The organism is Pontibacillus chungwhensis BH030062 (assembly GCF_000770675.1).
Lineage (GTDB): Bacteria > Bacillota > Bacilli > Bacillales > BH030062 > Pontibacillus > Pontibacillus chungwhensis.
Genome location: NZ_AVBG01000002.1, coordinates 288,357 through 403,699, shown reverse-complemented (window position 1 = coordinate 403,699; position 115,343 = coordinate 288,357). Strand labels below are relative to the sequence as shown.

Sequence of the window (115,343 nt, the reverse complement as noted above, 5' to 3'; positions counted from 1 at the left end):
CTAAACATGATGTCCCCTCTTTTACAATTCTCTTCTTCCTTCTAATGCTTTTGATAATGTAACTTCATCGGCATATTCAAGATCGCCACCCACAGGTAACCCGTGAGCAATTCTTGTGGTACGGATACCAGCCGGTTTTACTAGGCGCGAAATATACATTGCTGTAGCTTCTCCCTCTATATTAGGGTTTGTAGCAATGATGAGTTCTTGAACCCCTTCATCTTGAAGACGGTTGATTAGGCTCGAGATATTAATATCCTCTGGTCCAATTCCATCCATAGGAGAGATAGCCCCGTTCAATACGTGATACCTGCCACTGAACTCTTTCATTTTTTCCATAGCAATTACATCTTTAGGATCTTGAACTACACAGATTACACTAGAATCGCGTTGTTCATCCTGACAAATGGCACAAGGATCCTGATCGGTAATGTGGCCACATGTAGAACAGTGAGTTAGTTCTCTCTTAGCACTCACTAATGCTTTAGCAAAGTCTAAAACATCATCTTCTTGCATTTCTAATACGAAAAAAGCCAGGCGCGCAGCCGTCTTGGGCCCAATCCCTGGCAATTTCGTAAAACTATCGATCAATTTGGAGATGGGTTCCGGATAGTACATCTCAATTCCTCCTAGAACATTCCAGGCATATTCATTCCTTTAGTAAATTGCCCCATTGTATCGTTCGTTTTATCATCTACTTGCTTTAATACATCATTTGTAGCTGCAAGGATTAGATCTTGTAGCATATCAACATCATCAGGATCTACAACATCTTCTTGGATTTCTACATCCGTGATTTCTTTCTTACCATTAGCTACTACTTTGACAACTCCGCCACCAGCTGTAGCTTCAAAGCTCATCTCGTGTAGTTCCTCTTGAGCTTTCATCATTTTCTTTTGCATTTTCTGCATTTGCTTCATCATATTATTCATATTACCTTTCATGGCAATACCTCCTTTAGTCTTCTTGAATATCTAATAAATCATCGCCAACTAACTTACGCGCTTCAGCTATAAGTGGATCTTCCTGTTGAGATTCCTCTTCTGGTTGATCTTGTTGACGTTGCTTCTGGACATACTCTTCACGCATCTCTTGCCAATTCGTTTCAGGGATTGGAATGATGGTAATTTCTTTCCCCATAAACTCAAGCAACTGCTGCTGGATAATGGCTTGGTTTTCAAGAGCGAGTGAGCAGTGAATTTCATACTTAAAGGACAAGACAATTGCATTGTCAGATGCAGCTCTTGGTGTACTATTCATTAACCTTGCATGAGCTGGCGGACTCGTCTGTCTAAGAGAATCCATAAAGTTAGCCCACTGGTTTTTAATCGTTTGTAAATCTTGTTTAGAAGCCTCATTCATAACGTGTCGAATTCGTTCGAACGGAATCTTATAAGCATTCTTTCTATTCGACTTTTGCTGCGGGCGTTTTGGTTCCGCAGGAGAAGGAGAGGCTGCCGGTTGCTGTTGAACATTGGCTAACCGCTTTTCCAATGCCTCAACTTGTTGTTGAAGCTTTTGAACAGATTCTGGTTCAATTGAAGACTGAGATTGAGCTACTGGTTTTGCTACACCCTGAATATCACAAATATTCAACATAGCAATCTCAATAAAAACTTTCGGGCTGTTTGTCCATTTCATCTCTTGTTGGCACTGATTTAGGACAGATATTGTTTGTTGAATCCAGTCAGAGGTGATAGAACCACTTAACTGCTTAAACGACTCATCTGGTATAGCACGTTCAAGAATATCTTCAAGCCCTGGTGCACTTTGATAAAGAAGGAGGTCTCTTAAGTAGTAGATAAGATCAAAGATAAAACGCCCTGGGTCTTTCCCCTCTTGGATGAGGGAATCTACCTGCTGTAAGGTTTCCTTCACTTCATTCTGTTGCAGGGTTTCTACAATAGTAGCTAACTTTTGCTGAGAAACGGATCCTGTTACGGCCAGTACATCACCTATACCTACTTGTGCTTCACTGTAGGAGATGGCCTGATCTAGTAAGCTCAACGCATCGCGCATACCACCTTCTGCAGAAAGAGCAACGGCTTCTAATGCTTCCCTTGTCACATCAATTTGTTCCTGATTCACAATGTGTTCCATCCGCTCCACAAGTGCTCCCTGTGAAATACGTTTGAAATCAAAACGCTGACACCTGGATATGATGGTGAGAGGGATTTTATGAGGTTCTGTAGTTGCTAGTATAAAGATAACATGTTTAGGTGGTTCTTCTAACGTTTTTAACAAGGCATTAAATGCTCCAATAGAAAGCATGTGTACCTCATCCACAATATACACTTTATAAGGGACAGAACTTGGTGCATATTTCACCTTATCACGTATATCCCGTATTTGTTCTACACCGTTATTAGAGGCCGCATCAATTTCAATAACATCTGATATGGATCCGTCCATAATACCTAAACACGCTGAACACTCATTGCATGGCTCTTTAACAGGAGAACGTTCACAGTTTACCGTTTTAGCGAATATTTTAGCTGCACTTGTTTTCCCTGTCCCTCGAGGGCCTGAGAACAAATAAGCGTGGGAAAACTTATTCTGGACAGTCGCATTTTGTAATGTGCGTGTTATATGTGTTTGTCCAACGACATCAGAAAAGTTTTTCGGACGCCATACCCGGTATAAAGCCTGATAACTCATTGTTCCCAATCTCCTTTATGGTTTCTTCCTCATTATACCTAAATGAAGAGGGGCATTTCAAAAGTTATTTCCCTCTTCAACCTAGATGTTTACTATTGTATTTTTCTATAATAAAAAACTCACCCTAAAAAAGGTGAGTTGAGTTTATGTATTGGCGCCGTGCACCCACCGTCGATGAGGCGGCCCCAAGCGTTACTTGAGTTCATGGCTCGACCCGGGCTGTCCCGCAACACACGGGAATGACCGCTTACTGCTGCTTCCTTCCGGACCTGACAGGGTTTACGGGTTCCCATTGTGCGGGACCCGGGTGTCAACACCAATCCCTCAAGGCAGACCTTGAAACCGCCCCACCTTGGGTGGGAATTCGGCCTCGCTATAGCGGATTGCGAGTACAGGACACCGCTACCTTCCCGCTTAGCACGGCAAACTTGTTATCAATTTGTTCGTGCACTCTTCTTTAAGTGCGCAATAATTAGTATATCTACTTTTTCTTTAAAATGCAAACAAAAATGGCGTTTGTGTTCTGTAAGTTATTGTAAATCTTTCTTCAGACGCTTCTTCTTCGCTCTTAATTCGCGGAAAAAATCAGTCAAAAGGCGACTGCATTCAGGTTGAAGTACTTCAGATACCACTTCACATGTATGATTGAAACGATCATCTTGCAACAAGTTCATAAGTGAACCTACACAACCTGCTTTTTGATCATATGCACCAAAGATAACACGAGGTATTCTAGATTGCAATATGGCTCCTGCACACATAGGACAAGGCTCTAGCGTGACGTACAATGTGCATTCTTCTAGTCGCCAGCTCCCAACAACTTGGTTAGCTCTTTCAATTGCAATAAACTCAGCATGAGAAGAAGCTAATTGTTCTGTTTCTCGAACGTTGTGCCCTCTAGCAATTACTTCTCCATCTTTAACAATGACAGCACCAATTGGTACCTCACCTTTTTGTTCCGCTTTCTTGGCTTCTTCTATAGCTATTTCCATAAATGCCACATCGTTCATGTTATCACTTCACTTTACTTGTTTAATTCTCAAAACTCTAGAAAGAATAACAGTTAAAGGGAGGTTCATCTAATATGACCAAAAAGACTGCCATTCTCTTCATTGATTTCATTAATGATTTTAACTTCCAACACGGATCCTTGCTTTTAAAAGAGTGTTACACTATGCTACCAAATATTTTACGATTAAAAGCTTACGCCAACAAGCACAACCTTCCTATTATCTACATAAATGATCATTACAAACTGTGGCAAGCAAATTTGAACCGTATTATTGATACATGTACAAATGAGAAAAACCAATCTTTTCTCAAACAAATTGCCCCAAGTGAATCGGATTACTTCCTTATTAAACCGAAGCACTCTGCTTTTCACCAAACAGCTCTGCAAGCTCTTCTGGTTGAATTAAATGTAAACCACCTCATTATAAGTGGTATTGCGGGTAATATTTGCGTCCTATTTACTGCAAATGATGCCTATATGCGAGAATACACCCTACACGTTCCGTCTGATTGTATTGCCTCTAATGACGTAGAAGATAACATCTACGCTTTAAAGATGATGAAAAATGTTTTAAAAGCGGACATTTCACCTATTCACAAGAAATGATCTACTCATACTTCCCCCTCTTCTTACATAAGTCTTAATTAGTTAAGCATTTAAAAAGGGGGCAATGGTGTGCAGATTCATGTCGTGTCTTCAGGCGAAAGTCTATATAGTATAGCGAATCAGTATAGCGTTCCAATGGAGGAGATCGTAACAGCAAATGAGCTAGATGCACCAAATAATTTAGTCGTTGGGCAAGCTTTGGTTATTCCCGTTCAAGGCGATTACTATTTCGTAAAAAAAGGGGATTCATTATTCTCTATTGCGAAACAGTATGGATTAACAGCTCAGGAGCTAGCCAATATCAATAATATCCCTGTCGATAAACCTCTCCCTCTAAATTTACGTCTATATATTCCACCGCAACCAAAAGTAGAAGCGGCCTTTAATGGCTATGCAGAAACATATGGTGAAAAAGTATCACCCGAGTTAGAGGAATATGTGAGGGAGCATGCTAAATCCCTTACGTACTTAGCACCTTTTAGTTATGAGATTAACCGTGACGGCTCACTCATAGAACCCCCACTTAATGACTACTTTTCCATAGCCAAAGAAAACAATGTGGAAATGATGCTTGTTGTAAACAATATTGAAGAAGGTGGTTTCAGCAAAGAACTAGGACGCCTCATTGTAACAGATACAAATCTACAAGATACATTACTCAGCAATCTTATACAAACAGCTAAAGATAAAGGATTTGGGGACGTTCATTTTGATTTTGAGTTTCTCCCACCAGAGACAAAGGAAGACTACAATAACTTCCTCCGAAAAGCGAAGAAGCGTCTCTCTGCAGAAGGGTTACAAATGTCAACAGCACTAGCTCCTAAAAAAAGTGCTGAACAAACAGGAGCATGGTATGGCGCTCATGATTATAAAACCCATGGCGAAATTGCAGATTTCGTCGTGCTTATGACGTATGAGTGGGGATATAGCGGCGGTCCACCTATGCCAGTATCTCCAATCGATCCAGTACGAAACGTAGTTGAGTATGCTTTAAGCGTTATGCCAGCAGAAAAAATCTTCCTCGGCCAAAATCTCTATGGATATGACTGGACGCTCCCATATAAAAAAGGGAATGAACCTGCTGAAGCCCTATCTCCTCAAAAAGCAATTCGGAGGGCTAGAGAGAATAATGTAGAAATTCAATTTGATGAAGAAGCTAAAGCTCCATTCTATACGTATAAGGACGCTAACGGAAACAAGCATGAAGTGTGGTTTGAAGATGCACGCTCGATCCAAGCGAAGTTTGATCTCGTAAAGGAGCTGGGGTTAAAGGGTGTGAGTTACTGGAAGTTAGGCCTTCCTTTCCCTCAAAACTGGCAGTTAATCGAAAGTCAATTTGATGTGGTTAAACGATAAAGTATCTGTACCTAATAAAGTCAAACAGAGGGGGCGCTATATTTGCGCTCCCTTTTTTTATCACATTCTACAAAACACCTGTTTCAACCTAAATTTGCAGATCTTGCATCAGCCACAAATAATCATTTTATTTTTTCTTCTTGTACTAAAAATCGCTCCTTTACCACAAGCTATCATTGTACGAAAGGAGCGCTATTTGATGTCTGTCATTTTAAAATCTATCCTTATGATAACAGCTGGTGTATGTTTACTGAGATTCGCAGGAAGAAAGTCTATTTCGCAAATGTCTTTAGGCCAAACAGTTATCATGATTTCAATTGGATCGATTATCATTCAACCCATCATTGAAACGAGTGTTTGGCGTACTATAGTAGCAGCCTCGGTCTTTGTGCTATTTCTCATTATACTTGAATACCTACAACTGAAATTTAACTCTCTGGAAAAGTTAGTGACCGGAAAGTCTAGGGTTGTCATTCAAAATGGTCAGCTCCAAACGAAAGAGTTAAAAAAACTCCGTTTATCAGTCGACCAGTTAGAGATGCTCGTAAGACAACAAGGCATTACACAGCTATCCTCTATCCAAACAGCAACAATTGAACCTAACGGGCAGTTAGGATACGATTTAAAAGAGGAAGAGAAGCCATTAACAATAGGGGAATTTAAGCGACTGATCCACCCTTCTATGCTTAAACAAGTACCTAATCCAACTCCCCAACCAAATAACGATATTTTTAACGAAATGACAAGCAAAGGACTTCACTCAGATCCAAAACTAAAATAACTTTTATCCTTCTATAAAAGTAATGGTCCTTACCTCACTCTCGGCTGAATTAAATGCATCCTCCCATAAGTCAGCCGTAATGGAGTCACTTACTTTTTTATATGGAATAGAAACTGTAAAAGAGGCCTCGAACGGGAAAGGGGTAACCCTAATATGTTTTTCATCCATCCATTCTGCCTCTATACCGTTTGGAGCAATGGAAAAGGTTTGGGGGAATCCATCCCGAAACCACGATAACTCGTTCTCCTTCTTCACGCCAGGTGGATTCATGCAACAATAAAGAGACAAGTCATCGCAAAATTGAAGAAAGTCTAAATGCTTCTTTAGGTTAGGAGCTTCTTCTGAAAGAAAGGAAAGAAGGCGTTCCCTTCTCCTTTCTTCACTATGTAAAAATTCTATGACCGATTCTGATAACGTATCAGTTCTCGAGTAAAAGGAAGCATAATGCATGCTACACATTACCGCCGCATAAGAAGAGTGTTCTTCAACCTCATCAATCCCACCTTGATATGCAATCACCTTTTCTTCTTCAGGGAAATCAATGAAAGAATACGGTTGCTGTTTATGATTATTCCAACGGGGCTTTTGATCTAAAGGAATCCAAGCACGATCATGGTAGGCGACTGCATACTCTACATCACTTCTAGGTTCTCCCCCCACGAATTCATCCCCCTTCCACTTCTTAGCCATGATCCCTGACACAAGAGCGTGGTGATGCTGTTGAAATAATAGTATATGATTAGGTTCTCTTACAACGATCATATTCATCCCTCTTCCTTAACTAGATAAAATCCTGCAACCTATTTAGTTGCAGGATTTTATTATCTCTATTTAGTTACTCTCTCACCTTTACGCCAATAGTTTAAGCGATTCTCGATTAAATGCAGGGATATCATCAGGTTGGCGACTCGTAACAAGCTGATTACCGCATACTACAACCTCTTCATCTTTGTAATGAACACCTGCATATTCCATATCTACAGATATAGATGTAAAGCCAGTTGCTGTACGTCCCTCTAATGATTTAGCTGTAATAAGCAACTGAGGACCATGACAAATGGCAAATACGGGCTTTTTCTCATCCATGAAATGCTTAGCAAACTTCACGAAGCGTTCATCTGCACGCAATTGGTCAGGGGAAAAGCCTCCTGGGATAAGTAAAGCATCAAAGTCTTCAGGTTTCACATCGTCAATGCCTTGGTCGATTGTTACCGATTCATTTCCTTGCTTACCCGTAACTTTATTCCCTTTCTGTTTCTCAATAGTTACAACTTCATGACCAGCTTCTTTAAATGCCTTAACTGGATCTGTGTATTCTACATCTTCAAAAAGTTCTGTTACGACACATGCAATTTTACTCATGATGATCTCCTCTCCTTTGCTTTAATTATATTTCCTATATTTCCCTTGCGAGAATTCTTTAAACCATTGAACAGGTTATTGTCTATCACTCATTCGAAACTGCTGAAAAATGGACCCTTCACCCTCTGGGTACACCATCCTACCAGCAATAGTATTAATCATTTTTATATTTCTACTGACAGAAAGACCTAAGTTGTTAGCCCCCGTGCCATGGGAATGGCTGATATTTGTAGTAACAAATATCTTATGATTACGATTTTGTTTAAATACGATTTCACAATTACGCCCAACCTTAAATAGGTTCTCATCCTCATAGATAACCCCTTCAGCGAAACGATTGTTAAACCAATCGGGAACATTAGGCTTATACCCTGTAGCTAAAACAACTTTGTCTGTATTATAAGTGAAGGTATCATCTGCTTGCCATTGATGACAATGTAGCATGTAGCTTTCTCCACTTTCCTCAATAGAACTTACTTCAGTTACAGGTTGAATCGTAACATCATTTTGATTTGAACCAATAGAACGATGGTAAAGCCAATTATAAATATTACTAAGAGTAGAAGGGTCGACTCCATTTTGTAAAGAATCTAGATCAGACAGAGTGTTCTTTCTTTGTTCGTACGTTAAAGAATTGAAATAAGTTACATAATCTGGGGAAAAGAACTCCTGCGGTAACTTAGCCGTGTCTAATTGAAAGAGTCCAGGTGAACGTGTGAGCCATGTGATCTCGTAGCCATAATGCCCCTGTTCTGTCAAAAGATCTTCTACTATCTCAGCAGCACTTTGTCCTGACCCTATTACCGTAATTTTGTCTCCTTTCACGATCTCTTCTTTTTTATATAAATAGCGACTCGTGTGCACAACATCCTCTTCAGGCAAACCTTCCATTCCATCTAGGATAAGAGGAGTACTACCTGTTCCCATCACAATATGCTTTGCGTTATAATGTTCTATTTCACCTGTGTTCATATCTTCTACCATTACTTTATAATAATGGGACCCATCACCCTGAAGTTCCTCAACGTCTACAACCCTTTTACTGAAGTGTAAGTTACCCAACTGACCTGCTACCCATTGCAAATACTCATTGTATTCTTCCCTTGGAGCTTGAAGTTCTTGGAAAAAGAAAAATGGGTACAAGCGATTTTGCTTATGTAAATAATTCACGAACGAAAAGCGGCTCGTTGGATCAGCAAATGTCACTAAATCAGCCAGAAATGGCACCTGTAAATTTGTCCCTTTAATCAACATTCCGGGATGCCATTCCAATTGGTCAGTTTGCTCAAAGAACAATCCGTTTAAATCTTCCACTGGTTCTATTAGTGCCGCCAATCCTAAATTAAAGGGTCCTACCCCAACACCGATTACATCATACAATTGATTAGACATTCTTAATCCACCTTTAGTAGAGAGTCTTCTTCATTTTCCCTCAATATCAGGAAAATAAAACAAAAAGAGTAACCTCTATATGTTAGAAGTTACTCTTTTTAGATATAGATTCGACAAGTAAAGAAGAACGAGTGTGATGGCCGTTACTCTCTAGGGTTCATAGAGCCTGCGAGTATCATAAGATCTCCCTCATTTTGTGATGGTCTATATAGTTATGCTTCGTAATGGAGTATTTTATTTACTTCTTCATTTTCATGAAGAAGATCCTTTAGTGTGTACTGATTTAAAACGTAGAAAAATGACTGCAAGGCCTCTTCTAAAGCATACTTCAATTGACCAGATGGTTTTAGATCTTCCTCTTTAGAACCAGACTGAACATAATCAATTAGGACAAAGTCACTCTCCATTTTACGAATGACGTCCCCTAAATTTATATTTTCAGGTCGTTCTAATAGCTTAATCCCACCTGACCTCCCTCGAATTGTTTGAATTAACTCTAATTTTCCGAGGTGAAAAACCACTTTGCTTAAGTGGTTTTGGGAGATATCAAATGCTTGAGAAATTTCTTTAATCGAAGATAGATGATCTTGTTCTTTAGAACCTACATAAAGAAGAACCCTTAAAGAGTAATCCGTGTACTTTTTTAGACGCATGCATTCTGCTCCTTTATCGCCGTCTGTTTTTGTTATATTATTATAGCAAAAAATTTGAGTGCAAACGAACAGTAAAGAAGAGATTTTTTACTTGAATTTATATACAAATACTGATACATCAACATTGAAAGTAATTATTAACATTCTATAAAAAATAATATATTTACTTCACAATGCTCTCAAACTGTGATTTTAGTGTAAAATTATTATACTAAATTAAATATACTATAAAATACACATTTTACTCATAACTACAAATCCCCCACTCAGCAGCAGTGGGGGGATTGCTAATTATAAAGGTTAATTCCATTTTTGTATTATTAGGGTAACTTCAAGGGGAAGAGCGTAATAATGAAGGTGACTTAAGGATATAAGGTTTACAAGTGGCAATATAGAGAGGAAGATTCATTCAACCGTAACCTAAGTATAAAAAGCTGTTCCATTTGGAACAGCTTTTTTGGTTATTTATTCTTCTAGAGTTGAAACATCTCCTGTAGGTAGTCCTAGCTCCCATGATTTCAATAGTCTTCTCATAATCTTACCACTTCGGGTCTTAGGGATTGTATCTTTTACTTCTAATTCACGAGGCGCAGCATGAGCACTTAACCCTTTCTTAACAAACTGACGAATCTCCTCAAGTAACTCTTCCGACTCAGAGTATCCATCATTCAAAGTAATAAATGCTTTAATGATCTCTCCTCGCTCAGGATCTGGTTTACCAATAACGCCTGCCTCTGATACTGCAGGGTGTTCAATCAATTTACTTTCTACTTCAAATGGTCCCACTCGTTCTCCAGAAGTATTAATAACATCATCTAATCGACCCTGGAACCAAAAGTATCCTTCTTCATCCTTGTACGCACTATCTCCGGATATATACCAGCCATTTAAGAAGTAGCTCTCATATTTCTCAGGTCGCTTCCAGATTGCTCGCATCATAGACGGCCAAGGTGCCTTAATGGCTAGGTTCCCCATCTGATTTGGAGGAAGTTCGTTCCCTTCATTATCAATAATAGAAGCCACAATACCAGGGAAAGGTTTGCCCATGGAACCTGGTTTCATATCAAGGGCCGGGAAGTTACAAATCAATTGCCCACCAGTTTCAGTCATCCACCATGTATCATGGATGCGAAGCTCCAGAGCACTCATTCCCCAGGCAATAACTTCTGGGTTTAAAGGTTCACCCACACTCAGAACATGTCGGAGGTTTGTTAGATTATACTCTTTCACAATATCCTCCCCAGCACTCATCAATTTACGAAATGCTGTAGGAGCTGAATACCAAACGGTGACTTCTTTTTCTTGCAATGTTTCGTACCATTGTTCAGGACTAAAGCGTCCACCACGAACTAGGTTTGTCACACCGTTCAGCCATGGAGCAAAGATTCCATAACTCGTACCAGTCACCCAACCCGGATCGGCTGTACACCAGTAGATATCGTCTTCTTTCAAATCCAGCACCCATTTACCTGTTTGATAATGCTGAAGCATTGCATTGTGAACGTGATAAACTCCTTTTGGCTTGCCTGTTGAACCAGAAGTATAATGGAGAAGCATACCATCTTCTAGATCGACCCATTCTACATCAAAGCTTTTAGAAGCCTCATTCATCTCAGCATGATAATCAATGTAAGCTTCTCCTTTTTGATCTGACTCACCAACTAAGACAACCTTCTTCAAATGAGGTAAATCACTAAAAGGTACACGCTCTAATAATTCAGGTGTGGTGACTAACATAGAAGCTTCACTATCTTCTAATCGGTCACGAACCGCTTGTTCCATAAATGCTTCAAAGAGAGGTCCCGCAATGGCCCCGACTTTTAGAATTCCTAGAAATGACGCATAGAACTCCGGACTACGAGGCATGAACAAAAAGACTCGATCTTCTTTTTCTACCCCATGTTTTTTCAGTACATTAGCAAATTGGTTGCTTGATTGTTTTAAATCAGTAAAAGTTAGCTTCTCTTCTCGATCAGGGGCAGAATAAATAAGAGCAATTTGATCCGCTTTATCTGGGTTTTCAGCATGACGATCAATGGCTTCATACGCAATATTTGCTTTCCCTGTCGTATGCCAACTAAAATTGGATTTAGCTTCATCCCAATTAAATTTCTGATACGTTTCTTCATAGTCAGTCATGTTGAAATTTCCACTTTTGGTCTCAATACGTTGCATGTTCATCCAATCACCTCGTCCCCATTTTGTAAACGATTACAGTTCTCATTAAAAAAAGAGAAAATCGCTTTGAGCTTAAACTATTTAAAAATTCCGTTAATTAATTCTATTGTATGTGATTCAATTGTAAATTTAAAGCCATAACCCTCACAATAATTGGAATAACTTATTAAAATCAGAAAAAAGTCCTGTAAGGATCACCTCACAGGACTCTTAACATCATAATCTTTTATTTTTTCTTTGAGTTATAATCCATATAAACAACCTGGGTAACAAGGAAGTCTTCTAAACCGTGCTTACCATCAGCACCGCCTATACCGGATTTACGAAGTCCTTGGTGATAACCTTGAACAGATTCCATATTCTCACGGTTTACATACGTTTCACCAAACTTAAGTTCATTTACAATACGCATTGCTTCACTTAAATCTTCTGTATAAACGGAAGAAGAAAGACCATAATCAGTATCATTTCCTTTTTCAATAGCTTCATCTATTGTTGAGAAAGTAGAAATCGGAATAACAGGCCCGAAGATCTCTTCTTGTATTACAGTCATATCATGTGTAACATCAGCTAAAATAGTTGGCTCATAGAAGAACCCTTTTTCCTGATCTCCACGTTTTCCTCCTGTAACAATACGTGCACCTTCATTTACGGCACTCTCTACCATCTTCTCAACTTCCTGTATACGGTCTTCACTAATTAACGGGCCTACATCAGCATTTTTGTCCTGAAGTGGATTACCTAACTTTTGTTTCTCGAATGATTGATGAAGACGATTTATGAATTCTTCTGCGACACTCTCATGTACATATACTCTTTCGGCATTTGTACAAGCCTGTCCGTTGTTAATTAAACGAGATCGTGTAACATTCTCAACTGCTACGTCTAAATCAGCATTAGCCGTAACGATCGCCGGTGCTTTACCCCCTAACTCGAGATTTACTTTAGTGATGTTTTGAGCAGCAGCTTCCATCACCTTCGTACCAGCTCCGACACTACCAGTCATAGAGATCATATGAACCTTTTCATGAGTGGCCATTGCATTACCTAGTTTCCCACCGGTGCCGGTAATGAAATTGTAAATCCCTTTCGGCAGATCCATTTCATCAATAATTTTTGTGAATTCTGCTGCTGTATTAGGTGTTTGTTGACTTGGTTTTAATACAATAGAACAACCTGTTACAAGGGCCGTAGCAACTTTACGAGCTAAGATAAATATAGGGAAGTTCCAAGGAACGATACCAGCAACAACACCAATAGGTTTTTTATAGACCATAATATTTTCATTCGGGCGGTCACTTGGTACAATTTCACCTTCAATTCTACGTGCCCATTCTGACATGTACCGGAAGTAATCTATCGCAAGATCCACTTCTCCACTTGCTAGTTCATAGGCTTTCCCTTGCTCTTCTTGCAATAACTGGATAAAGGTGTCACGTTTCTCAGCAATCTTATCACCCATTTCACGTACCGCTTCGCCTCGCTTAATAGCAGGAGTTAACTCCCACTCCTTTTGGGCATTAAATGCTGCTTCAACAGCTCTATTTACATCTTCTTCTGTCCCCTTAGGGGTTCTTGAGATCAATTCTTCAGTTGATGGGTTTATAATATCAATATATTCACTACCTGTGGAATTAACATATTCGCCGTTAATGTATAACTTATGAGTTTGCATGATCATCCTCCTTAAATGAATGTTCTCCAAGAATTTACCTCTTTATCTGAAAGCCAAAACTATTTAATAGGTTGTAAAGGCGTTCGTTGACACCTTTCTCTGCCACTTATATACTAAGGTTATTAAAAGTATAGAACATTCCGATTCGGGAGAGGTTCTAGCTAAACCCTCTATAAAAAACTAAAGAACAAGAGGTGGATCTTCGCTTAATGAAGACATCCTCTTTTTTTGTTCTTTGAGAAAGTGGTGACGAACAATGGCAGGAAGAAAAGATGAAGAACTAGAAGGGGTTACGTTACTTGGCAACCAAGGAACAAGTTACTCTTTTGACTACGATCCAGAAGTCTTAGAATCATTTGATAACAAGCATCCTAAGCGCGATTATTTCGTTAAATTCAATTGCCCTGAATTCACAACACTGTGCCCTAAAACAGGACAACCTGACTTTGCAACGATCTATATAAGCTACATCCCAGGCGAAAAGATGGTGGAAAGCAAATCCTTAAAACTATACCTTTTCAGCTTCCGTAACCACGGAGACTTCCATGAAGACAGTATGAACATCATCATGAACGACCTAATCGAACTCATGGACCCTCGCTATATTGAAGTATGGGGCAAATTCACCCCAAGAGGCGGCATATCCATCGACCCATACTGCAACTACGGAAAACCCAACACCAAATACGAAAAAATGGCCGAACACCGCCTGATGAATCATGATATGTACCCAGAAACTATAGATAATAGGTAGAAAAGCGCAGGCGGGGTGCCCAGGGCCGTACGGATAAGCAAGCTGCTGCAAGTCTGCTCAGCAGACTGGAAGTAGATTGCTTATCGCGCTAGGCCCTCCCCGCCGGAGCTAGACACTAGAAAAGCGCAGGGGGCTTGCCCAGGGGCGTACGGATAAGTAAACTGCCGGAAGTGGCGATTAGCCACTGCAGGTAGTTTACTTATCTCGCTAGCCCCTAGCCCCCGGAGCTAGACACTAGAAAAGCATAGGCGACTGACCAAGGTAAAGAGGAAGCTGCTGCAAGTCTGCTCAGCAGACTGGAAGTAGATTGCTTATCTCGCTAGGCCCTCCCCGCCAGAGCTAAACACCAAAAAGCCAAGTACAAATCTGTACTTGGCTTTTTACTACTCTTCTTTAGATTCCTTCAGTGCTTTAGGCTCTTCTTCATCATCTAATAATTCCCTCGTAGATTGCTTAAATTCAGCTAAGGTTTTCCCAAATGCTGCACCGATCTCAGGCAGCTTCTTCGGGCCAAATAATATGAGAGATAGAATCAAAATCAGCACTAAACCAGGGATTCCGATCTGAGGAAGCATAAGGCTTCACTCCTTTTGTTTAGAATTAAACGAGAGAACCACCATTTTTACGATACTTTTTAATACCCTCAGCAGCACGATAAGCAAGTGCGCCTACTGTATCCGTCGGGTTCACACCACCATTATGAGCAAAGGCTGAAGCTCCTACCACAAATAAGTTCTCAGCATTCCAATGCTGTAAATAACTATTCACAACAGAGCTGTTCGGATCTGCGCCCATTATGGCTCCGCCTGTATTATGCGTCGTTTGGTAAGGTACAATACTGTAATCTGTTAATTCTGGGTTTGGAACTGTTTTAGAAGCCCCCATTTTTTCTGAGATTTCTGCTGTTTTTTGAGTAATATACTTTTGAAGTTTCTTATCCTGATCTGTAAAGTTATAAGTCATACGTAATAGCGGTAGTCCATATGCATCTTTGTATGTGGGATCAAGATCTAAGAAATTCTCTTTATAAGGTAGAGACGCACCTTGTGACCCAATTGTTAGCGTACGTGTATAATATTTAATCGAGTTGCTTTTAAATTCTTTCCCCCACCTTGGTGTGTCCGGAGGAGTTGGATTGTTAGCAATTGGACGTTTCCCTGTTTGGGTAATAGAAATAACGCCTCCATGAATGAAATCCAGTTCAGAATGATCGAAATTATCACCATAATAATCATTGATTGAAGTCCCAAGCGCACCGGCTCCCATAAAGGTATTGAACTGCTCTTCCTCATAAAAGCCTGTAGCTCCAGGAAGGATTTGATAGCAATAGCTACGCCCTACAACACCTTGGCCTGATTTGGGATCATATTTTTGACCGATGTCTGACATCAATAAGAATTTCACATTATTCATAACATATGAGGTAAGCGCAACGACCTCAGCAGGTTGAATAAATTCCTCGCCACTTTGTACGTCTACATACTTTACGCCCGTTACCTTGCTTCCATCATAAATTACTTCAGTTACGTTGGAATGGTATCGGATCTCATAGTTTCCAGATTCCTGGGCAGCTGGAATAACTGAGATTACTGGATCCGACTTTGCTCCATATTCACATCCGAATCGCTCACAAAATGCGCAGTACTGACATGCATTGATCTGCAACCCATACTGATTTTTATATGGTTCAGAAAGGTTTGCTGATGGAATTCTATAAGGCTTGTACCCTAATTCCTTTGTAGCTTCTGCAAACTTATCAAGTGAACGAGTACTTTTCATGGGTGGTGTTGGATAAGGATTACTTCGTTTACCTGCCATAGGGTTCTCTTCCCCTGATATTCCGCAGGCTTTCTCAAACTGATCATAATAGGGCTCTAACTCATCGTATGTAATGCCCCAGTCCTGAACAAAGTAGCCATCCTTAATTTTACCTTTCCCATACTTCTTTTCTGTCATTGATTTAATTTCGAAATCATAAGGGAAAAAGCGGTACGTTTGCCCATTCCAATGCACACCTGCTCCACCAAGATTCTCTCCTAAAAGGAAGGAACCTAGTTGGCGCATAGGCAGAGCACGTTGTTTACGGTTATTCCTAAACGTAATGGTTTCTTTTGAAGTGTCTTGCATTAATTCGTAACGGAGTGCATAACGTAACTCATCGTGCCCATGCAAATAATCTTCAGTTGACCGTTCTTTTCCCCTCTCAAGCCCCACTACTTTCATACCATCCTTAGCTAGTTCAGCTGCTAAAATACCGCCCGTCCAGCCTACTCCTACTGTTACAACATCAACTTTTGGCAACGTCTTTGCCATATGATCTCCGCCTTTCTATTTATTCAACATAGAATGCAAACTTTGCGGCTCTATATCTACGAATTTATCGCTCTCAATTTTACCGATATAAGACATTTGAGCGCCCGGGAACTGTTTCATCTTCCAACCTTCCATGTTGCGATTACCACTGTACATTGGATCTGCATATACACCTTCAATAGTAGCCGCTCGCATCAGTTCAAAAAACTCAGCAGAAGTCGTTCCAGTCATCTTCACCTCATCATTTTCAAAAGCTGTTAAAATCTTGTCTTGTTCTTCTGTACTTAACTCCTGAAAACTCTTCTGGTAATCAGATTGACTCTTTTCCTTTAACTTCTTAATCCCCATACGGAAGATTTCGCCACGATTCATACGAGACTGATACCCTTGGGTTGGTTCACCTTTATAGAAAGGCCCTTGCATATATTCTTTTGTATTATTACCCCATGGGCCTGCGAGTTGATGATCAATAAAGAACGGCACCCCTAGCTTAATAGCTCCTGGACCATTCTCATCCTCAGGAAAAACTCTCTCGCAGCTAGAAGCTAGCACCCTAAAGTCATCACGGTTTGTGAAAAACATAAAGGCATCATTAAATTGATCATCACTTCCACCATCTGATTGATTTTTGGTTTTTGGATCATCTTCCATAACTTGCATCGTAATGAAGCTAGCTAACAATCCTCCACCAACTACACCACCTGCTGCGTAACCACTTTTCTTTAAAAAGTCCCGGCGACTATATTTCTCTTGCTCGCTCATGTGTAGCCCTCCATAACATAGATGTTTTTTCAACAGTATTGCTCTAGAAAAAACTGTTATACTCTCCAAAATAAAAAAGATGCTTAAAAGTTTTAAGCATCAGTAAAAATATGTTAAAATTTTTTCTATATTATGCACCTGCAAATAGAGAGAGATTGCAAGAGGGGGAGTTTAATTGAAGGCTATGATCGGGCAAGATAGCAAGCCCATTAAGGTTGGTATGATTGTTATATTTGTTATTGGGAGCTTCTTCTTTCCACTATTTCTGGTGATCTTCTTCCAAGATATCTTTTTCTTTTCTAGAGATCATATCTACTTTCAACCATTGCTATCTGCTTATGTATTATTCTTTGCAGGCTGTATGTTAATGGCCGGGACGTTTCTTTTAGATTTGTTATATAACTCAAGAAGAGAAAACAAGAATCTAAAGCACAGGCCTTGGATGTTTTTCTTGGGAATCCCTGCGGTTATTCTTACATGCACATTAGGAATAAACAGTTACTTCTATTTTGATCCTAAAGGTCTACACTTTAATGAAGCATTCACCTTAGAACGGACGGATATGGAATGGACAGATATGAAAGAAGTTATTAAGATCACTACCCGAGAGAACAACACAGTCACATTAAAAGAGCATCAGTTTATTGGTAAAGATGGGTCACATTTTACCGTGCAAAATGACAGAGACTTCTTTGACTACAGAAATAAGATATACGCTTACATAGAAGCAGCAGATGTCCCCATGAGAACAATCTTCATTGAACCAGAAGAATAATTAACAGTTTAAATCCTCTTCTGCCCACTGCTCCTTCTGAAAGGTTGCCCTCTTTCCATCTTTCAACATCTCAAATACAACTAAACCATTGCTTGGTTGTCCATCCGGATAACGCATAGGGATCGCATCGAACATAACAAAATAAATGGAATAATAAACAAAGAGATTCCAGAATTTCTGTCCTTCAATAAGATCATAATAAATTAGGGCATTGACCCCTATTGCTACCATGATATTAAAAATCATAGGGCCAGCGTATACGAGGATATAGTGAATACGCGAGTTCTTTTCGAGGCGTTCAAACTGACACCAGCTATAAAAGAAATAATACTTACGAAAACATAGTCGTCCAATTTGCAGTATAGGTTTACCGCAACCAATATCTAACGTTTGATTTTTCGCTTTAAAAAGCACCGCAAAGAACAAGTGTCCGATCTCATGGATCATAGACACAATGGGCAGTATAATAAAGATGGAAACCATAAGATACAAAATATCGTACAACCCAAACATTTTAATTGCTCTCCTTTGCGGTAAAATAGTCATGTGGGTTGGATTCCTTTTCAAAGAAAACATTAAACTAGGAACACTATCCTAAAATAGGGAATATAAAGAAAAAGCTGCCCAATATGGACAGCTTTTTCTTATGAGATGACCCCGGCAGGATTCGAACCTGCGACACAAGGTTTAGGAAACCTATGCTCTATCCCCTGAGCTACGGAGCCACGAGAATATATTTTCTATTATATAGAAAAGTTATGCTTTTGAAAAGTTTCAGTTCTTAGCTCAATACATGGTATACAAGCAAATCGCACAACCTACATATGGAATGAATTTTAGAGGTTATGACCGTTACTTACGCGGGTTGATTATGATAAAATGTAGTTTGTCTGTCTGAACGTATAGAGTAATACTGTTGGCGAAGGAGGAGGAGAGATGGGGAATACTCCCTTTATTGCAGTAGAAGGACCAATTGGGGTAGGTAAAACATCATTAGCTCAAAAATTGGCTTCCCAATTTGAATATACACTGTTGAAAGAAATCGTAGAAGAAAATCCATTCTTAGGTAAATTCTATGACAACATTGAAGAGTGGAGTTTTCAAACAGAAATGTTCTTCCTGTGTAATCGATTTAAACAACTAGAGGATATTGAAACGTACTATTTGAATCAGAACAAACCTGTTATTTCTGATTATCATATTTCTAAGAACTTAATCTTTGCTGAGAGAACGTTAAAAGAAGCACAATATAAAAAGTATGTTCAAATATACGATATTCTTACTAAGGATATGCCTCGCCCAAATATGATTATTTATTTACACGCTAGTCTTGATAAGCTACTTGAACGTATTAGAATGCGTGGGCGTGAAGTGGAACAAAATATTCAAGCGAGTTATTTAGAACAATTACTTCGAGATTACGAGTTATTTATGGAGAAATTCGAACGTGAGCATCCAGATATTCCAGTGATCCGCTTCAACGGAGATAATCTCGATTTTGTTAAACATCAGGATGATTTAGATTATATGATTCAAACAATAGAGAATCACTTTAAAAAAGGGGAAGTTATATAATGAATGCACGCAACCAATATGGCATTCCACATGACGCCGTCATTACAATTGCGGGCACCGTCGGCGTTGGAAAGTCAACGATGACAAACGCTCTAGCCAGTGCCTTAAATTTTCGAACGTCATTTGAGAAAGTAGACACAAATCCATATTTGGATAAGTTTTATAATGACTTTGAACGTTGGAGTTTTCATCTACAAATATATTTCTTAGCTGAACGGTTTAAAGAGCAGAAGAAAATTTTCGAATACGGCGGTGGCTTCATCCAAGACCGTTCTATTTATGAAGATACGGGCATCTTCGCAAAAATGCACTATGAAAAAGGTACAATGAACGAAGTAGACTATAACACCTATACAAATCTGTTTGATGCCATGGTCATGACACCTTACTTCCCTCACCCTGACCTTCTCATTTACCTAGAAGGTTCATTTGATGATGTGGTAGGCCGTATTAAAGAACGCGGACGCCCTATGGAGCAACAAACTCCTGTCGAATACTGGGAAGAAATGTTTGGCCGTTACGAGAACTGGATTGATAACTTCAATGCATGCCCTGTTCTACGTCTTAATATCGCTGATTATGACGTTGTTAATGATGAGAATTCCATTGAACCTATCTTAGAAAAGATCGGTCATTTCATCCAGCAATCCCGTAAATGGCGCTCTCGCCAACTAACGTAAAAAAGTGTGAGCTTTCCTATCTAAAGGAAAAGCTCACACTTTTTTTATGATCTCTGAATTTGCAGGTCCGTTACTTTAAAAGTGGTTGGTCTGGCTGGAAGACCACCTTTCTCTACACAAAAACAGATGGAAACATTCTCTCAAGCTTAGAGGCTTCAAGATCGCTTCCTTATTCTTGACCAAGCATATTATAAAAGACCATCAAAAAAACCTCAGTGATTACTCACTGAGGTTGATCTATATCGTTTGTGATTTTTCAATCTCCAATTTTTACGCGCATAAAAAATGGCGGAGGAGGAGGGATTCGAACCCCCGCGGGGCGTTAACCCCCTGGCGGTTTTCAAGACCGCTCCCTTCAGCCGAACTTGGGTACTCCTCCGTATTAGCGACAATTAATAATATAACATTGTATATTACTAAAGTCAATGGCATTCAACAATTTTTTATAAAATGTTGAATGGTGTCGATCGCACTTAAATGTGCTGAAAACAACAACAAAAATAATTCTACCTGAATCAAGGATATAATACAAGGGTTTTATTAAAATTTTTAATAGAATTATGGTCTCACTCCACTTATGAATGGTTTCTACTATTGAAAAAAGAAAGGGCTTAGATGATAAGCCCCTTCTCTTTAATAACAGGTATGTTTTTTTAACCATATACATTGTGTTTATTGAATGACGTCTTTACCACCCATGTAAGGACGAAGTACGTCTGGAACTACTACGGAACCATCTTCTTTTTGATAGTTCTCTAATATTGCTGCTACTGTACGTCCAAGAGCTAGTCCAGAACCGTTTAGTGTATGCACAAATTCAGGCTTTCCTTTTTGATCACGACGGAAGCGAATGCCTGCACGACGTGCTTGGAAATCTCCAAAGTTTGAGCAAGAAGAGATCTCACGATACGTATTGTAACTTGGTAACCAAACCTCGATGTCATACTTCTTGGCTGCAGTGAAACCAAGGTCACCTGTACACATATCCATTACACGATAAGGAAGTTTCAACAGCTGAAGAACTTTCTCTGCATGACCTGTAAGCTGCTCAAGCGCATCATAAGACTCTTCAGGTTTCACAAATTGCACTAGCTCTACTTTATTGAATTGGTGCTGACGAATTAAACCACGCGTGTCACGACCAGCAGATCCTGCTTCAGAACGGAAACAAGCACTGAATGCTACATATTTACGCGGCAGGTCTTCAGTGGACAGAATTTCCTCACGATGATAGTTCGTAACAGGAACCTCTGCTGTAGGCGCTAAGAAATAATCCCATTCCTCTACTTTAAAAGCGTCCTCTTCAAATTTAGGAAGTTGACCAGTACCAGTCATGCTTGCGCGATTAATCATGTAAGGAGGTAGCATTTCCTCATAATCATGCTCTTCTGCATGTAAGTCCATCATAAAGCTCATCAGAGCGCGCTCTAAGCGGGCACCTAACTTTTTATAGAATGTAAAGCGACTACCTGTGACTTTAGATGCTCTTTCAAAATCTAAAATGTCTAAATGATCAGCCACATCCCAGTGTGCTTTAGGTTCAAACGAAAATTCAGGAATGTCTCCCCACTCGCGGGCAACTTGGTTATCCTCCTCATCGCTTCCAACCGGTACGCTTTCATGAGGAATATTTGGGATAGAAAGAAGAAGCGTTTCTAGACGTTCCTCTACTTCTTTTAGTTCTGTATCTAGTTCTTTAATGCGGTCCCCTACTTCACGCATTTCTGTAATTAAATGATCAGCATCTTTCTTTTCCTTTTTTAATGCAGAAATATCTTTAGATACCTCATTGCGTTTTGCTTTAAGTTCTTCTGTTTCACGAATTAACTCGCGACGACGCTCATCAAGTTCCCCGAATGTATCTAAGTCTGACAGGTCTTCACCACGATTTTGAAGCTTGTTTTTTACTTCATCAAAATTATTACGTAAGTATTTTAGATCTAACATGTTATTTCCTCCTTATAGATGTATACTGCATACAAAAAAAACTCCCGCCCCTTAATCAACTGATTAGGGACGAGAGTTTGTATATTCCCGCGATGCCACCCTTATTGAAGGCATAAATCACCTTCCGGCTTACTTTTCAGTAACGATGCGTCAGCACCGGATATGCTTACTTGTCCTTTCGGCATATCTGCTCAAGGATGGATTGGCAACGCTCCTTCACTGGTTTGCACCACCCACCAGTTCTCTGTAGAAGGCCACGTTGTTACTATTTCCTATCATCACGTTTCGTATATTTGTTGTTATGAAGAAGAATAGCGAATTTCTTGCTAAGATGCAAGTGTTTTCTTCGATTCTTCAACCATTTGCACAAAATGTTTGGTTAAACGATGGTCATCTGTTAACTCCGGGTGAAAAGCACATGCGAGATAATGACCATCCTGAGCCGCAACGATTTTATCATTTTGCTTGGCTAGAACTTCGGCACCCTCACCGACTTCTACAATGTATGGTGCCCGGATAAAAACAGCTTCATACTCTTTAGCAACGCCTTTAATATCTATGAAAGCTTCAAAGCTCTCCCTTTGGCGCCCGAACGCATTTCGTTCAACGATCATGTTCATTAAACCAAGGTGTGGTTGATCTTGTCCTTGAATTCTTTCGGCTAATAAAATTAAGCCAGCACATGTTCCAAAGATTGGTTTGCCACTTTGTCCGAACTGTTGTAATGGCTCAAAGAAGCCATATTTATCGATTAAACGGCGCATTGTTGTACTCTCACCACCCGGTAATATCAGACCGTCAATATCATCCAGTTGAGATGTACGCTTTACAACTATGGCTTGAGCTCCGCTCGCTTCTATAGAGCGTACGTGCTCACGCACAGCCCCTTGTAAACCTAAGACACCAATTACAGTCATGATGCATTCCCCTTTTATCAATTACATGCTGCGATCTTGCATGCGATCGGAAGGTTGAAGTGTAGACATCTCCATACCTTTCATAGCAGTTCCAAGACCCTTAGAAAGTTCTCCGATTAGTTTATAATCATCATAGTGAGTTGTTGCTTCTACAATAGCACGAGCAAATTTCTCTGGGTTATTGGATTTAAAGATTCCAGAACCAACAAACACACCATCTGCACCTAATTGCATCATCAAGGCTGCGTCAGCAGGTGTTGCAATTCCTCCTGCAGCGAAGTTTACAACAGGTAGACGACCTTCTTCTTTAATCTGAAGAAGAAGTTCATAAGGTGCTCCTATGTTTTTAGCATAAGTCATTAGCTCATCTTCATTCATGCTGATTACTTGGCGAATCTGAGATTGAACTTCGCGCATGTGACGAACCGCTTCTACAATATTTCCTGTTCCAGGTTCGCCTTTAGTGCGTAGCATAGATGCCCCTTCACCAATACGGCGCGTTGCTTCACCAAGATTACGACAACCACAAACGAATGGAACAGTATAATCATTCTTCTTAATATGGAAGACTTCATCTGCCGGTGTTAGTACTTCACTCTCATCAATATAGTCCACGCCCATAGACTCTAATACGCGAGCTTCTACCACATGCCCAATACGAGCTTTTGCCATTACCGGGATCGATACAGCGTTCATTACCTCTTCAACTATGGTTGGATCAGCCATACGAGCAACTCCGCCTGCTGCACGGATATCTGCCGGAACACGCTCGAGTGCCATAACTGCGACAGCACCAGCCTCTTCAGCAATTTTAGCTTGCTCTGCATTTACAACGTCCATAATGACGCCGCCTTTTTGCATTTCTGCCATACCTCTTTTAACACGATCTGTACCTGTTCTTGACATGAATATTCCTCCTACTCCGAATGTGCATCATAGTTATTCATAGAGCTAAACTCTCTTAAAAATATTGTATAACAAACCACTCTAAAAGCCTACAAATTTACTAGGTTTAGAACCAACCTTTCACAGTATCTACAACACTAGTAAAGATATCAGCAAAGAAACCTGTAATGGCTCCGATCATGAGCATAAACCAATTGGATTTTTCCACTTTATCTGTTGTCACAAGTTCAACACTTTCGTTCTGTTCACCATCGGCAGTAATATACCCATAATTCTTTTCACTATTCACCAACGTAACTGAACCTACTTGTTGTCCTTTCTTAATAGGAGCAGTTAGTTCACCCTCATCGTTTAAAGCTGATTGATCAAGTTTGTACTCTACACTGTATTGATCCTCTGTACCTTTTTCAATCATGGTCGTAAGTGGCGCATTTGAAGCAATTTGAACAGTATCTTCTTTCCCTTTGGTTACAGGAACTGTCTTTTTATCTTCAATTTGATACGCCTTAGGATATAGTTCTTTCTTTTCAAACTGGTTGAAACCATAATCCAATAATTTTCTCGTTTCTTCAAAACGAGCTTCTTTACTATCAGTTTTCATGACTACAGAAATCAGACGCTGGCTGTCTCTTTCAGCAGTTCCTGTAAAGCAGTACCCAGCTAAATCCGTCCATCCTGTCTTCAGTCCGTCCATACCTTCGTATCCAAACTGAGATAAGTATCCAGGCATCTCTGGAAGCATCCAGTTTAAGTTCTCAATTCTATCTCCCTCGAACTCAGTAGTCGTCATACTAGAGACTTCAAGAGCATCTGGGTGGTCGTTAATTAAACGATAGGCTAACAATGCTGCAGAACGAGCAGACATTAGGTTATCCGCATTGGGCTCCGTACCTTTTGGAACATTTTCTCCCAAGTCTGTGTTTGACAATCCAGTTGAGTTAACAAATGTTGCGTCCGGCAGTCCGAGTTCATCTGCCTTATCATTCATCATTTTAACAAAGTCACCTTCTGAACCTGCAACAAGTTCTGCCAACGCAATCGTCGTGGCATTATCAGAATTAATTGCCATAGCTTCATAGAGCTCTCTGACTGTATAATCCTTATTCTGTTTTAACCCTACACCAGAGAAAGCCGGATCAGCTGAGATGCTGTATGGATAGTCTGTAATTTGAGTCGTAGTATCCCAACTAATTTTTCCTTCTTTAATGGCTTCTAATACTAAGTATTCGGTCATCATTTTTGTCATACTAGCGGGTGGCAATGCTACATCTGCGTCTTTCTCAAATAGTATTTTCCCACTTTCCGCATCTACTAGAATGGCTGTTTTAGCTTGCACATCTACCTCTGCCGAAATTGTAATCGGTTTCGTTATCACGGAAGTAAATAATACAAGTACCATTAATAGCATGATAAAGGGTACTTTTAATCTAGTTTTCAACGTCCTTCAACCTCCAAAAAGATAGTATACATATGACGCTATTTTATCATAGGACGACTTAATAGAGAAACAGACTTTCCGCCCGTTATGGCGGAACCTATCTCCTATACGCTATATGTTTAACATCCTCATCATTCACATCAAACCCTCTGATATGTAGAGAACTATTACAATGAAGCAAGTGACAAGCTCTAATCTGTCTTATCCTATGGTTAATTTTTTTTATGAATATTCTTTCCTACATCTACAAAACTAGAGCCTATTAAAAGACTGAAGCTCAGATTAATATAATCTGAGCTTCAGTAGTTACATGCTCTTTATTACTATTTTCTAAGACTTTATCAGACAGAGTAATTGGGAGCTTCTTTTGTAATCTGTACATCATGAGGGTGGCTTTCGCGTAACCCTGCATTGGTAATTCGAGTGAAACGAGTATTTTGGCGGAATGCTGTTAAATCAGCAGTTCCACAGTAACCCATGCTTGAGCGTAAACCACCGATTAATTGGTGAACTGTGTCAGCCAATGGACCCTTATATGGTACTCGACCTTCTATGCCTTCAGGTACTAATTTATTGGCCTCTGAGGATTCTTGGAAGTAGCGATCTTTAGATCCTGACTTCATAGCATCTACTGATCCCATGCCACGATAAACTTTAAATTGACGTCCTTGGAAGATGACTGTTTCTCCAGGGGACTCAGATACACCAGCAAACATACTTCCAATCATAACAGCATGTGCACCAGCAGCAAGAGCTTTAGCTATGTCTCCTGAGTACTTAATGCCTCCATCTGCAATGACTGGCACACCGTATTGTTTAGCTTCTAGTGCACATTCATATACAGCTGAGATCTGCGGAACACCTACACCGGCAACTACACGTGTTGTGCAAATTGAACCAGGACCAATTCCGACTTTAATAATGTTTGCTCCTGCTTCAATTAAATCACGAGTGGCTTCTTGAGTCCCTACATTTCCTGCAACAATGTTTAGGTTAGGATAAAGTTTTCGAACTGAAGCTACTTGATCTATAACACCTTGAGAGTGACCGTGCGCTGTATCAATTACAATCATATCTACTCCAGCATCAACAAGTTTCTGTATACGTGTATCACCATCTGCAGTTACTCCCACTGCAGCACCTGCTAATAACCGGCCATATTCATCTTTAGCTGAGTTTGGAAACTCTATTACCTTTTCAATGTCTTTGATTGTAATTAGTCCCTTTAATACATGGTTCTCATCTACTAGAGGAAGTTTTTCTATTTTATATGTTTGAAGAATCTTTTCTGCTTCGTCTAAAGTTGTACCGACTGGAGCTGTAACAAGGTTATCACTTGTCATAACTTCGGAGATTTGGATAGAGTAATCTTGGATAAATCGGAGATCTCTGTTTGTAATAATTCCTGTTAATTGTTGATCATGTTCGTTATTCACAATCGGAACACCTGATATACGATATTTCCCCATTAAATGCTCAGCATCATAAACCTGGTGTTCTGGTGTTAGAAAGAAGGGGTTTGAAATAACACCACTTTCACTTCTCTTTACACGATCAACCTGTTCAGCTTGTTCTTCAATGGACATATTCTTGTGAATAACCCCAATGCCACCTTGTCGGGCCATCGCAATCGCCATCTCTGCTTCTGTCACTGTATCCATACCTGCACTCATAAGTGGTATGTTAAGCTTCAAGGTGGAGGACAATTCCGTTTTCACTTCAACATTTCTCGGAAGAACATCAGATCTCCCTGGAATTAATAGTACATCATCAAACGTCAAACTTTCTTTAGCAAACTTATCTTCACGCATTGATTACCCTCCTGACAAGTATTCATGTTTTCTGCTCATTAGGACAAACTATAAACTATAAGTTAATATATTGTAGATTACAATACGTTATTAAAAGGGGATTTTCAACTGTTTTTAAGAAAGTGAGGCCTTCAATATGAATATCCGAAATATTCTGTCCATTTACACAAAACTTCAATCCTCTCCGCTGTCACAGCAATACTTACATAAATGTTATGAAAGTCTCGATGTGGACGCTGAACGTAAGAGCTATGATAATACATATCGGCTCATCTATTACTTAGAACATGGGCAGACCTTTTATAAACAGGCGGAACAGTCCCCGTTGTCGGTCCAGCCTATTCTTTATTTTTATGGGATGGCCCAATTTATTAAAGCAGCAATCTTAACAAAGCGCCCAGATTATCCTGAATCAACAAGTGTACTAGCTCACGGCGTTACAAGTAGAAAGAGAAAAAAGCAAAATTATTCATTTCTACAAGACGAAGTGAAAATACAGAATAAAGGTCTATTTTCATACGTTTCAGAGCATATGTTTCACATGGAACATTTTCCTAAAGAAAAAATAACTATGGAAGAGCTCCTTAAAAGGATCCCAGAGATGAAGGAGATCTACGGTTTTCTAGATACTCCCTCTAATGGATATACAATAGGTCATAGAGGAGATAAAGTACTCACAATACCTATGACGATCCTTGACGATTATCATTGGAGTGAGAATTATTTCAAACAGCATATACATTCGATTCTTCCAGAGTGTGAAGAAATAAAAATAGAACAAAGTTCTATCAAGGTCTTTTTAACATCTTCTATTTCTACTATTCACCATCCTTATCTATACGTTAACCATGAGGATGAACAATTGTTTATTCCTAATCAACGTTCATTACAATACCCATTGCCTGAACTGTTATCTCATTACTTAGTTCTATATAACCTGAGTATGCTCTCTCGCTACGAAACAGAATGGTGGGGGGACATTCTTCATTCATACACAAGTGAAGATCTCGTTTACATCCGTACTTTTTTAGAGATTAGCAAAACTAAAATACCGTGGTTAATAGCTGACTTCCTCGCTTCTCATGTAACTAAAAATTAACGTCACCCAACACAAAAGATTGGGTGACGTTTACCTATGATATAATTTCTTCGATATAAAGATCTCGGTGGTATTTCAAGTGAATAATTTCATCGCTATGATGTAAGCGAACCATAGGTCTTGTGGGGTGCTTGGACTCTATAAAAACAATCTCAGCAATTTGATTATTAGATAACCGCACTTTCATCCCCGAAGATAAACTTGTCATACTTTGTACAAGCTTTTGAATGACAGTAGGATCAAATTTTCCAAACTGTTGTTGTAATAATTCCTCTAAAACCTTAAAAGGCGATTGCTTGGATCGGTAAACTCTTTCAGATGTCATCGCATGGTAGAGATCTGCTACAGCAATAATCTTACCGAATTTATGTAACTTGTTACTTGATATCCCCAAAGGGTATCCGCTTCCATCTAATCGCTCATGATGTTGCAATACACCCAGCCTAACCTCATTTTTTAAAGCAGGTACCTTTTCAACTAATCTATAAGAGTACGTTGGATGCTTTTTTATTTCATTGTATTCATAAGAAGTTAGTGGCCCTTTTTTTAATGTGATCTTCTCATCAATTTTAGACATACCACAGTCACTTAAAAACCCAGCTATTCCAACTTGAATTTGTTCTCCTTTTGAGTACTGAAGCTGCTCAGCAATCAGAGCTGATAATAAAGCTACAGCAACACCGTGATGATAAAAATAGTCATGCTTGCTCGTATAATGATGTAAGGAGTAAACTTCGTTTTTATGTTGGGAAACTTGTTCAATTAGGGGTACAATGACTCGTCGAACAGCACTTATATCGATTCCGAGCCCCGCTTGCCATTGTTGAAACATTTTCTTATAGGATTGCACTGCATACAAGTACTGATCTCTAAAATCAGTTCGTTCTAGTTCTTGAACCGTCACATCTCCTTCAGGCTCTTCTTGAACCTTTTTGGGTAAGAAGGGGCTTCCATTTGACAGTTTCTGCCCCACCTCCACTTCTTCAATTAAAAACTTATGTAAAATTGTAATATGGATAGGCTTCACAACAGTATTCTTCGATACAATTGGACTATTTGTTTTTCCCATAACATTACTCATCACAATACAACCAGGAATTAGCTGTCCAGGGTGTACACGCATGCTTTTCCCCTCCAATTCGGACATTTAAAGTGTTTAATGTAAGAAAAAGGAGATGTTTGTACATCTCCTTTTCTTTTACTACTCTTCTTCTGATGTTGGATTTTCTTCGATGATTTCTTCTTGCTCAGTTGATAGTTGGTCTATAGCTTCGGCTTGTTCACTATCCTCTTCAAGTGGATCTTCATGAGCTTCAGTTTGAATACGAGCTACTGTTGCTACCTCTTCTCCCTCTTGAAGGCGAATAAGACGTACGCCTTGAGTGTTACGTCCTGTCTGAGAGATGCTTTCTACAGCCATTCTAATTAACACACCTGCTTCTGTGATAATCATAACGTCTTCTTCTCCCGTCACAGCCTTAACAGCTACAACTTCTCCATTTTTCTCTGTAATATTACAAGTACGAATACCTTTACCACCGCGTCCTGTAATACGATACTCGTCAGCTGGTGTTCGTTTTCCGAAACCTTTAGTCGTTACGTTAAGGACTTGAAGACCGTCTTCAATGATTTCCATTGAAACAACTTCATCATCTTCTCGTAAGGAAATACCCTTAACTCCGGCCGCTGTACGTCCCATAGTACGTACATCTTCTTCTGGGAAGCGAATGAGGTAACCGCCTTTGGTACCAATCATAATGTGTTTATCACCATCAGTCATACGAACTGATATGAGCTCGTCGTCTTCTCTTAAATTCAAGGCAATTAGTCCACCACGACGAATATTAGCAAAAGCAGATAGAGTGGTACGCTTAGATATTCCTTGTTTAGTAGTGAAGAATAAATACCAATCGTCCGCAAAGTCTTCGACGGAAATAACAGCATTAATCCACTCATCTTTTTCAATTTCTAACATGTTGATGATTGGGATTCCCTTAGCTGTCCGACTGAATTCAGGTACTTCATACCCTTTCGCCCGGTAGACCTTCCCTTTATTTGAGAAGAACAGTAGCGTATTATGTGTTGAAGTTGAAAGGAGGTGCTCCACGAAATCATTTTCGTTAGTGCCCATACTTTGAACTCCACGTCCGCCACGTCTTTGAGAACGATACGTAGTTGCAGGAAGGCGTTTAATATACCCTTGGTGAGTCAATGTGACAATGACTGTTTCTTCGGGAATTAAGTCCTCATCTTCGATAAAGTCTGTTCCTCCCGCTATAATCTCAGTACGGCGTTCATCAGTGAAGCGTTCTTTTACTTCTATTAATTCTTCTCGTATAATCTCAAGAACCTTTTCGTTATCAGCTAAAATGGCTTTCAGCTCAGCAATCAGCTGCACAAGTTCTTCATATTCTTTTTCAATCTTATCGCGCTCTAATCCAGTTAGGCGTTGCAAACGCATGTCTAAGATCGCCTGAGCCTGCTTTTCAGAAAGCTCAAAGTTCGTCATTAGATTTTCACGTGCAATATCAGTTGTTTGAGACTCGCGAATTAAAGCAATTATCTCGTCAATATGATCAAGTGCAATGCGAAGACCCTCTAAAATATGGGCACGTGCTTCTGCTTTACGCAACTCATACTCTGTACGGCGACGGATGACGACCTTTTGATGTTCTAAGTAATGCTCTAAGCATTGCTTTAGATTTAATACTTTAGGTTGTCCATCTACTAATGCAAGCATATTGATTCCAAAGGATGTTTGAAGCGCAGTTTGTTTATATAAGTTATTTAAAACCACGTTTGGATTTACATCTTTACGAAGTTCGATCACAACACGCATACCTTCACGGTCAGATTCATCTCGTAGATCTGTAATTCCATCAATTTTTTTGTCTCGTACTAATTCTGCTACTTTTTCTACTAGCTTAGCTTTATTGACCTGGAAAGGAATTTCTGAGACCAGAAGACGGGATTTGCCGTTCTTCATTTCTTCGATATCTACTTTCGCTCGAATGGTAATAGAACCTTTTCCTGTTTCATAAGCTTTTCTAATTCCACTTCTTCCTAAAATCTGACCAGAAGTAGGAAAGTCAGGTCCGAAAATATGTTCTGACATAAGCTCATCAATAGTAATTTCGCTATTGTGACTCACTGCTAATACACCATCAATCACTTCACCTAAGTGGTGAGGAGGAATATTTGTAGCCATCCCAACAGCAATACCACTTGCACCGTTCACAAGCAGGTTAGGGAAACGAGCAGGAAGCACAATAGGTTCCTTTTCTGTCCCGTCATAGTTATCAGCGTAATCAATGGTATCTTTATTAATATCTCGCAAAAGCTCCATTGAGATCTTTGACATTCTTGCTTCTGTATAACGCATAGCTGCTGCTGCATCTCCATCAACAGAACCAAAGTTACCATGACCATCCACTAACATGGCGCGGTAGTTAAAATCTTGTGCCATACGGACCATAGAGTCATATACGGCAGAGTCACCATGTGGGTGGTACTTACCAATAACATCCCCTACAATACGCGCAGACTTCTTATATGCTTTATCTGCATGCATACCTAAGTCATGCATTGCATATAAAATACGTCGGTGTACTGGCTTTAATCCATCTCTTACGTCTGGTAAAGCACGGGAAACAATAACACTCATAGCATAATCCATAAAGGATGTACGCATCTCTTGGCTAATATTGATTTCTTTTACGTTCGGGCGTTGTTGATCCGCCATCGTGATACCTCCTATTCAATGAGGAAAAAGAGACCTTTCATGTCTCTTGGAGTTGATTCAATTTGTTCTCATATTTCATGCTTAAGCTTACAAGCCGAACCACCATAAAAAGGGTTCGGCTTGTATGTGTTCTCTGAGCTGCTATTTATTTTAAACGTCTAAATTCTTCACGTACTGGGCATTATCTTGAATAAAGTTACGACGAGGTTCTACTTTATCTCCCATTAAAATCTCGAATACTTCATCAGCTTCCATTGCGTCTTGCAAGCTAACCTGAAGCATTGTACGCGTTTCAGGATCCATTGTCGTCTCCCACAATTGTTCAGAGTTCATCTCACCCAGACCCTTGTAGCGTTGTAAGCTAGGCTTGGGCTGCTTAGATAACTGAGACAATGTGGCTTCCATCTCTTTATCATTAAAGGCATAATGAATAGCTTTCCCTTGCTGAATTTTATATAAAGGTGGTTGAGCGATATAAATATATCCGTATTCAAGCAATGGACGCATGTAACGATAGAAGAATGTCAGGAGCAGTGTTCGGATGTGAGCACCATCAACATCTGCATCTGTCATAATGACAATCTTATGGTATCTTGCTTTAGAAATATCGAATTCTTCTCCGATACCAGTACCTAGCGCTGTAATAATGGAACGAACCTCATTGTTAGATAAGATTTTATCTAACCGAGCTTTTTCAACGTTAATAATTTTACCTCGTAGAGGAAGAATGGCTTGGTAATGTCGATCTCGCCCTTGCTTAGCAGATCCTCCTGCTGAGTCACCCTCTACCACATACAACTCACTAATCTTTGCATCTTTAGAAGAACAGTCAGCTAATTTACCAGGTAAGTTAGATACTTCTAATGCACTTTTACGTCTTGTTAATTCACGTGCCTTCTTGGCAGCAGAACGTGCTCTTGAAGCCATCAATCCCTTTTCAACAATCATCTTCGCTGAGTCAGGGTTTTCAAATAAAAACTTAGAGAAGTACTCATTGAAGATATTATCCGTCACGGTACGAGCTTCGCTATTTCCTAACTTTGTCTTTGTTTGTCCCTCAAATTGAGGATCTGGGTGTTTAATGGAAATAATAGCTGTAAGGCCTTCACGAACATCATCACCAGTCAGGTTTGGATCATTCTCTTTAAACATCTGGTTTCGACGAGCATAGTCGTTTATAGCCCTTGTAAGAGCCGTTTTAAAACCAGATTCATGCGTACCACCTTCATAGGTGTTGATGTTATTAGCAAAGGAATAAATATTACTTACAAAGCCATCGTTGTACTGGAGGGCTACTTCTACACTGATGTCTTCACTTTCATTCTCAACATAGAAAGGCTCGTGCAGACCTTCACGTGTACGGTTTAAATGCTCCACATATGAAACAATTCCACCTTCGTAAAGAAAATCTTTCGCCTCTTGTTCTTCATTACGTTTATCATCAATCGTAATGCGAATCCCTTTATTTAAAAACGCTAACTCACGAAGACGGTTAGCTAACGTATCAAAGTTATATTCTTTCGTTTCAGTGAAAATCTCGTCGTCAGGCATAAAGTGAATACGTGTACCTGTTACATCTGTTTCACCAATGACTTTAAGATCTTCTTGTGGGACACCACGACGATACTGTTGGTAGTGAATCTTGCCATCTAAGTGCACATATACTTCCAAACTGCTAGACAAGGCATTTACTACAGATGCACCAACACCATGAAGACCACCTGAAACTTTATAACCGCCACCGCCGAATTTACCTCCTGCGTGCAGTACCGTTAATATTACCTCTACTGCTGGACGATTGGCTTTTTTATGCATACCAACAGGAATTCCACGTCCATTATCAGTTACGGTAATACTATTATCTTTCTCAATTGTAACAGTGATGTGATCGCAATACCCAGCTAGCGCTTCATCAATACTGTTATCAACAATTTCCCAAACAAGGTGATGAAGTCCTTTTTCATTCGTTGAACCAATATACATTCCTGGACGCTTACGAACCGCTTCTAATCCTTCAAGCACCTGAATCTGACTCTCATCATACGCTTGTTGGTTTGGTAGATTTTCTTCCATCATCAGTCATTCACCTACATTTCTTTCCCTAGGTTATATTCTTTCGTTCCCATGAATCATTCTGCAAAGTCTTCGATTTTGTTCAATGTTGAAGTCATGTTGGCACGCTTTTTGAGAGTAAATACAGAGAGTGGACTAAAGTAAATATAGTCTTTAGTTATGACAATTGACTTTGCCTCTGCATTTGGAGATTCAAACACTCTCTGGTTGAGTCGCTGATTTTGAATCATTTCTTCAACGATTGAAGACGAAGTAAGCAGCTCATAGTCAATAATGGATATAACGTCTCCTGATTCAATGACATGATCTTCACCAATATGAATAAACAAAGTTCCACCTCAATTCGGCCTAGTAACGCTACCTTCTTGAACGTAAAAAACGTCCGCTTTTCGTAAAGTTTCGTGCTCAATGCCATCCACGCTCGTTGTTGATACAAACGTTTGGACTTTTCCTTGAATGGTATGCAATAGATGGGATTGTCTATAATCATCTAATTCACTTAATACATCATCTAACAGCAAAATGGGATATTCTCCAACTTCACTATGGATCAACTCAATTTCAGCCAGTTTTAAAGAAAGAGCTGTTGTACGTTGCTGACCTTGAGAACCATATGTTTGGACGTCTTTACCATTTACATAGAAAATTAAATCATCACGATGCGGACCAATTAAAGTAGTACCGCGCTCTAATTCCCGCTTTTCAATTTCTTGAAATTTATCTTGGAATACCCTTACAAGCATAGACAAATCCATATCTTTTGATACTTCAGCTGTAGGATTATACTCAATTTCAAGCTTTTCTAGCTGTCGACTAATTCCTTCATGTATTGGCATGGCCCAATCTCTGAGGAGACCTAAAAACTTAAATCGTCTTTGAACAATCGTTGCAGCGTGCTCTATAAGTTGGTCAGTTAAGATTCGCAACATGGTTAAATCAGGTTTTTGTTTGCGCTGGTATTCCTTCAATAAATGATTTCGTTGCTTTAAAATCTTTTGATACTGTCCCAAGTGATAAATATAAGCAGGCTGAATCTGTCCAATTTCCATGTCTATAAAACGACGACGAACCTGAGGATTTCCTTTTACAAGGTTTAGATCTTCAGGTGCAAACATGACAATATTTAATGCGCCTATATAATCGCTTAAACGTTTTTGCTCAAGGTGGTTAAGCTTTGCTTTTTTCCCTTTTGTGGACGTTACAATTTCCAAAGGAAAGTGCCGCTTTCGCTTAAACACACTCCCCTTAATTTTAGCATATTCTTGGTCCCACATGATAAGTTCTTTATCCCGAGGAGTTCTATGGGATTTCGCAAAAGCCAAAACGTATATAGCTTCCATAAGATTTGTTTTACCTTGAGCATTCTCACCAATAATAACGTTAACCTTATCATCGAACGTTATATCTAAATGCTCGTAGTTACGGTAGTGTTTTAAAGTTAGTTGTTCTAAATGCATAGGGAGTCCCCTTCAACTTAATTGGGAAATTAAGATTCTGATACAACCTTAAAGGTACCTACACCTTCAACTTCTACAAGATCTCCAAAAGATAATTTTTTACCACGACGATCTTCCCTTTCCCCATTAACAAAAACTGGGTACTCAGACAAGAACCATTTTGCCATTCCACCGGTTTCAATGACGTTTGCAATCTGTAAAAATTTACCTAAAGGAATCATATCAGTTTCTATTTCAATATTTTCATACATGTATTTTTCACCCTAATTCCAGACTTGACCTTCTACCTATTTTACTAAAGATTTGTCCATAAGAAAAGCAAGGGATGACATCCCTTGCTTTTTATTTCTAGAATCATAATAACTTAGTACGTTCTAACAGGTAAAATCAATTGCAATATTTGATCATTCTCATTAGGACGGATTAAGAATGGTCGCATGGCTCCAGTAAATTGAATATTTACTTTTTCACAATCAACCACTTTTAATGCATCCATCATATACTTTGCACTGAAGGAAATTTTAAGATCCTCCCCTTCTAGAGATTCAGCTGTTACTTCTTCTACAACGTTACCGACTTCAGGAGAATTACTTGTAATTTCCACTCGATTATTTTCTTTTGTTGTAAGTTTAACAACACTATTGCGATTTTCCTTGGCTAGTAATGAAGCACGGTCAATGGATTGAAGCAGCTCTTTGGTATCGATATAAACCGTTGTTTTTACTTCATCTGGAATTAAACGAGATGTTTCAGGATAATTGCCATCTAATAAGCGTGAAAGGAAATAAAGATGCTTTGTACGGAATAAAATTTGATTTTCTGTAACGCTAATTTCAATGGTTTCTTGAGAATCATCAAGAATTTTATTAAGTTCTGTCAAACTCTTACCAGGGATTACAACATTCTCAAATGATAATGGCTGAACATTTCCACCCATTGGGATTTTTCTTGATGCAAGACGATGGCTGTCGGTAGCAATAAAGTATAGGTCATCACTTTCCACCTTCATGTTTACACCTGTCAAGATGGGGCGTGTTTCTGAGGTGGACACTGCAAAGACGGTTTGTCGAATTAAGTCTTTAAGTAAATCGATAGGGACTTCAAAACTTTGGTTCGTTTGAATTTGTGGTAAGTGCGGGTATTCTTCTGCGTCTTGGCCATTTAAGTGAAATTCTGCACTACCTGATCGGATGTTTACGTTAAAGTGATCATCTACTTCTATTTCAACCGTTTGTTGAGGTAACTTTTTAACGATATCCGGGAAATACTTAGCTTGTAAAACAATGCTACCAGGTTCGATGTTTTCAACTAGCACGATCCCATCTTCCTCTACTGGAATAAAGGACTCAATGGTTACATCAGAGTCACTTCCGGTCAGTTTAACTCCGTATTCTGTCGCTTCTACTTTCATTCCTGTAAGAATAGGAATAGTGGTTCTAGAAGAGATGGCTTTCATAACATCTTGGACGCTATTCATTAATTGATCGCGTTGTATTGTAAATCTCATGAATCAAATCCTCCTAAATGGAATTCCATTAGTTATATTTATATTATAAAAAAGGTCGTAGTAGTCGTAAGGGCTGTGAATATGTGCATAAGTGATAGTAACCCTATGATATCAAGGATGTCCACATGTGGATAGAATGTGTGTAACTTTAAGGATAACTTATATGGCTATCCACAGCTCATTTTACGATTTTAATGTTTCTTTTAACTCTTCTAAGTCTTTTTGTAATTGCTGATCCTGACTTAGCATCTTAGATATTTTCTCATGAGCATGAATTACGGTCGTATGATCACGTCCTCCAAACTCTTCCCCAATTTTCGGCAAGGAATAATCGGTCATTTCTCTTGAAAGATACATGGCAATCTGTCTTGGATAAGCTATTGTTTTGGTTCGTTTTTTAGCTGCAAAGTCATCAAGTTTAATACTATACTTTTCAGCTACAACTTCCTGAATAGCCTGGATAGTAATGACCTTTGGCTTAGAACTCGGGATAATGTCTTTTAAAGCTTCAGCTGCTAAAGAGGCATCAATATCACGATTGATCAGAGAAGAGTACGCTACAACACGTATGAGAGCTCCTTCTAATTCTCGAATATTAGTATCAATTTGATTAGCAATATAAAGCATTACCTCATTTGGGATATCTAGACCTTCTGCTTTGGCCTTTTTTCGTAAAATAGCTATACGCGTTTCTAAATCTGGCGGAGTAATATCAGTAATGAGTCCCCATTCAAATCGAGAACGTAAGCGGTCCTCTAAAGTTGGAATCTCTTTAGGTGGTCGGTCACTAGAAATGACAATTTGTTTGTTTTCTTCGTGAAGTGTATTAAAAGTGTGGAAGAATTCCTCTTGCGTTTGTTCTTTTCCAGCTAGGAATTGAATATCATCAATTAGTAGCACGTCTACATTACGATATTTGTTGCGAAAGTTAACTGCTTTATTGTCTCTAATAGAATTAATAAATTCATTTGTAAATTTCTCTGAAGATAGATAAACGACTTTGGCGGAAGGGTTATGATCAAGTACATAATGTCCGATAGCATGCATTAAGTGAGTCTTCCCTAACCCCACACCCCCATAAATAAACAGCGGATTATATGCTTTAGCTGGCGCTTCTGCTACAGCTAGTGAGGCTGCATGGGCGAAGCGATTTCCTGAACCAATAACGAAAGTATCAAATGTATATTTAGAATTGAGCATACTTTGAGGAGATTCCTCTTGCTCATTTTGCTGCATATTTTGTACTTGTTTCATTGCGGGTTTTACGTCATCAGGAGTAACGTCTTTCGCCTCCGGAATAATAAATTTCGTTTGCAGTTGAGCCCCTGTAACTTCAAATAAAGCATCAGATATTAACTTAGAGTAGCGGCTTTCGAGCCAATCTCTAGCAAATTCATTGGGAGCTACGATGATGAGCGTATCATCTTTAAGAGAGTCTGCTTTTGTACTTTTCAGCCATGTCTCAAAGCTGGGTTTACTTATTTTTTCCTCTATTTTCGTGAGCGTATTATCCCAAAGCTCGTTGATATTTTCCAACAAATTTCACCCCTTTCGAGCATAAAAAAATAGTAAAGAAGAGTCTATGAAACAAAAAACCTCACGTATCCTACCTTTCTTAGTAAATAAAACATAGAAGAAAGGAGATCCGGAGGTGGGTTGTACAACTTTTGTGCAATCTTAAGGACTTATAATTCTGTGGAAGCACAACTGTTACTATAACAGTCTCCATTAAACTTATAAGCACAATCCACAATATTGTTGATAAGTAAATGCACACCGTTGTGAATAGATGTCCACACCTTATCCACAACCTGTGGAAAAGAATATTTGGTGTGTTAGGTTGTTCATTACTAAAACACAAATATAATACCAAATAAATCCCGCTGTTGCAATGGTTTTTGGTTGGTTATCCACATTGTCTACTGCTTGTAGATAATTTTTATCCACAACACTATATTTTGTGATTAACTTGTCGATAATTGGTGTGGATAGTCGAAAATCGGTTTTTGAGTTATTCACAGACAAAGTGTACAGAAAATAATGCCCTGATTAAACACTTTATTTAACGTGAGAGAAATAGCTTACCTTCTTGGCTGGATCGAGAGATTTAAACGTGGGATTTATAAAAAAGTTCTTGAGTAAGGGGGATAGATTTGAATGAAGTTGAATACCTCGGGGAAAATTGCTCCTAAATTATTCTTATGAAGTGAGAATGAAAAAAATACGAGAAGTTCATAATGGTCATTCAAGGTGCCATGACTAGATTATGCGTTCTAACAATTGAAGCTATTCGTTAGAAACCTAAAAAGAAAGTTGACTTTTTATGCCTATCCTTCTTATAATGAATTGGACTGTCTTTTTAGTTTTTGAATTTATTCAATCCTCAGGGAGGTGTCTATACAATGAAACGTACATTTCAACCAAATAACCGTAAACGTAAAAAAGTGCACGGCTTCCGTAATCGTATGAGTTCTGCTAACGGACGTAAAGTACTAGCGCGCCGTCGTCGCAAAGGTAGAAAAACATTATCTGCATAGGCCACTGAACATATGTCAGTGGTCTTTTTTCTAGTTTGAACGTAAATAAAACGTATTCCTCACTAAGCCATCTATAGTGGCGCTGATCTAATATTTCTTTAAGAAAATGCTGTTTCGTATGATATAACTTTTTTCTGTAGGGGATATGCTGTAAGCAGGGGGAATACGTTTTTTATGTTGAGGATAAAAGTAGGAACGACTATTGATGGTCGACTGGTTGAATAGCTACTTTGTATATCTTAACGTTTGGAAACTGGTGCTTCCTAAGGAGTACTACGCTTTTTTTTAAGAGTGAGGATGAAATTATGAAGAAACAATATCGCATTAAAAAAAATGAAGAATTTCAACATGTTTTTAAAAAGGGTTCTTCATTTGCTAATAGACAACTGGTGCTCTACTACGTAAAAAAAGAGGAACAACCTCACTTCCGAATTGGCCTTTCAGTAAGCAAAAAGATCGGAAACGCGGTCATGAGAAATCAAATAAAGCGTTACTTGAGACAAGCCTTTCTTGAACTTGAGCCACGAATGGAGCAGAATTACGATATAGTTGTCATTGCTAGAAAGCCAACAAATCAAATGAACTTCCAAGAGATCAAGAAAAGTTTGTCTCACGTTTTAAAGAAAACAAATCTTTTAGCGAAATCAGTAAAAGCTTAAGATTTGATATAGAAGCTTGCCAGTCACTAATGATAGAATACATGTATTACTGGAATATTACCGTTTGGGATAATAAGGAGGAAGAAACGTTGCGAAAGAAGGTCCTTTTTTTATTAACGCTGACAGGACTTCTTGTTGTACTATCGGGATGTACGCAAATTGATCAAAACATTACATCTGAAAGTACAGGATTTTGGAATGAGTATTTCGTATATCCACTGTCGTTGTTAATTAAGTATTTCGCAGGCTTGTTTAGTGAAAGCTACGGTTTATCTATTGTAGTCGTAACACTGATCATTCGCTTGATTCTGTTGCCGTTAAACGTTAAACAGTTAAAGAGCTCTAAAGCTATGCAGGAAATACAACCACAATTACAAGAGCTAAGACAAAAGTATAGCTCAAAAGATCAGAAAACTCAGCAACAGCTACAACAAGAAACAATGCAATTGTTCCAGAAAAATGGGGTAAACCCACTAGCTGGTTGTTTCCCGATTCTTTTACAAATGCCGATTTTAATTGCGTTTTATCATGCAATTGTTCGTACGCAGGAAATTGAAACACATAGTTTCCTTTGGTTTGAATTAGGTGCACCAGATCCATTCTTCATTATGCCACTCGTCGCAGCTGCAACTACATTTATTCAGCAAAAGTTAATGATGGCTGGGACAATGGATCAAAATCCACAGATGAAAATGATGCTATACATTATGCCGGTTATGATTGGTATTTTTGCATTAAACTTCCCAGCAGCACTAGCACTTTACTGGGTAGTAGGTAACTTATTTATGATTGCACAAACTGTTTTTATTCGTAAGCCAATGATGAAGGATACAGAAACAGAGGGAGCGAAGTAAGTGAGACAAGTAACTGCTACTGGACAAACAGTTGAGGACGCGGTCCGTTCAGCGTTAGAGCAGTTAAACACCTCGAGGGACCAAGTTAATGTAGAAATAATTGACGAAGGTAAAAAAGGATTCTTCGGTGTGTTTGGTGCTAAGAAAGCTATTGTAAAGGTTATGATGGTAACCGCTAAAGAAGAAACGGTTTCAATCGCACCAGAACCAACTGAAGAACCTGCTGACCAAAGAGAAAGTACAAAAGAACGTGAAAGTTATACTGTAACGGAAGAACACGTGAAGAAAACATCTAATGTGGAAGATGCGATTGAGGCAACGAAGGAGTATTTAGAACAAGTCGGTAACCAAATGGGGGCTCCGATCCATGTAACCGTTCAGAAAAAGAGTAAAGAAGTTATTTTTGAGCTCAAAGGGGATAAAATTGCTTTACTCATTGGGAAGCGTGGGCAAACACTAAATGCTTTGCAGTCATTAGCTCAGTTAGTCATTAACAAAGATGGTCATCAGTATTTAACGGCGATTGTAGATGCCGAAGGATATAGAGAAAGAAGGAAAGAAACGCTTTCTGGTTTAGCAACTCGTTTGGCTGACAAAGCCGTACGAACGAAGACTGAGATTGCGCTTGAGTCAATGCCTTCTTATGAGAGAAAAATTATTCACGCTGCCCTTCAGCATAACAAACAAGTTTCGACTTACTCTGATGGTTCAGAACCGCATCGTCATGTTGTTATAAAACCTGAATAACGTTAAAGATGCCCCTGGTCGAGGACCGGGGGCATTTCTTGTGATTGAAGTTTGGCAAGTGGGTTGGGCTCCACGACAATTAAATAAGCAAAAAGAGAAGATTTGCGTTATCCACATGTGGATAACGCACAGCCCATACAAATAGTTTGAAGTAAAAGCTTTTCAAAGAATTGTGTTATGTGCTAATCTAATAAGTTAGTGACTATATAAATCAAACAATTGTGGATAAAATATAATTAAGATGAGGAAAGAGGTGAGAGCATGGAAACAGATACTATAAGTGCCATATCAACCCCCGTTGGGGAAGGAGCGATCGCCATAGTTCGTTTAAGTGGTCCAGAAGCGGTTTCGTTAGCAAACGGAATGTTTAAGGGTAAAGATTTAAACGAGGTCGACACTCACACGATTCATTATGGAAAGTTGCTAGACCCTAAAACGAATGAAATGGTAGAAGAAGTAATGGTTTCTGTCATGCGTGCTCCTAAAACGTTCACTCGTGAAGATATAGTAGAGATCAACTGTCATGGTGGTCTTGTATCTGTAAACCGTGTTTTAGAGTTAACTTTGTCACAAGGTGCCCGTTTAGCGGAGCCGGGTGAGTTTACTAAACGTGCTTTTTTAAATGGTCGTATCGATTTATCCCAAGCAGAAGCAGTTATGGATTTAATCCGCGCTAAGACTGATCGCGCTATGAACGTAGCTTTAAAGCAAATGGATGGTCGTCTATCGCATTTGATTCAGAAATTAAGACAAGAACTACTCGAGGTATTAGCCCAAGTAGAGGTCAATATTGATTATCCAGAATATGATGACGTTGAAGAAATGACGAACGAATTAATGATCCAAAACACCCGACAGGTTCACCAAGAAATTGAACGCCTGTTAAGAACGGCTAAACAAGGGAAAATACTTCGTGAAGGTCTTGGAACAGCTATCGTCGGTCGTCCAAACGTAGGGAAGTCTTCTTTAATGAATGCATTAGTTCACGAGAATAAGGCGATTGTTACAGAAGTCCCTGGTACGACTCGTGATGTCATTGAGGAGTATGTAAACGTCAGAGGAGTTCCGCTTCGTCTAATTGACACCGCAGGAATTCGTGAAACAGAAGACTTAGTTGAGAAAATTGGTGTTGAAAAGTCTCGCCAAGTTTTACAAGAAGCCGACTTAATTTTACTTGTCTTAAATAATGGAGACACAATAACTCAAGAGGACAAAAAATTATTTGAAGCGGTTGAAGGCATGGATGTAATTGTTATTGTAAATAAGACAGATTTGCCTCAACAAATAGACATGGATGAATTGCGCGAAGTAGCGGGTGATCATCCTATAGTATCGACGTCGTTAATTGAAGAGCAAGGTATTGATCAATTAGAATCATCTATATCAGATATTTTCTTTGAAGGAGATATTGATACGGGTGATATGACGTACCTTTCGAATGTTCGTCACGTCCAATTGCTAAACCAAGCTAAAGAAACGTTAGAGGATGCAATGGATGGAATGAATGCGGGGATGCCGATTGATATGGTTCAAATCGATGTAACCCGAACATGGGAGCTTCTTGGTGAAATCGTAGGCGATACGGTTCAAGAAAGCTTAATTGATCAGTTATTCTCTCAGTTTTGTTTAGGAAAATAAAAGTGAGTTAAGGAGAGAGAGTCATGAATACTTTTGATGCAGGACATTATGACGTTATTGTTATTGGTGCTGGTCATGCAGGTGTAGAAGCTGGATTAGCGGCTGCCCGTCGCGGAGCTAAGACATTAATGTTGACGTTGAATTTAGATATGATCGCCTTTATGCCTTGTAACCCTTCAATTGGAGGCCCGGCAAAAGGGGTTGTCGTTCGTGAAATTGATGCCTTAGGCGGAGAAATGGCTAAAGTAATTGATAAAACGTATATTCAAATGCGTTTATTAAATACAAGAAAAGGCCCAGCCGTGCGTGCTCTTCGTGCCCAAGCTGACAAACATTTATATATTCAAGAAATGAAAAAAGTCATTGAGAATGAACCAAACCTAACAATTCGTCAGGGAATGGTTAAAGAACTTATGGTAGAAGACGGAGTATGTAAAGGGGTCGTAACAGAGACGAAAGCCGCCTATACAGCTGACTCTGTAATCGTGACAACCGGAACATTTATGCGTAGTAAAGTACTCATTGGAGATCTAGCCTATGAGAGTGGGCCTAATAACCAACGTGCTTCTACAGATTTATCTGTTCAACTTGAAGAACTTGGTATTAAAATGGTTCGCTTTAAGACAGGAACACCAATGCGTGTAAACAGTCATTCAATTGACTATTCAAAAACAGAAATCCAGCCGGGGGATGAAGTTCCACGTGCCTTCTCCTATGAAACAACAGAATATATTATGGATCAAATTCCTTGTTGGCTAACGTATACAAATGAATTTACTCATAAGATTATTGATGACAACTTAAGCTCATCTGCAATGTATTCAGGAATGGTGAAAGGTACAGGGCCTCGTTACTGTCCTTCTGTTGAAGATAAAATTGTTCGTTTCCATGATAAACCTCGTCACCAGGTCTTTTTAGAACCTGAAGGAAGAAATACAGAAGAGGTTTATGTACAAGGTCTGTCTACTTCCCTACCTGAAAACGTTCAAAAGCAAATGATCGAGACTGTACCAGGTCTAGAAAAAGCTGAAATCATGCGAGCTGGCTATGCGATTGAGTATGATTCTGTCATCCCAACCCAGCTTTGGCCAACGCTCGAATTAAAAGCGGTTCAAGGTTTGTTTACAGCTGGTCAAATAAACGGTACATCGGGATATGAGGAAGCCGCGGCTCAAGGTCTAATGGCAGGTATCAATGCAGCTTCTAAAGTTCTAGACAAGGAACCGGTTATTTTAGATCGCTCTCAAGCTTATATCGGTGTTCTTATTGATGACTTAGTAACGAAAGGGACCGACGAACCGTATCGTCTTCTTACCTCTCGCGCTGAGTATCGCCTTATTCTTCGTCATGATAACGCAGACCTTCGTCTTACGGACATTGGTTATGAAATTGGAATGATTTCTGAAGATCGTTATGCTCGTTTCCAGGATAAGAAACGTATGATCAACGAAGAAATTGAACGTCTGAAGGGTATTACGATTAAAGCAACAGATCAGGTTCAAGAGGTTATTCAACAAGCGGGTGGCTCACCTCTTAAAGATGCAGTAAATGCGTATGATTTACTCAAACGACCAGAAATGAAGTATGAAATGGTCGCAAGCCTTCTTGAGGAGAAAAAAGATCTTCCTGAAGCAGTAGAAGAACAAGTGGAGATTCATACGAAATATGCGGGTTATATCCAAAAATCAGAGCAACAAATTGAGCGTATGAGAAAAATGGAAAATAAGAAGATTCCAGAGGACATTGATTATGATGATATCCATGGTATTGCTTCTGAAGCGAGGGATCGCCTTAAAGAGGTTCGTCCTTTATCAGTAGGTCAGGCTTCTCGTGTCTCTGGTGTGAACCCAGCTGATGTATCAATCTTACTTGTTTATATAGAACAAGGAAAAATTGCTAAGGTCTCTGGAGATGAAGCCTAAGCAGAAAGGACCGGTGTCATGAACAAAGAAACCTTTCTTAAAGCTTTACAGGATCAAGGGATTGAACTAAATGATAAACAAGAAAAGCAGTTTCATGATTATTTTGAAGCTCTAGTTGAGTGGAACGAAAAAATGAATCTAACGGCTATTACAGATGAAGAAAGTGTATATTTGAAGCACTTTTACGATTCAATAACAGCAGCTTTTTATTTAGATTTCGATCAACCTTTATCCATTTGTGATGTGGGAGCTGGGGCAGGATTCCCTAGCCTCCCTCTAAAAATTGTCTTCCCACAACTAAAAGTAACGATTGTTGATTCGTTGAAGAAGCGTATTACATTTTTAAATCATTTAGCTACAAAGCTAGAACTCGATGACGTCGCTTTCTATCACGATCGCGCTGAAAACTTTGGCAAGAACCAACAGTTTAGGGAACAGTACGATATGGTAACAGCCCGGGCTGTAGCAAGATTATCTGTTCTAAGCGAATTATGTTTGCCTCTTACAAAAGTAGGAGGAAAGTTCGTTGCAATGAAGGGCGCATCCTTTAAAGACGAATTAGAAGATGCAGCTTTTGCGACAAGTCTTCTTGGTGCTGAACTAGAAAAGCATCATACCTTCTATTTACCTGAAGAGGATAGTGAACGAAATATCGGAATCTATCATAAGCGTCGTAAAACACCAAAGAAATATCCGCGTAAAGCGGGTCTCCCGAATAAAAGCCCTCTAACACAGTAAAGTAAGAGAGCATACAAAATTTTAAACACATGGGTTTTCTGGCTAAGAATCTCATGTGTTTTTTGTATTCCAATTGATCAGATTCTCAACTAAAGGTTTCATTTGTAGAGAAGGTATGAATTCTGTTAATCTATCATAAGTCTTTCATGAAAACGTGTCATGATTCTATTGCTTTCGTTCCAACTGTTGTTTAACTCAATGCTGAGACACGATTTTCATACTTTGTTTATACCAACGTGGAAGCTTTGAAGACGTTAAACTTATGTACTAGGTGTATAAATGACCTACTAAAATCTTATATTTGATCGAATGATGTAAGGGAGTTGATGAGTTAGAAGGATTTGTGTCAATAAGTGGAGAATATATACATATTACGATTAGGAGTAGAAGCTCTATAGTTCTTTCTGAGATAGGAATATTTGAAAAGATTTTCAAGCTCTCCCTGCTCATTTCATAGATTATGTGCTAAAATATAGATAGAATTATACGATAATAGAAGAAGACTGCTTCTATAAAATCGCAAATGAACGTTATATGCGCGGCAGCCTCCGCTGCAGCGCTTTTTTGCACTTTCAAAATTTTATCCTTCCTTTCTCAAGGATAAAAGAAGAGAACAATACATGGATCCTCGCATCTCTATCGAAAAGAGATGTTTTCTATAATGGTTTCTTTTACTGTTTCACGTGAAACATACCTTAGATGATAACACGAAGGGTACCCATAAAGGGTGAAAGTAGAAAAGGTGGTGTCAAAGGATGAAACACCCATTCAGCCGCTTATTTGGAATAGGGGATAAGTCCGAAGCGGAAGAGAAAGAACAAGAACGACAAGACTATCATCCTGATGAAGTTATTCAATTACCAGTGCAAAGTATTCAACCGAATCGCTATCAGCCGCGTACAATCTTCAACCATGACAAGATTGAAGAATTGGCTCAGACCATTCAAACACATGGTATGATTCAACCTATTGTTGTTCGCAAGATGCAAGGTGAAGATGCTGGTTATGAATTAATAGCTGGTGAGCGTCGTTGGAGAGCTGTCCAGCATTTAGGGTGGGAGAATGTTTCAGCTATTATCAGAGAAATGGATGAAGCACAAACCGCTTCCGTTGCTCTAATTGAGAATTTACAACGAGAAGAGTTAACCGTTATTGAAGAGGCAATGGCTTATGCAAAGTTATTAGAAATTCATAACTTAACGCAGGAGGCTTTAGCACAGCGGCTTGGAAAAAGCCAATCGACAATTGCGAATAAATTGCGTTTATTGAAGCTTCCAGATGTAGTTCAACAAGCCATTCTTGATAAAAAAATAACAGAACGGCATGCACGTGCTCTTATCGCACTGAAAGATCCTGAAAAACAGGAGCAGTTGTTACAAGAAATTATTGAGAAGTCCCTTAATGTAAAGCAAACAGAAGAAAAGATAGCGAAGATGCGCGAAGGGGAACAGAAGCCTCAAAAGCGTAAGCCACAGTTAAAAGGGATTAGTAAAGATATGCGCATTGCGATGAACACAATTAAACAATCGCTTACGATGGTCTCAGACACAGGTATTGATCTTGAAACGGATGAAGAAGATTATGATGATTACTATCAAATCACTATTAAGATTCCTAAAAAACAATCATGATGCTAGTACTCCCCATCTTTTGTGACGCACATAAGGTGGGTTTTTTTCACTTAAACTCTTTATCTCTAGAAGAAGAAAAGGATCTACAAAGTACTAGATTAAAAATTGTAGTTTGTGTTTTATCTGATTTATTTCTTCTTATAGAGTTAAAAGATGATAAAATAAAAATGAAAGATTTGACAGATTAGAGGTAGGTGACATCATGGGTAAAGTAATCGCCGTTGCTAATCAAAAAGGCGGAGTGGGGAAGACCACTACAGCTGTAAGTCTAAGTGCATGCTTAGCATATTTGAATCACAAGGTATTATTAGTTGATATTGATCCTCAAGGAAATGCAACAAGTGGGGTTGGTATTGAAAAAGCTGATATGGATCAGTGTGTATACAATGTGCTAGTGGAAGACTTAGAAGCGAAGTATGTGAAGGTTCCTACGATGGTGGAAAATTTAGACGCTATACCTGCCACGATTCAACTAGCAGGTGCAGAAATTGAACTAGTTCCAACGATTTCACGTGAAGTCCGCTTAAAGAAGGCAATAGACTCAGTAAAGGATGAATATGATTACGTCATTATTGACTGTCCTCCATCCTTGGGTTTATTAACGATTAATGCTTTGACGGCTTCAGACACTGTTTTAATCCCTGTCCAATGTGAATATTATGCACTAGAAGGATTGAGTCAGCTGTTAAATACTGTGCGCCTTGTGCAAAAGCACTTGAATAAGCAACTTATGATAGAAGGCGTATTACTTACAATGCTAGATGCTCGTACCAATTTAGGAATACAAGTTATTGATGAAGTTAAAAAGTACTTTCAAGACAAAGTGTATGGATCTGTTATACCTCGTAACGTTCGTTTAGGTGAAGCTCCAAGTCATGGACAACCCATTATTCTTTACGATCCAAAATCCCGTGGGGCTGAAGTTTACTTAGAATTAGCAAAGGAAGTGATGACGAATGGCCAGAGGGTTAGGTAAGGGCCTAGGCTCCATCTTTCCATCAGTGGAAGTAACAGAAGAGGAAAAGGTACAGGAAATTTCTGTTAGAGAATGTCGTCCCAATCCTTATCAGCCAAGAAAGGTTTTTGATCCAAAAGCTATTGAAGAACTGAAAGAATCCATTCTTCAATATGGAATACTTCAACCTATTATTGTACGGAAAAGTATAAAAGGGTATGACATTGTAGTGGGGGAAAGACGGTACAGGGCTGCAACAGAAGCGGGTCTGAATACTGTTCCTGCTGTCATCCGTGATTTATCCGAACAACATATGATGGAATTGGCTTTACTTGAAAATCTTCAACGAGAGGACCTCACTCCGATTGAAGAAGCACAAGCCTATTCTAACTTAATGAAAGAGCTTAACTTGACGCAGGAACAATTAGCTAAGCGCCTGGGGAAAAGTCGCCCTCACATTGCGAACTTGGTTCGTCTATTGTCGCTTCCTAAACCTGTTGGAGAGCTTATTAATAATGGAGAACTTTCAATGGGACAAGGGAGAGCTTTGTTAGGATTGAAGGATAAAAATCAACTCCTACCGCTCGTTGAAAAGATCCGTAAAGAAGGATTAAATGTACGTCAGGTAGAGCAGTACATTATTCAATTAAATGAAAAGAACATGCAAAAGAATAAAAAGAAAAAAGTGAAAAAAGATATCTTTATTCAAGAGAGAGAATCTCTTCTTCAAGAACGATTAGGAACAGGGGTCACCATTCAAAAGGGGAAACGAAAAGGGAAAATTGAAATTGAATTTTTCTCTGAAGAGGACCTGGATCGAATTTTACACTACTTTGAAGAATAAAGACTTATACCTGGTGCTTGTCTATGCAAGCATCAGGCTTTTTCATATCTTAAGAGGATTTTTATCATACTGTTTCACATGAAACATGGCTAAGTTTGTTGGAGGAAGACGATCAATGATTTTATTTGGCACACTTGTAAATGGGATAGGTATTATATTAGGTAGCTTAATAGGGTTATTTTTAAATAAAATACCTGAAAAAACGAAAGAAACAACTATGAATGGCATCGGATTAGCTGTAACACTTATTGGTTTACGCATGGCAATAGAAACAGACCAGATTATTGTAATGCTTCTTAGTTTACTGTTTGGAGCTTTTGCCGGAGAGTGGCTTCAACTTGAGGAACGGTTCGAGAAGCTTGGTGCTTTCTTAGAGTCAAAGTTCAGTAAAGGGAAGCAATCCTCTGTTTCAGAAGGTTTTATTACCGCCTCCTTAATTTTTGTAATTGGAGCGATGGCTGTCGTCGGGGCGCTTGATAGTGGGATACGTGGAGACCACGACGTGCTCGTGACAAAAGCCATTATAGACTCATTTGTAGCCCTTGTTTTAACCACGACATTAGGATGGGGCGTGATGCTGTCGGTTATTCCGGTTCTCTTATATGAGGGAGGAATAGCGCTTTTATCTACCCAAATTCATAATTGGATTCCTCAGGATTTCATGGATGTCTTTATCGTCGAGATGACAGCTACTGGCGGAATTTTAATTGTAGCAATCGGACTCAATATTCTTCATATAACAAAAGTACGTGTGGCCAATCTGTTACCAAGTTTACTGTTTATTGGCTTCATCCTTTATGGCTGGCTGAAGTTAGGGATATAGATTTATAGTAAATGAAAAAGAGCAAGAACCTTTTGGTTCTTGCTCTTTTTATGGGGCGCTATTCTTTTATCGGTAACCAACGTTTTCTTTTTGTTGTGAGAGGATCTGTTGGAATAGGCTTCGATACTTCAGCCTTACCCATATGTTCATCAAAAGTTTGTAGTGCTTTGGCCATTTGCTTAGCCATTTGCATGACTATATTTAAGCGTGTGTTCTGCAGTACAAAGTACTCCATAAAACCACTAACATTCACCACACCTGTAAGGTGAATCTCTCCTACGTCAGGGAGTTGTTTTTTTACAGCTGCTCCTGGTTTTACAGGTCCTTGACCTAAAATAATGTTCCCAACAGATGATAACTTACCTAAACATGCATCAATTCCTATAATGTATGGACGATGATAGCGTTTTTGAATAAATTCAAGTTTTTCATTTAGGTTAACGGCATGGACAGGGTCATTAAGTGTTCCGTACACGTGAATACGTTGAAGTTGACTCTCTTCAAGAAGTGTCCCAATTAAAGGGCCAAGAGAATCACCGGTAGAACGGTCGGTACCAATACAGACGATGACAATCTCCCGATTAGCAGGCACCCATTCTTTAAGCGTCTGAGTTAACCCCAACAGTAACTGCTCATCTTCAAAATGGTAGCGATGTTCTGTTTTCTGAGAAAAAAGTCTTTGCTTTAGATTCATAGCTTTTCCTCCGTAGTCATATTGTTATTAGTATACAGCGATTTTTCGAATTCTATACATACACGAAGAAAGAAGGTAGGAGGAAAAATATGATTCGATCTGGTATGAAATGGATGTTCTTGATCATTGGGACTATGATTGGAGCAGGATACGCTTCAGGCAGGGAATTATGGCAGTTTTTTGGTCATGAGAGTGGACTTGCTATTATGATTTTCACCATACTCTTTACAATTTCCTGTTACGTAATCTTGAGGATTAGTTTCGAAAAAAAATCGAAGCATTACCTTCCTGTTCTTCGTACAATTGTAGGTGACCACTTAACATTACTGTACGATGGAATGATCATTCTTTACCTTTTCACTACCACTGTTATTATGCTAGCTGGTAGTGGAGCTACTTGGCAGGCATTTCATTTCTCTTATTGGCTAGGGATTATTGCTATTATCGTTCCTCTTATTCTAGTGTTTGTGTGGGATATCAAAGGGATCTTATCTATGAATAGTATTATATTGCCTTTGCTCATTGGGGGCCTGTTGTATGTGTTGATATTGTTCTCTGTTCAGCAAGAACTCTCTCTGTTCTCTCATTTTGGAGAGCAGAGTAACTGGCCAGCCGCTTTCCCTTTTACTGCACTTAACATTCTGCCTCTTATTGCTGTTCTAGGTGCTGTAGGAAGTGAAGTTCGTTATAAAGGGGAAATATGGATTGCGAGTATTGGGAGCGGTCTTGTACTAGGCTCTATATCGTTTATTTACAATAGTAGTCTAATTCAGATAGCAGACGATATTTTACTTTATGAAATTCCCTTGTTTGCCATCCTTAAACATTACCCTTATGAGATGTTTCTGTTTATATCTTTCCTATTATGGATTGCCATTTTTACCACGGCAGCATCTGGTGTTCTCGGATTAATAACAAGGTTCAGGAATCGTTTGAAAGGACCTCTTTGGCTTTTGGCTGCAATTACGCTGTTATTAATGCTCCCCCTAACGAGTATTGGTTTCTCCACATTGATAAAGTATTTATATCCACTGTATGGTTTGTTAAACCTATATGTGCTTTCGGCTATTTTGTTATACCCCTTTTTAAATCGATACAAAATCAGTTGAAAAGCTGATACAATAGTATATTATGAAGGTTTAATGGGGGAGGGAACGGAGCACATTGTGGAATTGGTTACAAGGTAAATGGACGAGTTCTGTTGATTATGTAACTGGGCCAGAGTTATGGGTGATGCTTGGTAAAGGCGTTTTGAATATAATCGTCATATTACTACTTTCTTATTTTATTATTAAGTTTGGTAAACAGGTGATTCAAAACATTTTCAAACGAAGGAGAAAAGGTCCTTTTAAAATTACTCAACGGCGTGAGCTTACTCTCGTAAAGCTATTGGAAAATACGCTCACATATATGGTTTATTTCACGGCAGCGATTATGGTTTTAGATACCATTAGTATTGATGTGAGAACCTTACTAGCTGGCGCAGGAATTGCTGGATTAGCCATTGGCTTCGGAGCTCAAAATCTGGTGAAAGACATCATTACTGGTTTTTTCATTATATTTGAAGATCAATTTTCAGTAGGTGATTACGTCCAAACGTCAAGTTCAGAAGGATTTGTTGAAGAGATCGGGCTTCGCACGACGAAGATTAAGCATTGGACGGGCAAGCTCCACATTATACCAAACGGTAGTATTAATGAAGTGACGAACTTCTCGGTTCATAACAGTATTGCTGTGGTTGATGTCAGCATTGCTTATGAGGGAGACATTATACGAGCAGAAGCGGTTATAGAAGACCTGCTCCAAGAATTACCTAAACGATATCAGGAGTTAAGGGGTACGCCTGAACTTCTTGGTGTACAAAGTCTAGGTTCGTCTGATGTTGTGCTAAGAATCATAGCTGAGACAGATCCAATGGAACATTGGCCGATTGCTCGTATGCTTCGCAAGGAATTGAAGAACAGGTTGGACGAACAAGGAATTGAAATACCTTTCCCTCGTTTAGTCATGTATTCTAGACAAGAAGAACAGGAAGTCGTTGAGACAACATCGTAAGGAGGATTGGAAATGTCAGATCAACTATATTCTTTAAACGATATTGTTCAAATGAAGAAATCGCACCCATGCGGTGAGAATAGATGGAAGATTATTCGTTTAGGGGCAGATATACGTATAAAGTGCGAAGGGTGCGGGCATAGTGTGCTAATCCCAAGACGACGCTTTGAAAGCAAGATGAAGAAGGTCCTTGAGAAACACGAAGAAAAGTAAAGTTAGGAGTTCATAAAGAGCTTCTGAAGGTTGTTTCACGAAAATCATGTATATGTTATGTTGTATACTAGAAAATCAAAAAACATCATTAGTGAACACCTCAAAAATAAAAAAATAACGAGTGTATAAATGGAAAAACAAGGGCGAATTTCCCCTTGTTTTTCTAATGTGCTTACTTGTCATATGTATAGACGAGCAATATAATTGGGTTACTGCAGACGTTCATATGGACGGTAATCCTTAAGGAGTGGAATGTTAATGTCATTAACAACAGGAATTGTAGGTTTGCCTAACGTTGGGAAATCAACCTTATTTAATGCAATTACCCAGGCAGGTGCAGAATCAGCTAACTACCCGTTCTGTACCATTGATCCTAACGTTGGTATTGTTGAAGTTCCAGATGAAAGATTAGAAAAATTAACAGAATTAGTAAACCCTAAGAAAACAGTCCCTACGGCATTCGAATTTACGGATATCGCAGGTATTGTAAAGGGTGCAAGTAAAGGTGAAGGGTTAGGAAACCAATTCTTATCTCATATACGCCAAGTAGATGCGATCAGCCACGTTGTTCGTTGTTTTCAAGATGATAACATCACACACGTTTCTGGTGGAGTAGATCCAATTGCAGATATTGAAACCATCAATTTAGAACTAATTCTGGCTGACTTAGAAACAGTCAATAAACGTCTTGATCGAGTTGCTAAAATGGCTCGCCAAAAAGACAAAGAGGCTCTTGCAGAACAAGCCGTTCTTGAGAAGATTAAAGAAGGCCTTGAAGAAGAAGTGCCAGCAAGAGCTTTAGAATATAGTGATGACCAACAAAGAATCGTGAAAGGTCTTCACTTACTAACATCTAAGCCTGTTTTATATGTGGCTAATGTTGGAGAAGATGAAATTGCAGACCCAAGTGGCAATGAACATGTACAAGCTGTACGTGAGTTTGCTGAAAAAGAGAACGCTCAGGTTATTGTTGTTTGTGCAAAGATTGAGTCTGAAATTGCTGAGCTTGAAGGAGAAGAAAAACAAGAATTCTTAGATGATCTAGGCATTGCAGAATCAGGCCTTGATCAGCTTATCAAAGCGTCATACAACCTTCTTGGTTTAGCTACTTATTTCACAGCAGGCGAGCAAGAAGTGCGTGCTTGGACCTTTAAAGAAGGAATGACAGCTCCTCAAGCAGCAGGAATCATTCACAGTGACTTTGAACGAGGGTTTATTCGTGCTGAAACGGTGGCTTATGACGACCTTGTAGAAGCTGGCAAAATGTCAGTGGCTAAAGAAAATGGTAAAGTTCGATTAGAGGGCAAAGAATATCTAGTTAAAGATGGAGATGTCATTCATTTCCGCTTTAATGTATAAGCGTAAAATTGGAAACTTGGTTGTGCTTTTATATTAACTTTGATATAATACAACATTGTGAGTAATTGTACGAGATAATTACTCCTTGCCCGTAAAAGGGCCGCTAAGTCCAAAAGGAGGTGAAGTCGGATGAGAAATTACGAGATCATGTATATCATCCGCCCAAACGTAGATGAGGAAACTCAAAAATCAGTAGTAGAGCGTTTCAACAATGTTCTTACTGATAATGGTGCGGAAATTACTGAAACTAAAGAAGTAGGCAAGCGTCGCTTAGCTTATGAAATTAACGATTTCCGTGATGGTTACTACATGGTAATCAAATTCAACGGTGACAGCCAAGCTGTTAACGAATTTGATCGCCTTGCTAAGTATTCTGATGATATTATTCGTCACATCGCTGTACGCGAAGACGATCAATAAGGAGTGGTTCTGTGTTAAATCGTGTCGTTCTTGTCGGCAGATTAACCAAGGATCCCGATTTGCGCTATACACCCAACGGAGTAGCCGTTGCGAACTTTACGATTGCTGTAAACCGCCCGTTTACTAGCCAACAAGGTAGCCGTGATGCAGATTTTATTAACTGTGTTGTGTGGCGTCGTGCCGCAGAGAATCTAGCGAACTTTATGAATAAAGGAAGCTTAGTCGGTGTTGATGGACGTTTACAATCCCGAAGCTTCGATAACCAAGAAGGCAAACGCGTTTTTGTGACAGAAGTTGTTGCTGATAGTGTACAATTCTTAGAAACAAAAGGCTCGTCTTCAGGTGGCGCAGGTTCACAAGGATTCCAATCTAATCAGAACCAATCTGGATATAGTCCAAACAATAATAACAACAATAATAATCAACCTAAACAGGATGACCCATTCGCTGATAATGGGGAACCTATTGATATTTCAGATGACGATTTACCATTTTAATTAAATTATAAGGAGGTTTTCAATTATGGCTCGTCGTGGTCGCGCGAAGCGTAGAAAAGTGTGTTATTTCACAGCGAATGGAATTACACACATCGATTATAAAGATGTTGAACTTCTTAAGCGTTTTGTTTCTGAGCGTGGAAAGATTCTTCCTCGTCGTGTAACAGGAACTTCTGCTAAATACCAACGTAAACTTACAAGAGCGATTAAACGTTCTCGTCAAATGGCACTATTGCCTTACGTTAACGACTAATATTCTTTCGTAAGACTTTAAAAGCACAGCATATAACGCTGTGCTTTTTTTGCAACAATAAAAACAGTTTACAGAAGGCTCGCCTATTGGCGGGTTTTCTTTAAACTTAGTTTTCTTTAACTTTGTGTTTTTATAGAATTGCACCGGGCAAGATGTTCAATTAGACTTCCGGAAAAATAGAACTTTTGCGTTCTCCTATAAAGCATTGTAAAGTTAATCTTAACAATTGATTTAGTACATAGAACTATGGTGACACTATTAATGAACATATACGTGTTTTATGTTAATCTAATTTTATTCAATAGATGGTTTAGAGGAGAGTAAATGAAAATGAAATCTTCAAGTATGTTACGACAGAGCCTTATGTATGGTGGGGTCTATATCCTCCTCCTTCTACTTACCATTGTAATTCCTGTCTTATCTATCTTTTCAATGGTAATATTGGCTCTGCCTTTTTTCTTGTTTGCTGCTAAACATGGCTGGAAACAATCTTTGTTATTTTTAACACTTTTATCGATTATTTCGATGTTGATTTTAGGGTTTGTAGCGATCCCTGTTACGCTTTCCATAGGTGTTGGAGGAATCTTTTTGGGGGCTGCTCTACACCATGAAAGAAGTCCACATGAAGCATGGGCACAAGGAGCCGTTGGGTACCTCATTGGAATCGTAAGTTTCTATTTAAGTATGATCTTTCTATTTAATTTAAATTTAGTAGAGGCTTTCCAATCGATGCTCGATGAAGCTTTTCAGTCAACTGAGAGCATGGTTTCAGATATGGGGATTTCTGAAGAGCAACTTTCAATTGTTCAGGCTCAATTTGAAAACCTTCCCTCTATGTTACCAAGCGTCATGGCAATTTCGTCTATAGTCTTCTCGTTTATTACCTTATGGCTTGGGTTTAGAATACAGAGTAAGATTGAAAAACAAACGTTACGATTTCCGCCAGTCCATCAGTTTACCTTTCCAAAATCAGTGTTATGGTACTATTTTATAGCCGTTCTAGTGACTTGGGTCTTCCCAACCACAGAAGAGTATATGGGTGTTGTGGCGCAGAATATGTATACGCTCACCGGTTTCTTTATGATTCTACAGGGCCTTTCATATTTGTTTGCCTTGACCCACCACAAAAAACGTTCCAATGCTCTCCCTATAACGGCAGTAGTATTAACTTTACTTTTCCCTTACCTATTAGTGTTTCCGATGCGAATTTTAGGTATAATTGATTTAGGTTTCTCATTAAGAGAACGATTAGGAAAGCAATAAGGATCGACTTTATGTTTAGGAGATGACGGTCATGCCGAATTTCTTTAAAAAACCAAGGTTGAGTAGTCATTTATGGGTGATTTATACATTATCCATTCTTCTATTAGCGCTGATCTTTTATTATGAGTGGAAGCTCGGTTTAGTCATGACCGCACTACTGATCGCTTCTATTTACTATAGCGTTCGAACTGAACAGTTTCTAATTAACGAAACAGAAGAGTATATCTCAACCCTTTCGTACCGGGTGAAAAAAGTGGGTGAAGAAGCCTTAATGGAGATGCCTATAGGGATTGTCCTGTTTAGTGAGGACTATAACATTGAATGGGCTAACCCATATATGAATCACTTTTTTCCTCAGGAAACATTGGTCGGAGAACCTCTTAATCAAATTTCGGACACGCTAGTATCAGCGATTAAAGAAGGAAAGAACGATGTATGGATTTCTATGGACGACTATGAATTGCAAACGGTTGTAAAAAAAGATGAACGATTGTTGTATCTATTTGACCGAACTCAACAAACATTAGTTCAGAATCTATATCAAAATGATCGAACGGTTTTGGCGATTATTTTCCTGGATAACTATGAAGAGATTACACAAGCCATGGATGATACCGCCAAAAGCCATATTAATTCACAAGTTACATCCATTCTTAATCAATGGTCACAGGAAAATGGAGTGTATTTAAAACGCTCCTCGCAAGATAAGTTTTTCGCGGTTTTAAATCACCGTATTCTGAAAAACCTAGAGCGATCTAAATTTGATATCTTGGACGATGTACGTGAACTAATCACAGATAAGAATGTTCCTCTTACGCTAAGCTTTGGTATTGGTGTAGGCGAAGCTTCTCTCCCTGACTTAGGTGAGTTGGCCCAGTCTAGTCTCGATTTAGCGCTCGGACGAGGAGGAGACCAAGTAGCGATTAAGGATGAAAATGGGAAGGTTCGTTTCTATGGAGGTAAGACAAATCCAATGGAAAAGCGTACCCGTGTACGTGCACGCGTTATTTCCCATGCCCTGAAGGGACTTGTTCAAGAAGCAGATAAAGTTATTGTAATGGGGCATAAAAACCCTGATATGGACTCAATAGGTGCTTGTATTGGTATCTTGAAAATGGCTCAAGCCAATGATAAAGACGGATTTATTGTATATGATCCAGATGAAGCCAATACAGGAGTTCAACGTTTGTTTGATGAGATTCAAAAAAGTGAACAATTATGGTCGAGGTTTATCGACCCAGAAGAAGCCCATGAGGTTGTGACGAAGAAAACATTAATTGTTGTAGTCGACACCCACAAACCTTCTCTTGTTATTGAAGAGAAACTCCTAAACAAAACAGAACATGTAGTGGTGATTGACCACCACAGAAGAGCGGAAGAGTTCATACAGGATCCTACACTTGTCTATATGGAACCATATGCCTCTTCAACTGCAGAACTGGTAACAGAAATGTTAGAATATCAACCGAAGAAATTGAAGTTGAATATGCTTGAATCTACTGCTCTTTTAGCTGGAATCATAGTAGACACGAAGAGCTTTACACTCCGTACTGGCTCTAGAACGTTTGATGCCGCCAGTTATTTACGCTCTAAAGGCGCAGATACGGTGCTTGTGCAGAAGTTCATGAAAGAAGACTTAGATGTTTACGTGAGACGGAGTAAGCTTATTGAGAGCGCTAAGATTTACCGCGACGGAATTGCCATATCAAAGGCAGGTGAGGGAGACACATTCGGCCCTGTTATCATTGCGCAAGCAGCTGATACATTGCTAACCATGAGTGGAGTTGTAGCCTCATTTGTTATATCCGAACGTTCAGATGGACGTATTGGTATAAGTGCCCGCTCACTAGGCGATGTTAACGTACAAATTTTAATGGAAAGCATGAATGGCGGCGGCCATTTAACCAATGCTGCTACTCAGCTTGACGATACTACAATTGAGCAAGCTGAAGAACAACTTAAAGAAATAATAGATGAGTATTTTGAGGGAGGTAATGAATCATGAAGGTAATTTTCACAAAAGATGTAAAAGGTAAAGGTAAAAAGGGCGAAGTTAAGAACGTTTCAGAAGGATATGCTCGTAACTATCTTTTAAAAAATAACTTGGCGGTCGAAGCTACAAAAGGAAATTTAAAAGCCCAAGAAGCAATTGATCATAAAAAAGAAAAAGAAGCTCAAGAGGAACTAGAAGAAGCGAAGCGCCTAAAAGAAACTCTTGAAAATCTTACAGTAGAGCTACAAGCTAAATCAGGTGACAAGGGTAGTTTATTTGGGTCTATTACAAATAAACAAATTGCTGAAGAACTGAAGAAATCTCATGACATTAAAATTGACAAACGTAAAATAGAGATGGATTCACCAATTCGTTCTCTTGGATATACAAATGTACCTGTTAAACTTCACCATGAGGTAACAGCTACGATTAAAGTTCATGTTTCAGAGAAATAATTAATCCATCCTCTTAACTGAAAAGGGGGAAGATGACTTGAGCGATTTTTTAAATGACCGAACACCGCCCCATAATATAGAGGCCGAGCAGGCGGTGCTCGGCGCTATTTTTTTGGAACCACAATCGATTGCAACAGCAACAGAGTTGCTTCAACCTGAGGATTTTTACCGCGCTAGTCACCAGCGTATTTATGAAGCGATGTCTCACCTTTCTGAAAAGGGAGAACCTATTGATTTAGTAACCGTTACGACTTCTCTTTCGAATGCGAAAACGCTCGATGAAATCGGTGGTGTTTCGTACCTTAGTGACTTAGCTAATTCTGTCCCAACGGCAGCCAATATTGAATATTACGCTCGTATAGTAGAAGAAAAGGCTATATTGCGACGTCTCATCAAGACTGCTACAACCATTGTGACGAACGGTTACTCTAATGAAGAGGATATTGAAGGTGTCTTGAATGATGCGGAGAAATCCATATTAGAAGTAGCTCAGCAGAAAGATTCCGGTAAATTTAAAAATATAAAAGACGTATTAATCGATGTGTATGATAATATTGAGCAACTTCACAATACGTCAGCTGAAGTGACAGGATTACCAACAGGATTTAGAGATCTTGATGGTATGACAGCGGGTTTCCAACGGAATGATCTTATTATCATTGCCGCCCGTCCTTCTGTAGGGAAAACGGCGTTTGCCTTAAATATTGCTCAGAATGTTGCCGCTCATACAGATGAGAACGTAGCAATCTTTTCCCTGGAGATGGGAGCGGACCAGCTCGTCATGCGTATGCTTTGTGCGGAAGGAAATATTGATGCTACAAGATTAAGAACAGGTAAGCTTGAAACGGAAGACTGGGGAAAATTGACGATGGCTATGGGGAGCTTATCCAATGCTGGAATATTCATTGATGATACGCCGGGTATTCGAGTAAATGAGATTCGCTCAAAATGCAGACGCCTTGCGCAAGAACATGGCCTTGGTATGATTCTTATTGACTATCTTCAGCTAATTCAAGGAAGCGGCAATTCCAAAGAGAATCGTCAGCAAGAGGTATCAGAGATTTCACGTGCTCTTAAAGGATTGGCCCGAGAACTTAATGTACCGCTTATAGCGTTATCACAGTTATCTCGTGGTGTTGAAGGACGCCAAGATAAACGTCCGATGATGTCTGATATTCGTGAATCAGGGAGTATTGAGCAGGATGCCGATATTGTTGGTTTCTTATACCGTGATGATTACTACGATCAAGAATCTGAAAAAGAGAACATCATTGAAATCATATTAGCGAAACAGCGTAACGGTCCAGTAGGAACTGTTGAGTTAATGTTTGTGAAGGAATATAACAAATTCGTTGATTTAGAGCATCGTTATGACGAGAGTGATATTCCTCCTGCCTAAAGAGGGTTTCCCACATTTGAATGGGATTCCCTCTTTTTTTATGAGGATAAAAGGGGTTCCAAGCTCTAAAACTTTTATTATTACGAACGTATATTAAATTGAAATTGATAATGTTCGTGTTTTGGTTTGACTTTTCTTTTTTTAGCTGATAAGCTACTCATGTTGTCAATTTTACGGAAATGAAATTCGGCGGAGGTGCCATATATATGTCTTCAGTAGTAGTAGTTGGAACACAATGGGGAGATGAGGGGAAAGGTAAAATTACTGACTTCTTATCCGAGAAAGCAAAAGTTGTCGCACGTTATCAGGGCGGTGACAATGCTGGTCACACGATACAGTTTGAGGGGGAGACGTACAAGCTTCATCTAATCCCTTCAGGTATTTTTTATAATGATAAAGAGTGTGTAATTGGGAACGGAATGGTTATTAACCCAAAAGCACTTGTAAAAGAACTTGCATACTTACACGAACGAAATGTATCAACAAGTAACTTGCGTATTAGCAACCGTGCTCATGTGATTCTTCCTTATCACATTAAATTGGATGCTCTTCAGGAAGAGAGCAAAGGAGATAATAAGATCGGCACAACGAATAAAGGGATTGGACCGGCTTATATGGATAAAGCAGGCCGCATGGGCATTCGCATTGCTGATTTATTAGATGCTGACGCTTTTCGTGAGAAGCTTACGCAAAACTTGATCGAAAAAAACAAGTTTTTCGAAAAAGTTTACGAGTCTGACACGATGGCAGTTGATGAAATCTTTAATGAGTACTTTGAATATGGTCAACAAATTGCCCAATACGTTTGTGATACTTCTAAACTTCTTAATGATGCGATTGATTCAGATCAGCCTGTGCTATTTGAAGGCGCTCAAGGTGTTATGCTTGATGTTGACCAAGGGACTTACCCGTTTGTAACGTCCTCTAACCCAACAGCAGGTGGTGTAGCCATTGGTTCTGGGGTTGGCCCAACAAAGATTGATCACGTTGTGGGCGTTTCTAAAGCTTATACATCCCGTGTTGGGGATGGTCCTTTCCCTACTGAATTACACGATGAAACAGGCGATCGCATTCGTGAGGTGGGTCGTGAGTATGGGACAACTACAGGACGTCCTCGTCGCGTAGGCTGGTTTGACAGTGTTGTGGTCAGTCACGCAAGACGTGTAAGTGGAATAACAGCTTTATCTCTTAACTCCATTGATGTGTTAACAGGCATTGATACACTTAAGATCTGTGTAGCTTATCAGTATAAAGGTGAACGTTTGGAAGAGTATCCGGCAAACCTGAATATCTTAGCTGATTGTGAACCCGTTTATGAGGAAATGCCAGGATGGACTGAAGACATCACCAGTGTCAAAAACTTCGAAGACCTTCCAACAAATGCCCAGCATTATGTAAATAGAGTTTCTGAGCTCACAGGCATCCCTCTGAACGTTTTCTCTGTCGGTCCGGACAGAAACCAGACGAACGTCTTAAAAGATATCTACGAGGCTTAAATAGCCAAATAGAGCATGTTAGTGAATGGACTGCAATTAATAGTCTTCACTAAATGTTTGAAACGCCTGGAGTCTAACTTAGACTCCAGGCGTTTTTTATAGGGTAACTACTCCACAATAGCTCCCTTATATGGAAGACTTGAGGATGAGTCACTCTTGTGTGGATAGGGCCGTTACGTTTGTTGAGTGCTTGGGGTGTCTGGGGAACGAGTCGCTTTCCGCAGGCGAGCTGTCGAGCCTCCTCGTTCGCTTACGCTCTCTGTGGGGTCTCGTCTACCTCTTTCTCCTGCAGGAGTCTCCCCGTTCCCCAGCCCCCCCTGGCTAAATTTTATAAAACGGCCGCGCATCTTAAAGGTGGGAGGGGGTGAAGACCTCTGAATTATTGCATGATTCCGTCCCTTCTACATATGGCGAAGGTTTGGGAAATTGCGAGACTCGTGCGACAATAGGAGCATAGGGAAGACCCCACAGAGAGCGCCAGCGAACGAGGAGGCTTCCCAGATCGCCGCGGAAAGCGAGTGATTTCCCGAACCACCTTACTCTCAAATAACACAAACGGAAACATTCTCTCAGTTGATACGTAGTGGGAAGGGTATAGTAAGTCACTAAAATATAATATTAATATTTTTATAGAAAAACTATTGCCAAATAGAAGATATCCTGATATTATTAATATCGCTGTCACAGACAGATCGTCTCGACATTCTATTTTGGCCCGTTGGTCAAGTGGTTAAGACACCGCCCTTTCACGGCGGTAACACGGGTTCGAATCCCGTACGGGTCATAGCCTGATAGAGGAGTCATGATCGCTTCAGATTCCTCTACTTTATTTTTGAGGTCCGGTAGTTCAGTTGGTTAGAATGCCTGCCTGTCACGCAGGAGGTCGCGGGTTCGAGTCCCGTCCGGACCGCCACTATTTATTTCTATAAATTAAGTTTCCTACTTAAAGAAATAAGAAACTACTCTGGCTCGGTAGCTCAGTCGGTAGAGCAACGGACTGAAAATCCGTGTGTCGGCGGTTCGATTCCGTCCCGAGCCACTTTTTAATAACAGGACTCTCGCTAAGAGGGCCCTGTTTTTTATTGTTTTTTGTTTAGGACTTTTGTCTTGTATTACTTGTTTTTAAATGTAACGATAGCGAAACATTCGACCCATTATCTGTAAGATGTTATTTCATTAAAAGAAACAATTTACACTCAAATATTCTCGATACACTGGAATTTTCGCATTAATTTGGCAACTATAATACAAGTATATTACATTGTCTCGAATTCTATTTATTTAGAAGTAGGAGATATGGTAGATTGATAGAGTACTAAAGTAAGAAAAAATAAATGTAACGATATAAAAGCAAAAATTGTAGGGGGAACAAGCCGTGTGGTTCAGAAAAGCCAACGCTGCTCTCAACAAAAATGCTGATCACCAACCTAGAAAAAATTCTTTATGGAAGAAGATAGCGTTAACGACTTGTTTAGGTGTGGGAATTACATTTGGCTCTGTGTATGCTGATAACATTGAGAGTCAGATTCCAACTGTGTATCACGTTTATGTTGATGGCGAGCACTTAGGGATTGTAGATGACAAAAAAGTAGTTCAAGAACATGTGGAAGAAAAAATAGATACAGCTGAACAAAAACATAAAGACCTGCCATTAACGGTAGGTGAGGAAGTTACATATGTACCAGAGAAAATGTTTCGACCCGCCTTTAACAACAAGCAACTCGTTCAGTCGTTAGAAGATGAATTATCTATTAAAGTTGATGGTGTAAAAATTGAAATTGCTGGTAAGACAGTAGGCTTTATGGCATCAAAGGATCAAGCTGATCAAGCGCTAAAAAAAATTAAAACACAATATATATCTTCAGAAAAGTTAAAGGCATTTGAAAAAATGTCAACAGAGCAAAAAGAACAGCCAGTAGATATCGGAGATTCTACTATTATAGACGTTTCTTTATCAGAAAAAGTTTCACTTTCTAATGAGAAAATATCTCCTAAAGATATATTATCGGTGAACGATATGGTTAAACTTCTAAAGCAAGGTGTATTAACTGATCAAATTCACACAGTTAAAGAAGGCGAAGTATTAGGTGAAATTGCCTCTTTATACAATTTATCTTCTAAAGACATTAAGGGGTTAAACCCTGATTTAAAAGATAATGAACTTCTTCAAATTGGTCAAGAACTAAACGTAACAGACTACGAGCCTTATTTAGATGTACATGTAACGGAAAAGAAGCGAGTAGAAAAAACGCTTGAGTATGATACTGAAATCCGTGAATCAGATGAACTTTATAAAGGTGAGCAGGAAGTTAAACAAGAAGGCCAAGATGGCTCTAAAAATATGGAATACGAAATAAACAAAACCAATGGTAAGGTTATCCGTGAAACGGTTATAAACGAAGAGACAACGAAAGAACCTGTAACAAAAGTGGTTGTTAAAGGGACAAAAGTTATCCCATCACGTGGAACAGGTAACTTTAAGTGGCCCGCAGTTGGTGGCGTCATTACGAGTAAGCAAGGTAATAGATGGGGTGCCTATCACAAAGGGATTGATATCGCAGGAGTAAGTGATCGTTCGATACTTGCAGCTGATAATGGCGTTGTAACAGAAGCCGGACGTGATGGTGGTTATGGGAATAAAGTTGTTATTGATCATAATAACGGATATAAAACCATTTACGCCCACCTTTCATCCATTAAAGTAAGCACAGGTCAAACGGTGAAGAGCGGTCAATCCATTGGTGAAATGGGAACCACCGGGCATTCAACGGGAGTTCATCTACACTTTGAAGTCTACAAAAATGGTAGTTTGGAGAACCCACTTTCACACGTAAGCCAATAATAAATTGATTAATCCTGCAGCGATTGTGTTGCGGGATTTTTTATTTTGGCTCTGTTAAAGTTTGATGTTGTTAATCTTTCTAACGAGCTTGTTCAAGATTGGGGCAGTAATTATGGAGATTCGAAGCTGAGAGAATGTTTCCGTATGCATTATTGAAGCGTAAGGTGGTTAGGGAAATCACTCCCTTTCCGTGGCGAGCTGGGGAGCCTCCTCAACCGCTTCGCGCTTTCCGGGGTCTCCCCTAAGCTCCGAATGCCACAGGAGTCTCGCAAATTCCCGAACCACCTTCACCTTATATTGTGTAACGGAAACATGCCCTATCTGAGAATCCTGGCTGAGAGGTCGGAACGTTCGACTAAGACCATCACGTCCTGCGACAAAGTCGAATGACGCCACATCGTGTGGGACCGCCCTCGCAAAGCGAGTCGTTCACCAGACACCCCAAACACTCAATAAACGTAACGGCCCTATCCACACAACAGTGTCCCAGCATAAAGTCTTCCGCATAAGCGGGCTTATTAGGAACAAAATCAACTTTAAACACTAACAGAGCTTTGATATTAAATAGTAGCATAAGCATTGTAATTCCATTGAAAAAGACATTTACATGAAAATACGTTAGAATGAAGAACAAAAGAACTACACGATGACCTAATAGGAAAGTAGGGATAAGTATGAGTTTTAAAGTGTTAGTAGTAGATGATGAAAAACCAATTGCAGATATACTTAAATTTAACTTAGAAAAAGAAGGCTACGATGTAATTTGTGCTTATGATGGTGATGAGGCGATTCAGCATGCGCTCCAAGAAGACCCAGATATTATCCTCCTTGATATTATGCTTCCAGGAAAAGATGGTATGGAAGTATGCAGGGAAGTTCGTAAGACGAAAAGTATGCCTATTATTATGCTTACAGCTAAAGACTCTGAGATCGATAAAGTGCTCGGTCTTGAGCTTGGAGCGGATGATTATGTAACGAAACCATTTAGTAATCGTGAGGTTATTGCACGTGTTAAGGCGAATCTTCGTCGACATCAATTGCCGGCTGAAGAGACTGGAAGAGCTAATAATGATATCCAAATAGGAAAACTTGTAATCCATCCTGATGCCTATACGGTAACAAGAGATGGAGAGCAGATCGAGCTGACTCATCGAGAATTTGAACTTCTGCATTACTTAGCGAAGAATATTGGACAAGTGATGACGCGTGAACATCTTCTTGAGACTGTGTGGGGGTATGATTATTATGGTGACGTTCGTACAGTAGACGTGACAGTAAGAAGACTGCGCGAGAAGATTGAAGAGAACCCGAGTACGCCGATGTGGATCGTAACACGCCGAGGAGTAGGATACTACTTGAGAAATCCTGAACAGGAGTAATTGGATATGAAGAAGGTGGGGTTTTTTCAATCCATACGTTTAAAGTTTATTATCATTATTACTCTTTTGCTTTTGTTTCCGATCCAAGTAATCGGGGCCTATTTCTCACAGCAACTTGAGACAAAATTGAACGAGAATTTTGAAGAATCCATTACTAATAATATTGATATACTGAATATACAATTGGAGCAAGCCTTTTCAAAGGAACGCACAGGAGATGGCCAAACCTCAGAAGATGGACAGACCTTAGAAGAGGAAGTACAGTCTATTTTAAACGATTTTAATGCGGAAAATATAACAGAACTTCTTGTGGTGAATAGTAAGAGTCGTGTGATAGGGGCCACGGAAGATTCCGATCAGAGTAAAGTAGGGAAAAGGTTACCTCTCCCTGAAATACAACGTACGCTCTTGCTTGGGAGGGTGATGGAACCTGATACCAAAGTGGACCAAAAAGGTCACCGTACTTTGGTGAGGACCTATCCCATTTATCAGGAGGAAGAAACTGAAGAAACTGAAGGAAGAGGAGAAACTGAAGAAACTAATGGAAATGAAAAACAAGAAGTAGTAGTTGGAGCTATTTATATTAAAGCTTCTCTTGAAGGTGTATACGGACAGCTCCAAGATATTAACAGAATCTTTGCTAATGGCACATTTTTAGGTGTTTCTATTTCTGTTTTATTAGGGATTGTGATTGCAAGAACAATTACAAAGCCCATAACAGAAATGCGAAAGCATGCCAAGATTATGGGAGCAGGAGATTTTTCTCAGAAGGTTAACGTATACGGCCGAGATGAAATTGGACAACTTGCCGTTTCCTTTAATGAGTTAAATGATAAGCTGAAAATTTCACAAGCTACTACAGAAGGTGAGAGACGGAAACTCAGTTCAGTATTATCAAACATGACAGAAGGCGTCATTGCAACCGATCACACTGGATCAATCATTCTCATGAATGAGCCAGCTTCAAGATTACTAGGTCAAGAGATTGAAGATGTTCAAGGAGAGCCGCTTCTAAGCGTACTGAAAATCAGCGACCGACTTGATAAGATTACAGACCTAAATGATAAAGAATCCATTATTATCGACTTTAGTGAAGGCGATCAACAGCTTTTACTGAAGGCGAGTTTTACCGTGGTTCAATATGAAATGGAAGAAATGAACGGTTACATCACTGTGCTAAGCGATGTGACAGAACAAGAAAAGATTGAGCGGGAACGACGGGAGTTTGTGGCGAACGTATCGCACGAGTTACGCACGCCTCTAACAACAATGAAGAGTTATTTGGAGACCTTATCCGAAGGGGCTTGGGAAGACAAAGAGATTGCTCCGCGCTTCTTAGACGTCACCCAAAATGAGACAGAGCGTATGATTCGTCTTGTGAATGATTTGCTGCAGCTATCTAAAATGGATAATAAGGATTACAAATTGCATAAAGAGAAAGTAAACTTTATTGGGTTCTTTAAAACAGTAGCTGAACGCTTTGAAATCAATCAAGATGATCACATTCACTTTGAGCATCATTTGCCTGACAAAGAAGTGCTTGTTTGGATCGATAAGGATAAGATGACTCAAGTGTTGGATAACATCATCTCTAATGCGATTAAGTATTCTCCAGAAGGAGGAACCATTACTTTCAATTTAGAGGTGAAGAAACAGCAACAAAAGCTTCATGTATCCATCTCCGACGAGGGAGTCGGTATTCCTAAAGAGAAGTTAGAAAAGATATTTGAACGGTTCTACCGGGTGGACAGAGCTCGTTCAAGAAACTTAGGTGGTACAGGGCTTGGTTTAGCTATTTCCAGGGAAATGATTGATGCCCATGGTGGCGAAGTATGGGCCGATAGTAAAGAAGGAGAAGGAACTAAGGTGACCTTCACACTTCCTTTACTGAAACAACCGCAAGGGGATGAAGAATGATGTGGGAGTACTTAAAGTCGATAGTACTAGGGCTCCTCGTAACCATTAGCTTACTGGTTACGTTCGCTCTTTGGACGTATCAGCCTGAATACGATGAGTTGAACAACGGTGAGAATATATTAGAAGTAGAGACAAAGTTATCGAATGGTACACAAAAAAGTTTAACGTCAATTATTAAGCCTGAGCTCTTATTATTCCATCAAAATGGGAGACATTTCTCATTAAATGAATGGAGTGAATCAGATGCGTTATATAAAAAGGTGTTAACATGGGGTTTGACTGATTTTGACATGGTTACGGGGGATCGTGTGATAGAAAAAGAATCTGGTATAGAAATTGTCTATCCCGCCAGTATTCCGCTAAGTACATTGTCTACTACGTTTACGCTAAATGACAATATAGAGGAGCTCTTAAAATCTTCATTTGATGTAGACCGCATATTTATATCTATTGCTCCCAATGAGCCTAAAAACGCTGTGTATTTTATCTCAGATGACAATGCTAACCAACACGTGAAGGCTATGATCCCTAACGTATATAATTCCGTCGATGAATATTTAGGAAATCCTGAAATTCAAAGGGATTATTTTAGAGTGAGTGAAGATCGTCAGGCACAGTTTTATTTACCTGAGTCTCTCTACCTGCCTGAATCTAAAGTAACTTTACCTAAGGAAAAACTAAAAGGTGGGAATATTGAAGTAGACACGATGAGGAATATATTATTTAATAATCCACAGCTTGTTCAACAAAATTCAAGCACTAATGGTTTGTTTTACAATATTGATGATCGCGTCTTGCAAATATACCCAGGTAAAATGCGTATGAGGTTTCAGCAATATAAGTTTGAGGAGTCTCAATCTATATCACGAGAAGCAATTATTAAGCAAAGTTTGGATCATATAAATGATCATAACGGGTGGACCGATGAGTCTTATAGTTTGTTTAATATTAATTCTAGAGATAACACCATCCATTATCGAGAATATAAAAACGGATATCCTGTTTTAGATGAAAATGAGTTGGGGCTTATTACACAAATGTGGAGCAATCAGGACCTAATAGAATATAGGCGCCCTTTAATTCGTGTGGAGGACTACCTTTCTAATCAAGTAATCGAGACAGAGACACTCTCTTCGGGGAGAGAGGTTTTATCTTACATTGAAGATAACAAAGATCATTTTTCCTCTGTCATTAAGGATATTAAGATTGGGTATACCATGAAAGTGGACAGTTTGTTTGTTATCTATATGACACCTGCATGGTTTATTAAAGTAGGAGAAGATTGGAAAAAGTTAGATCTTGAGGGGGCAACGAATAATGCAGTGGGGACAAATTAAAACACTTTTTATTCTATGCTTCTTAATATTAGATGTCTTTTTGGTCTACCAGTTTATAAACAAGACAGAGCAGGCACAACTTGTGCTATTGCCTGATACAAGTATAGAAGAGCAACTTGAAGCAGAAGATATTCAACTTCAAAATCTACCTAATGATACTCCTAAGAAAACGCGTATATATGCTGATAGGTATGATTTTGAAGAAGAAGATCAAGAAAAGTTAGCGGAAAGAGAGAATCAGAAATCATCAATTAGAGAGAACGGGAAGATATTGACTTCAGTGTTTAATGAACCAATCGAAATTGATTTGGAATCTGACAAAAGTAAAATCTCTAGTATTGTGAAAGAAGAAATCATTTTTGGAGATGAGTATGAGTATTGGGGATACAATGAGAAGTGGAATGTGCTCATTTTCTTTCAGCTTCATGAAGATAACCCGATCTACTTTAATGAGAGTGGAGTTGTCCTTGTGTCCTTAAATGAAGAAAAGACGGGTCTTATTGGCTACTTGCAAACGCGTTTAGTTGATGTGAAAAGCACTGGTAAAGAGCAGGATCTAATTAAACCGATTCAGGCAATCAGTACTCTCTTTGATAAGAATCAAATTTATAGTCGCGATACTGTTACAGAATTTGATATTGGATATTATACATTAGTGCCTCTTCAAGAAGGTGGGAATGGTGTGCAGTTCTTTTCCCCTACATGGAATATTCACGTAAATGAAGAGCGCAATTACTTTGTAAATGGACTCGATGGACAATATATTGCTAAAGAAGAAGACGAATTTTTAGAACGAATGAACAAGAAAAAGACTGAACTGGAACAACCAGTACGGGGTGGAGAATCATGAGTATGCATTTTAGCGTTCTGGCATCAGGAAGTACCGGAAATGCCTTTTATATTGGTACGGAAAAACAAAAATTATTAGTGGATGCAGGGTTAAGCGGAAAACAATTAGAGCGAGTAATGTCGCAAGTTGACCTAGACCCTAACGACCTAAACGGAATTCTTGTGACTCATGAGCATAGCGATCACATTAAAGGATTAGGTATATTAGCGAGACGTTATAACTTACCGATTTATGCTAATGAAAAAACATGGAAGGCTATGGAAGGTCACATTGGAAAGCTAACAATTGATCAAAAGTTTGACTTTTCTATGGAAACGGTCAAAGCTTTTGAGGATTTAGAAGTGGAGTCCTTCGGCGTATCGCATGATGCGGCTGAGCCTATGTTTTATGTGTTCCGTCATAACGGAAAGAAGGTAGCTTTAGTAACGGATACTGGGTATGTTTCTGAAAGAATAAAGAAAACAGTTGAAGATGCTGATGCTTATATATTTGAGTCGAATCATGATGTAGAGATGTTACGAATGGGGCGCTATCCCTGGAATGTTAAACGACGCATTTTAGGGGATAAAGGCCACGTGTCCAATGAGGATAGTGCGCTAGCTTTAACAGATATTATTGGCAATTCAACAAAACGTATTTATTTAGCCCATTTAAGTCAAGATAATAACATGAAAGACCTCGCACGTATGTCTGTCGGGAACATGTTAACAGAACGCGGTATACCTTTAGGGGATACAATTGACTTATTTGATACAGACCCGAATCATGCTACACCCATTTACACGCTAAATGACGTTTAGAAAGTGTGTAGTGAGGTAACGGGGGACTAGTATACAATGTAGAACTGGTTCAGAAAGGATTGAGGGTTCAATGGGCTATTATGATGATCAAACCTCTTCAAGCAACAGACACAAGCGTCCGGGATGGATTATGCCAACTTTTGTGGGTCTGATTCTAGGTGCTGTGTTAATCGTGCTGGCGTTACCCGCTCTTATTCAATCGAATATCTTGCCGTATGATCTTTCATCACAAGATAAAAAAGATCAGGTTCAAGCGAGTGAAGAGGAAGACACCCCTACAACGGAAAGCGTAAACCTTGATGTTACAACACAAGTTACAGAAGTTGTGAGCGAGGTACAAGAAGCTGTTGTAGGCGTTGTTAAGATACGTGAATCTTCCGGTTTAATTCAGGAACAACCTTCTAGCGGAGAAGCTGGAACAGGTTCAGGCGTCATATATAAAAAGGAACAAGACATGGCTTATATTGTAACAAATAACCATGTTGTGCAGGGAGCTGACCGGATTGAGGTTTCCTTAATTGACGGTTCCCGAATTGAAGCAGAACTAGTCGGAGCGGATCCATATACAGACTTAGCTGTATTAACAGTAGATGGATCTAAAGTAAATAAGGTTATAGATATTGGTGATTCCTCAAAGGTTAAAGTGGGGGAACCCGCTATGGCTATCGGGAGCCCACTTGGATTAATGTTTGCTGGGTCTGTTACTAAAGGGATTATTAGTGGAAAACAGCGAGCAATCCCACAAGATTTTAACGGTGATGGTAGAATGGACTGGCAAGCAGAAGTTATGCAAACAGATGCTGCGATTAACCCTGGAAATAGTGGGGGAGCGCTCATTAATATTAAAGGGCAACTGATTGGCATCAATTCCATGAAAATTGCTAAGTCAGCTGTTGAGGGGATTGGTTTTGCCATTCCGATTAATAATGCTGTACCGATCATGGAGGACATTGAAGAGGATGGAGAGGTTACAAGGCCATTTATGGGCATTGGAGCCGTTTCTTTATCAGAAGTTCCTCGTACTCAACAGAGAGAGGTTTTAGGTCTTCCTAGTGATGTTCAGGGAGGCGTTGTTATTGATAACGTTCAATCAGCTTCACCGGCTGATCAAGTTGGACTGCAACAGTATGATGTCATTACAGAGCTCGATGGCAAAGAAATTCTAAGTATTGTTGATTTACGAAAGCATTTGTATAAGAATAAGAACGTTGGTGATGAAATGTCAGTGACGTTTTATCGAGATGGTCAAAAGCAAGATGTAACCATGAAGCTTTCAAATCAGAGTTATTAAAAGCGGGAACGATACGTTCCTGCTTTTCCTATTTTTAAAAGAGTGAGGTGTAAATGTGAAACTGTTTGTCTGTCAGGACCATGTAGATCGAGGCATTGATGTTATTGTGGATGAATGTGAAACGTTCCCTGATTTGAATAAGTTGGAGGACTCAAATAATTTATCCACAACGTGTGAGTATTGCAGTGGATTAGCTACATATATAGTAGCGAACGCAGGTTCTTCCACCAAATAAGCGAATGAATCTGTGTATATGTGGATAACTTTGTGAATAACTTGTTTATATTGTAACTTTGCTTGTGAGTATTAGTAAGTGAAGTGAGTTGTGGATAATTATGTTGATAAGTTTGAATAGTCATACAATTTTTCAATAGTAATGGTATAAAAGCGACAGTGTCTAAGATAGAAACTGTCGTTTTTTTATATTTCTTTAGCCATAATTCTTAAGAACTACACATAAAGCCTTTTTAAAGAATTTTATTCCAAAATAAGAAAATTACTGATAATATACTTATGAACATACATATAATGTACTATTTATAAAGATGATGTAAGGAGAGGAAAATGACTAATATACTAAAACAGCAAGTACAAGGTTCGGTTTTGATTTCAGGTGATGAAGGGTACGAAACGCAACGGAAAATTTGGAATGCGGCTGTGGATAAATGGCCTGGCATAATCGTGGTATGTAAAGAAGAAGCAGATGCAGTATGTGCTGTGCGTTATGCAAGAGAACATAATTTAGAAATTTCGATTAAGGGTGGAGGTCACCATGTTGCTGGTACCGCTGTAACAGAAGGTGGAATTATGATTGACCTATCTGAACTAACTGAAGTGGTAGTGGATGAGAATTCACGAATTGCACGTGTGCAAGGTGGAGCTACACTCGCTGATATTGACAGAGAAACACAAAGGTATGGTCTAGCAACACCTACTGGAACCGTATCCGAGACAGGTGTGGCTGGATTAGCGTTAAACGGTGGGCTAGGGTATCTTCGGGCTAAGTATGGATTAACATGTGATAATATTCAAGCTGTTAACTTAGTCACAGCTGATGGAGATCATATAAGGGTGAGCGACACGGAGCATCCTGATCTGTTTTGGGCCATTCGCGGAGGTGGCGGTAACTTTGGTGTTGTTACCTCGTTCGAATTTCAGCTTCATGAAATAGGACCTGAAGTGTTAGCACTTGATGTCATGTATGATTTCGAGGATGTAAAAACCGTGTTCCATAACTTAAATACATATCTAGAAGCTGCATCTGATGAAATTAGCGTAAATGCAACTCTTATTGATTTACCACCAGCTCCTTTCATTCCGGAATTCCTACATCATCGTCGAGTTATTATAGTAGCGGGTATATATGCTGGGTCTCCTGAAGAAGGCGAACCTATTATACAACCTCTACGTGAATTGGCTCAGCCCCTGGCTGATATGACGGCTGTTATGCCGTATGTGGAGCTTCAGAAGAAGTTGGATGCTATGGTTCCTCAGAATGCCAACATCGCAGGAACCTCTCTCTATCTTGAAGAACTAACAGAAGAAGCACTTGATCAAATTGTAGCCCAAATGAACGGAGCCCCTGCCCCTGCAATGGTGCAACTATGGGAAACGCATGGGCACATGAATCGAATCCCAACTAACGAAAATGCGTATTATGTACGTGGTGGGCAGTATCTTTTACTAGTGGACGTTATATATGAAGATGGCCAGGACCAAAAGGCAAAGGAATGGATAGATGAGATGCGCCAGTCTCTTTTAGTTTATTCCTATGAGCAGACATCCTATTTGAACCTTACTGAAAATGACGAATCCATTATTCGGGAGAGTTATGGTTCGAATTACGCCCGGTTAGTTGCCATTAAACAAAAATATGATCCTAATAATATTTTTCACGTAAACCATAATATTGATCCTAAAAGTGATTGTGAACTAGTAACAGAATAGAGCTATAAAAATGAGGCTTCCTATAAGGGAAGCCTCATTATCATTTTTCAGGTTTTATTTCTTCACCGTCTTTCCCCGCATACCTAAGTCCCCAGCCCGTTATAGCTGATATAAACATAACCAGTAACAGAAACCAACCTTGAAAGACGAAAGGAAACACTTCTGTAGGTCCAACCACTGGTAAGAAATCATAATCCTTTGCTGCACCTTTAATTGTCGCCCAAGCTAATAATACACCACCGCTCCAGGGGAAAATGTATCCTAGTGAAGAAGATACAGTATCGAGGAAATTTGCTCTTCTGTAAGGGTGAATATTAAATTCTTTCCCAATCTTTCGTACAAAAGGCCCTGCCGTAATCTCTGCTGCAGTATTAATTGTAATAAAAACATTTAAAAAAGCCACAATGGCAAAGATCGAGAGTTCAGCACGTTTTACGACACCATTAATAATCTTAAGAAAGAAATTTTTTATGGTTTCCATTGTCCCTGCAAGTTCCATAAGATGGGCTGCAGCTAGAATAAATAAAATGAGGATAGCCATGTTAAAGTACCCTCCGATTCCACTCATTAATGCTCCTCCAATTGCAGCCTCTCCTGCATCATTACGATAAATATGGAGAACTTTACGAAGCGGTACTCCTATAACAATAATCATGAGTATAGAAGAAACAATACCAATAGTTAGTGAAGTTAACAAATGCCGTCCTGAAAGAGCCAATATTAATACAATAGCAAAAGGGAGGAGCATGAGTAAGCCTGTAGGAGTAACTTGCTCTTGTAATTGCCGAAATGCTTCTTCATTTCCTGACTGCTCTCCACCTCCAAATATCACGAATAAAATAAGGGCAGGTATAGCTGCTGTAATGGAGTACTTAAAACGAGAACGCACGACCCCTGGAACATCGGCTTCTTGAGTTGTAGCAGACACAATTGTTGTATCTGATACAGGAGCTAAGTTATCACCAAAGACTGCTCCACTTAATATAGCTGCTAAAAGAATAACCGGGTCAGCTCCTAAAATAATACCAGCAGGAAACATTAGAATACCAAAGGTCGCAACGGTACCGTATCCTGTTCCAACTGCTGTTGAGAAGACGCCAGCTAAAAGGAAAGTCAGTCCTGCGATAAACCCTCCCTCAAGTCCGGTTTCAAATCCTACCCATATCAAGCCTTCTACTAGCCCACCAGCTGCGAGAAGCTTAGCAAACATCCCTGCCCAAAACCAAGCAATCACTGCAATAATACCGATTGGTTGAGCCATACCTTCTACTAGCCCTTGAGCGTAATCCTTCCAAGCAGATTTACAGAAAAAGAGTCCGATTGCTACTCCTATAACCATACCTAAAACAAGGGCCTCTTCTGTTACTAGCTTTGTCACGCTTAAAGAGATTGCCCAAATGATGAAGAACACAAGGGGGAGTGTGGCTGTGAAGGGGCCTCCACGGAACGCTAAGAACCCAATATCTTTCTTCCCGATTGCCTCTTCTGCATCCTGCTGTTGTTTTTTATCTTCTTCATTCATAGGTGTTCTCCTTTCAATGTGAATCAGGCTCTATTTGGGCCACCCCAGTTGTAATGGCAGCGTTTATGACTGCTTGACGAATAGAGGGCACGACTTCTCGATTAAAAACACTTGGGATGATATATTCTGCATCTAACTCATCCTCTTGGATGGTTGAAGCAATGGCTTTAGCTGCTGCAAGCTTCATTTCATCATTTATCTCTTTAGCACGACAATCCAACGCTCCCCTGAAGATCCCGGGGAAACACAGTACATTATTGACTTGATTGGGGTAATCAGATCTTCCGGTAGCAATGACAGCTGCATAAGGCTTTGCCTCTTCAGGCTGAATCTCCGGATTAGGGTTAGCGAGGGCAAATACAATAGGAGACTTAGCCATTTGTTTGATGTCAGATTGAGTTAAAAGTCCAGGTGCAGAAACACCTATGAATACATCTGCATCTTTAATGACCTCGCATAACTCTCCTTCCTCATTGTTAGGATTCGTTTTATTAGCAAATTCATTCCATCCAGGTCGTTCATACTTTTTACGGCAATGAAGGGCCCCCTCTACGTCGACACCGATAACATTAGTAGCCCCTGCTTTTAAGAGCATATTCGTTATGGCCATCCCAGCAGCTCCTATGCCACATACAATGATTTTACAAGTCTCAATAGGTTTAGAAACAAGTGTAAGAGCGTTTAATAAGCCTGCAAGCGCAACAATGGCTGTACCGTGCTGATCATCGTGGAAGACGGGAATGTTTAATTCCTGCTTAAGACGTTGTTCAATCGAGAAACAGTTTGGAGAAGCAATGTCTTCTAAGTTGATCCCCCCGAATGTAGGCCTAAGGGCTTTAACAATGGTAATAATCTCTTCAGGATCTTGGGTATCCAAGCAGATAGGATAAGCATCAATATCTGCAAACTGTTTAAAGAGCATAGCTTTGCCTTCCATAACAGGCATCGCAGCCTCCGGTTTGATTTTGCCTAGACCAAGTACGGCTGTTCCATCTGAGATGACAGCGACAGCATTTTTCTTGATTGTATACTCATGAGCGCGTTCGACATCTTGATCAATGGCTTCGCATACTCTGGCGACTTCCGGCGTGTATACTCTAGACATATCATCTCGGTTATCGATTTTGACTTTAGGTACGACATGTATTTTACCGCCAGAATGGGCAAGAAACGTTCGATCTGTTGTATGTTGAATAGAAATTCCTTCTAACTTTCTTAACTCATTGATGATAAGGTTTTGAGCATCCTTTTGATCAACGTTAATACTTAAATCTCGAAGGGTAGTTTGTTTGTTCTCCTTTATAACGTCTATTGCGACTAGATCCCCGCCGCTTGAGCTAATAACGGTCGCAATTTTTCCAAAAGAAGCTGTCTGCTTATCTAATTTCAGTCTTAGTATAAAACTCATGCTTGCTTTACTCATCTTGATTATTGTCCTCTCTTTAACAAATGGTGTTCTTATCTTTCCAAATGAGTAAATAAATATAACGGATCCTTACATAAGGAAGCAGTTTCAGTGACACATTAGGAATATGTAACCGTACGAGAGGTAGGGAAAGCTATGGAAAAGCATAAAGCAGAAGCAGATATTTCTACACATGATCAAAATCCTTATGAGATTGTGAAAAAATTACTAAGTGAATCAGTAGAGCAGTTAGGTTTGGATGAAAGTATATACCATATATTAAAAAAACCCATGAGAGTGATGGAAGTCTCCATTCCTATACGAAAAGAAGATGGTTCTGTTGAAAATTACACAGGGTACCGTTCTCAGCACTTGGATGTACTAGGGCCTTGTAAGGGAGGGATCCGGTTTCACCCATCCGTTACCCTTGATGAAGTGAAAGCTCTTTCTATTTGGATGTCTCTAAAGTCAGCTATTATTGAATTACCACTTGGAGGTGGTAAGGGAGGGGTTATTGTAAATCCTGAAGACTTAAATCAAAGAGATCTAGAAGAGTTAAGTAGGAGCTACATTCGAAAGATAACGCCAGTCATTGGTCCTGAAAAGGATATTCCTGCTCCTGATATGAACACAACGCCTGAAATTATGGCTTGGATGATTGATGAATACGACAAGCTTCGCGGCTATAATATACCAGGACTTATTACAGGAAAACCTATTATTATAGGAGGGTCTGAAGGACGTTTAGATGCCACGGGGCGTGGTGTTGTTATTCACATACGAGAAGCCGCGAATGCTTTAAATATAGATTTATCTAGGGCTACGGCTGCCTTACAGGGGTTTGGAAATGTGGGGAGTGCAACAGCGAAATTCTTACATGAATCAGGTGTTAAAGTTGTAGCTGTAACAGATGTCTCTGGAGGGATATACAAAGAAGAGGGCTTGAACATTCCAGCTTTATTAGAGTTCATAGGGGAGGGGAATGTTATTGCCGATTTTAAAGAGTGTGAATCCATCTCAAATGAGGAGATGTTTGCTCTTCCTGTAGATATACTCATACCCGCCGCATTAGAGAATCAAATTACAAGTGAAACGGCCCCTTCAATCCAAGCAAAGATTGTAGCAGAAGCGGCTAACGGACCAACAACTCCAGAAGGGAACAGGATCCTAGAGGAGAAGGGGACTTTTATTATTCCGGATATCTTATGTAACGCCGGGGGTGTAACTGTATCGTATTTTGAATGGGTACAGAATACAATGAACTATTACTGGAAGGAAGAGAGGGTAAATAAAGAGCTTGAAGAGAAAATGATTGCTGCCTTTAAGCGTGTATATGAGATGAAAGAAAATAAGGGCTGTGAAATGCGTCAAGCTGCTTATATGGTGGGTATTCGACACCTCGTACTGGCTCTTCAAGCTAGAGGCTGGATACAAAACGGAGATCTTTCAAAACTGTAACGTGGTCACAATTTGAATACGTTAAACGAATAGATATGAAAGGAAGAGAGAGGTGATTCATCTTCTCTCTTTTTTGGCTTGTGGGACAAGCCTCCATGTGTACAAAAATGTTTACTTGTATACAAAATAGAAAACATGTATACAAAATTGTAAACATAAAGTACACAATTACGTATACAAGTGTACAAGTATGTATACATACCGTTATAAAGCCATGTATACATATAACGTATACATGTAAACAAAAAACGTACACATGTATACAGAATTGTCGACAAAAGAAGACATTGACTGTTGTCTAAATCTTCTATATCTTTTAATTAACGGAAGAGAGAGACTCTAGTCATTAACTTCAAAAAAGAAGGGGAGCTAGTTTCATGACAAATTCAAGAATTGCAGCTGTAGATGTTGGTAATGATGCCCTTAAGGCATTGTTTGGTAAATTAGATTCGGAGCTTTACATTCCAAATGTTATTGCGAGAGATATTGAAGATCGTCCTGTAATTGGAATAGAGGAACTAGACGAAAAAGATCCTGTAGATAACCTACATATCCGCGTGCATTCACCTGCACTAAAGGATAATAACGCAATTTATCGTGTAGGTAATCTAGCAACAAAAGGTAGTAACCCTACTGAGCTAGATCCAGGAAGTAGCAAATCAGAAGAAGATCAGACGCTTGTGATGCTATTTGCTTCCTTAGCTCTTGATGCTGTATCAAGAGAAGAAGGGTCACAAAAGCATCACGGAAATAACCGTAATGTAGTCGAAGCGAATTACACGCTTGGAACAGGATTACCACTTAGAGAAGTAAAAGAAGGAAAAGACGTAGGCTATCGCTCTCAACTACTAGGATCGGTGCACCAGGTAGAGTTTCTTGTCACTCCTAGATATCAAGGTATGAAAGTTAATATTAAGTTTGATGAAGTGAAAGTCTATCCAGAAGGCTTTGCAGCATTTGTAAACCTAGTAATGGATAATGATTTAAATGTAATTAATAAGGATTTAATAGATAAACAGATTTTAATTCAGGATATTGGTGGTCTATCAACAGATATCGCTGTAATACGTAACCGCAACGTCGATGACGATAAAGCTCAAGGATTTAACTTAGGTGTAGCAGAATCGTTAGAAGCTATACGAGACGAAATCCGTACCAAACACGGAGTAGAGTTAGATAGTCGTCGTGATGTCGTCGATATTATTACGCGTAAAAATGATCGTCATCATATCATGGTAAAAGGAAGTCGGACAAGCGTCCATGATATTACGGATCGCATCCTTTTAGAATTGGCTAAGAAGCAATATCGTTACCTGCGTAACGTATGGCAGAGAAATTCTCAATCTGAGATTTGCTACTTTGTTGGAGGCGGCTCTGCTGTATTAAAAGACTACTTGAAATCACTAAATAATAGTCTTGATGGATTTAATATTGAATTCTTTGAAGACGAAAATGAGAGCATTTGGATGATGGCTAATGCGTATTACAAGCTTGTGTCGGATTTCGTGCGAAAGACAAACAGAGATAAAAAACAGGAGAAGCAAAAACAAGAAGCAACTTCTGCTAAGTAGATAGGAAGATTTCATGGGAGATTCTAAAAAAGGTGTTCAACGAGGCCAGGCAATTACGTTTCGCATTCCCTCAGATACACCAGATTACGTTTTAAAACAACTCCAACATCTGAAGGAAACAGAAAAGCGAAACTTCTCCAGTCGAATCGCTCAGTACGTTTTACAAGGCGTATCAGAAACACGTTCTAAGGAGAAAGAAACCGTTACAGTTTCTTTACCGAAATCATTAACGAAAGAACAGCGGAATTGGCTTAAGCACGAGCATTCAGAGGCTTTGATCGGAAGTATTCTCTATCAACTGCTCATGGATCCTATTCGCGCTACCTCTCTTTATGCATCGTTACACAACAATGCTTATGATTTTGATGATGTGTTAGAACTCCAAGAACAAGTAGAGGCCGCTATTCAAACGAAGTCCCAATCGATAGCCTCTGGTCAGAGTGAAGCTTTGCCACATGAACAACATAATTGGCAAGCAAATGAAGCGGCATCCGCCTCTGAGGAGAACTGGACAACAGATGATGATCTTGATGATATTAATCTTGATCACTTGCAAGAGGATATTCATAAGAAGGAAGAAAAAGTGGAGTTCGACGAAGATGACCCACTAGCAGACTTCTTTTCCTCCATGAATAAGTAAAACAGCCCCCCCAAAGCTTTTAAAGGCTTTGGGGTTTTTTATGCTCTTACAATGTTTCATGATACGATACAAATAAGAAAAGAAATGAAGGAGTAACGCTATGAAGATCACCATTATTTCTGTTGGAAAACTTAAGGAAAAATATTTAAAACAAGGTATACAAGAGTATGAGAAACGACTCGGTCCCTATGCCTCTATTGATTTAATCGAAGTACCAGATGAGAAAGCTCCAGAAAACTTAAGTGAAGCGCAGATGGAAGAAGTGAGGCAAAAAGAAGGAGAGAGAATTCTTGCTAAGGTCAATCCTGACGCCCACGTCGTTACGCTTGAGATTGAAGGGAAAATGCTCACCTCAGAGAAATTAGCCAAAGAATTAGACCAGCTTGCTACTTACGGGAAAAGCAAAGTGACCTTTATTATAGGGGGGTCTCTAGGTTTAAGTGATGAGGTCATGAATCGTTCTGACTTTGCCTTGTCCTTTTCTAAAATGACTCTCCCTCATCAGTTGATGCGCCTTGTACTATTAGAACAGATTTATCGTGCATTTAGGATTAATAGAGGTGAGCCGTACCACAAATAGAGAATAGATTAAGGAATAAAACAAAGGTAAAAGAATTAAATTGAAATGGTTATTGAAATTAGAATTCGAGTAATTGTTTAAATAAAGAGGTGAATTACTATGGAAACAGTCTATTTTGCGGGTGGATGTCTCTGGGGTGTACAAGAATTCATTAAAACATTGCCCGGCGTTACGTCAACAGAAGCGGGAAGAGCGAACGGAACGAGTTATACACTAGACGGTGAATATGACGGCTACGCAGAATGTGTCAAAACAGCATTTGATCCGACGGTTGTGAACATTAAAGAATTGATGGGGTATTTCTTTGAGATTATTGATCCCTATAGCCTGAATCAACAAGGAGAGGATGTTGGGGTGAAATATAGAACAGGTGTGTATAGTGAAAACCCTGCACATTTAAACGAGGCGAAAGTGTTTATAAGGGAGAGAAACGACTCTGGCCGTATTGTTGTGGAAGTTTTACCTCTTACAAACTATGTGAGAAGTGCGGAAGAGCATCAAGATCGGCTAACCAAATGTCCAGATGATTATTGTCATATTCCGAAAGAATTATTAAGGAAATACAAGTGAGCTTGTCTAATGAAAAAAGAGAGGAAGACCTAAATGGCTTTCCTCTCTTTTCGTATATAAAATATTAGCTTGAAGGAAAGAAAGCGAAATTCACTTAAGAAATAGAAAAACCTTTCTCTTCTTCCACTCCCTTATTCTCCGTAAACTCATCAAGCAAAGCACGGACTTCATCGGTAGATTCAGTGCTCATTAGCTGATTCCTTAACTCACTCGCTCCTCGGAAGCCTTTAACATAGATCTTAAAGAAGCGGCGAAGTGGTTTGAAAAGACGCGGTTCTAGCTCCTCTGAGTATTTATCATGAAGGTCAAGCTGTAGACGTAGAAGGTCAAGCAGCTCCTCGCTGGTATGCTCTTTCTTCTCTGTTTCGAAGCAGAACGGGTTATGGAAGACACCTCGCCCAATCATTACACCATCTACTCCATACTTTTCAACGAGTTCAAGTCCCTTCTGACGGTCAGGAATATCCCCGTTGATTGTCAGAAGCGTATCAGGGGCAACTTCGTCACGAAGCTTCTTAATCTCCGGAATCAGCTCCCAGTGAGCGTCCACGTTACTCATTTCCTTTTTCGTACGAAGGTGGATGGAAAGGTTAGCGATATCCTGTTCTAACAGGTGCCTCAACCAGTCGTGCCACTCCTCAACTTCTGTGTAACCTAGGCGGGTTTTCACGCTTACTGGAAGGCCTCCTGCTTTAGCAGCCTGTACAATTTCAGCTGCAACATCCGGTCGACGGATTAGTCCGCATCCTTTCCCTTTCGTTGCAACATTTGGCGCAGGACAGCCCATATTAATATCGACTCCACGATATCCCATCTCGGCCATACCGATGCTCATTTGTCGGAAGTACTCAGGCTTATCTCCCCAAATGTGGGCTACAATTGGCTGCTCATCTTCCGTGAACGTCAGACGCCCGCGTACGCTGTCTTTTCCTCTTGGATGGCAGTAGCTTTCTGTATTCGTAAACTCTGTAAAAAACACGTCAGGTCTCGCAGCTTCACTTACGACATGACGAAAAACGACATCCGTCACAGCTTCCATTGGTGCTAAAACAAAAAACGGTCGCGGCAACTCATGCCAAAAATTATCTTTCATATATATCTGAACCCTTTCCTTAAGGGAAACATGTTCCCAAAGTTAAAAGTGAAAATATTTTTTCTAATTGATTTCCATTTTATATAGAAATCCATCATTATATACTTTAATAGTATCGGGCGAAAAGTGCAAGGGAACCAAATGTTTTAACGAAGACGCTTCTTTCAATATATGTTAAAATTTTCAGTGTTTCCTCAAGAATAGGGCGTAATCATGAAGACTCGAAGCTGAAACACTTTATTTTGTGTGGGGCCGTTACGTTTATTGAGTGTTAGGGGGGCTGGGGAACGACTCGCTTTCCACGGGCGAGCTGTCGAGCCTCCTCACTCACTTCGTTCATTCCGGGGTCTCGGCGACCTCTTTCTCCCGTAGGAGTCTCCCCGTTCCCCAGCCCCCCCCTTATCAGAAGATGTATAACGCCCCCTCAGCTCTAGTATGGCGGTGATTCAACTATCCGCCCCCTTACGTAGCATGCTTCCGTTCCCTCTATATATAGCAAAGGTGGTTCGGGAAATTGCGAGACTCCTGCGGCAGTAGGAGCCTAGGGGAGCCCCCACAGAGAGCGTAGCGAACGAGGAGGCTTCCCAGCTCGCCGCGGAAAGCGAGTGATTTCCCGAACCACCTTATTCTCAATTTGAGCAAACGGGAGCATTCTCTCAACTTCGAGCCTTCCACATAAGGGGGGGCTTATATGGAAGAGATCATAGTCAGCACAAGCATGAGCATATTCAAAATAAGAAGCATAGATAGGAGAGATCTAAATGAAAATTTCAAACGAGGCAAAAGAGCAATTGCTTCAAATAATCGATGAGGAAGAGTCGTCAAACCTTAGGTTTTTTGCTGCAGGAGGGTGTGGGGGAACTCAACTCGGTCTTGGGCTTGAAGAGCCAGCTGAATCCGATATTAAACAAGAGGTAAATGGAATTCGGGTTTCTATTGAATCTTCTATGCAAGATGTAGCCAAAGACATAGAATTAGACCTACAAGAATCAAGCGAAGGTGTCGACTTTGTTATAAAAGGACTTCCACATACGGATTAATGTTTAGTATGGATTAAAGTATTCCTATCCATTTCCAAAAGCCCCCAGGCCTTCATGCCTGGGGGTTATTTTAATTGAAAACTAGCTTCGGGATTGTCTTAAGAAACGTGGGTAAGAAAGTAGGGCGATTATACCACCTGCCACACCAGCAAGAACTAAGATCAGCACATTCAGCCATATGTCAGCCATCCCACCGTTAGAGAGAATAACCTCTTTATATCCTTGAAGCGCCCAGTATTGAGGCAGGGCTTTACTAATGTTTTGCACGACTTCAGGCATAAACTCGACTGGCATCCAAAGCCCACCGAGTAATGCTCCGCCTAAGGCGAGAATCTGTGTTAGGGCGATGCCCATATTTTCCGTTCTAACAATTACAGCCATGGCCATGCCCCATCCGGTTACGATAAAAGCGAGAGATAAGGATAATAGAATAAGAGCTAAAGGGTTTCCGAGCGGAAGGTCATACACAACGACGCCAAATCCGAACAAAACTGCAATTTGAATAAGTACGATAATGATGAACGGCAGCCATTTGCCGAAAAAATAGTGGTGGATCGATAGAGGTGTGCTAGCAATCCTTGCAACCATTCCTCGCTCTCTATCTTTTACAAAAGCTATGACCATTGAAATCATGATAAAGAAAGCAAACATGATCGTATATCCAGGAATAATCTGAGTCACGACTTCTTTATAGCTTTGGCTCTCATCTCCAGAAAAAATCGCTACAAAAGCAACGATGAAAATAACCGGGAGAACAAATGTCCAAAACCATAGTCCTTTATCCTGAATGGTCTTTTTCAATTCAGTACGAGCAATTGCCCACATATCTGTTCCTCCTTTTCTTAAGCATCTCTTAATTGGGTACCAGTTAAATTGAAGAATATATCTTCTAATCTTGGGTGATAGAGTTCGAGTCTGCGCGGCTCTATACGATGTTCTCGGCAGTACGTCACCAATTTCTCCAGAGTAAGAAGTGGGTCATCACTATTGAGTAAGTAGCCATTACCTTTCGATTCTACCTTTCCAAAACGTTGAAGCATCTCGGTCTCAATGTTGTCTCCTGAGATAAATAATGAAGGCATAGCGTACTTTTCTAACAATTCCTCCATTCGCCCAATCTCCATAAGCTGTCCCTTATCGATAAGACCAATACTGTCGCACAGTTGCTCGACTTCCTCCATATAGTGGCTTGAGTAAATAATTGTGCTTCCCTCAGCCTTCAGTTGATGAATAATGGAAAAGATCGAATTTCGTGATTGCGGATCAATACCTACAGTGGGCTCATCCATAATAATAATGCTCGGCTTATGTAAAAGCGCACAGCCAATATTTAGACGTCGCTTCATGCCTCCTGAGAATGTAATGACCTTATCCTTAGCCCTGTCTTTTAACCCGATCTGATCGAGCACTTCATCTATTCGAAGCTGCAACGCTTTTCCTTTTAATCCATACAGGTTACCAAAAAGAATCAAATTATCTTGAGCTGTCAGCGTATCCTCTAAGCAAATTTCCTGGGGAATATACCCGATTTGCTGTTTAATCTTAAGCCGATCTTTAGACACCTTCCATTCTCTGACTTGAATATCCCCATTAAAATTAAGTAAAATTCCAGATAAAATTTTCATAAGCGTCGATTTACCGGCCCCATTCGGTCCAACCAAACCAAAGCACGTTCCTTCTTCAATCTTAAAGCTGATACTATCTAGTGCCTGAACGGAACCATACTGCTTATTGATATTCTCAACACTAATCATTTCTCTTTCTCCTTTCTCACTCCCTGGGCTAAGTGCGTTCGGTACGCATATACGAAATTATGAGTATGGGGGTTTCAATATTTTAGGGGATAATGATAATCTATAAAACTATAGCGACAATGTAAAAAACTTCTGACACTAAATTGTCGCAGCACCTTCACACGACAGTTGATCAATTATTTATATTCGAGAAGACCTCAAATCAATACAAATAAAAGGGAGATGTACATGGGAAAGACAAATAGATTTGCAGGGGGATAAAGAGAAAGATGAATTGGAGCATCATATAGAAACGCAAAGCACTAAAATCAGTTACTATGTGCTAATGATTCTGTCTGGTTTAATATTATTTGTATCTGAAGGAGTAGGTGATTTAAGTAACATCGAGAATTATCCTTTACTTATTGTTGTTGGACTGACCTTTGTTGTTCAACCGCTTACTGCCTTTATTTATTCTAGGAAGTATAAGTAGCGGGATTTTTTCCCTTATAACCGTATCGAACCTAAGAAAAACGTTCATAATGTAGGTAATCTACTCCATCGATGTAAAGACAGTAAACTATAATGTTGCAATAGAAGTAATTTTCAATATTTTTGGAAAGTGGTACACTAGTAGTAGATTGAAAATAACTAGAAGAGGTGTAGTACCCCGGGGCGGGGATATAGGCTACATTTTTTCTGCAAGACATAGGGAGTATAGGCTAATGAGTAAAAACTATGCGAAAACTGACGTTATTTTAATTGGTGCAGGCATTATGAGTGCCACATTGGGATCTTTGCTAAAGGAACTAGTACCGGAGTGGAAAATCAGAGTGTTTGAAAAGCTCGATGGTGCCGGGCAGGAAAGCTCGAACGTATGGAATAATGCAGGCACGGGGCATGCTGCATTATGTGAACTGAATTACACAAAAGAACAAGAAGATGGCTCAATTGATATTTCAAAAGCTATAAAAGTAAATGAACAATTTCAAGTTTCTAAACAATTTTGGTCTTATCTTGTAAACCAAGGTCGTATCCAAAATCCACAAGAATTCATCATGCCATTACCCCATATGAGTTTCGTACAAGGGAAAGAGAATGTGGAATTCTTGAGAAAGCGCTACCAAACCATGTCAACTCATCCGCAGTTTCAAGGGATGGAGTTCTCCGATGACGTGAAGCAGTTAATGGAATGGATGCCATTAATGATGAAGGATCGTTCATCCAATGAAGCAGTGGCAGCAACTAAGATGGATTCTGGGACAGATGTAAATTTCGGAACGATTACACGTAAGATGTTTGATCATTTAGAAGATAACAATCTTGAGATCAATTATAAGCATAGTGTAGAGGATATTAAGAGGTTAAGTGACGGAACATGGGAAGTGAAAGTATATGATCGTGAGCAGGCGCGAATTGAATACCATATCACCAATTTCGTCTTTATTGGTGGTGGTGGAGGTAGCCTTCACCTATTACAAAAGACTGGTATACCTGAATCAAAACATATTGGTGGATTTCCTGTAAGCGGGCTATTCATGGTGTGTAATAATCCTGAAGTAATTGCTGAGCACCGGGCAAAAGTATATGGCAAAGCAAAAGTAGGGGCCCCGCCAATGTCTGTGCCCCATCTGGATACAAGGTATATTAACAATAAGCAATCTTTATTATTTGGTCCGTTTGCGGGCTTTTCTCCAAGGTTCTTAAAAACGGGTTCCTTGCTTGATCTGTTTACATCGGTGAAATCGGATAACCTTGTGACGATGTCAGCAGCAGGTGTGAAGAATGCTTCCCTAACAAAGTATTTGATTGAACAAGTGATCTCCTCAAAAGAAAAGCGTATGGAAGAATTAAGAGAGTTTATTCCAAATGCCAAAAGCGAGGATTGGAGTCTAGCTGTAGCAGGTCAACGTGTACAAGTCATTAAAGATACAGACTCAGGGGGGAAAGGTACCTTGCAGTTTGGTACAGAAGTAGTTAGTTCTTCAGATGGCTCGATCGCAGCACTTTTGGGAGCTTCTCCAGGTGCCTCTACAGCCGTTCACGTTATGCTAGAGTTAATGGAAAAATGCTTCCCTCAAAAGATTAAAGAATGGGAGCCGAAAATAAAAGAAATGATCCCTTCTTATGGTTTAATATTAGCTGAACATCCAGAGCTTCTTAAGGACATTCATAAGACTACTGATGAGGCACTAGGCTTAAATAAAAAGCCTCTCCATAGTTATCTTTCAACAGACGAAAGTGAAATTAGCAAGACATCATAGAAAATACTTCGCTTGTGCATCCAGTTTCTATAAAAAAAGTCGCTACCCCCTAGAGGAGTAGCGACTTTTTAGTTAATCATTATTAGTTGCGAATCAAGTAATCAAATGCGCCTAATGCAGCATTTGCTCCTGTGCCCATAGAAATAATGATTTGGTTATTTGGAACGTCTGTCACATCACCTGCTGCAAACAGACCAGGTACGTTTGTGGAATTGTGTTTATCGACAACAATCTCGCCAATTTGGTTACGCTCAATGGAATCGTCTAGCCATTCCGTATTCGGAACAAGTCCGATTTGGACGAACACACCTTCAAGCTTCACATGGTTCTCTTGGCCCGTTTCCCGGTCCACATACGTAATGCCATTAACGTTAGCGTCACCTGTAATTTCTGTCGTTTGTGCATTTGTGTGAATGGTTACATTCGGAAGACTATTTGCGCGGTCTTGTAAGACTTGGTCAGCTTTAAGTTCTGAAGCAAACTCAAGAACTGTCACATGCTTCACAATTCCAGCAAGATCAATAGCTGCTTCTATACCGGAGTTACCTCCGCCAATAACAGCTACGTCTTTACCTTCAAATAATGGACCATCACAGTGTGGACAGTACGCAACACCTTTATTTTTAAACTCTTCTTCACCTGGAACGCCAACTTGACGCCAGCGAGCACCAGTTGAGATGATTACACTCTTACTTTTAAGAACGCCACCGTTATCTAGTTCAAGTTCGAACATACCGCCGTTCTTCTCTAAGCGGCTTGCACGTTGAAGGTTCATTACATCAATGTCGTAATCCTTTACGTGTTCTTCAAGACTAGCAGCAAGCTTCGGTCCTTCTGTGCTAGAAACACTAATGAAGTTTTCAATACTCATCGTGTCTAGTACTTGACCACCGAAACGTTCAGCTACAATGCCTGTGCGAATTCCTTTACGAGCTGCATAAATGGCCGCACTCGCACCAGCTGGACCACCACCTACAACTAGTACATCATATGGGTCTTTATTGCTGAACTCTTCAGCGCTAGGACCTTCAACAATCTTGTCTAAGATTTCTTCTAGTGTCATGCGACCACCGCTCAAGAATTCTCCGTTAAGATGCAAGGAAGGAACAGCCATAACGTTTTTGCTTTCAGCTTCTTCTTTAAACGCTGCACCGTCGATCATTGTATGCGTAATGCCAGGGTTTAAAACACTCATCATGTTTACGGCTTGTACGACATCCGGACAATTATGACAGCTTAAGCTAACATAGGTTTCAAAGTGATATTCACCTTTAATATTCTTAACTTGATCAATAACGCTTTGGTCAACCTTAGGTGCTCTGCCACTAACTTGTAGAAGAGCAAGGACTAAAGAAGTAAATTCATGTCCAAGAGGAATACCTGCGAACGTAACTCCAGTATCTTCTCCGACGCGATTCACACTAAAGCTAGGCGTTCTGGATAATTGTGCTTCCTCGAATGTAATCTTAGAAGACATAGAAGCTAGCTCTTCAACAAGAGCTAGCATGTCTTTTGATACTTTATCAGAACCTGCACTAACTTTAAGCACGATATCGCTTTCCAATAGTTCGAGATATTGGTTTAATTGAGCTTTAATATCTGCTTCAAGCATATTGTGCACTCCTTTAGATTTTACCTACTAGATCTAGGCTTGGTGTTAGGGTTTCAGAACCTTCTTCCCATTTAGCTGGGCAAACTTCGCCTGGATTCTGGCGAACGTATTGAGCTGCTTTGATCTTACCTACTAGGTTACTTGCGTCACGGCCGATGCCGCCTGCGTTAACTTCTACAGTTTGGATAACGCCATCTGGATCGATGATGAAAGTACCGCGATCAGCAAGACCTTCTTCTTCGTTTAGTACTTCAAAGTTACGAGAAATTGTTTGAGAAGGGTCACCGATCATTGTATAAGTGATCTTGTTAATCTTTTCTGAGCTATCGTGCCAACCTTTGTGAACGAAGTGAGTATCTGTAGAAACAGAGTAAACTTCAGCACCTAGTTCTTGAAGTGCAGCATATTCGTTTTGAAGGTCTTCAAGTTCAGTTGGGCAAACGAATGAAAAGTCTGCAGGGTAGAAGCAAACAACGCTCCACTGACCTTTAAAGTTTTCTTCTGTTACATCAACGAATTCACCGTTTTTGAATGCTTTTGCGTTGAATGGTTGTACTTCAGTACCGATTAATGACATGAAAAAATCCTCCTCTGTTTTGTGTAAAAGTTATTAATTTAAAATTATTATAATTCAAAAACTATTATTATATACATTCGGAAATTTGTCAAGCTGTTCAGGCATATTTTAGCTCTTGATATGCTCTGAAGCGATTGTATGCGAAAACTAGTTTTGAAACGTATACGTTAACGGTAGTTAGAACGAAAAGGTTCGATTATCATTCTCATACTTATATTCTTACCTAATCTGGTGCACTGCTAAACGTCTGAGCATTCTATTTTGTACGAAAACCTATATGGATATGCATATGAAAAAACGCCTGCTCACTTTTAAAGGAGCAGGCGTTTTTATCATAAAATAGTTAGGGTTTAATGTCCAAATAACTGCCCGTTTTCATCCACATATACGGACTGAATCATTGTTCTCTCAACAGGGTGTTGGTCCAGTGTTCCCTTTATATTAAGTGTCATATTATAAATGCCTTCTCCGAGGTTTGGCAGTCTATAAGAGTTTTTGGACGCTCTTGGGTTCACTTTCACCTGTTTCAACTTCCCTTTCTTGTAATAGGAAACGGTCATATCCGTTTTTACTTTTAGTTTACGGTCTTTTGAGTTGATGTGGACCATTCCGTTACGAATGTTAGCAGTAAGGTTGCTGTTAAGAGAACTATTATAGGTAACGTTTAACAAAAAGTGCTCCGTATGTTTATTGCTTGCGGATAGGGTCCATTTCCCTGCTTCAGGACTCTTTATAGTAGTTGAATGGTGGTAAGCGCCATTCAGATATTCAGTCTCATCTTCATTTACGTGAAAAGCAGTGTAAGACTTTCCATCCGGAGATGCTAATTGAAGTGTTGTCTCTGATTGTTCACTGATCCAATCAATAGTAATAGCGTCTACACCTGGTTCCACTACAATGGTTTCTTGTGTGTTCCCTTTATAAGAGCCGCCATGGGTATAGCTATTCGCATACCGGTCATCACTCTCTGTATCTTCATGGTTGATCCTTGTATCCTTGACTTGTAGGTTAGTGAATGAATTAACATTTTCGCTTAGGTAGTCCTCAAATAGGAAGAAGGTAGAGGACCCCTCTTTAATCGTCGTGTGATTCCAATCGCCGACTTTAATTTCTGTAGCATATGGGAGGCGAGAACTATTTACGGTTACAGCCCCGTCGTTACTGCCATAAGGACTTAAGTATAATCCACCCCAGTACAGTGAACTGCCGAAACTCCCCCATTTTGTTCCGCCTAGCGTATAGATTGGTGTATCTAGCACATTGGATTGTTTATCTGTTACAGAACGGTAGTAATCCATATAACCTGTTTGCAGGGAGTAGGTGGCATCGTTTTTACTTCCCAGAATCCCAGATAGCCAACCTGCCCAACTGCTGTAGGCTAAATCAGCTAGCTGAGATCCATAATGAGGGGAGGAAAGTGTAATAACCTTCTCTACATATGGATCAGCTCCGTAATGGACAAGAGCTGCTTGTGTATCGATCCCTCCTTTGCTATGAGCGACGACAACTACTTTTTCTCCGAAATAGTTAGAGATTTCTTTGATTTTTTGGGCAAGCATAGCGCCGTTCTCCCACATATCCTTTGTGGGATAGAGGTCAATAAAGGCTGTTTCATATCCAGCTCCATAGGCGGTTTCATCCATATCATTATTAATTGTCCACGTAGTTGATGAACTATTTAAGCCATGAACAAACAGAATGGGGTGATTGGAAGGGGAAATAGAGGAAGAGGATTCGCCGGCCCACCATTCCCCTGGAGTACCAGCTTCACCTCCTTCTTTTATAGATCCTGCCAAAGTAATTGAGGGAATCATGAGAACGAATAAGGTTAGAAGGATCAACAGATGCGTTACCTTTTTCATGAGCAATCTCCTCTCTGTAATTAAACTCAAACCATAATATATATGGACAATTGAGTTCATGTTAGCACCAACTTTCCAAAAATAGACCAAAGGGACGGTTAGAAGTTGGGTAATTGGTTGCGGTTTTATTCTTTTGTTAGGGGCTGTAAAATCATGCTCTTGTTCTCTAGTTGCAGAAAGCGCTGGTCTAAAACAAAGCGAATTATGCATGGATTTTAGAGTTTGTTGCCTCTTCCTCCCCTGATTTATAAAATTCTTTTTTATGAGCATGTTTTTTTATTGAAAAGATATCATTAAAATCATGTCGGATCTAAGAGAGTTAGCACTTGTGAAGTCGACTCTGGCTAAGATTCTTACTTGAGCGACGACAATTGTAGCCATTCTGTAAAACCATGCCGCTATTTGAGGAACGAATCAAAAAGGAAATAGAGAGATTTCGTCCAATTTAATAGGCATAGGCAAATGAAACACAAAGGGAAAATAAGAGGAGGAGATGTAAGATGAAAAGAATGGTTGCGATTGTTTGGAGTATGATGTGGGTTATGAGCTTAGCTTCTGTTGTGAAAGTTGTTACGGTTTCGAAGGAATTCCTCAATAATGTGTCGGTGAGAAGCTTTGCACAAGAAATTGTTCAAAGTGGAGGATATAAGGGAAGAGAAGGAGTTCTTGATTTCCGATCGATGAATAGTTTATGTCAGGCCAAAGAGTTCTGGTGTAAGGCCAGGGGGAGTCCGAGAGGGAAAATCGACGAGCTTATCGTGTATTTGGTCAGGGTTCGGTCAAGATCTAATGAGTTGCCAAGTGTGTCTTAATGACAGGTAGACTTTACCGTCATTGACCAAGTATTTGAGTGGTTTATTTACTTCAAAGGAAGGGGTGTGGACCATACGTTCCAAACGTTTATAGGCTGGTGTTCGTTAACGCTTTCTAAGGGGGGAATGGAGCGTTTAAAATAGATTATTCAGAAGGGATGATTCCTTTGGTGGGAGAGAGGAGAGAGAAATGGGAAGATGAACGCACCTCTGCGGACTAAGGTGCGATCGTGAACATAGATGAAACAAAGGGGGGATCGTAGTGGGGAAGAGTACGTGTTACTCGTACTCTTTTTACCCATGTCTTATAGTACTTTGGAAGACTTTCGCTATAAGAAAAGGTATATATGTATTCTTAGAGAGTGATACAATAGAAGGATACGATGAAAAAAGAAAGAGGATACGCCTTTGAATAGTTTTAATCAATTTAACTTGCATGAAATGTATATTATGCGATTGAAAGAAATGGGGATTACAACTCCAACAGATATTCAATCGGAAGTCATCCCTTTGATGTTAGAAGGACATGACGTAATTGCTCAAGCTCAAACTGGTTCTGGTAAGACGTATGGCTTTTTACTGCCATTACTCGAGAAGATTAATAAAGAAGACCCTACTATACAGGCTCTTATTGTTGCACCTACGAGGGAGTTGGCTCTTCAGCTGACCGCTGAGTTGGAACGACTCTCTGAAGGGGTTAGTGTGCTTGCTGTTTATGGCGGTAAAGATGTACAGCAGCAAGTGAAAAAACTAGATAAAACTCAGGTTGTCATTGGTACACCAGGGCGCCTTTTAGACCATATGCGAAGAGGAACAATTGATCTATCGAACGTTTCCTCTCTTGTACTAGATGAAGCGGATCAGATGCTTCATTTTGGTTTCTTTGAAGATGTCGAGACCATTGTGCGTAGTACTCCGAACGTTAAACAAATGGCGCTATTTTCTGCGACCCTTCCATCTGATATTAACAAATTAGCATACAAATTTATGCGTCACCCAAAACAAGTTCGCATTCAGGCAAAAGGGCGGACTGTGGAAGAAATTGAACAATTCGTGGTCGAGACGACGGATCGTAAAAAACAAGAAGCGCTCCGAAAGGTTATTAAAGAAACACAACCTTTCTTAGGAATAGTCTTCTGCCGTACAAAGAGACGGGTGAGTAAACTTTACGGTGAGTTAAAAGCCATGGGATATCAGGTTGATGAATTGCACGGAGACCTATCTCAAAAGAAGCGTGAAAAAGTAATGGAACAGTTCCGAGAAGCAAAGGTTCAATTACTAGTAGCAACGGATGTAGCTTCAAGAGGCTTAGACGTAGAAGGAGTAACACACGTCTATAACTATGATATTCCACAAGATGTTGAAAGCTATATTCACAGGATTGGAAGGACAGGACGTGCCGGTGATGACGGTGTTGCCATTACATTTACAGCTCCTAAAGATCAACAAATGCTTTCTGCAATTGAAAAAGGCATATCTCAAAAACTTAAGAGAAAGCAACTCTAGCTAATCATCTTACAGAAATAATATGATTAAGTGAGTGCTGCAAAAACCGTTCAGGGGATTCCCTTTGAACGGTTTTTATTTAGACGCGGAGTTCTCTAAAGCGCATCAGGAATAAAGAACCGATTAGAGAAGACTTTATACTCTGAAGTGTCTGATAAAATATGTTAAAATATAAGTATAAACACACACTCTATGGCAAAGGAGAGGGTTGATCATGCGTAAGAAAATCCTCGTAGCATATGATGGTAGTGCAATGAGTAAACAGGCATTACAAGAGGCAAAAAGCCAGGCAGCTGATGCTCCAGATGCAGAAATTCACGTCGTTTCTGTTGTGCGCACGTCAGGTCCTTTCACCAATGCACAAATGTCTAAAAGTATCGGAAATGAATTAGCCGAACAATACCGGACCGACATGAACCGCCTCAAAGAAGAAATGAAAGAAGAAGGCGTAGAGGTCATCACCGATGTAATCGTCGGTAAGGTTGAAAAAAATGCAGGTGCACGAATTTGTGACTATGCCAAAGAACGGAACATGGATTTAATCATTGTCGGTAATCGTGGCTTTGGGAATGTGAAGAAGATGATTCTTGGCAGTGTAAGTAATAACATTGTCCAGCATGCTACTTGTCCCGTGCTCGTTATGAAATAAGAGTGATGAAAAACCTTCGGATATCAATAAAGAGGAGAGCTCCCACCATCATGGGAGGTCTCCTCTTTATTTCGCCACTATTGCTAGCCTTCTCCACATAAGCCCCCTTATGCGGAAAATCGAAGCTGAGATAGTTTAGCAGGAAAGGGCCGTTGCGTTTGATGAGTGGTCGGGCTTGCTCGGGGACAACTCGCTTTCCTGCGGGGAGCTGGGAAGCCTCCTCGTTCGCTTTCGCTCTCTGTGGGGTCTTCCCTAGGCTCCTTATCCCGCGGGAGTCTCGCAGTCCCCGAGCAAGCCCTGGCATAAATAGGTTAACGGCCCTTCGAGCGCATCGGGTGGCCCTATCTCTCAAATGGCTTGTTTCCGTTCAGCCAAATATAGAAAAGGTGGGCCTGGAAACTGCGAGACTCCCGTGGGTAGAAGAGCCTAGGTGAGACCCCGCAGGCCGGCGTGCCGGCTGAGGAGGCTCACCAGCTCCCCACAGGAAAGCGAGTGGTTTCCAGGCCCACCTTACGCCCCAATAAAGCTAACGGAAACGTATCTCTAATAATCAACAAACAAAACCAACTTATTTAAACCAGCCTTTTTCCTTAAAACGCGCGATTGCTTCAATTCGGTTGCTGACTTCGAGCTTATCTAAAATCACAGAGATGTAATTGCGTACTGTCCCGGGAGTGATATAAAGTTCGTTTGATATATCCTTGGTATTCTTTCCATCAGCCATAAGCTGCATGACCTGCTTTTCTCGTTCGGTTAATGGATTTTCATTTCCGTAGGCAAGGTCAACAAGTTCTGGGGCAAAAATGCGTTGGCCATCCATGATTCTGCGTATAGACGTAGCCAGTTCTTCACTAGGACTATCTTTTAATAAATAGCCACTTACTCTTGCTTTTTGGGCGCGTTCGAAGTAACCGGCTCTCGCAAATGTTGTGAGAATAATGATCTTGCAATCCTCATCTTTTAGTTCTTCAGCAGCATCTAATCCAGTTTTCGTCGGCATTTCAATATCCATAATACACACGTCAGGCTTTTGTTCCCTGACGAGCTTACAAGCTTCTTCACCGTTATTAGCCTGGCCTACAACTTCCATTCCTTCTTCAAGATCTAAGAGCGCACCAAGGGCCCCGAGCATCATGCGCTGGTCTTCTGCAATGACTATCCGTATCACATCGATCCCTCCTCTTCTGTTTGGTGTGCAACATTTGGTACACGGATTGTTAGGGTTGTGCCGTTTGAGCTTTGTATATCTAACGTTCCATTAACGAATTCCAAGCGCTCTCTCATTCCTTGAAGTCCATGTCCTTTTAATGATTCAATTTTTTCAGAGATCCCCACTCCATCATCTCTTACTTCAATCATCACTTCCTCACTTGATTGCTGAATCGTTACGTGACAAGTCTTTGCCTGACTATGTTTAACAATATTCGTGGCAGCTTCTTTTAAGGACATGCTAAGGACATTTTCCACTAACAAGGGAGTATGAGAAAGCTCTGGGTTTCCTTCAAGTGTAAAGGTCATCTCTGCTGCTTCTATAATCTGCTGGACACGAAAGATTTCGTCATCTAGTTTAGATCCCCTCATATTTGAAACCATTTCACGTACTTCTTTTAAAGCCGTTCTTGCTGTTTGGTTTATATCTTGGATTTCTTTTACCGCGTTATCAGGTTTAACGTGAATCAGTTTGCCTGCTAAATCACTTTTAAGACCTATGAGAGAGAGTTTCTGACCTAGAGTATCATGAAGATCTCTCGCGATCCTTTCCCTTTCTTCAATCACCATAAGTTGAGAAATCCTTTCATTTGCATGCTCTAACTGACCTTCAAGCTTCTGCTGTTGGTTGCGATACCGAATGGTAAAGGGCAAAAGGATGACGCCGATAATGGTAATGATAATAAAAGGGAGTTGTGGAAATAGGGACTCGTTCTGAGCAATATAGACGGTGGTTGCTGCAGCGAGTGTTGTAGTTAGATGTACAATATAGAGAGACAGAAATCCTCCCTTATGTTGGATATTCCCAATAAAGAATGCTAGAAATAATGAAAAGTACACATAGCCAAACAACAAGGTCATGATTAGGCTAATGGCAATCTCAATACTAACCCAAACGTAGGCAAACCCACTCTCAGAGTTAAATGAACGTAAATAAGCAACGAAAAACAAAGCGATCATTAATATACCGAATAAAATTTCTGTTACAGATGAAGACCGGAATATAAAGAAAAAGGGCAGTAAACAGAAGATGATCCATACATACGTGCTCAGACCGGTATTTTTAGGGATGATGTGAAACCAATTTTGCACAACATTTTCCTCCTTTCCGTATTTGTTTATTTTAATCTCAATTAAGCATATCTTACTTCGGTTTTCCCTGTCACTCATTGCCTTTTTAATTCATTTTCGGGCAACATTTATTAGGGAAATACAATTTTGGTTTGGCGAATATATACTCTAGAAAAAAAGATCCCGACCAAAGTGGAAGGGATCTTGGTTGCTTATTTTTCTTGGAGGCTAGGGCGCTTTTGCCCAAGCATTGATTGTTCCTTTGCTTCTTTCAAGCGTGATTTTGCCTCGCTGAAGCTAACGAACGTTTTGTTCTTAGTATCATACAGACGGAAACGAATGGATTCTAAGCTCGTTTTAAGCGTAATCGTAGTTGCATGCTCTAATGGTGGTGTAGCATCGTGTGCTTTCTCTAAATTATAATTAGGGACTCTTGGGCTTAAGTGGTGCACGTGATGAAAGCCGATGTTCCCAGAGATCCATTGTAATACCTTAGGAAGCTTGTAATAAGAGCTTCCGTCAACTGCTGCTTTTACAAAGTCCCATTCACTTTCCTCTTCAAAGTATGAATCTTCAAATTGGTGCTGTACATAGAATAACCAGATTCCAAGTACGCCTGACACGTAAAGAATCGGAAGGTTAATGATTAGGAACGCCTGCCAGCCGATTGCCCAAATCATAAGGGAATAGAGTACGACTACGGCAACGTTTGTAATATACGTGTTCATACGCTCTTTCTTCTTCGCGCCTTTGCGATTAAAGCGATTGGCTATTAGGAACAAGTATAGTGGACCTAAACCAAACATTACGAGAGGATTACGATACAAACGGTACGCAAAACGTTGTTTGAAAGAGGCTTCTTTATACTCTTCAATGGTCATCACCCAGATATCGCCCGTGCCTCGTTTATCGAGGTTGCCACTTGTCGCATGGTGGATATTGTGATCGCGTTTCCATTTCTCAAATGGAAACAGTGTAATAATACCGGCTATTGTGCCAATAATCCGGTTTGCTTTTTTGTTTTTTAAGAAGGATTGGTGTGTGCAGTCGTGAAAAATAATGAAGATTCGTATGACAAATCCACCGGCAATCATGGCTAATGGAATGGTTGCCCATACAGAAATCTCCAAGCTAAGATACGCAAGATACCAAACAAGGATAAATGGAACAAATGTGTTAATTAGTTGTTTAATACCAGCGGTTGAATCAGGCTTTGCGAAAGCCGCAACACTCTTTTTTAATTCTTGTTGTTGTTTTTTTTGATTTTGATCCATATGATAACTCCTTCAAGCAAGCTTATTGATTGAACTGTTCCTCTAATCATAAATGAACAGCAAACACTTTATAAGACATAAACGTCAGGTGACATATATGACATTTGTCATGGGTTGTCTTCCTTTTTGAACCAGTTAATTTTATGTTCTGTATTATGCTTAAAATCATGCAACCAATCTCAAACTAAGAAGGCAAGTCTTAGGGGCATTGGAGTTTTCTTGTTATAATGGGGCTACATATACTGAAGGAGGATGGATCATGAAACATAATGAACAATACATAAATGAGCTTAATGAATTCCTGGAAATCCCAAGCATCTCATCCATGCCAGAGCACAAAGAGGATGTGAAAAAGGCAGCTGAGTGGTTAAAAGGGTCTCTCCAAAAAGCAGGGATTGAGAATCTGGAGGTCATCGAAACAGAAGGGCATCCGATTGTCTATGGAGACTGGCTTCATGCAGAAGGGAAGCCTACGGTATTAATCTATGGACATTATGACGTTCAACCTGCTTCTCCGGAGGAACTTTGGGAAACGCCTGCATTCGAACCAACAATACGAGACGATAAGCTCTATGCAAGAGGAGCAACAGATGATAAAGGACAATTGTTCATTCACGTTAAAGCTGTAGAGAAGCTGATGCAAGAAAATGGCGAATTACCGGTCAATGTGAAGTTCTGTATTGAGGGAGAAGAGGAAATGGCAAGCCCGAACCTGCCTCCGTTTATTGAAGGGAATCAGGAGAAACTAGCGGCAGATGCTGTTCTGATTTCAGATACGTCCTTTATCGAAAAAGGTCAACCTGCTATTTGTACGTCGCTTCGCGGAGCGCTAGCTATGGAACTTAACTTGAAAACAGCGAACACAGATCTACATTCAGGTGTTTACGGGGGCGGGGTTCCAAATGCGATCCATAGTCTCGTGAATTTGTTAGACTCCCTCCATGACGAAAGTGGGAAGGTTTCCGTCGAAGGGTTTTATAAAGGCGTGCAAGATCCTACTTCACAATTGAGGGAAGAAGTAGCTTCTATACCTTTTGATGAAGAGAAGACGAAGGAAGAGTTAGGGTTAGAAGCTTTCTACGGTGAAGAAGGGTTTACGTTCCAAGAGCGTACAGGCATTCGTCCAACTCTCGAGGTTAACGGTCTAGCTGGCGGTTTTCATGAAGAAGGGTTTAAAACGATTGTCCCAAGTGAGGCGCATGCGAAGATAAGTTGCCGTCTTGTAGGAGGACAAGAACCCGAAGAGGTCTTCGAGGCGATCTTAAATCATTTAGATAAACATAAACCAGTAGGAGCAAGCGTTGAAACAAAGAAGTTAATAACGGCCAAGCCCGTATCACTTGACTCAAATAATCCTATGATTCAAAAAGCAGCCGCTGCTTATGAAAAGGTTTATGGGGTGGCACCTCTATTTCCAAAAGAAGGCGGTTCGATCCCGATTGTAGAAGTGTTTTCACGAGTGCTGCGTTCCCCTGTTGTGATGATGGGCTTTGGTTTACCATCAGAAAACTTGCACGCTCCGAATGAACACATACACTTAGAGAATTTCACAAACGGAATTGAAACGGTTACTTCTTACTTGAAGTCACTATAGTAGAGAAAAAGAAAGGCTCTTTCTGAAGCAAATTTCAGAAAGAGCCTTTTTATAGGTTTCCGTATATGGTACACATTTGGACTGTACCCAATAGCTCATTCTTCTGATATGATTGGGAAACATCAGTATGAAACGGCTGAAACAGCGTAATAATTTGACTAAGCTAGGTTTACTAAAGACCAGTTACAAAACTCTAGCAGATTGGGTGAGATGATGAAGAAAGAAATTAAATTAAAGATAAAACAAGACTACGCGAAAAAGATTAAAGAAGGTTTCCCTTTGATTGAAAAGGAAGCACTGACAAATGCTGAGATCCTTAGTGAAGAAGGCCAAATTCTACATTTAATGGATGAGCGTGGTCGTTTTATAGGAAAAGGCTACTACGGAGAGCAAAATAAAGGATACGGATGGGTACTAACAAGACATCAAGATGAAACAATTGACCAAGCGTTCTTTGAAAAGAAAATTGGGGTGGGCCTTCAAAAACGTAGCAGCTTTTTCAAAGATAACTCTACAACAGCTTTTCGTATCTTTAATGGTGAAGGAGATGGCGTAGGAGGCTTGACGATTGATTACTACGAGGCCTTTTACGTGGTGAGCTGGTATAGTGAAGGGATCTTTGCTTTCAAGAATCAAATTCTAAAAGCTTTACAACAGCTTGTTGAATATAAAGGAATCTATGAGAAGAAGCGATTTAACACAGGTGGTAAATATATCGACGACGACGATTTTGTAACAGGCGAGCGCGGCGAATTTCCTATGATCGTAAAAGAGAATGATGTTCAGTTTTCTGTGCATTTAAATGAAGGTCCAATGACAGGTGTGTTTTTAGATCAGCGTGATGTACGTAAAAAGATTCGTGATCAATATGCTGAGGGGAAAACGGTATTAAATACTTTCTCCTATACAGGAGCATTCTCTGTATTTGCAGCGCTTGGAGGAGCTACGAAGACGACAAGCGTTGACTTGGCCAATAGAAGTTATCCGAAAACGGTGGAGCAGTTTAGCATCAATGGAATTGATTACGAAGCACATGATATTAAGGTTATGGACGTATTCGAATATTTCAAGTACGCGGTTAAGAAACAGTTAACCTTCGATATGGTTGTTCTTGATCCTCCAAGCTTTGCCCGTTCGAAGAAACATCGCTTTAGCGCTGCAAAAGATTATAAAGACTTACTCAAACAAGCCATTGCGATCACAGAAGATAATGGAGTTATTGTCGCATCAACGAACTACAGTGGCTATGGCATGGGGAAATTTAAAGGGTTTATCGAGAAAGCCTTTAAAGAAACAGGCCATCGTTACAAAATTGAAGAACAATTCACCCTTCCTTCAGACTTTGCAACGACCAAAGAATACAAACCAGGAGACTACTTGAAAGTTGTCTTCATTAAGAAGCTATAAGCCTGTAGCATCTTAAAATATTATGTTTCCTCAGCTTAGTTGAACGTAAGGTGGGCCTGGAAACCACTCGCTTTCCTGTGGTTAGCTGGTGAGCCTCCTCAGCCGGCAAAGCCGGCTTCCGGGGTCTCACCTAGGCTCTTCTGCCCACGGGAGTCTCGCAGTTTCCAGGCCCACCTTGCCATATGGTGAGTATCGGAAACAAGCTATGTGTATCTATGCAACGCTCAAGCGTCGGGGCGTTAGGAAAATATATAGCAAGAGGGGGGCTTTGGAACGAGGAGACTCTTGCGGGAGAAAGAGGTCGACGAGACCCCGCAGGGTGGGTTAGCGATAGAGGAATGAAAACAAAGAGGAAGTTCGACTAAAACCGTCACGTCTTGTGACAACGTCGAACGACCCCACGTCGTGTGGGGCCGCCCGCGGAAAGCGAGTCGTTCCAAAGACACCCCAACCACTCCATAACTGCAGACGCCCCAATTCCCCTTCGGTGTCTTAGTTTCGACTCATCTCCAGGCTTATATGGAAGATCAAAAGTAAACATCAATAGAGCCAAATATAAAGACGCTTAGAGTAACTTATACTCTAAGCGTCTTTTACTTAGTGTCGTTTATGGAGCCACAACACACCTGATTTGGCGAGGCGTGGTAATAGTCCTGTTACTGGCTTTTGCATCATGTTCCCAAATCCGTCTGATTTTCCTAAGGAACCAAGAGATCCTTTTAATTTAATTTCTTTTGGCTTATCTGGCTCTTTTCCGTTATAAAGCGCTAATAAAATGGAGGCAATGTGTTCTCCTTGTTGACCAGCTAATTGGCCACTAGGAGAATAATTCGATGAAGCACAGTCTCCAACGATATATACATTTGGCTGTTCAGGCACTTGGTAGTAATCGTTGATGATGATTTTCTCTTGTGGGTCTTTCTCGAACGGTAGATCCCGAACCAATTTGTTAGGTCTTACCCCTGCTGTCCAAATGGTTACGTCGTTTACAAAGCATATTCCATTATTGCATACGCCGTCACGTTCTACATACTCTACATTGGCATGGTGAATAACCTCTACATCATTTCGTTTGAACCAATCTTCTACATACTCTTGAATCTTTGGATCAAAAGGGCGTAGAACGGTTTCCCCACGGTCCAATAGTCGAATATTTAAATCAGGGCGGCTCTCACGAATTTCAGATGCGACCTCGATTCCACTTAATCCTGCTCCGACTACAGCTACCTTCCCATGTGCATTGAGGTTTCCAACTTCAAACCCGGCTTTCCTTGCTTTCTTGAACGTTTGTACACTCTGCGTATATTCAGAGGCACCTTGTATACCGTGGTAATTGTCCTCGCACCCAAGTCCGATTACGAGATCATCGTATGGAACAGGATCTGTATGTTCACGAACGACAACTTGCTGATTCTGAATATTAATCTCCATAACTTCCCCAAATACATAATCAACTTGATCATGTTCTGGGAAATCGATGCGAACTTCTCTATCTGCTTTCGTCCCAGCAGCTATTGCGTAAAATTCGGTTTTAAGTGAATGGTAGGGATTACGGTCTACCATTGTAATATGAACGTCTTTTGGCAACCCACCTTCAAGCATATCTTGAAGAATCTTTAACCCCCCGTAGCCGCCGCCGACGATGACTAATCTTTTCATAACGAAACACCACCAATTCGTATTCACTACTATACTATTAGAAAACGCTTTCCCCTTTAAAGGTTATCAAAAACAAAAAAGGAAGACTAGAAAAACTATCAGAAAATTGAAATGCAACTGTAATATTTTATTATGATGAAGAATGAAGGAGCCAAAATCTCTCGTTTTAAGTACATTCAAAGGAGAAATGATAGCGTTTCCCTATATAACGATATAAGTAAACATTTTTCGACAAAACTTTCAGAAATTTTTAATAAATATTAATTGTAATGGACTTGGGTGGATTCTATAATAACAATAAGCATAGATTGTAAGATGTTTTACAAATAAAAAAATCCTCTTACACAGAGAGAAAAGGGTGAGTGATAGTTTGGTCACTTCGACAACCATGGATCACGATATCTATTTATTTCACCAGGGAAATCTACGTTATGCCTATCAGCTTCTTGGTGCTCATATGGAACAACAAAATGGGCAAGATGGGGTACGGTTTACGGTTTGGGCGCCGAATGCTGTAAAGGTAAACGTAGTCGGAACATTTAACGACTGGGATGGACGACAACACCCTATGGAGAAATTGAATGAAAATGGCCTGTGGTCTACATTCATTCCTGATTTACAAAAAGGTACAATTTATAAATATGAAATTTTAACGCCTCACGGGCATTTACAATTGAAAGCAGACCCCTATGCTTTCTCAAGCGAGATAAGACCCAATACGGCTTCTGTTTTACATCCCTTAGGTCATTACGAGTGGAATGATCAATCGTGGATGAACCAAAGAAAAGAAACCAATCTCTATGAATCACCTATATCTATTTACGAGCTTCACCTTGGATCTTGGAAAAACATTGAACCTGAAGTCTTTTATACATATCGGGAGTACGCAGACATGGTCATTCCGTATGTGAAAGAACTGGGTTACACACACATCGAACTTCTTCCAATTACAGAACACCCCTTTGATCGTTCATGGGGATATCAAGCAACTGGATATTATGCGGTAACCTCCCGTTACGGAACGCCTGATGATTTTAAATACTTTGTAGATCAATGCCACCAGAATGGGCTTGGTGTTATTTTAGATTGGGTTCCGGGTCACTTTTGTAAAGACCAGCATGGTTTGCGCAGGTTTGACGGGGAACCTCTCTATGAATATAGCGATCCCATGAAGGCTGAGAAGTCACAGTGGGGAACTCTTACGTTTGATTTTGGACGCAATGAAGTTCAAAGCTTTCTTATGTCTAATGCGATCTATTGGTTAAAAGAATATCATTTGGATGGTCTTCGCGTAGATGCTGTAGCCAGCATGCTCTATCTTAGCTTTGGTAAAGAAGATGGAGAATGGCAGCCCAATGAATACGGTGGGAGCGAAAACCTCGAAGCCGTTTCTTTTATTAAAAAGATGAACGAAGCCATATTTGAAGAAGTACCGAATGTCCTTATGATGGCGGAGGAATCTACTTCGTGGCCATTAGTCAGTGCCCCTACTTATGTAGGAGGGCTTGGCTTTAATTATAAATGGAATATGGGCTGGATGAATGACATGTTGAAGTACATGGAGATGGATCCAATTCATAGGAAATACCACCATAACTTAATAACGTTTTCTTTGTTTTATGCGTTCTCTGAGAATTTTGTATTGCCGATTTCTCATGATGAGGTTGTTCATGGTAAGAAATCGTTGCTCAATAAAATGCCTGGAGACTATTGGCAGAAGTTTGCTAGTTTACGTGCGTTCTTAGCTTATATGTATGCCCATCCAGGTAAGAAACTATTGTTTATGGGGTCAGAATTTGGTCAGTTTGATGAATGGAAAGACTTAGAGGATCTTGATTGGGAGTTGCTCAATTTTGAAGCTCATGCTTCCACTAAGCAATACATGAGTGACCTTCACAAACTTTACAAAGACCATCCAGCTTTATGGGAGATGGACCATAAAGAGGAGGGCTTTGAGTGGGTTGATCCGAATAATTATGAGCAAAGTATCGTCTCTTTTATTCGTAATAGCCGTGCAGATGACCAGTTGGTCGTAATCTGTAACTTCACCCCAGTTGTTTATCACGATTATAAAGTAGGCGTGCCAACAGAAGGTGTCTACGAAGAAATATTTACAAGTGATGCCGTCCAGTTTGGTGGGTCAGGTCAGATGAATGAGATGCCACTTCATACGACTTCTATACCGTGGCAAGGTCAGGGACAACACGTTACGATGACCATTCCACCGCTTGGAGTAAGCTTCTTAAAAAGAACTTCTTTACTAGAGGAGGACAAGTCTTGAAAAACAAAGAATGTGTAGCAATGTTGTTAGCTGGTGGTCAAGGAACAAGGTTAAAGTCTTTAACGAAAGAGCTGGCTAAGCCTGCTGTGTTTTTTGGTGGGAAGTACCGTATTATTGATTTTCCTTTAAGTAATTGTACGAATTCAGGTATTGATACGGTAGGGGTCCTGACCCAATATGAACCATTAGTTTTAAATCATTATCTTGGCATTGGATCACCTTGGGATTTGGATCGAAAATATGGCGGGGTTTCCGTTTTACCACCTTACATGCAAGCAGAGGGCGGTGGATGGTACACAGGTACAGCAAATGCGATTTACCGCAATTTAAAATTCCTCCATCAATATGACCCTGAGCATGTATTAATTCTATCAGGTGATCACATTTATACGATGGATTATTCCTTAATGCTTGATTACCATAAAGAGCAAAACGCAGATGCTACTATTTCTGTAATCGAAGTGCCATGGGAAGAAGCAAGTCGATTCGGTATTATGAATACAGAAGAGAATGGTGACATTGTAGAGTTTGATGAAAAGCCTGCTTATCCAATGAGTAATCTAGCCTCTATGGGGGTCTATATCTTTAAATGGGAAGTGTTAAAGGAGTATTTAACTGCGGATGATGCTAAGCCAGAATCTTCTCATGATTTTGGTAAAGATATTATCCCTGCCTTACTACAGGATGAGAAGAAGTTAAAAGCCTATACTTTTGAAGGATATTGGAAAGATGTTGGGACGGTAGATAGCTTATGGGAAGCCAATATGGACTTACTGAAAGAAACGCCTGATTTGGATCTGAATAACTCTTCGTGGAGAATCTATTCAAAAAATCCAAATCAGCCCGCTCAGTACTTAGCCTCAACGTCTAGTGTCCGCAATGCACTTATTAATGAAGGTTGCAAAATTTACGGAACCGTAGATACCTCCATCTTATTTTACGGTGTACATGTGGAAGAGGGAGCAGTAGTAAAAGATTCTGTGATTATGCCAAACGTAAAGATAGGTGAAAATGTACAAATTCACCGCGCTATTATCTCTGAAGGTAGCGTTATTGAAGATAACAGTGTGATTGGTGATCCTACTCCAGGCAGCGAAATAACCCTTGTTGCTGAAGAAGGAAGCATTATGGCGAACAGTTATGCAATGACTCAATAAGTAGGGGGAAATCGTATGGAACGAATAGCGGGTATTATTAATTTGGATCATGAACAGGATATGCTAAATGAGTTAACTTATTTCAGGTGCGGAGCGGCCGTTCCTTTCGGTGGGCGCTATCGTATGATTGATTTCACCGTATCAAACATGACAAATTCACGCATTGAGTCTATTGCAGTATTCGCTCGAAGGAAATACCGTTCTTTAATGGATCACCTTGAACAAGGGAAAGCGTGGGATCTCGATCGTAAGCGTGGGGGGTTATTTATTCTGCCACCTGACTGGAATGATCCAACTGATATATCAAAGGGTGACCTTCAACATTATCATAATAATATCGATTTTTTACGTCGCACATCTGCAGATTATATACTCGTTTCAGGCTCTCAACACATTTGTAATATCGATTTCCAAGAGGTATTAAAAGACCATAAGGAAGCAGATGCAGATGTGACTGTTATTTATAAAAAGGTCGACGAAATGATGCCTGAATATCAATTGGCTCAGAAGCTGAATATTGGTGAAGGGAACAGAGTAGAGGCTATTCATAACGAGCATTATAATCCGAATGTTTACATGGAAATGTTCCTAATTAAAAAGAAAGTGTTACAAGATTTAGTGGAGAAGGCCATTGCTCATGGGCATTCTCACTTCTTCCGTGATGCTATTAAAGATCAATTACCTACTATTCATGTCAACGCCTATGAATATAAAGGCGCACATGCTCTTGTGAATTCTTTAGAGAGTTATTACCGAAACAGTACGAATTTATTAAAATCAGAAGAGCATGATCGTCTGTTTAAAGATGATGCACCTATTCTGACAAAGGTTAAGAATGAAGCACCTTCGAAATATATGCACGGTTCTGATGTGAAGAACACATTAGTCGCTAATGGATGTGTAGTAGAGGGGCATGTGGAGGATAGTATTCTCTTCAGAGGAGTAAAGGTAGGCAAGGGGGCTGTCATTAAGAACTCTGTGATTATGCAGCGATGTGAAATAGCTGATCATGCAGTATTAGAAAATGTCATCCTTGATAAAGATTGCACCATCTCAGAAGGTAGAACCCTTATTGGAGCGCCTGAAAAACCATTTGTTGTAGCGAAACGTAAAACAATGTAAAAGGAAAAGGCGGGGCTGCCTAAACTCCATACCGGCAGTCCCTTTATCATTTTCTATACATTTTAAGAGGAGTGATTAGCATGAATGTATTGATGATTGGATCTGAGTGTACGCCCTTTATTAAATCAGGTGGACTAGCTGACGTATTAGGATCGTTGCCACAAGCGTTGAAAGACCAAGGAGCTGACGTACGGGTTGTATTACCAAAGTATCAGGAGATGAAGGATGAGTGGAAAGATAAGCTAACGCTTATTGATACGCTCACCATTCAATTAGGATGGCGTCAACAGTATGCAGGGATAGAGTATTTAGAGTACGAAGGAATTCCCGTTTATTTTGTTGATAATGAGTATTATTTCAAACGCTCTAACTTATATGGGTATGAGGATGAAGCAGAGCGTTTTGTTTTCTTTAATCGTGCGGTTATGGAAATGGTTCGCGCCCTGGATTGGAAGCCAGAAGTTCTTCATTGCCATGATTGGCAAACGGGATTGATTCCGCTCTTTTTACACACTCACTACAAAGAAGATCCTGTATTTGAAGGTATGAAAACTGTTTTCACGATCCATAATCTTAAATATCAAGGTATCTTCCCTCAATCTGTTCTTCACGACTTGATGGATCTCGATGAACGATTAATGACGGTAGATGGTGTAGAGTTCTTTGGGAATATTAGCTTCATGAAAGGAGCTCTAAATTTCTCAGATACAATCACAACGGTTAGTGAAACTTATGCCGAGGAGATTCAAACACCTTATTATGGGGAAAACCTAGATGAAGTACTTCGCAAACATTCTCACCGACTTACTGGCATTGTCAATGGCATTAACCTCCAAGACTATAACCCTATGAAAGATGAATCGCTTGCTTTCCCGTATCGTAGTTCATTAATAAAGAAAGCTCAAAATAAAATGTGGCTTCAAGAGAAGTTGGGACTTCCGGTTGATCAAACGATCCCGATGATTGGGATTGTTTCTCGTCTAGTCGAGCAAAAAGGTTTTGATCTTATTGGAAGAATCTTAGATGAATTGTTGGAACAAGTTGATGTTCAAATTGTTCTGTTAGGAACAGGAGAACAATATTATGAACAAATGTTTCAATGGTTTGAACATAAGTATCCAGACAAAATTTCGGCTAACATCACCTTCAGTGAATCGTTATCCCGCCAAGTATATGCCGGGAGTGACCTATTCTTGATGCCATCTCGTTTCGAGCCATGTGGTATTGGACAGTTATTAGCTCTACGATACTTAACTGTACCGATCGTTAGAGAAACAGGTGGTCTTGTAGACACCGTTCATCCATTCGACGAGGGTACAGGTGAAGGGAATGGGTTCAGCTTCACAAACTTTAATGCACACGATATGTTATTTACCATCCGTCGCGCCATTGACATTTATCATGATCAAGCCACGTGGAAACGTTTAATTAAGAACGTCATGAAAAGCCAATATTCCTGGGAGAATTCTGCGAAGCAATATATGGACTTATATCAATTGATGCTAAAAGTATATGTTTAACGCATCAGAATGGAGGATCCCAGTATGTTCAGCAGTAAAGAAGAGTTTAAAGAGGCTTTTGTTAAGAATTTAGAGTCTGAAACTGGTAAAACAAAGGATCAGGCAACACAACAAGATGCATATCGTGCTTTGAGTCATTTGGTACGCGAAAGGCTCCTTCAGAAATGGAAGGAAACGGAGCAAACCTATCAAGAGTCTGGTGAGAAGCAAGTCTATTATTTCTCTATGGAGTTCTTGATGGGTCGCTTACTGGGGAATAACTTACTAAATATGGGAGTATTAAACGTAGTAGAGGAAGGGCTTGTTGATCTTGGTCTTACAATGCCCATCCTAGAAGAGTCTGAAGCAGATGCAGGGCTTGGAAATGGTGGACTCGGTCGTTTAGCAGCTTGTTTTCTAGATTCATTAGCCTCTCTCGGATTGGCTGGACATGGAGTTGGACTCCGTTATCGAAATGGTATGTTTACTCAAAGGTTCGTAGATGGACATCAAGTCGAACTCCCGGATCACTGGTTACAGGATGGGTATATATGGGAAGTGAGACGTGATGAAGCGGCAGTAGAAGTGCAATTTGGTGGAGATATTGAGTCTTATGAAGATAAAAATGGGGATCTCCATTTCACTTATAAAAATAGCCAAAGGATTCGTGCGGTCCCTTACGATGTCCCTGTAGTAGGGTATCAGGAAGAGGCAGTTAATACGCTCCGATTATGGAGTGCAGAGCCATCAGAAGAAGATTTGTTAACAAAGGCTCATATTGAACAAGCGCACGGGAATTTTATTGGTCATCAGCGGGATTTAGAAGAAATTACATCATTCCTCTATCCAGACGACTCTCATGACGATGGGAAAAAATTGCGCCTAAAGCAAGAATACTTTCTTGTTTCTGCTGGATTGCAAAGCATTATAGCCCAATTTGAAGATTTAAATCTTCCTTGGACTGAATTCAGTAAGAGAGTTGCCCTGCATATTAATGATACTCACCCTGCTCTTATCGTGCCGGAACTAATGAGAATCCTTATGGATGTTAAGGGATTAGGATGGGAAGAGGCATGGTCGATTACCCAATCCTCTATTTCTTACACGAATCACACGACGCTAAGTGAAGCCCTTGAAACTTGGCCAGTTGATGTCATTCGTACAATGGTACCGAGAATCTTTATGATCATTGAGGAGATCAATGAGCGTTTTTGCCAATCATTATGGGAACAAGACCCAGGAGACTTCGATCGTATTGCTCAACTCGCTATTATCGCAGATGGAACCGTTAAGATGGCCCATTTATCTATAGTAGGGAGCCATAGTGTTAATGGTGTCGCCAAGCTTCATACTGATATTCTAAAGAAGCGTGAGATGAAGGCTTTTTACGAGGCATTTCCAGAACGTTTTAATAATAAAACGAATGGGATCACACATCGTAGGTGGTTGCTTCACGCGAATCCATCTCTTGCTGAACTTATTACCGATACACTAGGAGAAGAGTGGAAACGTGAACCAAAAAGGATGAAACAGCTACTAGGTTACCGAGAAGATGGGGCCTTTTTAGATGAATTGCATGAAATCAAACAGCAGAACAAGCTCAATCTAGCCCAATGGATTGAGAAAGATCAGGGGATTACAGTAAATCCGGACTCCATATTCGATGTTCATATTAAACGACTTCATGGATACAAGCGTCAATTACTGAATGCTCTTCATATTATGCATTTATATAACGAACTAAAAGCAAATCCTTCGAAAGAAATGACGCCAAGGACATTTATTTTTGGGGCGAAGGCAGCTCCTGGGTACTATTTTGCCAAAAAAGTTATAAAACTAATTAATACCATTGCTGAAGTAGTGAACCATGACCCTGACACGAAAGATACCATTAAAGTTGTCTTTATGGAGGATTATTCAGTGTCGTTAGCTGAAAAGATTATACCTGCAACAAACGTTAGTGAACAAATCTCTACAGCTAGCAAAGAGGCTTCGGGTACAGGGAATATGAAACTGATGATGAATGGAGCTCTTACACTTGGAACGATGGATGGGGCTAATGTAGAGATTCATGAATCGGTTGGGAACGATGCCATTTATACCTTTGGCCTAAGCTCTGAAGAAGTGCTCAGCTATTATCAAACGGGGATTTATGATGCCAAGGAGATGTATAATCACGACAAAAGGATTCGTCGTGTTGTGGACCAACTCTATCACTATAGTCCGTTCTCAAAAGGGGATACTACGTTCCATGAGCTATACCATGCTTTAATTACACATAACGATGAGTACTTCTTGCTAAAAGATTTCAGTAGCTATGTGGCGGCTCAAGAAGAAATTAGCCATGATTACTTGAATCAACGAAAATGGAATGAAATGAGTTTATTGAATATTGCTCATTCCGGTGCGTTTTCAAGTGACTATACCATTCAGAGCTATGCAGATGAGATATGGAAGATCAGTGAAGCAAAAATGCTGAATGGATAGGTTTTTGGGGGGGAGTCCAGGTGAAGCATTTGGATATATATCATAATAGTTTTGAAACTGTCTATCGTGATCCTTTTGGTGCAGCGCCAAATGGATCACATGTGAAGTTGAGTATTGACGTGCATCACCGCCAACACGTATCAAGAGTGAGTCTCCATTATATTTATGATCAAACAAATGAAAAACATATTAAGGAAATGGACTTATACAGCGAGGAACATCAGTATAGTGGGTTTGAAGTGACCATTACAATGCCTGAAAAACCTCAATTAGTATGGTATTTCTTTGAAATTGAAACAGAAGACCGCTCCTTATATTATGGTCGTAAAAGTGCCGAAGAAAGCGGAGAAGGTATGGTGTATGGGGAAGATCCCCCTTCTTGGCAAATCACCGTTTATGACCCCTCCTATCAAACACCAGACTGGTGGAAAAACGCTACAATGTATCAAATATTTCCAGATCGATTTCATGCCTCTGGGGATATTGAAATGACGAAAGCACCTAAAACGAGCCTTATCCATGCCCACTGGGATAATGATCCTTACTATATTCGCAATGAGCGAAGAGAAGTTGTGAGGTGGGACTTCTTTGGAGGGAACATTAAGGGGGTCATTGAAAAACTTGACTATATAGAGTCTCTGGGTGTAACAGTCATTTACCTCAATCCGATCTTCGAGGCGGAAAGTAATCATCGATATGATACAGGTGATTATCATAAAATTGACCCTCTCTTAGGGACGAGAGAAGATTTTGAAGAGTTGATTAAAGAGGGGAAAGATCGTGGCATTGAAATTATGCTCGATGGCGTATTCAGCCATACAGGCAGCAACAGTATCTACTTTAACCAGCGCGGAGAATATAATTCGGTTGGAGCCTATCAATCTAAGGAATCCCCCTATTATTCGTGGTATACGTTTCACCAGTATCCAGATGAATATGATGCCTGGTGGGGTGTGGGAACGTTACCAACACTGAATAAAGAAGATGAGAGTTATCAGCATTTTCTCGTTCATGACGAGAATAGCGTCATTAGAACATGGCAACGATCAGGAATGAACCATTGGCGTTTAGATGTAGCAGATGAGTTAACGGACGATCTCATTCGTATGATTTATCAAAAGCTCAAAAAACATCACCCTGATAGTGTTCTTTTAGGAGAAGTGTGGGAAGATGCATCGAACAAAACCGCTTATGGAAAGCGGCGAGATTATTTTCTCGGAGGCGTCTTGGACTCTGTTATGAATTACCCGTTACGAGCCCTTATGCTCGATTTTATTCGTGGAGAAATGGACGCAAGTACACTGCATACCCGCCTTGTTACATTGCGGGAGCATTATCCGAAACAGTATTTTTATGCTGTGATGAATATGCTTTCAAGCCATGATGTAGAGCGGATAAAAACGTTACTAGAAGAAGCATTGCCTGAGCCATTAAATGGTGAGAAGGAAGTTATGATCTCTAAACAGATGAAGGCACTCAGTCTATGGCTTTATACGTTTCCGGGGATCCCCTCTTTGTATTATGGAGACGAAGCGGGTTTAACTGGAGGAGAAGATCCGGATAATCGAAAGTCTTATCCATGGGATCGTGAAGACCAAGACCTTCTGAACTGGTATAAAATGATGGGATCTGTTAGACGTGAACACCAAGCTCTTCGAACAGGGAGTTGGGTTTCGTATGCTCCAGACCCGGATGTCTATACATTTGTTCGCTCGATTGAGAATGGAGTAGATGAATTCGGTACAGAAGCATCAGATGAGGAGATTATGTTTGTTTTTAACCGCAATATAAACGAAGAGAAATCAATCATCATACCGGCTAAAAAGGGAAAATGGCAAGATGTTATCGATAAATCTGTATATAAAACCAAAGAGAATACATTATCACTTACCCTTTCATCTAGCAAATGTATGTTGCTGAGACGTTTGCATTAATCTAAACCCTATTATATGTAGAGCAAATTAGGATACATCCTTAATCGTACTAATACTTAACGACCAGAGCATAAGCCCTGGTCGTTTTTAGTATGCATTATGATTTGTTTCAGAAAGATTGATAGTCTATTGTTCAAAAGAAAGTCCATACCGTTCCATTACTTTTACAAGAGACATCGCTTCACGCCCGTCTCGCATAGGCGTCGTTTCCGCTGTAACGAGTGCATTAAGTATTGCTTCTTCTGTCGCTTCTCCAACCGCCCTGAAAGCAGGGTTCAAGTCTTCTTCATGAACAGAAGGAATGGATAAAGGTGCGGTTGGTTTATCGTGTGGGATCTTTGTGGCAGTGGAAAATCCAATAGCGATATCCCCGCTTCCATGAGCAATGGTCGATCCTGTTCTGGCTAGTCCAGTACTCGTGCGTTTAATGATTCTGTTTAGCTGACGGTCTGTAACAGGTAGGTCTGTAGCCACAATCATCATAATGGATCCTCGATCAGGTTCATTTGAAGCGTGAA

At 39.9% G+C, this 115,343-nt stretch carries 101 protein-coding genes, 5 tRNA genes, 1 other RNA gene, 1 riboswitch and 1 other annotated feature (2 of these 109 cut by a window edge); of the genes, 62 read left to right on the top strand and 45 right to left on the bottom strand.

What is annotated here, in order from left to right; all coding sequences use genetic code 11:
- From N780_RS04685 to tadA, 6 genes are all read right to left on the bottom strand, one after another.
- A protein-coding gene (locus N780_RS04685) for a YaaL family protein (protein ID WP_036780667.1) crosses the window boundary here: on the bottom strand, positions 1-8 show its start. 211 nt of this gene lie to the left of the window's left edge; only the first 8 of its 219 coding nucleotides appear in the window; the start codon lies at positions 6-8; the stop codon falls past the left edge of the window.
- Between the two features lie 13 nt (positions 9-21).
- Complete coding sequence (gene recR, locus N780_RS04680) at positions 22-618, bottom strand: recombination mediator RecR (RefSeq protein WP_036780666.1); 597 nt, start codon at positions 616-618, stop codon at positions 22-24.
- 11 nt (positions 619-629) lie between these two features.
- Positions 630-944, bottom strand: a complete 315-nt coding sequence (locus tag N780_RS04675) for a YbaB/EbfC family nucleoid-associated protein (RefSeq protein WP_036780665.1) — start codon at positions 942-944, stop codon at positions 630-632.
- Between the two features lie 13 nt (positions 945-957).
- Positions 958-2,658 (bottom strand): DNA polymerase III subunit gamma/tau, encoded by a 1,701-nt coding sequence (gene dnaX, locus N780_RS04670; RefSeq protein WP_036780656.1) that lies wholly within the window; start codon positions 2,656-2,658, stop codon positions 958-960.
- Between the two features lie 157 nt (positions 2,659-2,815).
- An RNA gene (ffs, locus tag N780_RS19415) (signal recognition particle sRNA large type) lies at positions 2,816-3,081 on the bottom strand.
- 107 nt (positions 3,082-3,188) lie between these two features.
- A complete protein-coding gene (gene tadA, locus N780_RS04665; RefSeq protein WP_036780655.1) occupies positions 3,189-3,668 on the bottom strand; it encodes a tRNA adenosine(34) deaminase TadA in 480 nt (159 codons plus the stop codon).
- Between the two features lie 74 nt (positions 3,669-3,742).
- On the opposite strand from tadA, the gene N780_RS04660 reads away from it, so the two are divergent.
- The 3 genes from N780_RS04660 (at position 3,743) to N780_RS04650 (ending at position 6,413) form a co-directional block, all read left to right on the top strand.
- On the top strand, positions 3,743-4,276 hold the full coding sequence (locus tag N780_RS04660) for a cysteine hydrolase family protein (RefSeq protein WP_036780654.1): 534 nt from the start codon (positions 3,743-3,745) through the stop codon (positions 4,274-4,276).
- Between the two features lie 69 nt (positions 4,277-4,345).
- The gene (locus tag N780_RS04655; RefSeq protein WP_036780653.1) at positions 4,346-5,632 is read left to right on the top strand and encodes a glycoside hydrolase family 18 protein; all 1,287 of its coding nucleotides are present in this window, start codon (positions 4,346-4,348) and stop codon (positions 5,630-5,632) included.
- A 199-nt stretch (positions 5,633-5,831) separates the two neighbouring features.
- Positions 5,832-6,413, top strand: a complete 582-nt coding sequence (locus tag N780_RS04650) for a DUF421 domain-containing protein (RefSeq protein ID WP_036780651.1) — start codon at positions 5,832-5,834, stop codon at positions 6,411-6,413.
- Positions 6,414-6,416: 3 nt separating this feature from the next.
- Here the strand turns inward: N780_RS04650 and N780_RS04645 are convergent, their stop codons facing one another.
- The 6 genes from N780_RS04645 to aldA all read right to left on the bottom strand — a co-directional run bounded on the left by N780_RS04645 (position 6,417) and on the right by aldA (position 13,673).
- Complete coding sequence (locus N780_RS04645) at positions 6,417-7,175, bottom strand: DUF3891 family protein (protein WP_036780648.1); 759 nt, start codon at positions 7,173-7,175, stop codon at positions 6,417-6,419.
- A gap of 87 nt (positions 7,176-7,262) precedes the next feature.
- Positions 7,263-7,775: a type 1 glutamine amidotransferase domain-containing protein gene (locus N780_RS04640; RefSeq protein ID WP_036780646.1), complete on the bottom strand. Its 513-nt coding sequence runs from the start codon at positions 7,773-7,775 to the stop codon at positions 7,263-7,265.
- A 75-nt stretch (positions 7,776-7,850) separates the two neighbouring features.
- A complete protein-coding gene (locus N780_RS04635) occupies positions 7,851-9,167 on the bottom strand; it encodes a lysine N(6)-hydroxylase/L-ornithine N(5)-oxygenase family protein (protein ID WP_036780644.1) in 1,317 nt (438 codons plus the stop codon).
- Between the two features lie 212 nt (positions 9,168-9,379).
- Positions 9,380-9,820, bottom strand: a complete 441-nt coding sequence (locus N780_RS04630; RefSeq protein ID WP_036780642.1) for an Rrf2 family transcriptional regulator — start codon at positions 9,818-9,820, stop codon at positions 9,380-9,382.
- A gap of 465 nt (positions 9,821-10,285) precedes the next feature.
- Positions 10,286-12,001, bottom strand: coding sequence for an acetate--CoA ligase (gene acsA / locus N780_RS04625; protein ID WP_036780640.1), 1,716 nt, complete (start codon positions 11,999-12,001; stop codon positions 10,286-10,288).
- A 223-nt stretch (positions 12,002-12,224) separates the two neighbouring features.
- Positions 12,225-13,673 (bottom strand): aldehyde dehydrogenase, encoded by a 1,449-nt coding sequence (gene aldA / locus N780_RS04620; protein WP_036780638.1) that lies wholly within the window; start codon positions 13,671-13,673, stop codon positions 12,225-12,227.
- Between the two features lie 145 nt (positions 13,674-13,818).
- Positions 13,819-13,863, top strand: a riboswitch (PreQ1 riboswitch).
- A 66-nt stretch (positions 13,864-13,929) separates the two neighbouring features.
- Here aldA and queF point away from each other — a divergent pair.
- A complete protein-coding gene (gene queF, locus N780_RS04615; RefSeq protein WP_036780620.1) occupies positions 13,930-14,427 on the top strand; it encodes a preQ(1) synthase in 498 nt (165 codons plus the stop codon).
- A gap of 383 nt (positions 14,428-14,810) precedes the next feature.
- Here queF and N780_RS04610 read toward each other — a convergent pair whose 3' ends face one another.
- The 3 genes from N780_RS04610 to N780_RS04600 are packed head-to-tail and all read right to left on the bottom strand — an operon-like array spanning position 14,811 to position 17,502.
- A complete protein-coding gene (locus N780_RS04610; RefSeq protein ID WP_036780617.1) occupies positions 14,811-15,002 on the bottom strand; it encodes a twin-arginine translocase TatA/TatE family subunit in 192 nt (63 codons plus the stop codon).
- Between the two features lie 25 nt (positions 15,003-15,027).
- Complete coding sequence (locus N780_RS04605) at positions 15,028-16,740, bottom strand: GMC family oxidoreductase (protein WP_036780615.1); 1,713 nt, start codon at positions 16,738-16,740, stop codon at positions 15,028-15,030.
- 15 nt (positions 16,741-16,755) lie between these two features.
- A complete protein-coding gene (locus N780_RS04600; protein WP_036780613.1) occupies positions 16,756-17,502 on the bottom strand; it encodes a gluconate 2-dehydrogenase subunit 3 family protein in 747 nt (248 codons plus the stop codon).
- A 175-nt stretch (positions 17,503-17,677) separates the two neighbouring features.
- Here N780_RS04600 and N780_RS04595 point away from each other — a divergent pair, with 175 nt between their 5' ends.
- The gene (locus tag N780_RS04595; protein ID WP_036780610.1) at positions 17,678-18,277 is read left to right on the top strand and encodes a hypothetical protein; all 600 of its coding nucleotides are present in this window, start codon (positions 17,678-17,680) and stop codon (positions 18,275-18,277) included.
- On the opposite strand, the gene N780_RS04590 is transcribed toward N780_RS04595, so the two are convergent.
- Positions 18,278-18,790 (bottom strand): site-2 protease family protein, encoded by a 513-nt coding sequence (locus N780_RS04590; RefSeq protein WP_052114886.1) that lies wholly within the window; start codon positions 18,788-18,790, stop codon positions 18,278-18,280.
- Between the two features lie 139 nt (positions 18,791-18,929).
- Positions 18,930-19,002: transfer RNA gene (locus tag N780_RS04585), tRNA-Arg, on the bottom strand.
- A 211-nt stretch (positions 19,003-19,213) separates the two neighbouring features.
- Here N780_RS04585 and N780_RS04580 point away from each other — a divergent pair.
- On the top strand, positions 19,214-19,852 hold the full coding sequence (locus N780_RS04580) for a deoxynucleoside kinase (RefSeq protein WP_036780608.1): 639 nt from the start codon (positions 19,214-19,216) through the stop codon (positions 19,850-19,852).
- Positions 19,852-20,532: a deoxynucleoside kinase gene (locus tag N780_RS04575; RefSeq protein WP_036780606.1), complete on the top strand. Its 681-nt coding sequence runs from the start codon at positions 19,852-19,854 to the stop codon at positions 20,530-20,532. Before N780_RS04580 ends, N780_RS04575 begins: the two co-directional genes overlap by 1 nt.
- A 286-nt stretch (positions 20,533-20,818) precedes the next feature.
- Here the strand turns inward: N780_RS04575 and N780_RS04570 are convergent.
- The 6 genes from N780_RS04570 to guaB form a co-directional block, all read right to left on the bottom strand.
- Positions 20,819-20,911: transfer RNA gene (locus N780_RS04570), tRNA-Ser, on the bottom strand.
- A gap of 293 nt (positions 20,912-21,204) precedes the next feature.
- Positions 21,205-22,479: a serine--tRNA ligase gene (serS, locus tag N780_RS04565; protein WP_036780602.1), complete on the bottom strand. Its 1,275-nt coding sequence runs from the start codon at positions 22,477-22,479 to the stop codon at positions 21,205-21,207.
- A gap of 62 nt (positions 22,480-22,541) precedes the next feature.
- Positions 22,542-22,767: a binding site (T-box leader), on the bottom strand.
- Positions 22,768-22,805: 38 nt separating this feature from the next.
- Positions 22,806-23,396: a pyridoxal 5'-phosphate synthase glutaminase subunit PdxT gene (pdxT, locus tag N780_RS04560; protein ID WP_036780599.1), complete on the bottom strand. Its 591-nt coding sequence runs from the start codon at positions 23,394-23,396 to the stop codon at positions 22,806-22,808.
- Positions 23,397-23,417: 21 nt separating this feature from the next.
- Positions 23,418-24,302, bottom strand: a complete 885-nt coding sequence (pdxS, locus tag N780_RS04555) for a pyridoxal 5'-phosphate synthase lyase subunit PdxS (protein WP_036780592.1) — start codon at positions 24,300-24,302, stop codon at positions 23,418-23,420.
- Between the two features lie 106 nt (positions 24,303-24,408).
- Complete coding sequence (locus N780_RS04550) at positions 24,409-25,740, bottom strand: serine hydrolase (protein WP_438942499.1); 1,332 nt, start codon at positions 25,738-25,740, stop codon at positions 24,409-24,411.
- Positions 25,741-26,081: 341 nt separating this feature from the next.
- Positions 26,082-27,551, bottom strand: a complete 1,470-nt coding sequence (gene guaB, locus N780_RS04545) for an IMP dehydrogenase (RefSeq protein ID WP_036780589.1) — start codon at positions 27,549-27,551, stop codon at positions 26,082-26,084.
- Between the two features lie 136 nt (positions 27,552-27,687).
- Here guaB and N780_RS04540 point away from each other — a divergent pair, with 136 nt between their 5' ends.
- Positions 27,688-28,650: a YaaC family protein gene (locus tag N780_RS04540; RefSeq protein WP_052114885.1), complete on the top strand. Its 963-nt coding sequence runs from the start codon at positions 27,688-27,690 to the stop codon at positions 28,648-28,650.
- 34 nt (positions 28,651-28,684) lie between these two features.
- Here N780_RS04540 and N780_RS04535 read toward each other — a convergent pair whose 3' ends face one another.
- From N780_RS04535 to dnaA, 8 genes are all read right to left on the bottom strand, one after another.
- Positions 28,685-29,773, bottom strand: a complete 1,089-nt coding sequence (locus tag N780_RS04535; RefSeq protein ID WP_036780587.1) for an HD-GYP domain-containing protein — start codon at positions 29,771-29,773, stop codon at positions 28,685-28,687.
- Between the two features lie 78 nt (positions 29,774-29,851).
- The gene (gene gyrA / locus N780_RS04530) at positions 29,852-32,392 is read right to left on the bottom strand and encodes a DNA gyrase subunit A (RefSeq protein ID WP_036780584.1); all 2,541 of its coding nucleotides are present in this window, start codon (positions 32,390-32,392) and stop codon (positions 29,852-29,854) included.
- 150 nt (positions 32,393-32,542) lie between these two features.
- On the bottom strand, positions 32,543-34,465 hold the full coding sequence (gene gyrB / locus N780_RS04525; RefSeq protein ID WP_036780781.1) for a DNA topoisomerase (ATP-hydrolyzing) subunit B: 1,923 nt from the start codon (positions 34,463-34,465) through the stop codon (positions 32,543-32,545).
- A gap of 56 nt (positions 34,466-34,521) precedes the next feature.
- Positions 34,522-34,794, bottom strand: coding sequence for an extracellular matrix regulator RemB (gene remB, locus N780_RS04520; protein WP_036780582.1), 273 nt, complete (start codon positions 34,792-34,794; stop codon positions 34,522-34,524).
- Positions 34,795-34,803: 9 nt separating this feature from the next.
- Positions 34,804-35,922: a DNA replication/repair protein RecF gene (gene recF / locus N780_RS04515; RefSeq protein ID WP_036780580.1), complete on the bottom strand. Its 1,119-nt coding sequence runs from the start codon at positions 35,920-35,922 to the stop codon at positions 34,804-34,806.
- Between the two features lie 29 nt (positions 35,923-35,951).
- On the bottom strand, positions 35,952-36,173 hold the full coding sequence (gene yaaA / locus N780_RS04510) for a S4 domain-containing protein YaaA (RefSeq protein WP_036780572.1): 222 nt from the start codon (positions 36,171-36,173) through the stop codon (positions 35,952-35,954).
- Between the two features lie 113 nt (positions 36,174-36,286).
- Positions 36,287-37,429 (bottom strand): DNA polymerase III subunit beta, encoded by a 1,143-nt coding sequence (gene dnaN / locus N780_RS04505; protein ID WP_036780570.1) that lies wholly within the window; start codon positions 37,427-37,429, stop codon positions 36,287-36,289.
- Positions 37,430-37,612: 183 nt separating this feature from the next.
- A complete protein-coding gene (gene dnaA, locus N780_RS04500; protein WP_036780568.1) occupies positions 37,613-38,965 on the bottom strand; it encodes a chromosomal replication initiator protein DnaA in 1,353 nt (450 codons plus the stop codon).
- Positions 38,966-39,831: 866 nt separating this feature from the next.
- On the opposite strand from dnaA, the gene rpmH reads away from it, so the two are divergent.
- The 11 genes from rpmH to N780_RS04440 all read left to right on the top strand — a co-directional run bounded on the left by rpmH (position 39,832) and on the right by N780_RS04440 (position 50,777).
- The gene (gene rpmH, locus N780_RS04495) at positions 39,832-39,966 is read left to right on the top strand and encodes a 50S ribosomal protein L34 (RefSeq protein ID WP_036780566.1); all 135 of its coding nucleotides are present in this window, start codon (positions 39,832-39,834) and stop codon (positions 39,964-39,966) included.
- A gap of 305 nt (positions 39,967-40,271) precedes the next feature.
- Positions 40,272-40,625, top strand: a complete 354-nt coding sequence (gene rnpA / locus N780_RS04490) for a ribonuclease P protein component (RefSeq protein ID WP_036780565.1) — start codon at positions 40,272-40,274, stop codon at positions 40,623-40,625.
- A gap of 89 nt (positions 40,626-40,714) precedes the next feature.
- Positions 40,715-41,479, top strand: coding sequence for a YidC family membrane integrase SpoIIIJ (gene spoIIIJ, locus N780_RS04485; RefSeq protein ID WP_036780564.1), 765 nt, complete (start codon positions 40,715-40,717; stop codon positions 41,477-41,479).
- Positions 41,480-42,226, top strand: a complete 747-nt coding sequence (gene jag / locus N780_RS04480) for an RNA-binding cell elongation regulator Jag/EloR (protein WP_036780562.1) — start codon at positions 41,480-41,482, stop codon at positions 42,224-42,226.
- 261 nt (positions 42,227-42,487) lie between these two features.
- Positions 42,488-43,864: a tRNA uridine-5-carboxymethylaminomethyl(34) synthesis GTPase MnmE gene (gene mnmE, locus N780_RS04475; RefSeq protein ID WP_036780560.1), complete on the top strand. Its 1,377-nt coding sequence runs from the start codon at positions 42,488-42,490 to the stop codon at positions 43,862-43,864.
- 23 nt (positions 43,865-43,887) lie between these two features.
- Entirely contained in the window at positions 43,888-45,786 is a 1,899-nt protein-coding gene (gene mnmG / locus N780_RS04470; RefSeq protein ID WP_036780556.1) for a tRNA uridine-5-carboxymethylaminomethyl(34) synthesis enzyme MnmG, read from the top strand.
- A gap of 18 nt (positions 45,787-45,804) precedes the next feature.
- Positions 45,805-46,524, top strand: a complete 720-nt coding sequence (gene rsmG, locus N780_RS04465) for a 16S rRNA (guanine(527)-N(7))-methyltransferase RsmG (RefSeq protein ID WP_036780553.1) — start codon at positions 45,805-45,807, stop codon at positions 46,522-46,524.
- A gap of 755 nt (positions 46,525-47,279) precedes the next feature.
- Complete coding sequence (gene noc / locus N780_RS04460; protein ID WP_036780552.1) at positions 47,280-48,155, top strand: nucleoid occlusion protein; 876 nt, start codon at positions 47,280-47,282, stop codon at positions 48,153-48,155.
- 202 nt (positions 48,156-48,357) lie between these two features.
- Positions 48,358-49,131 carry a ParA family protein gene (locus tag N780_RS04450; RefSeq protein ID WP_036780548.1) on the top strand — a complete coding sequence of 258 codons (774 nt, stop codon included), beginning with the start codon at positions 48,358-48,360 and terminating at the stop codon, positions 49,129-49,131.
- Positions 49,112-49,954, top strand: a complete 843-nt coding sequence (locus N780_RS04445; protein ID WP_036780544.1) for a ParB/RepB/Spo0J family partition protein — start codon at positions 49,112-49,114, stop codon at positions 49,952-49,954. The genes N780_RS04450 and N780_RS04445 overlap by 20 nt, the downstream gene beginning before the upstream one ends.
- Before the next feature lie 115 nt (positions 49,955-50,069).
- Positions 50,070-50,777, top strand: coding sequence for a DUF554 domain-containing protein (locus N780_RS04440; protein ID WP_036780534.1), 708 nt, complete (start codon positions 50,070-50,072; stop codon positions 50,775-50,777).
- A gap of 58 nt (positions 50,778-50,835) precedes the next feature.
- On the opposite strand, the gene yyaC is transcribed toward N780_RS04440, so the two are convergent.
- Positions 50,836-51,471: a spore protease YyaC gene (gene yyaC / locus N780_RS04435; RefSeq protein WP_036780527.1), complete on the bottom strand. Its 636-nt coding sequence runs from the start codon at positions 51,469-51,471 to the stop codon at positions 50,836-50,838.
- Positions 51,472-51,560: 89 nt separating this feature from the next.
- Here yyaC and N780_RS04430 point away from each other — a divergent pair, with 89 nt between their 5' ends.
- From N780_RS04430 to N780_RS04315, 24 genes are all read left to right on the top strand, one after another.
- Positions 51,561-52,580 carry a YkvI family membrane protein gene (locus tag N780_RS04430; protein WP_036780525.1) on the top strand — a complete coding sequence of 340 codons (1,020 nt, stop codon included), beginning with the start codon at positions 51,561-51,563 and terminating at the stop codon, positions 52,578-52,580.
- Between the two features lie 124 nt (positions 52,581-52,704).
- A complete protein-coding gene (locus N780_RS04425; protein ID WP_084599339.1) occupies positions 52,705-53,526 on the top strand; it encodes a mechanosensitive ion channel family protein in 822 nt (273 codons plus the stop codon).
- Positions 53,527-53,538: 12 nt separating this feature from the next.
- Positions 53,539-53,739, top strand: coding sequence for a DUF951 domain-containing protein (locus tag N780_RS04420; protein WP_036780522.1), 201 nt, complete (start codon positions 53,539-53,541; stop codon positions 53,737-53,739).
- 258 nt (positions 53,740-53,997) lie between these two features.
- Entirely contained in the window at positions 53,998-55,098 is a 1,101-nt protein-coding gene (ychF, locus tag N780_RS04415; RefSeq protein ID WP_036780520.1) for a redox-regulated ATPase YchF, read from the top strand.
- 129 nt (positions 55,099-55,227) lie between these two features.
- Positions 55,228-55,518 carry a 30S ribosomal protein S6 gene (gene rpsF / locus N780_RS04410; RefSeq protein ID WP_036780517.1) on the top strand — a complete coding sequence of 97 codons (291 nt, stop codon included), beginning with the start codon at positions 55,228-55,230 and terminating at the stop codon, positions 55,516-55,518.
- A gap of 11 nt (positions 55,519-55,529) precedes the next feature.
- Positions 55,530-56,015 carry a single-stranded DNA-binding protein gene (ssb, locus tag N780_RS04405; RefSeq protein ID WP_036780515.1) on the top strand — a complete coding sequence of 162 codons (486 nt, stop codon included), beginning with the start codon at positions 55,530-55,532 and terminating at the stop codon, positions 56,013-56,015.
- A gap of 25 nt (positions 56,016-56,040) precedes the next feature.
- Positions 56,041-56,268 carry a 30S ribosomal protein S18 gene (rpsR, locus tag N780_RS04400; RefSeq protein ID WP_036780513.1) on the top strand — a complete coding sequence of 76 codons (228 nt, stop codon included), beginning with the start codon at positions 56,041-56,043 and terminating at the stop codon, positions 56,266-56,268.
- 330 nt (positions 56,269-56,598) lie between these two features.
- On the top strand, positions 56,599-57,531 hold the full coding sequence (locus N780_RS04395; RefSeq protein ID WP_036780511.1) for a YybS family protein: 933 nt from the start codon (positions 56,599-56,601) through the stop codon (positions 57,529-57,531).
- Positions 57,532-57,562: 31 nt separating this feature from the next.
- The gene (locus N780_RS04390) at positions 57,563-59,536 is read left to right on the top strand and encodes a DHH family phosphoesterase (protein ID WP_036780510.1); all 1,974 of its coding nucleotides are present in this window, start codon (positions 57,563-57,565) and stop codon (positions 59,534-59,536) included.
- A complete protein-coding gene (gene rplI, locus N780_RS04385) occupies positions 59,533-59,979 on the top strand; it encodes a 50S ribosomal protein L9 (protein WP_036780509.1) in 447 nt (148 codons plus the stop codon). The genes N780_RS04390 and rplI overlap by 4 nt, the downstream gene beginning before the upstream one ends.
- Positions 59,980-60,016: 37 nt before the next feature.
- A complete protein-coding gene (dnaB, locus tag N780_RS04380; protein WP_036780507.1) occupies positions 60,017-61,378 on the top strand; it encodes a replicative DNA helicase in 1,362 nt (453 codons plus the stop codon).
- Positions 61,379-61,584: 206 nt separating this feature from the next.
- Positions 61,585-62,874 carry an adenylosuccinate synthase gene (locus tag N780_RS04375; RefSeq protein ID WP_036780499.1) on the top strand — a complete coding sequence of 430 codons (1,290 nt, stop codon included), beginning with the start codon at positions 61,585-61,587 and terminating at the stop codon, positions 62,872-62,874.
- 712 nt (positions 62,875-63,586) lie between these two features.
- Positions 63,587-63,658, top strand: a tRNA-Glu gene (locus N780_RS04370).
- 52 nt (positions 63,659-63,710) lie between these two features.
- Positions 63,711-63,787, top strand: a tRNA-Asp gene (locus N780_RS04365).
- Positions 63,788-63,840: 53 nt separating this feature from the next.
- Positions 63,841-63,913 (top strand) — tRNA-Phe (locus N780_RS04360).
- 336 nt (positions 63,914-64,249) lie between these two features.
- Positions 64,250-65,716 carry a M23 family metallopeptidase gene (locus N780_RS04355; RefSeq protein WP_036780495.1) on the top strand — a complete coding sequence of 489 codons (1,467 nt, stop codon included), beginning with the start codon at positions 64,250-64,252 and terminating at the stop codon, positions 65,714-65,716.
- A gap of 674 nt (positions 65,717-66,390) precedes the next feature.
- Positions 66,391-67,095 carry a response regulator YycF gene (gene yycF / locus N780_RS04345; RefSeq protein WP_036780489.1) on the top strand — a complete coding sequence of 235 codons (705 nt, stop codon included), beginning with the start codon at positions 66,391-66,393 and terminating at the stop codon, positions 67,093-67,095.
- A gap of 6 nt (positions 67,096-67,101) precedes the next feature.
- Positions 67,102-69,012, top strand: coding sequence for a cell wall metabolism sensor histidine kinase WalK (gene walK / locus N780_RS04340; RefSeq protein WP_036780486.1), 1,911 nt, complete (start codon positions 67,102-67,104; stop codon positions 69,010-69,012).
- Complete coding sequence (locus tag N780_RS04335; RefSeq protein WP_036780481.1) at positions 69,009-70,349, top strand: YycH family regulatory protein; 1,341 nt, start codon at positions 69,009-69,011, stop codon at positions 70,347-70,349. Before walK ends, N780_RS04335 begins: the two co-directional genes overlap by 4 nt.
- Positions 70,330-71,199 (top strand): two-component system regulatory protein YycI, encoded by an 870-nt coding sequence (locus tag N780_RS04330; RefSeq protein ID WP_052114884.1) that lies wholly within the window; start codon positions 70,330-70,332, stop codon positions 71,197-71,199. Before N780_RS04335 ends, N780_RS04330 begins: the two co-directional genes overlap by 20 nt.
- On the top strand, positions 71,196-71,999 hold the full coding sequence (locus N780_RS04325) for an MBL fold metallo-hydrolase (RefSeq protein WP_036780480.1): 804 nt from the start codon (positions 71,196-71,198) through the stop codon (positions 71,997-71,999). Before N780_RS04330 ends, N780_RS04325 begins: the two co-directional genes overlap by 4 nt.
- A gap of 70 nt (positions 72,000-72,069) precedes the next feature.
- Entirely contained in the window at positions 72,070-73,290 is a 1,221-nt protein-coding gene (locus N780_RS04320; protein WP_036780477.1) for a S1C family serine protease, read from the top strand.
- Positions 73,291-73,345: 55 nt separating this feature from the next.
- Positions 73,346-73,525 carry a CxxH/CxxC protein gene (locus N780_RS19410; RefSeq protein ID WP_232299486.1) on the top strand — a complete coding sequence of 60 codons (180 nt, stop codon included), beginning with the start codon at positions 73,346-73,348 and terminating at the stop codon, positions 73,523-73,525.
- A 329-nt stretch (positions 73,526-73,854) separates the two neighbouring features.
- Positions 73,855-75,237: an FAD-binding oxidoreductase gene (locus tag N780_RS04315; protein WP_036780470.1), complete on the top strand. Its 1,383-nt coding sequence runs from the start codon at positions 73,855-73,857 to the stop codon at positions 75,235-75,237.
- Between the two features lie 40 nt (positions 75,238-75,277).
- Here N780_RS04315 and N780_RS04310 read toward each other — a convergent pair whose 3' ends face one another.
- Positions 75,278-76,759 carry a Na+/H+ antiporter NhaC family protein gene (locus N780_RS04310; RefSeq protein WP_036780468.1) on the bottom strand — a complete coding sequence of 494 codons (1,482 nt, stop codon included), beginning with the start codon at positions 76,757-76,759 and terminating at the stop codon, positions 75,278-75,280.
- Between the two features lie 13 nt (positions 76,760-76,772).
- Complete coding sequence (locus N780_RS04305) at positions 76,773-78,182, bottom strand: NAD-dependent malic enzyme (RefSeq protein ID WP_036780461.1); 1,410 nt, start codon at positions 78,180-78,182, stop codon at positions 76,773-76,775.
- 138 nt (positions 78,183-78,320) lie between these two features.
- On the opposite strand from N780_RS04305, the gene N780_RS04300 reads away from it, so the two are divergent.
- The 5 genes from N780_RS04300 to N780_RS04280 all read left to right on the top strand — a co-directional run bounded on the left by N780_RS04300 (position 78,321) and on the right by N780_RS04280 (position 82,983).
- Positions 78,321-79,622, top strand: a complete 1,302-nt coding sequence (locus tag N780_RS04300) for a Glu/Leu/Phe/Val family dehydrogenase (protein ID WP_052114883.1) — start codon at positions 78,321-78,323, stop codon at positions 79,620-79,622.
- A 377-nt stretch (positions 79,623-79,999) separates the two neighbouring features.
- Positions 80,000-81,193, top strand: coding sequence for a ParM/StbA family protein (locus tag N780_RS04295; RefSeq protein WP_036780457.1), 1,194 nt, complete (start codon positions 80,000-80,002; stop codon positions 81,191-81,193).
- Positions 81,194-81,206: 13 nt separating this feature from the next.
- Positions 81,207-81,833 carry a hypothetical protein gene (locus N780_RS04290; RefSeq protein ID WP_036780455.1) on the top strand — a complete coding sequence of 209 codons (627 nt, stop codon included), beginning with the start codon at positions 81,207-81,209 and terminating at the stop codon, positions 81,831-81,833.
- A gap of 100 nt (positions 81,834-81,933) precedes the next feature.
- Positions 81,934-82,413, top strand: a complete 480-nt coding sequence (gene rlmH / locus N780_RS04285; protein WP_036780452.1) for a 23S rRNA (pseudouridine(1915)-N(3))-methyltransferase RlmH — start codon at positions 81,934-81,936, stop codon at positions 82,411-82,413.
- Between the two features lie 99 nt (positions 82,414-82,512).
- The gene (locus N780_RS04280; protein ID WP_036780448.1) at positions 82,513-82,983 is read left to right on the top strand and encodes a peptide-methionine (S)-S-oxide reductase; all 471 of its coding nucleotides are present in this window, start codon (positions 82,513-82,515) and stop codon (positions 82,981-82,983) included.
- A 94-nt stretch (positions 82,984-83,077) separates the two neighbouring features.
- On the opposite strand, the gene N780_RS04275 is transcribed toward N780_RS04280, so the two are convergent.
- Positions 83,078-84,076, bottom strand: coding sequence for a tRNA dihydrouridine synthase (locus N780_RS04275; RefSeq protein ID WP_036780446.1), 999 nt, complete (start codon positions 84,074-84,076; stop codon positions 83,078-83,080).
- A gap of 761 nt (positions 84,077-84,837) precedes the next feature.
- Between N780_RS04275 and N780_RS04270 the strand changes: the two genes are divergently transcribed.
- Positions 84,838-85,116: a hypothetical protein gene (locus N780_RS04270; protein WP_036780443.1), complete on the top strand. Its 279-nt coding sequence runs from the start codon at positions 84,838-84,840 to the stop codon at positions 85,114-85,116.
- A gap of 81 nt (positions 85,117-85,197) precedes the next feature.
- Here the strand turns inward: N780_RS04270 and N780_RS04265 are convergent, their stop codons facing one another.
- Together N780_RS04265 and N780_RS04260 are read right to left on the bottom strand one after the other, a co-directional pair.
- Complete coding sequence (locus N780_RS04265) at positions 85,198-85,941, bottom strand: ABC transporter permease (RefSeq protein WP_036780440.1); 744 nt, start codon at positions 85,939-85,941, stop codon at positions 85,198-85,200.
- A gap of 17 nt (positions 85,942-85,958) precedes the next feature.
- Positions 85,959-86,870: an ABC transporter ATP-binding protein gene (locus N780_RS04260; protein ID WP_036780439.1), complete on the bottom strand. Its 912-nt coding sequence runs from the start codon at positions 86,868-86,870 to the stop codon at positions 85,959-85,961.
- Between the two features lie 274 nt (positions 86,871-87,144).
- Between N780_RS04260 and N780_RS04255 the strand changes: the two genes are divergently transcribed.
- Positions 87,145-87,342 (top strand): hypothetical protein, encoded by a 198-nt coding sequence (locus tag N780_RS04255; RefSeq protein ID WP_198135830.1) that lies wholly within the window; start codon positions 87,145-87,147, stop codon positions 87,340-87,342.
- 232 nt (positions 87,343-87,574) lie between these two features.
- Entirely contained in the window at positions 87,575-89,113 is a 1,539-nt protein-coding gene (mqo, locus tag N780_RS04250) for a malate dehydrogenase (quinone) (protein WP_036780436.1), read from the top strand.
- A gap of 82 nt (positions 89,114-89,195) precedes the next feature.
- On the opposite strand, the gene ahpF is transcribed toward mqo, so the two are convergent.
- From ahpF to N780_RS04235, 3 genes are all read right to left on the bottom strand, one after another.
- Positions 89,196-90,725 carry an alkyl hydroperoxide reductase subunit F gene (ahpF, locus tag N780_RS04245; protein ID WP_036780435.1) on the bottom strand — a complete coding sequence of 510 codons (1,530 nt, stop codon included), beginning with the start codon at positions 90,723-90,725 and terminating at the stop codon, positions 89,196-89,198.
- A gap of 13 nt (positions 90,726-90,738) precedes the next feature.
- On the bottom strand, positions 90,739-91,302 hold the full coding sequence (gene ahpC / locus N780_RS04240) for an alkyl hydroperoxide reductase subunit C (protein ID WP_036780434.1): 564 nt from the start codon (positions 91,300-91,302) through the stop codon (positions 90,739-90,741).
- Positions 91,303-91,652: 350 nt separating this feature from the next.
- Entirely contained in the window at positions 91,653-93,164 is a 1,512-nt protein-coding gene (locus N780_RS04235) for a lipase family alpha/beta hydrolase (protein WP_036780421.1), read from the bottom strand.
- Positions 93,165-93,664: 500 nt separating this feature from the next.
- Between N780_RS04235 and N780_RS04230 the strand changes: the two genes are divergently transcribed.
- From N780_RS04230 to N780_RS04220, 3 genes are all read left to right on the top strand, one after another.
- The gene (locus N780_RS04230) at positions 93,665-93,976 is read left to right on the top strand and encodes a hypothetical protein (RefSeq protein ID WP_036780419.1); all 312 of its coding nucleotides are present in this window, start codon (positions 93,665-93,667) and stop codon (positions 93,974-93,976) included.
- A 408-nt stretch (positions 93,977-94,384) separates the two neighbouring features.
- Positions 94,385-95,482: a DEAD/DEAH box helicase gene (locus N780_RS04225; RefSeq protein WP_052114881.1), complete on the top strand. Its 1,098-nt coding sequence runs from the start codon at positions 94,385-94,387 to the stop codon at positions 95,480-95,482.
- A 214-nt stretch (positions 95,483-95,696) separates the two neighbouring features.
- Positions 95,697-96,131 (top strand): universal stress protein, encoded by a 435-nt coding sequence (locus tag N780_RS04220; protein WP_036780416.1) that lies wholly within the window; start codon positions 95,697-95,699, stop codon positions 96,129-96,131.
- Positions 96,132-96,699: 568 nt separating this feature from the next.
- On the opposite strand, the gene N780_RS04210 is transcribed toward N780_RS04220, so the two are convergent.
- From N780_RS04210 to desA, 3 genes are all read right to left on the bottom strand, one after another.
- Complete coding sequence (locus N780_RS04210; protein ID WP_036780408.1) at positions 96,700-97,299, bottom strand: response regulator transcription factor; 600 nt, start codon at positions 97,297-97,299, stop codon at positions 96,700-96,702.
- Entirely contained in the window at positions 97,296-98,432 is a 1,137-nt protein-coding gene (locus N780_RS04205) for a sensor histidine kinase (RefSeq protein WP_036780406.1), read from the bottom strand. Before N780_RS04205 ends, N780_RS04210 begins: the two co-directional genes overlap by 4 nt.
- Positions 98,433-98,623: 191 nt before the next feature.
- Positions 98,624-99,685, bottom strand: a complete 1,062-nt coding sequence (gene desA, locus N780_RS04200) for a Delta(5) desaturase DesA (RefSeq protein ID WP_036780404.1) — start codon at positions 99,683-99,685, stop codon at positions 98,624-98,626.
- Positions 99,686-99,944: 259 nt separating this feature from the next.
- Here desA and N780_RS04195 point away from each other — a divergent pair, with 259 nt between their 5' ends.
- Both N780_RS04195 and N780_RS04190 read left to right on the top strand, forming a co-directional pair.
- Positions 99,945-101,279: a dipeptidase gene (locus N780_RS04195; RefSeq protein ID WP_036780403.1), complete on the top strand. Its 1,335-nt coding sequence runs from the start codon at positions 99,945-99,947 to the stop codon at positions 101,277-101,279.
- A gap of 213 nt (positions 101,280-101,492) precedes the next feature.
- Positions 101,493-102,686, top strand: coding sequence for a class I SAM-dependent rRNA methyltransferase (locus N780_RS04190; protein ID WP_036780402.1), 1,194 nt, complete (start codon positions 101,493-101,495; stop codon positions 102,684-102,686).
- A 597-nt stretch (positions 102,687-103,283) separates the two neighbouring features.
- Here the strand turns inward: N780_RS04190 and N780_RS04180 are convergent.
- The gene (locus N780_RS04180; RefSeq protein WP_036780397.1) at positions 103,284-104,345 is read right to left on the bottom strand and encodes an NAD(P)/FAD-dependent oxidoreductase; all 1,062 of its coding nucleotides are present in this window, start codon (positions 104,343-104,345) and stop codon (positions 103,284-103,286) included.
- 388 nt (positions 104,346-104,733) lie between these two features.
- On the opposite strand from N780_RS04180, the gene glgB reads away from it, so the two are divergent.
- From glgB to N780_RS04150, 6 genes are all read left to right on the top strand, one after another.
- Positions 104,734-106,626, top strand: a complete 1,893-nt coding sequence (gene glgB, locus N780_RS04175; RefSeq protein ID WP_036780767.1) for a 1,4-alpha-glucan branching protein GlgB — start codon at positions 104,734-104,736, stop codon at positions 106,624-106,626.
- On the top strand, positions 106,623-107,783 hold the full coding sequence (locus tag N780_RS04170; protein WP_036780394.1) for a glucose-1-phosphate adenylyltransferase: 1,161 nt from the start codon (positions 106,623-106,625) through the stop codon (positions 107,781-107,783). The genes glgB and N780_RS04170 overlap by 4 nt, the downstream gene beginning before the upstream one ends.
- Before the next feature lie 15 nt (positions 107,784-107,798).
- The gene (gene glgD, locus N780_RS04165) at positions 107,799-108,905 is read left to right on the top strand and encodes a glucose-1-phosphate adenylyltransferase subunit GlgD (RefSeq protein ID WP_036780390.1); all 1,107 of its coding nucleotides are present in this window, start codon (positions 107,799-107,801) and stop codon (positions 108,903-108,905) included.
- Between the two features lie 80 nt (positions 108,906-108,985).
- Positions 108,986-110,425 (top strand): glycogen synthase GlgA, encoded by a 1,440-nt coding sequence (gene glgA / locus N780_RS04160; RefSeq protein ID WP_036780387.1) that lies wholly within the window; start codon positions 108,986-108,988, stop codon positions 110,423-110,425.
- A gap of 24 nt (positions 110,426-110,449) precedes the next feature.
- Complete coding sequence (locus N780_RS04155) at positions 110,450-112,891, top strand: glycogen/starch/alpha-glucan phosphorylase (RefSeq protein WP_036780381.1); 2,442 nt, start codon at positions 110,450-110,452, stop codon at positions 112,889-112,891.
- A 20-nt stretch (positions 112,892-112,911) separates the two neighbouring features.
- The gene (locus tag N780_RS04150; RefSeq protein ID WP_052114879.1) at positions 112,912-114,825 is read left to right on the top strand and encodes a glycoside hydrolase family 13 protein; all 1,914 of its coding nucleotides are present in this window, start codon (positions 112,912-112,914) and stop codon (positions 114,823-114,825) included.
- Between the two features lie 126 nt (positions 114,826-114,951).
- Here the strand turns inward: N780_RS04150 and N780_RS04145 are convergent, their stop codons facing one another.
- Positions 114,952-115,343, bottom strand: the 3' end of a protein-coding gene (locus N780_RS04145) for a DmpA family aminopeptidase (RefSeq protein ID WP_036780379.1). The gene runs 676 nt beyond the window's last position; only the last 392 of its 1,068 coding nucleotides appear in the window; the start codon falls outside the window, past its right edge; its stop codon occupies positions 114,952-114,954.

What these genes read in the sequence shown, in the direction of transcription:
- N780_RS04335 (WP_036780481.1), top strand. Translation starts at nt 69,009, where the DNA reads ATGATGTGGGAGTACTTAAAGTCGATAGTACTAGGGCTCCTCGTAACC.
- queF (WP_036780620.1), top strand. Translation starts at nt 13,930, where the DNA reads ATGGCAGGAAGAAAAGATGAAGAACTAGAAGGGGTTACGTTACTTGGC.
- serS (WP_036780602.1), bottom strand. Translation starts at nt 22,479, where the DNA reads ATGTTAGATCTAAAATACTTACGTAATAATTTTGATGAAGTAAAAAAC.
- N780_RS04535 (WP_036780587.1), bottom strand. Translation starts at nt 29,773, where the DNA reads ATGCGTGTACACCCTGGACAGCTAATTCCTGGTTGTATTGTGATGAGT.
- N780_RS04290 (WP_036780455.1), top strand. Translation starts at nt 81,207, where the DNA reads ATGGGAGATTCTAAAAAAGGTGTTCAACGAGGCCAGGCAATTACGTTT.
- N780_RS04235 (WP_036780421.1), bottom strand. Translation starts at nt 93,164, where the DNA reads ATGAAAAAGGTAACGCATCTGTTGATCCTTCTAACCTTATTCGTTCTC.
- mnmE (WP_036780560.1), top strand. Translation starts at nt 42,488, where the DNA reads ATGGAAACAGATACTATAAGTGCCATATCAACCCCCGTTGGGGAAGGA.
- N780_RS04425 (WP_084599339.1), top strand. Translation starts at nt 52,705, where the DNA reads ATGCTTGGTAAAGGCGTTTTGAATATAATCGTCATATTACTACTTTCT.
- N780_RS04395 (WP_036780511.1), top strand. Translation starts at nt 56,599, where the DNA reads ATGAAATCTTCAAGTATGTTACGACAGAGCCTTATGTATGGTGGGGTC.
- ahpF (WP_036780435.1), bottom strand. Translation starts at nt 90,725, where the DNA reads ATGCTTGAAGCAGATATTAAAGCTCAATTAAACCAATATCTCGAACTA.
- ychF (WP_036780520.1), top strand. Translation starts at nt 53,998, where the DNA reads ATGTCATTAACAACAGGAATTGTAGGTTTGCCTAACGTTGGGAAATCA.
- rpsF (WP_036780517.1), top strand. Translation starts at nt 55,228, where the DNA reads ATGAGAAATTACGAGATCATGTATATCATCCGCCCAAACGTAGATGAG.
- N780_RS04605 (WP_036780615.1), bottom strand. Translation starts at nt 16,740, where the DNA reads ATGGCAAAGACGTTGCCAAAAGTTGATGTTGTAACAGTAGGAGTAGGC.
- rplI (WP_036780509.1), top strand. Translation starts at nt 59,533, where the DNA reads ATGAAGGTAATTTTCACAAAAGATGTAAAAGGTAAAGGTAAAAAGGGC.
- N780_RS04305 (WP_036780461.1), bottom strand. Translation starts at nt 78,182, where the DNA reads ATGAGTAAAGCAAGCATGAGTTTTATACTAAGACTGAAATTAGATAAG.
- yyaC (WP_036780527.1), bottom strand. Translation starts at nt 51,471, where the DNA reads ATGAATCTAAAGCAAAGACTTTTTTCTCAGAAAACAGAACATCGCTAC.
- N780_RS04575 (WP_036780606.1), top strand. Translation starts at nt 19,852, where the DNA reads ATGAATGCACGCAACCAATATGGCATTCCACATGACGCCGTCATTACA.
- N780_RS04315 (WP_036780470.1), top strand. Translation starts at nt 73,855, where the DNA reads ATGACTAATATACTAAAACAGCAAGTACAAGGTTCGGTTTTGATTTCA.
- N780_RS04260 (WP_036780439.1), bottom strand. Translation starts at nt 86,870, where the DNA reads ATGATTAGTGTTGAGAATATCAATAAGCAGTATGGTTCCGTTCAGGCA.
- rsmG (WP_036780553.1), top strand. Translation starts at nt 45,805, where the DNA reads ATGAACAAAGAAACCTTTCTTAAAGCTTTACAGGATCAAGGGATTGAA.
- dnaN (WP_036780570.1), bottom strand. Translation starts at nt 37,429, where the DNA reads ATGAGATTTACAATACAACGCGATCAATTAATGAATAGCGTCCAAGAT.
- N780_RS04580 (WP_036780608.1), top strand. Translation starts at nt 19,214, where the DNA reads ATGGGGAATACTCCCTTTATTGCAGTAGAAGGACCAATTGGGGTAGGT.
- gyrA (WP_036780584.1), bottom strand. Translation starts at nt 32,392, where the DNA reads ATGGCGGATCAACAACGCCCGAACGTAAAAGAAATCAATATTAGCCAA.
- N780_RS04590 (WP_052114886.1), bottom strand. Translation starts at nt 18,790, where the DNA reads ATGTTTGGGTTGTACGATATTTTGTATCTTATGGTTTCCATCTTTATT.
- N780_RS04650 (WP_036780651.1), top strand. Translation starts at nt 5,832, where the DNA reads ATGTCTGTCATTTTAAAATCTATCCTTATGATAACAGCTGGTGTATGT.
- acsA (WP_036780640.1), bottom strand. Translation starts at nt 12,001, where the DNA reads ATGAACATGCAACGTATTGAGACCAAAAGTGGAAATTTCAACATGACT.
- N780_RS04660 (WP_036780654.1), top strand. Translation starts at nt 3,743, where the DNA reads ATGACCAAAAAGACTGCCATTCTCTTCATTGATTTCATTAATGATTTT.
- guaB (WP_036780589.1), bottom strand. Translation starts at nt 27,551, where the DNA reads ATGCGTGAAGATAAGTTTGCTAAAGAAAGTTTGACGTTTGATGATGTA.
- N780_RS04630 (WP_036780642.1), bottom strand. Translation starts at nt 9,820, where the DNA reads ATGCGTCTAAAAAAGTACACGGATTACTCTTTAAGGGTTCTTCTTTAT.
- N780_RS04220 (WP_036780416.1), top strand. Translation starts at nt 95,697, where the DNA reads ATGCGTAAGAAAATCCTCGTAGCATATGATGGTAGTGCAATGAGTAAA.
- noc (WP_036780552.1), top strand. Translation starts at nt 47,280, where the DNA reads ATGAAACACCCATTCAGCCGCTTATTTGGAATAGGGGATAAGTCCGAA.
- N780_RS04320 (WP_036780477.1), top strand. Translation starts at nt 72,070, where the DNA reads ATGGGCTATTATGATGATCAAACCTCTTCAAGCAACAGACACAAGCGT.
- rlmH (WP_036780452.1), top strand. Translation starts at nt 81,934, where the DNA reads ATGAAGATCACCATTATTTCTGTTGGAAAACTTAAGGAAAAATATTTA.
- N780_RS04430 (WP_036780525.1), top strand. Translation starts at nt 51,561, where the DNA reads ATGATTCGATCTGGTATGAAATGGATGTTCTTGATCATTGGGACTATG.
- N780_RS04325 (WP_036780480.1), top strand. Translation starts at nt 71,196, where the DNA reads ATGAGTATGCATTTTAGCGTTCTGGCATCAGGAAGTACCGGAAATGCC.
- dnaX (WP_036780656.1), bottom strand. Translation starts at nt 2,658, where the DNA reads ATGAGTTATCAGGCTTTATACCGGGTATGGCGTCCGAAAAACTTTTCT.
- N780_RS04155 (WP_036780381.1), top strand. Translation starts at nt 110,450, where the DNA reads ATGTTCAGCAGTAAAGAAGAGTTTAAAGAGGCTTTTGTTAAGAATTTA.
- N780_RS04295 (WP_036780457.1), top strand. Translation starts at nt 80,000, where the DNA reads ATGACAAATTCAAGAATTGCAGCTGTAGATGTTGGTAATGATGCCCTT.
- pdxS (WP_036780592.1), bottom strand. Translation starts at nt 24,302, where the DNA reads ATGTCAAGAACAGGTACAGATCGTGTTAAAAGAGGTATGGCAGAAATG.
- N780_RS04265 (WP_036780440.1), bottom strand. Translation starts at nt 85,941, where the DNA reads ATGTGGGCAATTGCTCGTACTGAATTGAAAAAGACCATTCAGGATAAA.
- N780_RS04640 (WP_036780646.1), bottom strand. Translation starts at nt 7,775, where the DNA reads ATGAGTAAAATTGCATGTGTCGTAACAGAACTTTTTGAAGATGTAGAA.
- N780_RS04390 (WP_036780510.1), top strand. Translation starts at nt 57,563, where the DNA reads ATGCCGAATTTCTTTAAAAAACCAAGGTTGAGTAGTCATTTATGGGTG.
- recR (WP_036780666.1), bottom strand. Translation starts at nt 618, where the DNA reads ATGTACTATCCGGAACCCATCTCCAAATTGATCGATAGTTTTACGAAA.
- N780_RS04180 (WP_036780397.1), bottom strand. Translation starts at nt 104,345, where the DNA reads ATGAAAAGATTAGTCATCGTCGGCGGCGGCTACGGGGGGTTAAAGATT.
- N780_RS04635 (WP_036780644.1), bottom strand. Translation starts at nt 9,167, where the DNA reads ATGTCTAATCAATTGTATGATGTAATCGGTGTTGGGGTAGGACCCTTT.
- pdxT (WP_036780599.1), bottom strand. Translation starts at nt 23,396, where the DNA reads ATGACTGTAATTGGTGTCTTAGGTTTACAAGGGGCTGTGCGTGAGCAC.
- N780_RS04300 (WP_052114883.1), top strand. Translation starts at nt 78,321, where the DNA reads ATGGAAAAGCATAAAGCAGAAGCAGATATTTCTACACATGATCAAAAT.
- N780_RS04675 (WP_036780665.1), bottom strand. Translation starts at nt 944, where the DNA reads ATGAAAGGTAATATGAATAATATGATGAAGCAAATGCAGAAAATGCAA.
- N780_RS04310 (WP_036780468.1), bottom strand. Translation starts at nt 76,759, where the DNA reads ATGAATGAAGAAGATAAAAAACAACAGCAGGATGCAGAAGAGGCAATC.
- N780_RS04230 (WP_036780419.1), top strand. Translation starts at nt 93,665, where the DNA reads ATGAAAAGAATGGTTGCGATTGTTTGGAGTATGATGTGGGTTATGAGC.
- N780_RS04450 (WP_036780548.1), top strand. Translation starts at nt 48,358, where the DNA reads ATGGGTAAAGTAATCGCCGTTGCTAATCAAAAAGGCGGAGTGGGGAAG.
- glgB (WP_036780767.1), top strand. Translation starts at nt 104,734, where the DNA reads ATGGATCACGATATCTATTTATTTCACCAGGGAAATCTACGTTATGCC.
- N780_RS04600 (WP_036780613.1), bottom strand. Translation starts at nt 17,502, where the DNA reads ATGAGCGAGCAAGAGAAATATAGTCGCCGGGACTTTTTAAAGAAAAGT.
- N780_RS04330 (WP_052114884.1), top strand. Translation starts at nt 70,330, where the DNA reads ATGCAGTGGGGACAAATTAAAACACTTTTTATTCTATGCTTCTTAATA.
- glgA (WP_036780387.1), top strand. Translation starts at nt 108,986, where the DNA reads ATGAATGTATTGATGATTGGATCTGAGTGTACGCCCTTTATTAAATCA.
- yaaA (WP_036780572.1), bottom strand. Translation starts at nt 36,173, where the DNA reads ATGTATGAAAATATTGAAATAGAAACTGATATGATTCCTTTAGGTAAA.
- N780_RS04445 (WP_036780544.1), top strand. Translation starts at nt 49,112, where the DNA reads ATGGCCAGAGGGTTAGGTAAGGGCCTAGGCTCCATCTTTCCATCAGTG.
- glgD (WP_036780390.1), top strand. Translation starts at nt 107,799, where the DNA reads ATGGAACGAATAGCGGGTATTATTAATTTGGATCATGAACAGGATATG.
- recF (WP_036780580.1), bottom strand. Translation starts at nt 35,922, where the DNA reads ATGCATTTAGAACAACTAACTTTAAAACACTACCGTAACTACGAGCAT.
- N780_RS04275 (WP_036780446.1), bottom strand. Translation starts at nt 84,076, where the DNA reads ATGAAAGATAATTTTTGGCATGAGTTGCCGCGACCGTTTTTTGTTTTA.
- walK (WP_036780486.1), top strand. Translation starts at nt 67,102, where the DNA reads ATGAAGAAGGTGGGGTTTTTTCAATCCATACGTTTAAAGTTTATTATC.
- N780_RS04375 (WP_036780499.1), top strand. Translation starts at nt 61,585, where the DNA reads ATGTCTTCAGTAGTAGTAGTTGGAACACAATGGGGAGATGAGGGGAAA.
- rpmH (WP_036780566.1), top strand. Translation starts at nt 39,832, where the DNA reads ATGAAACGTACATTTCAACCAAATAACCGTAAACGTAAAAAAGTGCAC.
- yycF (WP_036780489.1), top strand. Translation starts at nt 66,391, where the DNA reads ATGAGTTTTAAAGTGTTAGTAGTAGATGATGAAAAACCAATTGCAGAT.
- N780_RS04270 (WP_036780443.1), top strand. Translation starts at nt 84,838, where the DNA reads ATGAAAATTTCAAACGAGGCAAAAGAGCAATTGCTTCAAATAATCGAT.
- ahpC (WP_036780434.1), bottom strand. Translation starts at nt 91,302, where the DNA reads ATGTCATTAATCGGTACTGAAGTACAACCATTCAACGCAAAAGCATTC.
- N780_RS04420 (WP_036780522.1), top strand. Translation starts at nt 53,539, where the DNA reads ATGTCAGATCAACTATATTCTTTAAACGATATTGTTCAAATGAAGAAA.
- N780_RS04440 (WP_036780534.1), top strand. Translation starts at nt 50,070, where the DNA reads ATGATTTTATTTGGCACACTTGTAAATGGGATAGGTATTATATTAGGT.
- tadA (WP_036780655.1), bottom strand. Translation starts at nt 3,668, where the DNA reads ATGAACGATGTGGCATTTATGGAAATAGCTATAGAAGAAGCCAAGAAA.
- N780_RS04610 (WP_036780617.1), bottom strand. Translation starts at nt 15,002, where the DNA reads ATGCTTCCTCAGATCGGAATCCCTGGTTTAGTGCTGATTTTGATTCTA.
- N780_RS04195 (WP_036780403.1), top strand. Translation starts at nt 99,945, where the DNA reads ATGAAACATAATGAACAATACATAAATGAGCTTAATGAATTCCTGGAA.
- N780_RS04280 (WP_036780448.1), top strand. Translation starts at nt 82,513, where the DNA reads ATGGAAACAGTCTATTTTGCGGGTGGATGTCTCTGGGGTGTACAAGAA.
- mnmG (WP_036780556.1), top strand. Translation starts at nt 43,888, where the DNA reads ATGAATACTTTTGATGCAGGACATTATGACGTTATTGTTATTGGTGCT.
- gyrB (WP_036780781.1), bottom strand. Translation starts at nt 34,465, where the DNA reads ATGGAAGAAAATCTACCAAACCAACAAGCGTATGATGAGAGTCAGATT.
- rnpA (WP_036780565.1), top strand. Translation starts at nt 40,272, where the DNA reads ATGAAGAAACAATATCGCATTAAAAAAAATGAAGAATTTCAACATGTT.
- mqo (WP_036780436.1), top strand. Translation starts at nt 87,575, where the DNA reads ATGAGTAAAAACTATGCGAAAACTGACGTTATTTTAATTGGTGCAGGC.
- aldA (WP_036780638.1), bottom strand. Translation starts at nt 13,673, where the DNA reads ATGCAAACTCATAAGTTATACATTAACGGCGAATATGTTAATTCCACA.
- N780_RS04540 (WP_052114885.1), top strand. Translation starts at nt 27,688, where the DNA reads ATGAATATCCGAAATATTCTGTCCATTTACACAAAACTTCAATCCTCT.
- rpsR (WP_036780513.1), top strand. Translation starts at nt 56,041, where the DNA reads ATGGCTCGTCGTGGTCGCGCGAAGCGTAGAAAAGTGTGTTATTTCACA.
- N780_RS04190 (WP_036780402.1), top strand. Translation starts at nt 101,493, where the DNA reads ATGAAGAAAGAAATTAAATTAAAGATAAAACAAGACTACGCGAAAAAG.
- N780_RS04645 (WP_036780648.1), bottom strand. Translation starts at nt 7,175, where the DNA reads ATGATCGTTGTAAGAGAACCTAATCATATACTATTATTTCAACAGCAT.
- desA (WP_036780404.1), bottom strand. Translation starts at nt 99,685, where the DNA reads ATGGATCAAAATCAAAAAAAACAACAACAAGAATTAAAAAAGAGTGTT.